This is a genomic window from Bacillus sp. 0102A (assembly GCF_036765155.1).
GTDB classification, from domain to species: Bacteria; Bacillota; Bacilli; order Bacillales; family Bacillaceae; genus Bacillus; species Bacillus subtilis_G.
Map to the genome: position 1 here is coordinate 568,162 of NZ_JBAIZW010000001.1, position 115,343 is coordinate 683,504.

General features: G+C 45.2%; 108 protein-coding genes, 5 pseudogenes, 1 riboswitch and 1 other annotated feature (1 of these 115 running past the window's edge). Of the genes and pseudogenes, 17 read left to right on the top strand and 96 right to left on the bottom strand.

Annotated features, from left to right (window positions below):
• Positions 1–105: 105 nt before the first annotated feature.
• The 8 genes from gerM to sdhC form a co-directional block, all read right to left on the bottom strand.
• The gene (gene gerM / locus V6D41_RS03225; protein ID WP_333517262.1) at positions 106–1,206 is read right to left on the bottom strand and encodes a spore germination protein GerM; all 1,101 of its coding nucleotides are present in this window, start codon (positions 1,204–1,206) and stop codon (positions 106–108) included.
• Between the two features lie 115 nt (positions 1,207–1,321).
• A complete protein-coding gene (racE, locus tag V6D41_RS03230) occupies positions 1,322–2,140 on the bottom strand; it encodes a glutamate racemase (protein ID WP_333517263.1) in 819 nt (272 codons plus the stop codon).
• A gap of 7 nt (positions 2,141–2,147) precedes the next feature.
• Entirely contained in the window at positions 2,148–2,588 is a 441-nt protein-coding gene (locus tag V6D41_RS03235) for a MarR family winged helix-turn-helix transcriptional regulator (protein WP_003222521.1), read from the bottom strand.
• A 248-nt stretch (positions 2,589–2,836) separates the two neighbouring features.
• Positions 2,837–3,061: a spore germination transcription factor GerE gene (gene gerE, locus V6D41_RS03240; RefSeq protein ID WP_003184172.1), complete on the bottom strand. Its 225-nt coding sequence runs from the start codon at positions 3,059–3,061 to the stop codon at positions 2,837–2,839.
• 115 nt (positions 3,062–3,176) lie between these two features.
• Entirely contained in the window at positions 3,177–3,620 is a 444-nt protein-coding gene (locus tag V6D41_RS03245; RefSeq protein WP_333517264.1) for an acyl-CoA thioesterase, read from the bottom strand.
• A gap of 59 nt (positions 3,621–3,679) precedes the next feature.
• Positions 3,680–4,441, bottom strand: coding sequence for a succinate dehydrogenase iron-sulfur subunit (gene sdhB, locus V6D41_RS03250; protein ID WP_333517265.1), 762 nt, complete (start codon positions 4,439–4,441; stop codon positions 3,680–3,682).
• Between the two features lie 2 nt (positions 4,442–4,443).
• Positions 4,444–6,204, bottom strand: a complete 1,761-nt coding sequence (gene sdhA, locus V6D41_RS03255) for a succinate dehydrogenase flavoprotein subunit (RefSeq protein WP_087992359.1) — start codon at positions 6,202–6,204, stop codon at positions 4,444–4,446.
• A 33-nt stretch (positions 6,205–6,237) separates the two neighbouring features.
• The gene (sdhC, locus tag V6D41_RS03260; RefSeq protein WP_003222512.1) at positions 6,238–6,846 is read right to left on the bottom strand and encodes a succinate dehydrogenase cytochrome B558; all 609 of its coding nucleotides are present in this window, start codon (positions 6,844–6,846) and stop codon (positions 6,238–6,240) included.
• 292 nt (positions 6,847–7,138) lie between these two features.
• Between sdhC and V6D41_RS03265 the strand changes: the two genes are divergently transcribed.
• Positions 7,139–7,585 (top strand): YslB family protein, encoded by a 447-nt coding sequence (locus V6D41_RS03265; protein WP_087992360.1) that lies wholly within the window; start codon positions 7,139–7,141, stop codon positions 7,583–7,585.
• Positions 7,586–7,623: 38 nt separating this feature from the next.
• Here V6D41_RS03265 and V6D41_RS03270 read toward each other — a convergent pair whose 3' ends face one another.
• The 14 genes from V6D41_RS03270 to zapA all read right to left on the bottom strand — a co-directional run bounded on the left by V6D41_RS03270 (position 7,624) and on the right by zapA (position 24,012).
• Positions 7,624–8,853: an aspartate kinase gene (locus tag V6D41_RS03270; protein WP_333517266.1), complete on the bottom strand. Its 1,230-nt coding sequence runs from the start codon at positions 8,851–8,853 to the stop codon at positions 7,624–7,626.
• A 127-nt stretch (positions 8,854–8,980) separates the two neighbouring features.
• A riboswitch (Lysine riboswitch) is annotated at positions 8,981–9,159 on the bottom strand.
• A gap of 64 nt (positions 9,160–9,223) precedes the next feature.
• Entirely contained in the window at positions 9,224–10,996 is a 1,773-nt protein-coding gene (gene uvrC / locus V6D41_RS03275; protein WP_333517267.1) for an excinuclease ABC subunit UvrC, read from the bottom strand.
• 135 nt (positions 10,997–11,131) lie between these two features.
• A complete protein-coding gene (trxA, locus tag V6D41_RS03280; RefSeq protein ID WP_087992363.1) occupies positions 11,132–11,446 on the bottom strand; it encodes a thioredoxin in 315 nt (104 codons plus the stop codon).
• A gap of 323 nt (positions 11,447–11,769) precedes the next feature.
• A complete protein-coding gene (gene abfB / locus V6D41_RS03285) occupies positions 11,770–13,257 on the bottom strand; it encodes an alpha-L-arabinofuranosidase AbfB (RefSeq protein WP_333517268.1) in 1,488 nt (495 codons plus the stop codon).
• Positions 13,258–13,471: 214 nt separating this feature from the next.
• Positions 13,472–14,449, bottom strand: coding sequence for an electron transfer flavoprotein subunit alpha (etfA, locus tag V6D41_RS03290; protein ID WP_087992365.1), 978 nt, complete (start codon positions 14,447–14,449; stop codon positions 13,472–13,474).
• Between the two features lie 35 nt (positions 14,450–14,484).
• A complete protein-coding gene (gene etfB / locus V6D41_RS03295; protein ID WP_148962274.1) occupies positions 14,485–15,258 on the bottom strand; it encodes an electron transfer flavoprotein subunit beta in 774 nt (257 codons plus the stop codon).
• A 14-nt stretch (positions 15,259–15,272) separates the two neighbouring features.
• Entirely contained in the window at positions 15,273–16,049 is a 777-nt protein-coding gene (locus V6D41_RS03300; RefSeq protein ID WP_333517269.1) for an enoyl-CoA hydratase, read from the bottom strand.
• 14 nt (positions 16,050–16,063) lie between these two features.
• Positions 16,064–16,648: a fatty acid metabolism transcriptional regulator FadR gene (fadR, locus tag V6D41_RS03305; protein WP_087992368.1), complete on the bottom strand. Its 585-nt coding sequence runs from the start codon at positions 16,646–16,648 to the stop codon at positions 16,064–16,066.
• A gap of 110 nt (positions 16,649–16,758) precedes the next feature.
• Positions 16,759–18,444, bottom strand: a complete 1,686-nt coding sequence (locus tag V6D41_RS03310; RefSeq protein ID WP_333517270.1) for an AMP-binding protein — start codon at positions 18,442–18,444, stop codon at positions 16,759–16,761.
• 188 nt (positions 18,445–18,632) lie between these two features.
• Entirely contained in the window at positions 18,633–19,037 is a 405-nt protein-coding gene (locus V6D41_RS03315; protein WP_003222485.1) for a DUF350 domain-containing protein, read from the bottom strand.
• Between the two features lie 14 nt (positions 19,038–19,051).
• Complete coding sequence (locus tag V6D41_RS03320; protein WP_333517271.1) at positions 19,052–21,409, bottom strand: endonuclease MutS2; 2,358 nt, start codon at positions 21,407–21,409, stop codon at positions 19,052–19,054.
• A 20-nt stretch (positions 21,410–21,429) separates the two neighbouring features.
• Positions 21,430–23,142, bottom strand: a complete 1,713-nt coding sequence (gene polX / locus V6D41_RS03325; RefSeq protein WP_333517272.1) for a DNA polymerase/3'-5' exonuclease PolX — start codon at positions 23,140–23,142, stop codon at positions 21,430–21,432.
• A gap of 72 nt (positions 23,143–23,214) precedes the next feature.
• Positions 23,215–23,748, bottom strand: a complete 534-nt coding sequence (locus V6D41_RS03330; protein ID WP_087992373.1) for a CvpA family protein — start codon at positions 23,746–23,748, stop codon at positions 23,215–23,217.
• Positions 23,749–23,754: 6 nt separating this feature from the next.
• Complete coding sequence (gene zapA / locus V6D41_RS03335) at positions 23,755–24,012, bottom strand: cell division protein ZapA (protein ID WP_087992374.1); 258 nt, start codon at positions 24,010–24,012, stop codon at positions 23,755–23,757.
• 133 nt (positions 24,013–24,145) lie between these two features.
• On the opposite strand from zapA, the gene rnhC reads away from it, so the two are divergent.
• Positions 24,146–25,087 carry a ribonuclease HIII gene (gene rnhC / locus V6D41_RS03340; RefSeq protein ID WP_333517273.1) on the top strand — a complete coding sequence of 314 codons (942 nt, stop codon included), beginning with the start codon at positions 24,146–24,148 and terminating at the stop codon, positions 25,085–25,087.
• 34 nt (positions 25,088–25,121) lie between these two features.
• On the opposite strand, the gene pheT is transcribed toward rnhC, so the two are convergent.
• Together pheT and pheS are read right to left on the bottom strand one after the other, a co-directional pair.
• On the bottom strand, positions 25,122–27,536 hold the full coding sequence (gene pheT / locus V6D41_RS03345; RefSeq protein WP_333517274.1) for a phenylalanine--tRNA ligase subunit beta: 2,415 nt from the start codon (positions 27,534–27,536) through the stop codon (positions 25,122–25,124).
• Between the two features lie 15 nt (positions 27,537–27,551).
• Positions 27,552–28,586 (bottom strand): phenylalanine--tRNA ligase subunit alpha, encoded by a 1,035-nt coding sequence (pheS, locus tag V6D41_RS03350; protein WP_148962282.1) that lies wholly within the window; start codon positions 28,584–28,586, stop codon positions 27,552–27,554.
• Between the two features lie 80 nt (positions 28,587–28,666).
• Here pheS and V6D41_RS03355 point away from each other — a divergent pair.
• A pseudogene (locus V6D41_RS03355) lies at positions 28,667–28,874 on the top strand (hypothetical protein).
• 66 nt (positions 28,875–28,940) lie between these two features.
• On the opposite strand, the gene V6D41_RS03360 reads toward V6D41_RS03355, so the two are convergent.
• Complete coding sequence (locus V6D41_RS03360; RefSeq protein WP_148962283.1) at positions 28,941–29,687, bottom strand: TrmH family RNA methyltransferase; 747 nt, start codon at positions 29,685–29,687, stop codon at positions 28,941–28,943.
• Positions 29,688–29,805: 118 nt separating this feature from the next.
• On the opposite strand from V6D41_RS03360, the gene sspI reads away from it, so the two are divergent.
• The 4 genes from sspI to V6D41_RS03380 all read left to right on the top strand — a co-directional run bounded on the left by sspI (position 29,806) and on the right by V6D41_RS03380 (position 34,037).
• Positions 29,806–30,021: a small acid-soluble spore protein SspI gene (sspI, locus tag V6D41_RS03365; RefSeq protein ID WP_148962284.1), complete on the top strand. Its 216-nt coding sequence runs from the start codon at positions 29,806–29,808 to the stop codon at positions 30,019–30,021.
• A 68-nt stretch (positions 30,022–30,089) separates the two neighbouring features.
• Positions 30,090–31,193 (top strand): CdaR family transcriptional regulator, encoded by a 1,104-nt coding sequence (locus V6D41_RS03370; protein ID WP_333517275.1) that lies wholly within the window; start codon positions 30,090–30,092, stop codon positions 31,191–31,193.
• Between the two features lie 100 nt (positions 31,194–31,293).
• Positions 31,294–32,706 (top strand): glycolate oxidase subunit GlcD, encoded by a 1,413-nt coding sequence (gene glcD / locus V6D41_RS03375; protein WP_333517276.1) that lies wholly within the window; start codon positions 31,294–31,296, stop codon positions 32,704–32,706.
• Positions 32,703–34,037: a (Fe-S)-binding protein gene (locus V6D41_RS03380; protein WP_333517277.1), complete on the top strand. Its 1,335-nt coding sequence runs from the start codon at positions 32,703–32,705 to the stop codon at positions 34,035–34,037. Before glcD ends, V6D41_RS03380 begins: the two co-directional genes overlap by 4 nt.
• Before the next feature lie 38 nt (positions 34,038–34,075).
• On the opposite strand, the gene V6D41_RS03385 is transcribed toward V6D41_RS03380, so the two are convergent.
• The 17 genes and pseudogenes from V6D41_RS03385 to V6D41_RS03465 form a co-directional block, all read right to left on the bottom strand.
• Positions 34,076–34,444 carry a VOC family protein gene (locus V6D41_RS03385; protein ID WP_333517426.1) on the bottom strand — a complete coding sequence of 123 codons (369 nt, stop codon included), beginning with the start codon at positions 34,442–34,444 and terminating at the stop codon, positions 34,076–34,078.
• Positions 34,359–34,546: pseudogene (locus tag V6D41_RS03390) on the bottom strand (hypothetical protein). Before V6D41_RS03390 ends, V6D41_RS03385 begins: the two are co-directional and overlap by 86 nt.
• On the bottom strand, positions 34,489–36,285 hold the full coding sequence (cstA, locus tag V6D41_RS03395; protein ID WP_333517278.1) for a carbon starvation protein CstA: 1,797 nt from the start codon (positions 36,283–36,285) through the stop codon (positions 34,489–34,491). The pseudogene V6D41_RS03390 and the gene cstA overlap by 58 nt, the downstream one beginning before the upstream one ends.
• Positions 36,286–36,395: 110 nt before the next feature.
• Positions 36,396–37,289: a DUF4097 family beta strand repeat-containing protein gene (locus V6D41_RS03400; RefSeq protein WP_333517279.1), complete on the bottom strand. Its 894-nt coding sequence runs from the start codon at positions 37,287–37,289 to the stop codon at positions 36,396–36,398.
• The gene (locus V6D41_RS03405; protein WP_333517280.1) at positions 37,286–37,840 is read right to left on the bottom strand and encodes an HAAS signaling domain-containing protein; all 555 of its coding nucleotides are present in this window, start codon (positions 37,838–37,840) and stop codon (positions 37,286–37,288) included. The genes V6D41_RS03400 and V6D41_RS03405 overlap by 4 nt, the downstream gene beginning before the upstream one ends.
• On the bottom strand, positions 37,837–38,163 hold the full coding sequence (locus V6D41_RS03410; RefSeq protein ID WP_333517281.1) for a PadR family transcriptional regulator: 327 nt from the start codon (positions 38,161–38,163) through the stop codon (positions 37,837–37,839). Before V6D41_RS03410 ends, V6D41_RS03405 begins: the two co-directional genes overlap by 4 nt.
• A 155-nt stretch (positions 38,164–38,318) precedes the next feature.
• Positions 38,319–39,821 (bottom strand): alpha-L-arabinofuranosidase AbfA, encoded by a 1,503-nt coding sequence (abfA, locus tag V6D41_RS03415; protein ID WP_148962293.1) that lies wholly within the window; start codon positions 39,819–39,821, stop codon positions 38,319–38,321.
• Between the two features lie 18 nt (positions 39,822–39,839).
• On the bottom strand, positions 39,840–40,685 hold the full coding sequence (araQ, locus tag V6D41_RS03420) for an arabinose ABC transporter permease AraQ (RefSeq protein WP_148962294.1): 846 nt from the start codon (positions 40,683–40,685) through the stop codon (positions 39,840–39,842).
• Positions 40,686–41,627 (bottom strand): carbohydrate ABC transporter permease, encoded by a 942-nt coding sequence (locus V6D41_RS03425; RefSeq protein WP_148962295.1) that lies wholly within the window; start codon positions 41,625–41,627, stop codon positions 40,686–40,688.
• Positions 41,628–41,662: 35 nt separating this feature from the next.
• A complete protein-coding gene (locus V6D41_RS03430) occupies positions 41,663–42,964 on the bottom strand; it encodes an ABC transporter substrate-binding protein (protein WP_333517282.1) in 1,302 nt (433 codons plus the stop codon).
• Between the two features lie 30 nt (positions 42,965–42,994).
• Positions 42,995–44,179: a sn-glycerol-1-phosphate dehydrogenase gene (gene egsA, locus V6D41_RS03435; protein ID WP_333517283.1), complete on the bottom strand. Its 1,185-nt coding sequence runs from the start codon at positions 44,177–44,179 to the stop codon at positions 42,995–42,997.
• Positions 44,176–44,994 (bottom strand): HAD-IIA family hydrolase, encoded by an 819-nt coding sequence (locus V6D41_RS03440; RefSeq protein ID WP_333517284.1) that lies wholly within the window; start codon positions 44,992–44,994, stop codon positions 44,176–44,178. Before V6D41_RS03440 ends, egsA begins: the two co-directional genes overlap by 4 nt.
• Positions 44,972–45,661 carry an L-ribulose-5-phosphate 4-epimerase gene (araD, locus tag V6D41_RS03445; RefSeq protein WP_333517285.1) on the bottom strand — a complete coding sequence of 230 codons (690 nt, stop codon included), beginning with the start codon at positions 45,659–45,661 and terminating at the stop codon, positions 44,972–44,974. The genes V6D41_RS03440 and araD overlap by 23 nt, the downstream gene beginning before the upstream one ends.
• 13 nt (positions 45,662–45,674) lie before the next feature.
• Positions 45,675–47,360, bottom strand: a complete 1,686-nt coding sequence (gene araB / locus V6D41_RS03450) for a ribulokinase (protein ID WP_333517286.1) — start codon at positions 47,358–47,360, stop codon at positions 45,675–45,677.
• 15 nt (positions 47,361–47,375) lie between these two features.
• Complete coding sequence (araA, locus tag V6D41_RS03455; RefSeq protein WP_333517287.1) at positions 47,376–48,866, bottom strand: L-arabinose isomerase; 1,491 nt, start codon at positions 48,864–48,866, stop codon at positions 47,376–47,378.
• A 310-nt stretch (positions 48,867–49,176) separates the two neighbouring features.
• Positions 49,177–50,145, bottom strand: a complete 969-nt coding sequence (locus V6D41_RS03460; protein ID WP_333517427.1) for a glycoside hydrolase family 43 protein — start codon at positions 50,143–50,145, stop codon at positions 49,177–49,179.
• A gap of 155 nt (positions 50,146–50,300) precedes the next feature.
• Positions 50,301–51,386, bottom strand: coding sequence for a M42 family metallopeptidase (locus V6D41_RS03465; protein WP_333517288.1), 1,086 nt, complete (start codon positions 51,384–51,386; stop codon positions 50,301–50,303).
• Positions 51,387–51,569: 183 nt separating this feature from the next.
• Between V6D41_RS03465 and ysdB the strand changes: the two genes are divergently transcribed.
• Positions 51,570–51,962, top strand: coding sequence for a sigma W pathway protein YsdB (ysdB, locus tag V6D41_RS03470; RefSeq protein WP_333517289.1), 393 nt, complete (start codon positions 51,570–51,572; stop codon positions 51,960–51,962).
• 16 nt (positions 51,963–51,978) lie between these two features.
• Here the strand turns inward: ysdB and V6D41_RS03475 are convergent, their stop codons facing one another.
• From V6D41_RS03475 to lytS, 8 genes are all read right to left on the bottom strand, one after another.
• Entirely contained in the window at positions 51,979–52,248 is a 270-nt protein-coding gene (locus V6D41_RS03475) for a DUF1294 domain-containing protein (RefSeq protein WP_333517290.1), read from the bottom strand.
• A gap of 55 nt (positions 52,249–52,303) precedes the next feature.
• Positions 52,304–52,663 (bottom strand): 50S ribosomal protein L20, encoded by a 360-nt coding sequence (gene rplT, locus V6D41_RS03480; RefSeq protein ID WP_333517291.1) that lies wholly within the window; start codon positions 52,661–52,663, stop codon positions 52,304–52,306.
• A 31-nt stretch (positions 52,664–52,694) separates the two neighbouring features.
• Entirely contained in the window at positions 52,695–52,895 is a 201-nt protein-coding gene (gene rpmI, locus V6D41_RS03485) for a 50S ribosomal protein L35 (RefSeq protein ID WP_003184267.1), read from the bottom strand.
• A gap of 12 nt (positions 52,896–52,907) precedes the next feature.
• Positions 52,908–53,429 (bottom strand): translation initiation factor IF-3, encoded by a 522-nt coding sequence (infC, locus tag V6D41_RS03490; protein ID WP_071543361.1) that lies wholly within the window; start codon positions 53,427–53,429, stop codon positions 52,908–52,910.
• Between the two features lie 56 nt (positions 53,430–53,485).
• Positions 53,486–53,616 (bottom strand) — a sequence feature (ribosomal protein L20 leader region).
• A gap of 205 nt (positions 53,617–53,821) precedes the next feature.
• Positions 53,822–54,517 carry an antiholin-like protein LrgB gene (gene lrgB / locus V6D41_RS03495; RefSeq protein WP_105990237.1) on the bottom strand — a complete coding sequence of 232 codons (696 nt, stop codon included), beginning with the start codon at positions 54,515–54,517 and terminating at the stop codon, positions 53,822–53,824.
• A gap of 20 nt (positions 54,518–54,537) precedes the next feature.
• Positions 54,538–54,978, bottom strand: coding sequence for an antiholin-like murein hydrolase modulator LrgA (lrgA, locus tag V6D41_RS03500; RefSeq protein WP_087992402.1), 441 nt, complete (start codon positions 54,976–54,978; stop codon positions 54,538–54,540).
• 133 nt (positions 54,979–55,111) lie between these two features.
• Complete coding sequence (lytT, locus tag V6D41_RS03505; protein ID WP_333517292.1) at positions 55,112–55,837, bottom strand: two-component system response regulator LytT; 726 nt, start codon at positions 55,835–55,837, stop codon at positions 55,112–55,114.
• Entirely contained in the window at positions 55,815–57,596 is a 1,782-nt protein-coding gene (gene lytS, locus V6D41_RS03510) for a two-component system sensor histidine kinase LytS (protein WP_333517293.1), read from the bottom strand. Before lytS ends, lytT begins: the two co-directional genes overlap by 23 nt.
• Positions 57,597–57,771: 175 nt before the next feature.
• Between lytS and V6D41_RS03515 the strand changes: the two genes are divergently transcribed.
• Positions 57,772–58,554: an HAD family hydrolase gene (locus tag V6D41_RS03515; protein ID WP_148962308.1), complete on the top strand. Its 783-nt coding sequence runs from the start codon at positions 57,772–57,774 to the stop codon at positions 58,552–58,554.
• Between the two features lie 40 nt (positions 58,555–58,594).
• Here the strand turns inward: V6D41_RS03515 and thrS are convergent, their stop codons facing one another.
• The 9 genes and pseudogenes from thrS to V6D41_RS03560 all read right to left on the bottom strand — a co-directional run bounded on the left by thrS (position 58,595) and on the right by V6D41_RS03560 (position 67,934).
• Positions 58,595–60,526: a threonine--tRNA ligase gene (gene thrS / locus V6D41_RS03520; RefSeq protein ID WP_333517294.1), complete on the bottom strand. Its 1,932-nt coding sequence runs from the start codon at positions 60,524–60,526 to the stop codon at positions 58,595–58,597.
• 399 nt (positions 60,527–60,925) lie between these two features.
• Complete coding sequence (gene ytxC, locus V6D41_RS03525; RefSeq protein WP_333517295.1) at positions 60,926–61,771, bottom strand: putative sporulation protein YtxC; 846 nt, start codon at positions 61,769–61,771, stop codon at positions 60,926–60,928.
• Between the two features lie 78 nt (positions 61,772–61,849).
• Positions 61,850–62,491, bottom strand: a complete 642-nt coding sequence (locus tag V6D41_RS03530) for a TVP38/TMEM64 family protein (protein WP_333517296.1) — start codon at positions 62,489–62,491, stop codon at positions 61,850–61,852.
• A 33-nt stretch (positions 62,492–62,524) separates the two neighbouring features.
• On the bottom strand, positions 62,525–63,460 hold the full coding sequence (dnaI, locus tag V6D41_RS03535; protein WP_333517297.1) for a primosomal protein DnaI: 936 nt from the start codon (positions 63,458–63,460) through the stop codon (positions 62,525–62,527).
• Positions 63,461–63,487: 27 nt separating this feature from the next.
• Entirely contained in the window at positions 63,488–64,909 is a 1,422-nt protein-coding gene (dnaB, locus tag V6D41_RS03540; protein ID WP_333517298.1) for a replication initiation membrane attachment protein DnaB, read from the bottom strand.
• A 114-nt stretch (positions 64,910–65,023) separates the two neighbouring features.
• A complete protein-coding gene (gene nrdR, locus V6D41_RS03545; RefSeq protein ID WP_087992410.1) occupies positions 65,024–65,482 on the bottom strand; it encodes a transcriptional regulator NrdR in 459 nt (152 codons plus the stop codon).
• A 276-nt stretch (positions 65,483–65,758) separates the two neighbouring features.
• Positions 65,759–66,139 (bottom strand): adenosylmethionine decarboxylase, encoded by a 381-nt coding sequence (gene speD / locus V6D41_RS03550; RefSeq protein WP_003223584.1) that lies wholly within the window; start codon positions 66,137–66,139, stop codon positions 65,759–65,761.
• Between the two features lie 238 nt (positions 66,140–66,377).
• Positions 66,378–67,400, bottom strand: a complete 1,023-nt coding sequence (locus V6D41_RS03555; protein ID WP_333517299.1) for a glyceraldehyde-3-phosphate dehydrogenase — start codon at positions 67,398–67,400, stop codon at positions 66,378–66,380.
• 226 nt (positions 67,401–67,626) lie between these two features.
• Positions 67,627–67,934 (bottom strand): annotated as a pseudogene (locus tag V6D41_RS03560) (winged helix-turn-helix transcriptional regulator).
• Between the two features lie 120 nt (positions 67,935–68,054).
• Here V6D41_RS03560 and V6D41_RS03565 point away from each other — a divergent pair.
• Positions 68,055–68,402: pseudogene (locus V6D41_RS03565) on the top strand (aldo/keto reductase); the annotation flags it as partial.
• Positions 68,403–68,440: 38 nt separating this feature from the next.
• Here V6D41_RS03565 and coaE read toward each other — a convergent pair.
• The 10 genes and pseudogenes from coaE to V6D41_RS03615 form a co-directional block, all read right to left on the bottom strand.
• A complete protein-coding gene (gene coaE, locus V6D41_RS03570; RefSeq protein WP_087992412.1) occupies positions 68,441–69,034 on the bottom strand; it encodes a dephospho-CoA kinase in 594 nt (197 codons plus the stop codon).
• A gap of 15 nt (positions 69,035–69,049) precedes the next feature.
• A pseudogene (ytaF, locus tag V6D41_RS03575) lies at positions 69,050–69,700 on the bottom strand (sporulation membrane protein YtaF); the annotation flags it as partial.
• A gap of 148 nt (positions 69,701–69,848) precedes the next feature.
• Positions 69,849–70,679, bottom strand: a complete 831-nt coding sequence (gene mutM / locus V6D41_RS03580; RefSeq protein WP_333517300.1) for a DNA-formamidopyrimidine glycosylase — start codon at positions 70,677–70,679, stop codon at positions 69,849–69,851.
• Between the two features lie 22 nt (positions 70,680–70,701).
• On the bottom strand, positions 70,702–73,344 hold the full coding sequence (polA, locus tag V6D41_RS03585) for a DNA polymerase I (RefSeq protein WP_333517301.1): 2,643 nt from the start codon (positions 73,342–73,344) through the stop codon (positions 70,702–70,704).
• Positions 73,345–73,589: 245 nt separating this feature from the next.
• A complete protein-coding gene (gene phoR, locus V6D41_RS03590; RefSeq protein WP_333517302.1) occupies positions 73,590–75,329 on the bottom strand; it encodes a sensory box histidine kinase PhoR in 1,740 nt (579 codons plus the stop codon).
• Positions 75,322–76,044 carry a two-component system response regulator PhoP gene (gene phoP / locus V6D41_RS03595; protein ID WP_148962319.1) on the bottom strand — a complete coding sequence of 241 codons (723 nt, stop codon included), beginning with the start codon at positions 76,042–76,044 and terminating at the stop codon, positions 75,322–75,324. Before phoP ends, phoR begins: the two co-directional genes overlap by 8 nt.
• A 210-nt stretch (positions 76,045–76,254) precedes the next feature.
• Positions 76,255–77,193 (bottom strand): malate dehydrogenase, encoded by a 939-nt coding sequence (gene mdh, locus V6D41_RS03600; RefSeq protein ID WP_087992418.1) that lies wholly within the window; start codon positions 77,191–77,193, stop codon positions 76,255–76,257.
• A 43-nt stretch (positions 77,194–77,236) separates the two neighbouring features.
• On the bottom strand, positions 77,237–78,508 hold the full coding sequence (gene icd, locus V6D41_RS03605) for an NADP-dependent isocitrate dehydrogenase (RefSeq protein ID WP_148962320.1): 1,272 nt from the start codon (positions 78,506–78,508) through the stop codon (positions 77,237–77,239).
• Positions 78,509–78,672: 164 nt separating this feature from the next.
• Positions 78,673–79,791, bottom strand: coding sequence for a citrate synthase (gene citZ / locus V6D41_RS03610; protein ID WP_333517303.1), 1,119 nt, complete (start codon positions 79,789–79,791; stop codon positions 78,673–78,675).
• A 332-nt stretch (positions 79,792–80,123) separates the two neighbouring features.
• A complete protein-coding gene (locus V6D41_RS03615; protein WP_087992421.1) occupies positions 80,124–80,588 on the bottom strand; it encodes a DUF441 domain-containing protein in 465 nt (154 codons plus the stop codon).
• 93 nt (positions 80,589–80,681) lie between these two features.
• Here V6D41_RS03615 and ytvI point away from each other — a divergent pair, with 93 nt between their 5' ends.
• On the top strand, positions 80,682–81,797 hold the full coding sequence (gene ytvI / locus V6D41_RS03620; protein ID WP_333517304.1) for a sporulation integral membrane protein YtvI: 1,116 nt from the start codon (positions 80,682–80,684) through the stop codon (positions 81,795–81,797).
• Between the two features lie 31 nt (positions 81,798–81,828).
• Here ytvI and V6D41_RS03625 read toward each other — a convergent pair whose 3' ends face one another.
• The 7 genes from V6D41_RS03625 to dnaE all read right to left on the bottom strand — a co-directional run bounded on the left by V6D41_RS03625 (position 81,829) and on the right by dnaE (position 92,131).
• A complete protein-coding gene (locus tag V6D41_RS03625; RefSeq protein ID WP_087992423.1) occupies positions 81,829–82,212 on the bottom strand; it encodes an FxsA family protein in 384 nt (127 codons plus the stop codon).
• 93 nt (positions 82,213–82,305) lie between these two features.
• Complete coding sequence (gene pyk, locus V6D41_RS03630) at positions 82,306–84,063, bottom strand: pyruvate kinase (protein WP_333517305.1); 1,758 nt, start codon at positions 84,061–84,063, stop codon at positions 82,306–82,308.
• Between the two features lie 42 nt (positions 84,064–84,105).
• Positions 84,106–85,065, bottom strand: a complete 960-nt coding sequence (gene pfkA / locus V6D41_RS03635; protein ID WP_087992425.1) for a 6-phosphofructokinase — start codon at positions 85,063–85,065, stop codon at positions 84,106–84,108.
• A gap of 183 nt (positions 85,066–85,248) precedes the next feature.
• Positions 85,249–86,226, bottom strand: coding sequence for an acetyl-CoA carboxylase carboxyl transferase subunit alpha (gene accA, locus V6D41_RS03640; RefSeq protein ID WP_148962324.1), 978 nt, complete (start codon positions 86,224–86,226; stop codon positions 85,249–85,251).
• The gene (gene accD, locus V6D41_RS03645) at positions 86,217–87,083 is read right to left on the bottom strand and encodes an acetyl-CoA carboxylase, carboxyltransferase subunit beta (RefSeq protein ID WP_087992427.1); all 867 of its coding nucleotides are present in this window, start codon (positions 87,081–87,083) and stop codon (positions 86,217–86,219) included. The genes accA and accD overlap by 10 nt, the downstream gene beginning before the upstream one ends.
• 332 nt (positions 87,084–87,415) lie before the next feature.
• Positions 87,416–88,648: an NADP-dependent malic enzyme gene (maeB, locus tag V6D41_RS03650; RefSeq protein ID WP_333517306.1), complete on the bottom strand. Its 1,233-nt coding sequence runs from the start codon at positions 88,646–88,648 to the stop codon at positions 87,416–87,418.
• A 135-nt stretch (positions 88,649–88,783) separates the two neighbouring features.
• Positions 88,784–92,131: a DNA polymerase III subunit alpha gene (gene dnaE / locus V6D41_RS03655; RefSeq protein WP_333517307.1), complete on the bottom strand. Its 3,348-nt coding sequence runs from the start codon at positions 92,129–92,131 to the stop codon at positions 88,784–88,786.
• A 139-nt stretch (positions 92,132–92,270) separates the two neighbouring features.
• Between dnaE and ytrH the strand changes: the two genes are divergently transcribed.
• The 3 genes from ytrH to V6D41_RS03670 all read left to right on the top strand — a co-directional run bounded on the left by ytrH (position 92,271) and on the right by V6D41_RS03670 (position 93,407).
• Positions 92,271–92,612, top strand: a complete 342-nt coding sequence (ytrH, locus tag V6D41_RS03660) for a sporulation membrane protein YtrH (protein ID WP_024122464.1) — start codon at positions 92,271–92,273, stop codon at positions 92,610–92,612.
• A complete protein-coding gene (ytrI, locus tag V6D41_RS03665; RefSeq protein WP_333517308.1) occupies positions 92,609–93,112 on the top strand; it encodes a sporulation membrane protein YtrI in 504 nt (167 codons plus the stop codon). The genes ytrH and ytrI overlap by 4 nt, the downstream gene beginning before the upstream one ends.
• Positions 93,113–93,215: 103 nt before the next feature.
• Positions 93,216–93,407 (top strand): hypothetical protein, encoded by a 192-nt coding sequence (locus V6D41_RS03670; RefSeq protein WP_087992431.1) that lies wholly within the window; start codon positions 93,216–93,218, stop codon positions 93,405–93,407.
• Between the two features lie 17 nt (positions 93,408–93,424).
• On the opposite strand, the gene nrnA is transcribed toward V6D41_RS03670, so the two are convergent.
• On the bottom strand, positions 93,425–94,366 hold the full coding sequence (nrnA, locus tag V6D41_RS03675; RefSeq protein WP_333517309.1) for a bifunctional oligoribonuclease/PAP phosphatase NrnA: 942 nt from the start codon (positions 94,364–94,366) through the stop codon (positions 93,425–93,427).
• A 130-nt stretch (positions 94,367–94,496) separates the two neighbouring features.
• On the opposite strand from nrnA, the gene V6D41_RS03680 reads away from it, so the two are divergent.
• A complete protein-coding gene (locus V6D41_RS03680; RefSeq protein WP_087992433.1) occupies positions 94,497–94,799 on the top strand; it encodes a YtpI family protein in 303 nt (100 codons plus the stop codon).
• An 18-nt stretch (positions 94,800–94,817) separates the two neighbouring features.
• Here V6D41_RS03680 and V6D41_RS03685 read toward each other — a convergent pair whose 3' ends face one another.
• The 14 genes from V6D41_RS03685 to sppA form a co-directional block, all read right to left on the bottom strand.
• Entirely contained in the window at positions 94,818–96,137 is a 1,320-nt protein-coding gene (locus tag V6D41_RS03685; protein WP_148962328.1) for a CBS domain-containing protein, read from the bottom strand.
• A 119-nt stretch (positions 96,138–96,256) separates the two neighbouring features.
• Positions 96,257–96,940: a metal-dependent hydrolase gene (locus tag V6D41_RS03690; RefSeq protein WP_333517310.1), complete on the bottom strand. Its 684-nt coding sequence runs from the start codon at positions 96,938–96,940 to the stop codon at positions 96,257–96,259.
• Between the two features lie 61 nt (positions 96,941–97,001).
• Positions 97,002–97,769 carry an SDR family oxidoreductase gene (locus V6D41_RS03695; protein WP_333517311.1) on the bottom strand — a complete coding sequence of 256 codons (768 nt, stop codon included), beginning with the start codon at positions 97,767–97,769 and terminating at the stop codon, positions 97,002–97,004.
• 126 nt (positions 97,770–97,895) lie between these two features.
• Positions 97,896–98,027, bottom strand: coding sequence for a hypothetical protein (locus tag V6D41_RS03700; protein WP_333517312.1), 132 nt, complete (start codon positions 98,025–98,027; stop codon positions 97,896–97,898).
• A gap of 64 nt (positions 98,028–98,091) precedes the next feature.
• A complete protein-coding gene (gene argH, locus V6D41_RS03705; protein WP_333517313.1) occupies positions 98,092–99,477 on the bottom strand; it encodes an argininosuccinate lyase in 1,386 nt (461 codons plus the stop codon).
• Positions 99,474–100,685 (bottom strand): argininosuccinate synthase, encoded by a 1,212-nt coding sequence (locus tag V6D41_RS03710; RefSeq protein ID WP_148962333.1) that lies wholly within the window; start codon positions 100,683–100,685, stop codon positions 99,474–99,476. The genes argH and V6D41_RS03710 overlap by 4 nt, the downstream gene beginning before the upstream one ends.
• 170 nt (positions 100,686–100,855) lie before the next feature.
• Complete coding sequence (locus tag V6D41_RS03715) at positions 100,856–101,368, bottom strand: MogA/MoaB family molybdenum cofactor biosynthesis protein (RefSeq protein ID WP_333517314.1); 513 nt, start codon at positions 101,366–101,368, stop codon at positions 100,856–100,858.
• A gap of 83 nt (positions 101,369–101,451) precedes the next feature.
• The gene (locus V6D41_RS03720; protein WP_333517315.1) at positions 101,452–102,639 is read right to left on the bottom strand and encodes an acetate kinase; all 1,188 of its coding nucleotides are present in this window, start codon (positions 102,637–102,639) and stop codon (positions 101,452–101,454) included.
• Positions 102,640–102,986: 347 nt separating this feature from the next.
• On the bottom strand, positions 102,987–103,973 hold the full coding sequence (locus V6D41_RS03725) for a class I SAM-dependent methyltransferase (RefSeq protein ID WP_333517316.1): 987 nt from the start codon (positions 103,971–103,973) through the stop codon (positions 102,987–102,989).
• Positions 103,974–104,031: 58 nt separating this feature from the next.
• The gene (gene tpx / locus V6D41_RS03730) at positions 104,032–104,535 is read right to left on the bottom strand and encodes a thiol peroxidase (RefSeq protein WP_087992442.1); all 504 of its coding nucleotides are present in this window, start codon (positions 104,533–104,535) and stop codon (positions 104,032–104,034) included.
• Positions 104,536–104,645: 110 nt separating this feature from the next.
• Complete coding sequence (gene ytfJ / locus V6D41_RS03735) at positions 104,646–105,128, bottom strand: GerW family sporulation protein (protein ID WP_333517317.1); 483 nt, start codon at positions 105,126–105,128, stop codon at positions 104,646–104,648.
• A gap of 13 nt (positions 105,129–105,141) precedes the next feature.
• On the bottom strand, positions 105,142–105,822 hold the full coding sequence (locus V6D41_RS03740; RefSeq protein WP_333517318.1) for a DUF2953 domain-containing protein: 681 nt from the start codon (positions 105,820–105,822) through the stop codon (positions 105,142–105,144).
• Between the two features lie 74 nt (positions 105,823–105,896).
• Positions 105,897–106,391: an RDD family protein gene (locus V6D41_RS03745; RefSeq protein ID WP_333517319.1), complete on the bottom strand. Its 495-nt coding sequence runs from the start codon at positions 106,389–106,391 to the stop codon at positions 105,897–105,899.
• Between the two features lie 12 nt (positions 106,392–106,403).
• Complete coding sequence (sppA, locus tag V6D41_RS03750) at positions 106,404–107,411, bottom strand: signal peptide peptidase SppA (protein ID WP_333517320.1); 1,008 nt, start codon at positions 107,409–107,411, stop codon at positions 106,404–106,406.
• Between the two features lie 187 nt (positions 107,412–107,598).
• Between sppA and V6D41_RS03755 the strand changes: the two genes are divergently transcribed.
• Positions 107,599–108,402 carry an NAD kinase gene (locus V6D41_RS03755; protein WP_333517321.1) on the top strand — a complete coding sequence of 268 codons (804 nt, stop codon included), beginning with the start codon at positions 107,599–107,601 and terminating at the stop codon, positions 108,400–108,402.
• Between the two features lie 32 nt (positions 108,403–108,434).
• Here the strand turns inward: V6D41_RS03755 and V6D41_RS03760 are convergent, their stop codons facing one another.
• From V6D41_RS03760 to V6D41_RS03780, 5 genes are all read right to left on the bottom strand, one after another.
• Positions 108,435–110,024, bottom strand: coding sequence for an amidohydrolase (locus V6D41_RS03760; protein WP_333517322.1), 1,590 nt, complete (start codon positions 110,022–110,024; stop codon positions 108,435–108,437).
• 20 nt (positions 110,025–110,044) lie between these two features.
• Positions 110,045–111,634, bottom strand: coding sequence for an acyl-CoA synthetase MbcS (mbcS, locus tag V6D41_RS03765; RefSeq protein ID WP_333517323.1), 1,590 nt, complete (start codon positions 111,632–111,634; stop codon positions 110,045–110,047).
• 179 nt (positions 111,635–111,813) lie between these two features.
• Positions 111,814–112,029: an alpha/beta-type small acid-soluble spore protein gene (locus tag V6D41_RS03770; RefSeq protein ID WP_010329658.1), complete on the bottom strand. Its 216-nt coding sequence runs from the start codon at positions 112,027–112,029 to the stop codon at positions 111,814–111,816.
• A gap of 91 nt (positions 112,030–112,120) precedes the next feature.
• A complete protein-coding gene (thiI, locus tag V6D41_RS03775) occupies positions 112,121–113,326 on the bottom strand; it encodes a tRNA uracil 4-sulfurtransferase ThiI (protein WP_148962343.1) in 1,206 nt (401 codons plus the stop codon).
• A gap of 3 nt (positions 113,327–113,329) precedes the next feature.
• On the bottom strand, positions 113,330–114,475 hold the full coding sequence (locus tag V6D41_RS03780; protein WP_333517324.1) for a cysteine desulfurase family protein: 1,146 nt from the start codon (positions 114,473–114,475) through the stop codon (positions 113,330–113,332).
• 199 nt (positions 114,476–114,674) lie between these two features.
• Between V6D41_RS03780 and brnQ the strand changes: the two genes are divergently transcribed.
• On the top strand, positions 114,675–115,343 hold the 5' portion of the coding sequence (gene brnQ, locus V6D41_RS03785; RefSeq protein WP_333517325.1) for a branched-chain amino acid transport system II carrier protein. The gene runs 666 nt beyond the window's last position; 669 of the gene's 1,335 nt are visible here — the first part of the coding sequence; its start codon is at positions 114,675–114,677; the stop codon falls past the right edge of the window.

Here is a 115,343-nt window from a genome sequence, read left to right on the forward strand (position 1 = left end):
ACCTCCGATTGTATGTACATAAACCATTTTTGTTCCGGAATTGAATAAAGAAAGAGGCAGCCGGAACGCTAACCTCTTTCTTTCTAGTATATCAAAAATTTCAATTTAAAAACTACCCGTATTCACTTGAGATGGTCTGGAGACCGGTTCAGTGAGCTTTTCGCCTTTTTCATTTACAAGCTCTGATTTCCCGTTTACTTTGACGGAAACGCTTTTTACATTCGGCTGCTCCGTTAACGTCAGTACAATGCTGTTCAGCACTTCTGAAGAAATCATTTTTGTCTTTTCATCAGCGCTGCCAAATATGGATTGATTGAAATCTAACGTCACGCGTCCGTCTTTGATTTTCGGCTTGCTGACCAGCTTTACGTCATCACTGAAATCTGTTAACAGCCCGCTCACTTTGCTTGGACCTTTAGCCAATTCGTTGATCGCTGCAGAAATATCATCTTTTTCAGTATTGTCGATCCGTTTCGTCACAGGCACATAGTACTCACTGTCATCGTTTTCCGCCAAATAATAAACGGTGAGCGGATGTGTTGCGGTAAGATCATTTACGCCCGATGTTTCCATATTAATCCCGTCTTTACGGCTTAAATCATCTGAGATCGGCGTGCCGCCTACAGGCATTTCCTTCAATTCATGGCCGTTTATTCTCAGCTTCACTTTATCTATCGAACTGAATTGCGTAAGCGTCCACGTCACGGATTGAACAATTTTCTGTTCGTCTTCTTTCTTATAATTTTTAAATTCATTAGAGAAGTCGGCGATTGCAGTTCCATCTTTTTTGATGTCAACGTTAACGGTTGTGTCAGCCGGCAATACGGCTCTGAAGCCATTCGGAAGAATTTCTGACACAGGTCCGCCCTGAACGAGGTATTCAAGCGCTTGCTTAGCCGTGCCTTCACTTTTTGGAAGAGGCAGCGTTTGCGCAACGACATACCCGTTTTTATCAATGAGATAAAGCTCCCTCATGATTGTAGATGCGGCTTGATCCGCTTTGGCGGTATCGTTTTTTTCACTTTCTGTTTTTTCGGCTGCTGTTGTATTTGAATCGGCCCCCGCTTCATCGTTCACGTATGTAACGTCTTGAGGCGGATCAATTTCCTCGGCTGCCTTATCAGATTGAAACAAACCGCATCCGGATAAAAGCAGGGCAGAGGTGAGACAAGTGGCACCAATGACTGCAGGTCCTTTTTTCAGCATACTTTTCCCTCCTAAGGCTGTTTGTACTATTATGTATACGAGCCCTTATCAGGAAATAGACCGAAGAATTCCGGCAAAACAGAAAAAACCCGCAACATAACGTTGCGGGGCAAAGCTATTTTCTAATCGGTTCTTGCAGTGAAGTGCACTCCACATGGCCCACCTCATGGCCAAACCAGTCATTTGCGATTTTCGCAAACTGATCACGTGCTCCTGTTGTCAGGAACTGATGATCCGGAACAATCGGAGACTGGTTCAGCAGCCCTTTATATGAGAGAATCGTGCTGACTTCCCTTGCTGTTTCATCGCCGGACGAAATAATGTTTACGCGCTCTCCCATATATCTCTGAATGGATTCTTTTAAAATAGGATAGTGGGTGCAGCCTAAAATCAGTGAATCAATCGATGTGTCTTTTAACGGATACAGGGATGTTTTGACAATTTCGTCTGCTGTCTTGTCAAGAAACTTTCCGCTTTCTACAAAAGGCACAAGCAGCGGGCAGGCAAGGTTCTCAACCTTCAGGTCAGAATTCAATGCCAAAAGCGCCTCTTCGTACGCATTGCTCTTAATTGTATTCTCTGTGCCGATGACTCCGATATGCTGATTTTCCGTCACTTTTATCGCTGCTCTCGCACCCGGCTGGATCACTCCGACCACCGGTATATCGACGCTTCGCTGTATGTCTTCCAATGCGATCGCTGTTGCTGTGTTGCAGGCGATCACGAGCATTTTAATGTGGTGGTTTTCGAGTAAATAATTCGTCAGCTCCCACGTATATTGAAGCACTTCTTCTTCAGGACGCGGCCCGTATGGACACCGTTTCGTATCCCCGACGTAGATAATATTTTCTTTTGGTAGCTGTCTCATGATTTCCTTTGCAACGGTTAAACCGCCAACCCCGGAATCAATGACTCCTATTGGTTGCCCCAACAAAATCGCCTCATTTTCTCTTCATTTCATGCTGCAGTTTCATCAATGATTTTTCGAAGATGGCTATTTCTTCATCTGTAAACGTTTCGAACATATCACGCAGATATTCCTGCCTTTTTGTAATGACCTCTTGAATAATCCGTTCTCCTTCAGGCAGCAGATGTATCCGGACCACACGTCTGTCCGCCGGGTCCTTGACCCGTTCGACAAGCTCATTTTTTTGCATGCGGTCGATTAAGTCCGTTGTCGTGCTGCATGCCAGATACATTTTGCCCGATAGTTCGCCGATTGTCATATCTCCTAGTTCATAAAGCCATTGCAGGCCGACAAATTGCGGCGGCGTAATTGCATATTGGTTAAGGATTTCTCGTCCTTTTTGCTTAATGATCGCGGCAATGTGGCGGAGTGACTTTTCAATATCCGCAACATGCTCCAAAGGTTTTGATGTCATTTGTCCATCCCTCACTCAAGGATCTCTTACGCACAAAAGCGTTCCGTGTCTATTTTCCTTCTTTTTTGAAGAAAATGCAAGACTCGCGCGAGAGAATTAGAGGACTTTAGGCAAACAACATCAAATAGCAAAAACTGTTTTAAGCTTTGCCATCCAAGTTCTGCATAGCATTCCAAATATGGTTTCAAACGCTCCAAACAAACAGCAATAACCGGCTCCTTCCTGAAAAGAAGGAATACCGGCAAGGATTAAAGCTCTAGCTCACCCATTCTAAGAAGCTCAACAACGGCTTGCGAACGCCCTTTCACACCCAATTTCTGCATGGCATTTGAAATATGGTTTCGAACGGTTTTCTCACTGATAAATAGCTCGCTTGCAATCTCCTTTGTTGTCTTATCTTGAACGAGCAATTCGAACACTTCTCTTTCTCTTTTCGTTAGCAGCGGCTTCGATTGAAATTCTTTCTCCTTCAAGTATTGTAACCCTCCTTGCTAAGGTGAGAGCGAATCAGAAACGAATGGGTTTTGATATAGTCAAGATATCTTATGTAAGAAGGGCACAGGAGGTGACGTTTACAAGAGAATTAGTTTATGGTGTATGGAGCAGCGTTTCTTTCTCCTCATCCGTCCAGCTGACAGTCTTGCCGCTTTCCTTTGAAACTTGGACCATCACAACTGCTCCGGTGAAGCAGGGCTCGCCTTCCCGATTTTCTCCGTGATAATGCAAGGTAAGGGATGAGCTGCCGACGGCGCTTGTTTTCACATAGATGCGCAGCTCTTCATAAGGCATGACTTGGCGCAGATAATCGCATTGCTGGCTTGCCACGACCGTCATAGTCTGTTTGTTTTGATTCATCATATTCAGCTTTTTAAAATAAGAAATCCGCGCCTCCTCAAAGTATATAAAAGGCGTTACATTATTCATATGTCCAAACATGTCCGTCTCGGAAAATCGCACGGATACTTCATTAAAAAAAGAAAAGGACGCTTTCCATTGTTGAAACGGCATATCAATATAAGCGGGAAGCTTCATCTTTACTCATCTCCTTATGGTTAAAAAAACCTCTCCCATGCGGAAGAGGTTTTTTCTTCTTATACTCTGTCGCTTCCGAAGAAATTGCGGAACGCTTGTAAGTTTGTATCTCTGTTTAAGGCTGCAATCGAAGTGGTGAGCGGGATGCCTTTCGGGCAAGATTGAACGCAGTTTTGCGAGTTGCCGCAATCTCCAAGGCCGCCTTCATCCATCAGTGCGTCTAACCGCTCAGATTTATTCATGGCGCCTGTCGGATGTGCGTTAAACAGGCGGACTTGAGACATCGGTGCCGGCCCCATGAACTTCGATTTGCTGTTCACATTCGGGCAGGCTTCGAGGCAGACGCCGCACGTCATGCATTTTGATAATTCATATGCCCATTGACGGCGTTTTTCCGGCATTCTCGGCCCCGGTCCCAAATCGTGCGTACCGTCAATCGGTATCCACGCTTTTACTTTTTTCAATGAATCAAACATTCTGCTCCGGTCAACCTGCAAATCACGCACGACCGGGAAAGTTTTCATTGGTTTTAAGCGGATCGGCTGTTCAAGCTGGTCGATAAGCGCCGTACAAGACTGGCGGGGCTTTCCGTTTATGACCATTGAACATGCGCCGCACACTTCTTCAAGACAGTTCATGTCCCATGTAACAGGGGTTGTCTTTTCACCTTTAACGTTAACCGGATTCCTGCGTATTTCCATCAGAGCGGAAATGACGTTTAGGTTCGGGCGGTATGGAACCTCAAATTCTTCATCGTAAGGCGTGCTTTCGGTTGTATCTTGCCGTGTGATAATAAATCGTATGGTTTTTTGTTCACTCATGATTATTTCGCCACCTTCTTCTTCGAGTAATCCCGTTTCCGAGGCGTTATCAGTGATACATCGACATCCTGATACTCAAATTCTGGCGCTTCATACGGGCTTACATGTTTAGCCATTGTTGTTTTGAGCCATTCATCATCATTACGTTCAGGATAATCCGGTTTATAATGGGCGCCCCTGCTTTCATTGCGGTTGTAAGCGCCAAGGGTAACCACCCTCGCAAGCTGAAGCATGTTCGAGAACTGGCGTGTGAACATCGCCCCCTGATTGCTCCATTTTGTCGTATCATTGATGTTAATCTTTTTAAACCGCTCCATTAATTCCTGAATTTTGTCATCCGTTTTCAAAAGCTTATCGTTATGGCGGACAACCGTTACATTTGCCGTCATCCACTCACCGAGCTCTTTGTGAAGGACATAGGCATTTTCGGTTCCGTCCATGCTCATAATGTCAGCCCATTTTTCTTCTTCTTTTTTGACGTGAGCGTCGAATAAAGAGGAAGACATGTCTTCTGCTGAAGATTCTAAGCCATTTACATATTTCACGGCATTCGGTCCGGCCACCATTCCTCCGTATATCGCGGAGAGCAGGGAGTTCGCTCCCAAACGGTTGCCGCCGTGCATAGAGTAATCACATTCCCCAGCCGCAAACAGTCCCGGGATGTTTGTCATTTGATTGTAATCCACCCATAAACCGCCCATTGAGTAATGAACCGCCGGGAAGATTTTCATTGGAAGCTTCCGCGGGTCATCTCCCATGAACTTCTCATAAATTTCAATGATGCCGCCGAGCTTAATGTCAAGCTCTTTGGGATCTTTATGGGACAGATCAAGATACACCATGTTTTCACCATTAATGCCGAGCTTCTGGTTGACACACACATCAAATATTTCGCGTGTCGCTATATCACGCGGCACCAAGTTTCCGTAAGCCGGGTATTTTTCTTCCAGGAAATACCACGGTTTCCCGTCTTTATATGTCCACACGCGTCCGCCTTCACCGCGCGCCGATTCACTCATCAGTCTTAGTTTGTCATCGCCCGGTATCGCTGTCGGGTGAATTTGAATAAATTCTCCGTTTGCATAATACGCTCCCTGCTGATAAACGATCGACGCAGCAGATCCTGTATTAATCATGGAGTTAGTCGATTTTCCAAAAATGATTCCCGGTCCGCCCGTCGCCATGATGACAGCGTCTGAACGGAAGGATTCAATTTGCATGTTTGTCAGGTTTTGCGCAACAATTCCGCGGCAGGTTCTGTCATCATCCAATACAGCGCCAAGGAATTCCCAGCCTTCGTATTTTGTAACCAGACCCGCAACTTCGTATCTGCGCACTTGCTCGTCCAGTGCGTAAAGCAGCTGCTGTCCCGTTGTCGCACCCGCATAAGCTGTTCTGTGGTGCTGTGTACCCCCGAATCGGCGGAAATCCAGCAGGCCCTCAGGCGTCCGGTTAAACATGACGCCCATCCGGTCTAATAAGTGGATGATAGAAGGCGCCGCGTCACACATCGCTTTGACCGGCGGCTGGTTCGCAAGAAAGTCTCCCCCGTATACAGTGTCATCAAAATGCTCCCACGGAGAGTCGCCTTCCCCTTTTGTGTTGACCGCTCCGTTTATGCCGCCTTGCGCGCAAACCGAATGAGAACGTTTGACAGGAACGATGGAAAAAAGCTTAACCGCCATTCCTGATTCCGCTGCTTTAATTGTCGCCATGAGGCCGGCAAGACCCCCGCCGACTACGATAATGCTTGATTGACTCATGATAGCCCCTCTCCCTCTAGTAATCTAGTACTCTTATACAAATGCGAAAATCGCTTTTAAGCCTACGTATGACAGTGCAACAAAAATAATCAGCGTAACGTATGTCGAAATTCTTTGAGAACGGGGCGTTACCGTAATGCCCCATGTAACAGCGAAAGACCATAAACCGTTCGAGAAATGGAAAATTGTTGATAAAACACCGACAATGTAGAAGCCAAGCATAGCCGGAGAGCTCAAAATATTCGCCATCATGTCGAAATTGACCTCAGCGCCCATTTGTGCTGCAATACGGGTTTCCCACACATGCCAGCTGACGAAAATGAGGGTGATGATACCGGTTACACGCTGCAGGACGAAGAGCCAATTTCTCATATAGCTGTATTGACCTGCGTTATTTTTTGCAGTAAACGCTATGTACACACCATAAACTGCATGATAAATTAATGGTAAGAAGATAATAAAAATTTCCAATGCATACCTGAAAGGCAGACTATCCATAAAATGAGCAGCACTATTGAATGCTTCAGCGCCCCTTGCGGCAAACTGGTTGACGACTAAATGCTGAATGAGAAAGATGCCGACCGGTATGACGCCAAGCAAGGAATGCAATCTTCGAAAATAAAACTCTCTGTTCCCAGACATTACTTTACCCCCTGTTTGATAAGTGCGAAATGTGCTAAATCTCTTCCCCCACTTCTTTCAATTGTAAGCACTTTATTAAGATTTATTGACAATTTCATTTTACTCCTCCCTCAAAAGGGCGTCAAGAAAACGCGTACATAAATTACAATTTTCCGAATTAATTAGTTGATTCAAAAATTTTATTTTATCAATATATATTTCTCCCTTAATTTTTCATAAGAATTACAGGATCATTCTGTAATCCTCCCCCCTCTTTGGGCTATAATATACGAAGGAGAGAGGGGAGACAGCTATGAAGTCTAAATTTGAAGGATCTATTGACAATCTAAAAGAAATTGAAATGAACGCCTATGCCTACGAACTAATACGAGAGATCGTTCTCCCAGATATGCTTGGCCAAGATTACTCTTCCATGATGTATTGGGCAGGGAAACATCTCGCCCGTAAGTTTCCTCTTGAATCATGGGAGGAATTTCCGGCCTTCTTTGAAGAAGCGGGCTGGGGAACCCTCACTAACACAAGCGCTAAAAAACAGGAGCTTGAATTTGAACTTGAAGGGCCGATCATTTCCAACCGCCTTAAACATCAGAAAGAACCATGCTTTCAGCTTGAAGCTGGTTTTATCGCTGAACAAATTCAATTAATGAATGACCAGATTGCCGAATCATATGAACAAGTGAAAAAGAGAGCCGATAAAGTGGTTCTGACTGTGAAATGGGATATGAAAGACCCCGTGTAACCAAAAAGGCGGTGACTGCATAGTCCCGCCTTTTTTGATTACACAGCTGAGGGGTGTTTTGAAAGCTCAAATGCATCGTGCAGCGCTTCGACCGCTTTCACCATGTCATTTTCGCTTACGACTGTTGACACTTTGATTTCAGATGTGCTAACCATCTTGATTAAAATGTTTTTTTCCGCCAGTACAGCAAACATTTCAGCCGCTACACCAGGATTTGATACCATACCTGATCCGACAATGGATACTTTAGCCAACTTGCTTTCTGTCTCGATTTTCTCAAATTCCAGCGCGCCTTTGTACTCTTCAAGCACCTCAACAGTCTGGTCCGCGTCTTCAGATTTAACAGAGAAGGAAATCCCGGCATCATGGTCTCCCGCCTGCGTTTGGATAATGATATCCACGTTAATATTTCTTTTTGCAAGAGTTGTAAAAATGGTAGACAAAGTGGTTAGGCCGCTTGTCAGCCCGTAGATTGTTACCCTTGTGATTTGATCTTCGAACGCAATGCCTCTGACAATTAAATTCTGCTCCATGGATGATTCCTCCTCAATTAATGTCCCTGCTTCTGTTTCTGTACTTGAACGCACTTCTAACGGCAATTGGTAATTTTTAGCGAATTCAACAGCTCTCGGATGAAGAACGCCGGCGCCTAAATTGGCAAGCTCAAGCATTTCATCGTATGAGATTCCGGCAAGTTTTCTCGCTGATTTCACATACCGCGGATCGGTTGTAAACACGCCGGGCACGTCGGTGTATATGTCACATTTATCCGCTTTTAATGCGGCAGCCAAAGCGACTGCTGTTGTGTCTGAACCACCCCGGCCCAATGTCGTGATTTCACAATCCTCCGTCATGCCTTGGAATCCCGCGACAATCACAACCTTTCCTTGCTCAAGCTGGTCTGCTAAAACTGTAGTGTCGATATCTGTAATTCTGGCGTTTCCGTGTACGGATTCCGTGCGGATTCCCGCCTGCCAGCCAGTATAGGACACCGCGTCATAGCCTTTTTCCTGCAGCGCCATTGAAAGCAGGGAAATCGTGACCTGTTCGCCTGTCGCCAGCAGCATATCCATTTCGCGTTTGCTCGGCTGATCGGTGATGTCTTTTGCAAGGCTGACCAATGCGTCAGTCGATTTCCCCATAGCTGAAACGACTACGACGACTTGATGGCCTTTCTGTTTTTCCGCGATGACGCGGTTTGCCGCATTATTAATTTTTTCGACTGAGCCGACGGAAGTACCTCCGAATTTTTGTACGATTAGACCCATGAATGACCACCCTTTACATTTTGGTTCGTGCGGGTGAGGAGAAAGAGCGCCTTGTCCACAATAAAAAAAGCAATGAGAGGAATTTGCTCTCATTGCTTATCAATTAATCATCATGAATGATTATGAACAACGAGATAGCCCTCCAAGAAAATGATTTCTTGACAGCCTTACATTTATTCAATGCACGGCCAGCAAATAACACCGATGGGATTTTATTTGCTTCGGCGACCTCCCCTTTCAGCCTTTTTCACGGAATCCATCTTTCTCCAAAGGCTTACTCTTGAAGTTCGCACCTCTATCTTCACCATATAACACGATCTAACTATGAAATTAGTTCACATTTTATCAGATCTTTTTTAAAAGGACAACATTATTTTTGCAATTTGTCGTAAAGGAGCTGAGCCGCCGCTATGGGAACACCCGCTTTTTTGAGGTCCTCGAGACTTGCTTCCTTCATTTTTTTAACAGAACCGAAATGCTTTAACAGCATTTTCTTTCTTTTCTCTCCGATGCCCGGGATGTCGTCCAATACGGATTGAAACGCGCTTTTACCGCGGATTTGCCTGTGAAAGCTGATCGCGAACCGGTGCACCTCGTCCTGGATGCGCTGCAGAAGGTAAAATTCCTGGCTGTTTCGTTCCAGATACACCGCCTCCAACGGATCCCCGATGAGTAAATTTGAGGTTCTGTGTTTTTCGTCTTTCGCTAAACCGGCGATGGGAATATCCAGACCGAGTTCATTTTCAATGACATCCCTTGCAGCGTTGATCTGCCCTTTTCCTCCGTCAATGATGATCAGATCAGGCAGCGGCAGGTTTTCACGAAGCACTCTTGAATAACGCCTTCTGACGACCTCTCTCATTGAGCCGTAATCATCCGGTCCTGTAACGGTTTTGATTTTATATTTGCGGTATTCCCTTTTGTTCGGTTTGCCGTCGATAAACACGATCATCGCGGAAACCGGGTTTGTCCCCTGTATGTTTGAGTTATCAAACGCTTCGATTCTGTGAGGCGTATAAATATTCAAGGCTTCACCGAGTTTTTGCACAGCCCCAATTGAGCGCTCCTCATCCCGTTCGATTAAGGAGAATTTTTCTTTCAGCGCGATTTTCGCATTTTTATGGGCCAGCATGAGCAGTTCTTTTTTCGGTCCTTTTTTCGGCTGGTGGACGTTTGTTTCCAGCAGCTGCTCAATCATGGATTGATCTACACTGTCCGGAACTAAAATTTCCTTTGGAAGGAAGTGGTTGTTTTTTGAATAGAACTGCCCGATGAACGTAAGGAACTCTTCATCAGCTTCCTGATAGAGCGGGAACATGCTGACATCGCGTTCAATGAGCTTTCCTTGCCGGATGAAAAAGACCTGTACGCACATCCAGCCCTTATCATATGCGTAAGCGAATACGTCACGGTCGACTAAATCGTTCATCGTCATTTTTTGTTTTTCCATCGTTGAGTCGATATGGGCCATTTGGTCGCGAAGCTCTTTTGCCCTTTCAAACTCAAGATTCTCCGCAGCCTCATGCATTTTCTCTTCAAGCTCTTTTTTGACATCATTATAGCCGCCCTTTAAGAATCGGGTAATGCTCTCAACCAGCTCTCTGTTCGTCTCTTCGGAAATATCCTTTACGCAAGGAGCGAGACATTGGCCCAGATGATAGTAAAGGCACACTCTGTCCGGCAGTTTGGAGCATTTTCTGAGAGGATACAGACGGTCAAGCAGTTTTTTTGTTTCCCTTGCTGCTTGCACATTCGGGTACGGCCCGAAATAGCGCCCTTTGTCTTTTTTGACATTGCGGGTGACAACCAGCCTTGGATGGCGTTCATGGGTGAGTTTTATAAAAGGGTAGGTTTTATCGTCTTTCAGCATGACATTGTATTTCGGATCATGCTTTTTGATCAAATTCATTTCTAAAATAAGCGCTTCGAGATTAGAGGACGTCACGATATATTCAAAATCCTCGATTTCCGTCACAAGCCTTTGTGTTTTCGCATCGTGAGAACCGGTGAAGTAGGAGCGCACTCTGTTTTTCAGCACTTTCGCTTTTCCTACGTAGATCACAGTCTGCTGTCGGTCCTTCATCAGATAACATCCGGGCTGATCAGGAAGGAGGGCGAGTTTTTCTTTCAGTTGTTTGTTCATATGTTACCCTTCCTTATATTTAGTCCTTTGTTTCCAGTTTAACACGAACGTTTGTTTTTCTCTATGGTTCACAATTGGCGAATAAAAAAAGCGATCCCTCAATCGGAATCGCTCTGGCATGTAAGCAGCCGTAAATTAAAGATGTTTGTTTACAAGCTCTTGAAGCGCTTCTTTCGGTTTGAAGCCGACAGAAGTTTCAACAACTTCTCCGTCTTTTAACACAAGAAGTGTCGGGATGCTCATAACGCCGTATTTTCCGGCTGTTTCTTGGTTTTCATCCACATCGATTTTTACGATTTTCAGTTTGTCTCCCATTTCTTGATCTAGTTCTTCAAGAACAGGCGCAATCATTTTACAAGGTCCGCACCAAGGAGCCCAGAAGTCAGCCAGTACGACGCCTTCGCTTGTTTCAGCTGGGAAAGATTGATCAGTTGCTTTTACGATAGCCATTATTGAATTCCTCCAATTGTGAATGATGATTTTTAGTATAGCATCTCCCATTCGTTCACGCTATTTTAATGCTTACAAATTATTTTTTCCTGATCACAATCGGTTTACTCATTTTTATCTGGATTGAATGGGATATGTCACTTTTATTAAAACACGAATCTGATAATTGCCCCGATCACTACAATAGCCCCGATGATCATTAGAATTGTACGAAGCATAAGCTAACATCTCCTCTTCACTGTCATGTACTTTACCATGCCCTCCCGGAGCTGTTTTAAAACCTGAAAAAGAGCGCCGGCATGAAGCTCCGGCGCTCTCGCGCATTAAGAATCCGCACGCAGCGTGAGTAAGACGACCGACATTGGCGGCAGTTTTACTTTCAGTTTGTTTTTGTTGAGGGTATATCGGCTGAAAGATTCCGGTTTGACGTGATGAGGATCGTCAAACGTGTTATGCGCATTCATTTTTTCTGCCGTGAGAATGACTCCGGAATGGTCCGCAGTCTTGTTAAGACCTCTCAGCTCAATTTCGGCCTCCGCTTTGTTTTGATGGTCGATGTTGCAAATCGTGATATTGATATCACCTTCCGCATGTTTCGATGCTGAAATACTGATTTGCGGCAGCGTTTCCCCCTTCCATTCATAGTCAGCAGAGGTTGTTTCAGTGTCTAAAAGAGAAGCATCCTGGTGTACCTTAAACATATCAAATACATGGTACGTCGGTGTCAAAAGCATCCGCTCTCCCTCAGTCAAAATCATCGCTTGAAGAACGTTTACCGTTTGGGCAATGTTGGTCATTTGTACCCTGCGGCAATGCTGATGGAAAATGTGGAAATGAGAAGCCGCGACCAGTGCATCACGAAGGGTGTTTTGCTGATAAAGGAATCCAGGGTTCGTGCCTGGCTCAGGATCAAACCACGTGCCCCATTCGTCAATAATCAGCCCGACCCGCTGCTCCGGGTCGTACCGGTCCATAATCGTACCGTGTTTTTGAATCAATTCATCGATGTATTTGGCTTTTTTCATCGTAATGAACCATTCATCCTCCGTGAATTCTGTCGCTGATCCTTTGCCCTTCCAGAAATCACCCGGAATCGTGTAATAATGAAGGCTCAATCCGTCCATCAGGCCGGCGGCTTTTTTCATGAGCACGTCCGTCCAATTAAAGTCATCTACATTTGCGCCGCCTGCAATTTTATAGATTTCATTGCCGCTGTAATTGCGGACATAGGTTTGAAAACGCCGGTACAGATCAGCATAGTATTCAGGGTGCATGTTTCCGCCGCAACCCCAGTTTTCATTGCCCACACCGAAATATTTCAGCTTCCAGGGCTCCTCTCTTCCATTTTGTATTCTCCAGTCTGACATCGGCGTGCCTGCATCAAACGTCATATACTCGATCCATTCCGCCATTTCCTGAACGGTTCCGCTTCCGACATTGCCGCAAATATAAGGCTCGCATTCAAGCAGCTCGCAAAGCATCATAAATTCATGCGTTCCGAATTCATTTGATTCAACTGTTCCGCCCCAGTGCGTGTTAAGCATCGTCTTTCGGTCACCGACACCGTTTGCCCAATGGTATTCGTCCGCAAAACACCCGCCCGGCCATCTGAGGACAGGAATATGAAGCTGCTTGAGCGCTTCCAGCACATCCTTTCGTATTCCGTTTATATTGGGAATGCTTGAGTCCGATCCGACCCAAATCCCCTCATAAATCCCTCTTCCTAAATGCTCCGCAAAATGACCGTATATATTTTTGTTAATGGTTCCTTTTACAATATCTGTCTGGATCACTGCTTGATGTTTAGACATGCCTGATCATTCCTTTCATACGAATATGAAAAGCACCACAGTCAAATATGTGATCTGTCTTTTGCCTGAGGAGTCAGCATGAATGTAAGCGCTTTTAAAGTAACCATATTATATATGTTCGTACATGTCAACAATATTTTTCATTATATATTTATTTGTACGTATATATTTAAACATATAAAAAACCCCGAACTTCAGCAGTCCGGGGTTTCCTTTACGAGTGAATATTTAATTGTTTGAATTCCTCAGTTAATAATGGAACCACTTCAAATAAATCGCCTATGATGCCATAATCCGCTATTTTAAAAATATCGGCTTCAGGATCTTTATTGATGGCGACAATGACCTTGCTGTTTGACATGCCGGCTAAATGCTGGATGGCGCCGGAAATGCCGCAGGCGATGTACAAATCCGGGGTGACGACTTTCCCGGTCTGCCCGATCTGGAGAGCGTAATCGCAATAGTCAGCGTCGCACGCCCCGCGAGAAGCTCCGACTGCGGCTCCCAGCACCTCGGCAAGCTCCTGCAGCGGCTGAAATCCTTCCTTGCTTTTGACTCCGCGGCCGCCCGCAACGATAATTTTTGCTTCGGAGAGATCAACGCCGTCCGCTGTTTTTTTCACGATCTCTTGGATAACGGTGCGGAGGTCAGTAAGAGAAACATCAACGCTTTCGATACTCCCCGACCTGCCGGCGTCTATTTCTGAAGCTTGAATGTTATTGGGACGAATCGTTGCAAAAATCATGGGATCGGTTGAAATCACACGTTCAAATGCTTTTCCCGAGTAAATCGGCCTTGTGAATACGACATTTTCTCCGGTAACGCTTACATCTGTAGCATCAGAAATTAAGCTTGTTTGCAGCCGGGCCGCAAGTTTTGGTGAGAGATCCTTGCCCATTGCCGTGTGCCCGCATATGACTGAATCGGGCTTTTCTTGGTCAATAATGACCCTCATGACCTGGCTGTATCCGTCTGCCGTATAGGCTTTCAGCTTCGGATCCTCGGCTGTGAGAACTTTATCCGCTCCGTAATGGATAAGCTCCTGTGCAATGTTCTGTACATTTTCTCCGATGAGAACACCGATGACTTCTCCATCGCCTGAAATGGTTCTTCCTGCAGCTAATGCTTCAAAGGTGACATTCCGCAATTCTCCATCGCGAATTTCCCCGAGTACGATCACTTTTTTTCCCATTCTAACATCCCCCTGTTTCTTTGAATGTCCAAGCTTTAAATGACTTTAGCTTCGCTGCGGAGCAATGAGACGAGCTCTTTTGCCTGTTCGGCAGGATCACCTTGGAGAAGCTTCCCGGCTTCTTTTTTCGGCGGCAGAAAACGTTCAATGGTTTTCATTTTTGGTTCGGCATCCTCTTCGTCAAGATCAAGATCATCAAGCTCTAGCTCTTCAAGTGGTTTTTTCTTGGCCTTCATAATGCCCGGAAGCGATGGGTAACGCGGTTCGTTTAAACCTTGCTGAGCTGTGACAAGCAATGGAAGTGTGGTTTTGATTTTCTCTACATCCCCTTCGACGTCCCTTTCTGCTTCTGCATCAGTGCCATTGATTTCGAGTTTGGTGATCGTAGTGATGCACGGAATATCCAGCAGCTCGGCAAGCCGAGGCGCGACTTGTCCTGATCCTCCGTCAATGGCAACATTTCCGCCGAGAATTAAATCAAACTCTTGATCCTTCATATAGTGGTATAAAACTTGAGAAATGGAATATTGGTCGGGTTCTTCGAGATCATCTTCTATGTTGATTAAAACGGCTTGGTCACATCCCATGGCAAGCGCCGTACGCAATTCCTTTTCCGCTTCTTCACCGCCGACAGTGACGGCGGTGATCGTGCCCCCGTGCTTTTCCTTCAGCTGGATGGCTTCTTCTATCGCGTACTCGTCGTATGGATTAATGATCCATTCCGCTCCGTCATCCTGAATCTTTCCTGCTTCAATGACGATTTTTTCTTCTGTGTCAAACGTCCGTTTCATCAGTACAAATAGATTCATGATCATATCCCCTTTTATTCGCCTTTGAACTGAGGCTTTCTTTTTTCGAGAAATGCCTGGATGCCTTCTTTGGCGTCCTCTGACTCAAATGCTTCTCCAAACCGCTTTGCTTCAAGCTTTAAGCTGCCATCATAGGAATACACCTTGTTTGAATAAAGAAGCTCAAGCAGTGATGCCAGCGTTTGCGGGCTTTTTTGCGCAAACTTAGCGGCAAGCGCATTTGCTTTTTCAAGCACTTCTGCTTCATCCTTTGCTCCAATTGAAACAAGTCCGAGATCAAGCGCTTCTTTTCCGGATATCGGTTCTCCTGATCCGATGAGCTCTAGTGCTTTGGCTGTACCGACATATCTCGGAAGACGCTGTGTACCCGCAAAACCCGGTATAATACCGAGGTTAAGTTCCGGGAGCCCCAGCTTGGCGTCTTCTGCCGCAATTCTGATATGACAAGCCATCGCAAGCTCCAGCCCGCCTCCAAGAGCAGCACCGTGAATCGCCGCGATAATCGGTTTTGGGAAGCCTTCAATTCTTTCCATCAGCTGCTGGCCGCGCTCAGCCAGCTCTGAGGAATCCTCATTGCCTTTTAGCGATGTAAATTCTTTAATATCAGCGCCCGCTGAGAAAAATCTTCCCTCACCGTGAATGATAATGCTTCGTACGCCTGCATCTGTCTCACATTGATCTAGACAGGAGGAGAGCTCTTCTAAAATTCGGCTGGAAAGCGCATTTGCCGGCGGATTGTGAATCGTCAAAACTGCCACAAATTGATCAACTGCCAGTGATATTGCATTCATAGGACAGAACTCCTTTACTTATTGTGAATTCCGGACACCAACAATTCTAAAACGCTGTCTGATAAGGCAGCTATATCGTACTTTTGGTCATTCATAACCCAAGTTGTCACGGTTTCGTCAATCGTTCCAAAAATCATCTGCCGGGCGAGGCGGACATCGAGGCCGTTTTTTAATTCGCCTGATTGTATGCCTTCCGTCAAAATGCCCTCTAAAATAGTTAAGTAGCCCTTTAATATTTCATTGATCTTCTGGCGCAGCTCCAAGTTGGACTGGCGGAGCTCAAGCTGAGTGACAATCGCGAGATTATGGTCATCCGCCAAAAGGGAAAAATGCTTTGAAATCACAAGCGCTAATTTCTCTTTGGCTGTCTCCTTGTCTTTTATGTCCTCTTCCATCCGCTCAATAAATTGGCCCATTTTTTCTTTAAAAAGGGAAATTAAAATGTCTTCTTTGTTTTTGAAATAGAGATAGATGGTGCCGTCCGCTACTCCGGCTTGTTTGGCGATTTTGGATACCTGTGACTGGTGGTAGCCGTTTTCCGCAATGACTTCTACTGCTGCATCAATAATCTGCATATACTTTGGCCGTTTTTGCTTCAAAGTTCATCGTTCCTTCCTATTGAAATGAATGACTATTCATTCATATTTTCATGATAAGGAGGATTTTCGACTTTGTCAAGTTTATTCATAGGTGTTCTCTTTTTCTTATGTCATGAGTTATTGATATGATGATTTTCGGCATCTTCTAGTAAACGCCTTCTTAAAATTTTTCCTACCGCCGTTTTCGGCAGCTCTTTTCTGAATTCATAGGCTTTCGGCACCTTGTAGGGAGCGAGGCGGGATCTGGCAAAAGCGTCCAGTTCTTCTGCATCGGCTTTTGCGTCTTTCTTCAACACGACAAATGCTTTTACTGTTTCCCCTCTGTAGGAATCCGGCACACCTGCAACGACAATTTCCCGGATGGCTTCATGTTCATAAAGCGCTTCTTCTACTTCACGCGGGTAAATATTATAGCCGCCGGCGATGATGATGTCCTTCTTCCTGTCGGCAATATAGAAAAAGCCCTCTTCATCCATATAGCCCATGTCTCCGGTGAACAGCCAGCCATCTCTCAGTACAGCGGCGGTTTCCTCCGGTTTGTTCCAATATCCTTTCATCACTTGCGGCCCTTTAACAATGATTTCTCCATGCTCATACGGAGCGGCAAATCCATCCGTCTCTTCAGAATAGATCGCGGCGTCCGTACTCGGCCAAGGACAGCCGATACTGCCGGGCTTGTTCTTCCCCCAGATAAAATTGGCATGCGTCACAGGGGATGCCTCAGACAAACCATAGCCTTCCACAAGCTTTCCGTCAGTCACCTTTTCAAATTTCTGCTTTACCTCAACAGGGAGTGCGGCTGATCCGCTAAGACAGCTTTTAATGGATGACAGATCATATTGCTGTAATTCGGGGTGATGCAAAAGGCCAATGTAAATCGTCGGTGCGCCTGGAAAGAGCGTCGGTTTTTGTTTGTCGATGATTTTAAGCGTTTCGAGCGGGTCGAACTTAGGAAGAAGAATCATTTCGAAACCTTGCTTCATCGAATAATTCATCACTGCCGTCAGTCCGTAAACGTGAAAAAACGGTACGATGGCAAGCACTTTTTCAGCACCTTCCTTTACATCGTACATCCAAGCCGCGCACATTTCGGTATTGGCCAAGATATTCCGGTGCGTGAGCATGACCCCTTTTGGAGCCCCTGTTGTTCCTCCGGTATACTGGAGAACAGCGATATCATGCTCAGGCTCGATCTTTGGGATTGTCAGGAGCTCCATTTTTTCCTGTTTCACGCTGGAGGCGAACGTGTGAATGTGATCCTTTTTGTCAAAATCAATTTGTACTTTTTGTTTTTGCGTCAGTGGATAAAGAATATTTTTCGGAAAAGGCAAATAGTCTTTTATGCTGGTTACTAAAATCTGATCCACTATTGATAACGTTTTCATTTTTATCGCCTTCGGAAAAAGCAAATCTAAGGTGATGATCACGCTTGCCTCAGCATCTCTCAGCTGGTATTCAAGCTCGCGCTCGGTATAGAGCGGATTCGCCTGGACCACGATACCGCCGGCAAACAAGACGCCATAATAAGAAATGACTGATTGCGGGCAATTGGGCAGCATGACAGCCACTCTGTCTCCTTTTTGCAGGCCATTGGACTGTAAAAAAGCTGCGAGTTTCAGCGCATCCGTCAGAATGTCATGAAAGGTGAGTTTTTTTCCATAAAAAGATACGGCGGTTTTGTCAGGGAATCGTGCGGCGGAGTCTGTCAGGATGGATTGCAGGGTTTGGTTCGGCAACGGAAGCTCATGCGGGATATTGTCAGGATACTCGGCAAGCCACGGCTTTTGAGACTGCATAAAACCTCCCCTTTCGGTTTTAAAGTTCCACCCTATCATTATAGCAGATGGACGGCAAAAAAAAGAAAAAGAAAGGCAAATCTTTCTTTTTCTCAATATACGAACAGATATATAAGACCGATTAACAAAAAGATTCCCGCCGCGGCGAGCAGTACCTTTGCAAGCTTTTCCATCGATTCTCCGTCCCCTTATATTCCGGCTGCCACCACAAATGAAAGCCCGACAGAAATGACAAATGAAATAAAACCGACAGCCCGATTATCATTTTCAATTTCTTTATCAATTTTAAACCGCGGAGTCAAAAACTCAAAAATAAAATAGCTGAGCAGAAGCATAACAAACCCGTACACGCCCCAGCCGATCATTTGCAGCAGAGAATTGTGCTGGGAGATGGAATGCTGAAATACGTTTGCGATCCCCAAAATTTTCCCACCGGTCGCCATTGCCACCGCAAGATTTCCTTTTTGAATCTCTTCCCAGTTTTTATAAGCCGTCACCAGTTCAAACACAGTCAAAAAGAGGACGAGGCAGAGAACCGCGACACTGTAATACGCCGCGATTTCCACAAGCTCGTTTTCCCAAAAATCACTCATGGCCATACTCCCTTTTATTTTAGTTCAACAACCGTAACACCTGATCCTCCCTCACCTGCTTCACCGAAACGGGAGCTTTTGACGCTGCGGTGGTTTTTCAGAAGATCCTGCACGCCTTTTCTCAAAGCGCCGGTTCCTTTTCCGTGGATAATTGACACTCTTGGATATCCGGCTAACACTGCATCATCCAAGTATTTTTCAACACGGCTAAGGGCATTTTCATAGCGTTCACCCCGAAGATCAAGTTCAAGCGATACGTGGTAATCCTTCCCCTTGACCGCCGTAATGATTTTTTCTTTTTTTGGTTCCGGAGCTGATTTGATAAACTCCAAATCTTTTTCTTTTACTTTCATTTTTAATATGCCGATTTGAACATTCCATTCATTGCCGCCGGTTTTTTCGAGCAGTGTTCCTTTTTGCCCGAAGGTGAGGACTTTCACCTCATCACCAGGCTTGAAATCACGTTTTTGCGGTTTCGGTTTTTCTGGTTTTTTGGACTTTTCAAAAGTAGGAATTGCGCCTTCTAACCTTTTCTTCGCGTTGATCAGCTCGTGATCCTTGAAGGATTTGTGTTCTTCTTTGATTGAGCGCAATTCATGAATAATGTCTTCGGCTTCTTCCGTTGCAGCTTTTACTTTTTCAGCCGCTTGCTGTTCAGCCTCCTCGAGCATTTTGTCTTTTTTGCTGTTGAGCTCAATGATTTGCTGCTGGAGCTCTTTATGCAGCTTTTCTGCTTCTTTTCTGATTGATTCTGTCTCAGATAGCTCTTCTTCTGCGCGTTTTTTGCTATGTTCGAGCGACGCAATCATCGTATCGACTTCGTTATGCTCGGCTGTCATTTCTGACTTCGCCTGCCCGATAATATGAGCTGGAAGTCCAAGGCGTTTTGAAATTTCGAAGGCGTTGCTTCGTCCCGGCACACCAATTAAAAGTTTATAAGTCGGTGATAGCGTTTCGATGTCAAATTCGACACTGGCGTTCATGACCCCTTCTCTGTTATAGCCGTACGCCTTCAATTCCGGATAATGCGTCGTGGCTAACACTCTAGCATTGGTGCGATGCACGTCATCCAGTATGCTCATGGCGAGGGCCGCCCCTTCTTGAGGGTCTGTCCCTGCGCCCAGTTCATCGAAGAGCACCAGGCTATTTTCATTGACATGTTCTAAAATGCCGACAATGTTCACCATATGGGATGAGAACGTACTCAAGCTCTGTTCAATCGATTGTTCATCGCCGATATCAGCGAACACATGCTCAAACACAGCGGCTTCTGATCCTTCATCTGCCGGAATATGAAGACCGGATTGCGCCATCAAGGTTAACAGACCTAACGTTTTGAGGGTTACTGTTTTACCCCCGGTGTTTGGCCCTGTGATGACAATGGTTGAAAAATCGCCGCCAAGCTCGATGTCATTGGCAACAACCTGATCAGGCGGAAGCAATGGGTGGCGGGCTTTTTTCAAACGGATAAAGCCGCTGTCGTTCATGATCGGTTTTGTCGCTTTGACCGCTTTTGAGTATCTTGCTTTTGCAAAGATAAAATCAAGCGTCTGCAGCACTTGCAAATCTTGAAAGAGTTCTTCTGTGTGTTCCGCCGTTTGCTCTGTCAGCACGCGTAAGATCCGTTCAATTTCTTGCTTTTCTTTCACTTTCGCCTGCTGAAGCGAGTTGTTCATATCTACAATCGCCTGCGGTTCAATGAACAACGTCGCGCCTGAGGAAGAGGTGTCGTGCACGATTCCTCCGTAGCTCGATCTGTACTCTTGTTTGACCGGAATAACAAAACGGTCATTCCGGATCGTAACGATCGTATCAGACAGCATTTTTGAAGCGGAAGAGGAGCGCAGCATTGACTCTAATCGGTCTCTGATTCTCGATTCGAGTGTTCTGAGCTGTGTCCGGATTCCTCTTAATGTTTCTGACGCGTGATCAAGCACTTCTCCGTGATCATCGATGCAGGAATTAATGTCCCGCTCTAAATCAGACAGCGTAATAAGCTGTTCAGCATGCTGATGAATCAGCGGGATGTCGACGCCGTCTTCAGCCATTTGGCTGATAAAATGTTTCATTTGTTTAACTGCGTAAAGCAGGCCTGAGATTTCAGTGAATTCTGAGGGACTGAGTACGCTGCCGATTTCCGCCCGTCTTAACGCTCCTCTGATATCAACAAGGCCGCCAAATGGCGCCCGGCCTCTCAGCCGGATAATGGCAGAAGCTTCATCTACTTCATCCAGCTGTTTTTTGATTTCGTCTATAGAAGCAGAAGGCTTAAGCTGGAGAAGCATTTCTTTTCCGAGCGATGATGCGGCGTGCTCAATAACCTGTTCTTTCACTTTATGAAATTCAAGTGATGATAATACTTTTTGCTGCACGATTGTGTGAGCCTCCTTACTTAATCGTTGCGCTTCAGGAATGCCTCTACGTCTTCAAGCGACCGGGCATTCAGAACGTTTTTCGTTTCCGTCCATCCTTTGCGCGCGGCAGTAACGCCGGTTTTCATATCGTCTAACATCTCACTATTATGGGCATCGGTATTAATCACCAATGTAACCCCTTGTTCGTTTGCTTTGATTAAATGCTCTGTGCGCAGATCGAGGCGCGCAGGGTTGGCGTTAAGCTCAAGCGCCGTATTTGTTTTCTTCGCTAGCTCAATCAGCTTGTCAATATCGATTTCGTAACCGGCCCGTCTGCCGATCAGGCGTCCGGTCGGATGTGCGATAATGTCAACATGCTTGTTGGCCAGTGCCGTCTCAAGACGTTTCATAATGACGTGTTCCGGCTGATTAAAGCTGGAATGAATCGATGCAATGACAATATCCATTTCCGCCAGTACGTCGTCATCATAATCGAGTGTACCGTCAGGCAGGATATCCATCTCGACACCCTTCAAGATCCGGAAATTCTCGAATTCTGCATTAAGCGCGTCAATTTCTTTTGCCTGCTGCTTGAGCCTTTCTGCAGTCAGTCCGTTGGCGACCTTTAAATATTGCGAGTGATCGGTGATCGCCATATATCGATAGCCTTTTTTCATGCATGCTTCAGCCATCTCTCTGATCGAAAACGCGCCATCGCTCCACGTTGAGTGCATGTGGAGATCTCCTTTGATTTGCTCGGGCTCTATCAGTTCAATGCTGTCGCTGTATGTTTCCACTTCTTGCCCGCTTTCACGGAGCTCCGGCGGAATCAGCGGCAGGCCGAAATGCGCATAAAATTCACGTTCACTAGGGAATGTTTTAATGGCTCCGGTTTCAACTGTCTCGACGCCGTATTCACTGATCCGCTCGCCTCGTTCTTTCGCGATTTGGCGCATCTTAATATTGTGATCCTTTGATCCCGTAAAATGATGGAGTGTTGTCGGAAACTGCTCTTCAGTCACAAGGCGGAAATCGACGCTTGTCTCATATTCAAAAGAAAGGATGACAGATACCTTCGTATCTCCGCTCGCAATGACGCTTTTGATGTTTGGCAGTGCAAGAAGCTGCTCCCTTATTTCAGCCGGATGATCTGTAGCAATAATATAATCCAGATCCTTCATCGTTTCCCGGGCTCTGCGGAGACTTCCGGCACGAGAAAATTTGATGATATCCGTAAATTGACCAAGATGCTCTTCAATATCCCGGGCAATCCGGAGGGCGTAGCCGATCGGGAACCGTTCAGGCTGTTTTCCGGCTTCCCCGAGCGCCTGTAATATTTTTTCTTCTGATTTTTTGCCAAAGCCCGCAAGGCCTTGTACTTTTTGCTGTTCACAGGCTTCCTTCAGAGATTCTGCATCATGTACGCCGAGCTCCTTATACAGCTTTGCGATTTTTTTGCCGCCGAGCCCCGGCAGTTTCAATAAAGGCACGAGCCCTTCCGGCACTTCTTTCTGCAGCGATTCGAGCGTGCTTGACTTTCCTTCATCTATATACTCTTTAATGACGCTGTACGTTCCTTTTCCGATGCCGGACAGCGACATCATATCGTCCATTTCTGATAAACTGCGGTCGTCCTGTTCCAGGGCTGCCGCTGCTTTTCGGAAGGCAGATATTTTAAACGGATTGTCCCCTTTGAGTTCCATGTAGACTGCAATGGTTTCAAGCAGCCTGATAATATCTTTTTTATGCATAAAATAACCCCCAGACGTTCACATATGTTTCCATCATACTCGAAAAAAACTTCTCCGGACAAGAGAAGTTTTTTATGCCCCGTACTGTGTCCACAGCTCCTGCAGGAGCCCTGACAAATACGGTGTATGGTTAATGATCACATTTGCGAGAGACGATTGCCCCATCATTTGCTGTAAAGCATCTACCGGAAGAACGGATGCGACATACAGCAGCACAAATGTAAATAAATAGACTTCTAGAAAACCGAGAACGGCGCCCAGCACCTGGTTAATTTGTTTGATCACCGGAATGCCGGCGACAATACTCAGAAATGACCCGAGGGTTCTCAGTAAGATTTTAGCGATGATAAATAAAACGATAAACGCAATCGCATTATAGTAGGCCGCTTCTAAATTTCCCGTAAAAAAAGAAAGTGCCGGCTGTCCCGCTGAGAAGTCGGGTGCAGGAATCCACTTTAAATGCGGCGCCACATTTTTATAGAATAAAGCCGCAAAGGCGATCGATAAAATAAAGCTCGTCAGGCGGATAAACTGCAAAATAAAACCGCGTTTTAATCCCAGTAAAGTCCCCATCAGGAGCAAAATTAAGATGATGATATCCAGCATGGTTGTTCAATCCTTTTCTTTAAGCTGACGCTCCAGTTCCTCATATTTCTCTTGTAATTTAACATAATCGTGCACCACATTTACCGCTGTCAGCACTGCAAGTTTATTTATATCAAGGTATGGATTTTGTTTATTGATTTCTCTCATTTTATCATCAACAATTCCGGCGACATACCTCATATGGGCTTTGCTTTCTTCACCGATCATCGTGAAGTGCTGGCCGTAAATGTCAACGGTTGTTTTTGTTTTTTTGCCGTCAGACAACGTTTCTCCTCCATTCCGTGAGAATCCTAGTACTTATCATAACACGTTTATTAAATGAATGGAAAGACGAGCCTCCCGCTGTTATGATACACTGGTAGATACAGCGAAAAGTGTAAAAAAAGGAGATTATTACGTGTCCCATTCTGTGATAAAAGTATCGTTGTCTGCGATTAATCAAATGAAAATGACGTACAGCGGTTCGCTTACTGCCTCTGTTCCGCAGGGAGCCGTTTTTCAGGCGAAACCGCCAGGCTGTACCATTACAGCATATCAATCCGGCAAGGTCTTGTTTCAAGGCAAAAACGCAGCGGCAGAATCCGCGCGCTGGGGAACAGCGGAGCCGCAGGAAAAGAAGAAAACGGCCAAAAAGCCGGCCGATCCCCGTTATGCCCCTCCGGCAAATATCGCCGGGATGTCTGTTATCGGCTCTGACGAGGTGGGAACCGGAGATTACTTTGGCCCGATGACGGTTGTTTGCGCGTACATTGACAAAACAATGCTCCCTTTAATGAAGGAACTCGGTGTTAAGGATTCAAAAGACTTAAAGGATCCACAAATCATTGAGATCGCCCGAAATCTAATCAAAACCATTCCGTACAGCCTGCTGGTGTTAAAGAATGAAAAGTACAACAGCATGCAGGAAAAAGGCATGAGCCAAGGGAAAATGAAAGCTTTGCTGCACAATCAAGCCATCACCCATTTGTTAAGAAAAATGGACGGGGTAAAGCCTGAAGCCATTTTGATTGACCAATTTGCTGAGCCCGGTGTCTACTTCAATCATTTAAAGGGCAGAGACATTGTGAAGGAGCGGACCTATTTCAGCACGAAGGCTGAAGGCATTCATTTGTCAGTTGCAGCCGCTTCCATCATTGCGAGATATTCGTTTTTAATGGAAATGGATAAACTGTCACGCGAGGCAGGAATGACACTTCCAAAAGGGGCCGGCCCGCATGTCGATGAAGCGGCTGCCAAGCTGATCCTTAAAAAAGGGGGCTCCGCTCTCAGAACCTTTACAAAATTCCATTTTGCTAATACGCAGAAAGCGCAGCGCCTTGCTGATAAAAAACGTTCATAGAAAAAAGCTTGCAGAGAAATCTGCAAGCTTTTTATTAGCCTCTCAAAACAGCCTGATACGTGTCTTCCAACGCTTTCAGCACTTTGCTGTGCGCCTTTGTCACTTCTTCTTCTGTCAGCGTTTGTTCAGGATTTACATATTGGAGTGAGAAAGCGACTGACTTTTTCCCTTCCTCCATATGCTCGCCTTCGTATACATCAAAGACGGATACGTCTTTCAGAAGCTTGCCGCCAGCCTCTTTAATGACGCTCTCGAGCTGGCCGCTTGTGACGGATTTTTCTGTGACAAGCGCGATATCACGTGTCACAGACGGATATTTTGGAATCGCTGTGTAGATAAGCGGCGCTGTTTCCGCTGCAAGCAGCGCATGTAGATCAAGCTCAAAGACGTATGTCTCTTTGATATCAAGTTCTTTTTCCAATGAAGGATGGACTTGGCCGATGAAGCCGATAAGAGAACCATTCAATAGAATGTTCGCTGTTCTGCCCGGGTGCAGCTGTTTGCGTTCAGATTGAACAAATTCAATGCAGTCAAGGACGTTCAGTTTGTCTAACAGCCCTTCCACAATTCCTTTGACGACGAAGAAATCAACCGGTTTTTTCTCGCCTTGCCACAGATGCTTGCGCCATAATCCGGTAACAGCTCCCGCCACGCGTTCTGTTTCAACAGGTTTTGTGTCCTCTTCTTTTGTCAGGAAAACAGAGCCGACTTCGTAAAGCGCGACTGAGTCAGTCTGTCTCGCCAAGTTATAAGAAACAGAGTCAAGCAGATTCGGAACAAGGCTGTGTCTGAGAATGCTTCTTTCTTCACTCATCGGAAGCGCAAGCACAGTGTTCAATGATTTTTCAATCGCAAACGCTGCCGCTTTCTTCTCATTTGTCAGTGAGTAAGTGATGGCTTGTGATAAGCCCGCTCCTTCAAGGAAACGTCTGACTTTACGGCGTTTTACTTGATATGGCGTTAACCCGCCTGTTGTTCCCGCTGTCTCAGGAAGCGCAGAAGGAATGTTATCGTAGCCGTACAGTCTTGCCGCTTCTTCGATTAAATCCTCTTCGATTTTAATATCGCCGCGACGTGATGGAACTGTCACAACGAGAAGTTCATTCGCTTCACCGACAGTAAAGCCCAGACGGTTGTAAATGCTGATCAGTTCTTCTTTGCTGATTGTCATGCCGAGAACGCTGCTCACTTTGTCGGCTGATATGTGAATGTTATTTGCTTCGATTGTCAGATGATCTTCCTCAACCGTTCCAGCGAGCACTTCACCGCCGGCATATAAATGGATCAGCTGTGCAGCCCGTTCTGCCGCAAGAGGTACGCGCGCCGGATCAATGCCTTTTTCAAATCTTACGCTTGATTCACTTCTCAAGCCAAGGTCTTTGGAAGCCTTGCGAACCGTCTGCCCGTTGAAATACGCAGCCTCAAGCAAAATCGTTTTTGTATCTTCCTGAACCTCTGACTCCGCTCCTCCCATCACACCGGCAACGGCCTGCGCTTTCGTTCCGTTTGTAATGACAAGGTGATCAGCAGACAGCTTACGTTCTTGATCATCGAGGGTTACGATTGTTTCATTTTCAGCTGCTTTTCTTACTACGACTTCTTTGGACCCGAATTTGTCATAATCAAACGCGTGAAGCGGCTGTCCGTATTCAAGCAAGACAAAGTTTGTGATGTCAACGACGTTGTTGTGCGGGCGAATGCCTGCGTTCATCAGCTTCGTCTGCATCCAAAGCGGTGACGGAGCAATCGTGACGTTTTTAATAATTTTTGCAGTGTACAGCGGGTTCGCTTCTTGATCTTCGACTTTGACAGCGATGTAAGCAGACGCTTGTTCTGAAGCAGCCGGATAATCCGTTTGCGGAAGTTTTACCTCTGTGTCTAAAATTGCCGCAACCTCGTAAGCAACACCAAGCATGTTCATTGCATCCGCGCGGTTTGGCGTTAAACCAAGCTCAAGAATCGCATCATCAAGCTGTAACGCCGCTAAGGCATCGCTTCCTGTTTGTGCGTCATTCGGGAATACGAAAATGCCTTCCGCATACTCCTGTGCCACAAGTTTGCTTTCAATACCAAGCTCCTGCAAAGAACAGATCATGCCGTTAGATTCTTCACCGCGAAGCTTTGCTTTTTTGATTTTGAAATTGCCTGGCAGCATCGCTCCGACTGTTGCAACTGCGACTTTTTGTCCTTTATCCACATTCGGCGCGCCGCAAATGATCTGTACAGGTGCTTCCGCTCCGATATCCACAAGGCACTTATTCAGCTTATCAGCATTCGGATGCTGCTCGCGCTCCAGCACATGGCCGATGACAACGCCTTTGACGCCTTCTCCTTTGTATTCAATTCCTTCAACCTCAATACCGGCTCTTGTAATTTTCTCAGCAAGAACAGCCGGGTCCATGCCTTTTATATCAACATAATCCTCTAACCATTTATAAGAAACAAACATCCTAGCATCCTCCTCTTACGCCTGTTTAAACTGCGAAATAAATCTGACATCGTTTGTATAGAAGTGGCGGATATCATCAATGCCGTATTTCAGCATCGCGATGCGCTCAACCCCCATTCCGAATGCGAAGCCCTGATATTCCTTCGGATCAAAGCCAGCCATTCTCAGCACGTTCGGGTGAACCATGCCGGCGCCGAGGATTTCGATCCAGCCTGTTCCTTTACAGACTGAGCAGCCGTTTCCTCCGCATTTAAAGCATGTCACGTCCACTTCTACTGAAGGCTCAGTAAATGGGAAGAAGCTTGGGCGAAGTCTGATTTCACGGTCTTGCCCGAACATTTTTTTCGCAACGAGTTCAAGCGTTCCTTTTAAATCACTCATGCTGATGTTTTTGTCAACGACAAGCCCTTCAATTTGCATAAATTGGTGGGAGTGCGTCGCATCATCATTATCACGGCGGTAAACTTTACCTGGGCAAATGATTTTAACGGGCCCTTTGCCTTCATGCTTTTCCATCGTCCGTGTTTGAACGGGAGACGTTTGCGTTCTCATCAGCATTTCCTCTGTGATGTAAAAGCTGTCCTGCATATCGCGCGCAGGGTGTTCTTTCGGCAGGTTGAGCGATTCGAAGTTGTAATAATCTGTTTCAACTTCAGGTCCTTCCTCGACTGTATAGCCCATACCGATAAATAAATCTTCAATTTCTTCAATGACAATAGTGAGCGGATGGCGGCCGCCGACTGCGACAGGGTTGCCCGGCAGCGTGACGTCGATTGTCTGTCCTGCGAGCTTCTGCTTCATTTCCTCTTCTTCAAGCTTCTCGTTTTTGACAGCAATCGCATTGGCGATACGCTCTCTTACTTCGTTCGCGAGCGCGCCCATTTTCGGACGTTCCTCAGCAGAAAGTTTGCCCATTCCGCGCAGCACTTCTGTGATCGGCCCTTTTTTTCCGAGATATTGCACCCGAATATCATTGACAACCTTTAATGAGCTTGCCGCTTCTACTTGTTCTAAAGCTTCTTGTTCCAGCTGTTTCAGCTTTTCTTCCATTTTGCATCCTCCTTTTATGTAAACAAACCGTCATATGTCTTTGGAAAACAAAAAAACCCGCCCCTTATACAAGGGACGAGTTGTGGCCGCGGTACCACCCTTATTTCAGACAGACTGATGCTGTCGTCAGCTTCATTGACATAACGGAATCAGATTCCGGTTCACCTTTACGCGCAGTGTACGCGGTCCCGGCGACAACTCAAGAGGTGAAGCCCATTTCCGGCTGCGTTTAAAAATGCTCTCAGTCAGCGGCATTTTCTCCCTGGAAAGCAGTTGATCAGAAATTGAGGTCCTCTGTCACGGTTTTTAAAATATTATGTTCTATTATAGATAAATCCATCGCTTGGCGCAACACTATCCTCGCAAGTGGTACACAAGGATGGCAGCCGCAATCGCAACGTTCAGTGATTCAGCTTGTCCATAAAGCGGCACGTACAGGTTCAAATCCGTTTTTTCCAGCAGGGCGGCATCGACCCCTGCCCCTTCATTTCCTACAAGAAGCGCGAAGGATTCAGACTGATGTATTTCCCGGTAAGGCGCCCCGTTTTGCAGCGCCGTGCCGTACACTTTTACGCCCTTTACCTTCAACTCATCCACGTATGTATGCAGATTTCTTCTTATAACAGGAATATGAAAATGAGACCCTTGCGCGGATCGAAGCGTTTTTCCGTTAAATGCGTCAGCCGTGCCGTCACCAAGCACAACCGCATCTAAACCGGCCGCATCAGCCGTCCGAATCATTGTTCCGAGGTTTCCCGGATCTTGAACAGCATCAATCAGCAGCACACGCTGAGGCAACGCCAGTTTTTCTTCAGGCATATGGCACACAGCGGCAATCTGCTGCGGCGTTTCTGTTTCAGTAACAGCTGCAAACGCATCTTCACTCAGCACATAGCACTGGATGCTCACATCAAGAGCTGACGGAATTTTCGTTTCATCCTTTACGAGGATTTCTTTCACCGTGCCCTCGCTCTTCAGCGCCTCTTCAACAAGATGTTCTCCCTCTATGAGGAATGTATTCGTTTTTGTTCGTTCTTTTTTCGTGTGAAGCTTTTTCCAATCCTTCACTTTTTGGTTTTTTGCCGATTCTATTTGTTTCACTGTCTGTGTGGCTCTCCTTTTTTTAACATGATGTTATTATATCGCAAGAACAGCACATAATAAACCAGATGCAGGGTTAGAATATGCGTATTACATTTTAGGAAAAGGAGCGTTTCACATGGATCTTAATTTGCGTCATGCCGTCATTGCCAATGTTACCGGCAATAATCAGGATCAGCTTGAGCATACAATTGTGGATGCGATTCAAAGCGGTGAAGAAAAAATGCTTCCTGGGCTCGGCGTTTTATTCGAAGTCATTTGGCAGCATGCATCCGAAAGTGAGAAAAACGAAATGCTAAAAACGCTTGAAGGCGGATTAAAACCCGCCCAATAAAAGATGAAACCGGGTGACAGCGCCCGGTTTTTTTCTTATATAATAAAAACATGATGAGGGGGATCGCCATGTTTTTACAGCCGTTATTAGCGAAAAAAATTATTGCTGAAGTCAAGAAAATGTATGAACGTGAAGTCATTATTGTGAATACAGACGGACTCATTATGGCAAGCACAAATGATGAGCGTGTGGGACGATTTCATGAAGGAGCGCTCATCTGCGCAAAAGAGAAACGGAATGTCATTATTACAATAGAAGATGAAAAAAAATTAAAAGGAGTAAAGGCAGGCCTGAATCTTCCTGTATTTTCCGACCGGGATGTAATCGCCGTCTTTGGGCTTACAGGTGAGCCTGCTGAGATTCAGCCTTACGGGGAGCTGCTTCGAAAAATGACAGAGCTGTTCATTAAGGAATCGCGGCATTTAGAGCAATCCCAGTGGCGGGAGAGAATGCTGGAGTCCTTTACGGTCGATTGGCTGCAATTAAAAGAGTGGTCTCCCGGTTTTCTTGAGAAAGCCCAGCTTCTCGGTGTTGATCTTTCCTCCCGGCGCCAAATGATTCTCATTCAAGGATATGAGTGGTCATCTTATGACATTGAGCAAATGGCACATATCTGGAAATCCGCGTACTCTTCTGATTTGTTCATCAGGTGGGGAAATGAACGGATTCTGATTAATCACGAAGTGCCAAAGCATGAACAAAGGGATCGGCTTTTGTGGCAGCTCCTTCACATTTGTTCATTTGTTCATACTGCAAACAGCTGTGTTGCAGCTGGCGCCGGAAGGGCTGTCGCAAGCTCCAGCCTGACAGACTCCTACGCGCAAGCTGAAAAAGCGCTGGCTGTCAGCCTTAAGCGGAAAACGCCCATCTTCGAAGAGGATCTGAAGCTTGATATGTGCCTGACGGAGATCAGCCCGGGCACCCGAAATGAATTTCCGCAAAGAGTATTCCAGGAGGCGCTTCAGCATCACGAGCTTATGAATACGATACGGACTTTCTTTTATCACGATTTGTCTTTGAAACAAACCGCTGAAGACATGCATATTCACATTAATACATTGCGCTATCGTTTGTCTAAGGCTGAACAGCTGATGGGTTTGCGTTTTGACTGCACAGAGGATATCGTCACGATGTATGTTGCACTCTATTTTTTAGATCAAGATATAAAATAGAGAGTGTTTCAGTTTCATTTTTTGTATGTTTCTCCATAGAAAACGTTGCTTTTTTTCTTTTACAATAGATTGAAAGCGTTTTGACGGGGGGATGGGTGAAATGATCACCAAAGATGTAAAAGAACAGCTGGTCCAAATCGTCGGCAAGGAAAACTATGATGACTCGAATGCCGGCCGTCTCGTCTATTCGTATGATGCGACGCCGCAGTTTCAGTCTATGCCTGATGCCGTGATTGCTCCGAGGAGTACAAATGAAGTATCACGAATTTTAATGATTTGCAGCGACCATCGAGTGCCGATCGTTCCAAGAGGATCAGGAACAAACCTATGCGGCGGCACGTGCCCGACTGAAGGCGGACTTGTTCTTCTCTTTAAGCATATGAACCGGATTCTTGAGATTGATGAAGAAAATTTGACCGCCACAGTCCAGCCGGGCGTCATTACATTAGATATGACCCGCGCGGTTGAAAGCAAAGGTTTGTTTTATCCGCCTGATCCGAGTTCTATGAAAATATCAACAATGGGCGGAAACATCAATGAAAATTCCGGCGGGCTCCGCGGATTAAAATACGGCGTCACCCGCGACTATGTCATTGGACTGGAGGCGGTGCTCGCAAATGGAGACATCATCCGCACCGGCGGAAAGCTCGCAAAGGATGTGGCCGGATACGATCTCACACGTCTTTTTGTCGGTTCAGAAGGAACACTTGGCATTGTGACAGAGGCAATCGTCAAACTCGTTCCAAAGCCGGAAACTAAGAAGACGCTGCTTGCCCTTTATGAAAATATCGATGCCGCTGCTCAAACGGTATCAGATATCATTGCCGCAAAAATCATACCCGCCACGCTTGAATTTCTCGACCAGCCCACACTTTTAGTCATTGAGGATTATGCTAAAATCGGACTTCCGACAAATGCAAAGGCGGTTCTGTTAATTGAGCAAGACGGACCGCTTGAAACCGTTGCACGGGATATGGAAAAGATTGAGGCGATCTGCAAAAAAGGCGACGCCGTTTCCGTTCAGACCGCCCAAACCGAGGAGGAAGCATTTGCCCTGACTGAAGCCCGGCGTTCTGCACTTTCTGCCCTTGCCCGCCTCAAGCCGACGACGATTTTAGAGGACGCAACCGTTCCTCGCTCAGAAATCGCCAATATGGTAAAAGCCATTAATGATATTGCCGCTAAATACGGGCTTTCTATTTGCACCTTCGGCCACGCGGGAGATGGAAACCTTCACCCGACATGCACGACAGACATAAGAAATGAGGATGAGATGGAGCGTGTCGAACAGGCTTTTGCCGAGATTTTTGAGAAAGCGATTGAACTTGGCGGCACGATAACCGGAGAGCACGGGGTCGGGGCCATGAAAGCGCCTTACTTGGAGATGAAGCTGAAAAAAGAAGGCATTGCCGCGATGAAAGCGATGAAAGCGGCATTTGATCCTCGGAACATATTAAACCCGGGCAAAGTGTTCGCGAAAGACGCCAGAAGACGTGTGGTGACGGAAAGATGACAACAGAAAAAGAAATGAACCAGATCCAAGATGAATTCAAAGAGCGCATGGATGAAGGCGAGCTTTTGAATTGTATGCGCTGCGGCTTCTGTCTTCCTTCTTGCCCGACCTATATCGAATCGGGATTTCAGGAAACTCACTCTCCGCGCGGGCGCATCGCCTTAATGAAAGCTGTAGTTGACGGTATGATTGAACCGGATGAAGATGTCGAGAGTTCGCTGTCACTTTGCCTCGGCTGCCGCGCCTGTGAACCTGTATGCCCGTCAGGCGTGAAATACGGACAGCTGCTTGAGGAAGCCAGAGATATTATCCACCAAAATAAAAAACACTCGCTCGGCGCTCGTGTCATGCGAAAAGCCGCTTTTCATGAGCTGTTTCCGCATCAAAACCGCATGCGCTCAGCTGTAAGCCTTATCGGTTTGTATCAGCGGTCTGGACTGCAAACCGCTGTTCGCAAAACCGGTATGCTTCGGGTCCTGCCTGAGCATTTGCGGACGATGGAAGCCGTTCTTCCTGATATTCCTAAAAACAAAGAAATGAAGCATCGGCCGCGTTTGCTGCCGTCAATTGGCCCCATGAAAAAACGGGTCGCCTTTTTTTCGGGCTGCTTAATGGATACAATGTTTTTACCGACCAACAATGCCACACTGAAGCTGCTGCAGCTGGCGGGCTGCGACATTGTCATCCCGCCTGATCAGGCTTGCTGCGGTGCGCTGCATGGGCACAGCGGGGAAAAAAACGCGGGGAAAGAGCTCGCGAAACAAAATATCGCTGCTTTCGAAGCGTTAGACGTCGATGCTGTCATTACAAACGCAGGGGGATGCGGAGCCTTTCTCACTGAATATGATCATTTGCTGAAGGATGACCCCGAGTGGTCGGAGCGGGCTGCAGCGTTTGTTCAGAAGCTGAAAGATTTTTCATCCGTGTTGGTTGAACTCGATTTTCATCAAATGGACCTAGCGCTCGAGACGCCGCAGGTCATAACCTATCAAGATTCATGCCATCTAAGAAATGTGATGCATACGTCGCTCGAACCCCGCCAGCTTCTTCAAAGCATCAGAGGGGCCGAATTCAGGGAAATGGAGAAAGCGGACAGCTGCTGCGGATCAGCGGGCATTTATAACATCGTGGAAGCTGAGATGTCTATGAAAATACTAGACAGTAAAATGGCTGCTGTCAAAGCGAGCGAAGCGATCGTCATTGTGACAGCAAATCCCGGCTGCCTGCTGCAGATGAAGCTGGGCATTGAACGTGAAGGACTAAATGGTAAAGTCAAAGCCGTTCACCTGGCTGATTTGCTGCTAGAAGCAGCTGGACACCAAACATCATAAGAAAGCCCAAAACAGAAATTGTTTTGGGCTTTTGAACATTATTCCACCGGACTGCAAATTTCAATATAATGTCCATCCGGGTCGGAGATATAGGCAACCATCTGCCCCCATGGCTTCACTTTCGGCTCCCCAATAATCGTGACACCTAGTTCTCTTACCCTTTTAATCACCTCTTCAACGTTTTCAGTCACAAATCCGATTTCAAATGTGTGGGAAGAAGATGTATCCGGAATGCTTAGCGGCGTGATTTCTCTGGCGCTTTCTCGCGTATTAAGCGCCAATATCGCAGAGCCTGTTTCAAATTCGACATACGTGCCGTGTTCAGCACGAATCGGCAGTCCTAAAATATCCCGATAAAAATGAATAGCCCGCTTGCTGTCCGATACGTATAGAATAAGATATTTCATTGATAGATTCATTGCCATTCCTCCTCAACATTTCATGAGTCTTTCTATCCCGGGATAGAAGCTTCCATCCTTAAGCTCGGATCTCTCCACATCTGCGCCCATTTTTTCACTGCCGCCACGATAATGATGAAACCTAACAGCAGCATAATGATCGATAATACGCCATTCAATACACTATAGCCTGATGCTTCAGGATTGAGATACACATTGCGCACCATCCAATAGCCCGCATAATTAACAGTGACATATAAATAGGCAAGCGGGATAAGGCAGGTCAGAATGTAACGGCGTTTATCGGCGATTTTCAGCACGATGGTCGCTCCGATAATCAGCCCCACTGAAGCCATCAGCTGATTGGACACGCCGAACAGCGCCCAAATGGAACCGATATCCCCTGAATACAGCAAATAGCCCCACATCAGGCAGGCGAGCGCGCTGGCAAATACAGATCCCGGAATCCAGTCTGTTTTTTTCAGCGGTTTATACACCTCTCCGAAGAAATCCTGAATCAGATAACGGGCAACACGTGTGCCGGCGTCAATCGCTGTTAAAATAAATACGGCTTCAAACATAATGACAAATTGGAAAAAGTATGAGGCCAAATGGCTGAAAAACGGCATTCCGGTAAAAATATAAGTCATTCCCACCGCAAGCGTAACGGCTCCCCCTGTTCTTCCTTCTAAGTCCAAACCGATTTCCCTGCTCAATTCAGGCAAATGGACGACATTCATGCCGAGCGTACGGAAAACCTCAGGCGTGCTGTTAATCGCAAAGTAATCAGCAGGCTGCAAGGCGGTCGCTGCAATCAACGCCATAATGCCGACAAGACACTCGACAAGCATTGCGCCAAACGCAACCGGCTTCATATCACTCCATTTATTCAGCATTTTCGGGGTCGTACCTGAACCGACAAAGGCGTGAAATCCCGAGATCGCACCGCAGGCGATAGTAATTGAAATGAACGGCCAGACGGGTCCTGCCAGCACCGGCCCGCCCCCTTTTACGAATTCTGTAAACGCAGGAAACGGGATGGACGGATTGACGACAAATACCCCGGCAATCAAAGCGATAAAAACACCGATTTTCATAAAGCTGCTTAAATAATCACGCGGTGCGAGAAGCAGCCAAACGGGAAGCGCCGCTGCAAAAAACGCATAAATAGGAAGTGCAATTGCAAGCGTTTTCGTATCTAGCGATAAAAAGTCACCGAGCGCGGTAGTCTGCACCCATGGGCCGATAAAGACTCCCGCCATTAAAAAAAGAAAGCCGATCGTTGACGCAAGCTTTAAATTTCCCGTTTTCTTATAAAATAAGCCCACGCCCATCGCAATCGGAATTGTAATTCCTACCGCAAATGTGCCCCACGGATTGCGTTCAAGCGCGTGCAGCACAACCATCGACAGCCCCGCCATCGTAATCGTGATAATAAACAGCATGGACAGTCCCGTGCAAAATCCGGCAACAGGGCCAAGCTCATCCTTCGCCACTTCTGACAACGATTTTCCATTTTTGCGCATTGATGCAAATAGCACAACAAGATCATGGACGGCTCCCCCTATTACCGCCCCGATTAACAGCCATAATAACCCCGGCAAATAGCCGAACTGCGCCGCCAGGATCGGTCCGACCAGCGGCCCGGCCGCTGCGATCGCTGCAAAATGGTGGCCGAACGAAACCCATTTATTTGTAGGCACATAGTCTTTTCCATCCTCAAGCGTGTGAGCAGGCGTCGGCTTATCATCATTCACTTTGAGAACCTTCACCATCATAAATGTTCCGTATAAACGATAGGCGATAGCCAAAATGCACATTGACGTTATCACAATTGTAACCGCATTCATTTTTCCCAACCCCTTTGCTGTTTTTCATAAATATATCATAATTTCATAGTGAAAAGCGGTCATTTTTTCCTATACAAAAAAGCCGGCTGAAATGGGCCGGCTTGAGACAGTCAGTTTAGTTCAATGTCTCCAGAGGTTGTGCGAATGTTTAAATGATTTGAGGTTTCGCTATTACCTATATATCCTGCAATACGCTTCTCTGATTTTTCCTGATACATCATTTGATCTAAGTTGACTGACGTCTCACCTGAGTCAGTCTGACAATCCATTGCCAAGGACGCAGGTTCTTTCTGATATTCTACGGACACACTTCCGCTCGTTGTGACGATGTTAATTTCTTTGTTCTGACTCTCCTGTAGAAGGTCAATATCTCCGGAGGTTGTCTTATAATTCACCTTTCCAGCTGTTGTGCGGCTGCTTTCTATTAATCCACTTGTTGTCTTTACCACACCTTGGCCGAATGAATTTTGGTTTTCTTGAATATCTCCGCTCGTTGTTTTTAGCGTCAACTCGTTTTCGATGCGTGCATGCTTCAGCTCAATATTTCCTGATGTAGAGTCAACAGCAGTTTGATCCGCGTGCACACTTTCAATGAGAATATCCCCAGAGGTTGTCGTTACCGTTAACTCACCATACTTCTTTTCAGGAATAATAATTATGATTTTCATATCCTTTTCGCTGCCCCACGGTATAAAAGAGATGATATTCTCGCGTGCTATTTGATTGATTTTTAATGACTTGCCATCTTGGCTCACATCGAACAGCTTTTTGCTTTTATCACTGACTTTCCCTTCAGCCGCTACCTGAATATCATCCGTTTGCCCAATTTTGACCTCTGCATTCATCGAGCTCGTTGTTACCTCAATTTTTTTAATATCTGTGGCAGAATACGTTTCGGCAGCTGTCACCTCGTCTTTTGTAAAATCAGAAGCAGCTGTAGTGATGACAGCTCCGATGACCCCGGCTGCAAATACTGCGATTAATCCTATTATGATTTTTTTCATGCCTGCGCCCCCGTCACCAGCTTTAGATTATATTTGATATAAAGTAAAATCATGCTATACAGCCGTTTGCCTAAATACCACAGCCCTATGCAAGATAGCAGCCCTAGACTGCCAAACACGAGTGATAAAAAGAATTCCAGCACCATGTGCGGATTCGTTTGAAACAAAACCATGCCGACAAAGATAATCGGTGACACAGAAAGTGCAAGCGCCGCCCCGCATAACCCCACGTACACTCCTAAAATGCCAATAGCCGGTCCCAGAACGAAAATCATATTTAAGAAGCTTATCGCTGCTGCTGAACATGCCATGTGAAAAAGATTCTTTTTAGGGCGTTGCTCTGCTGGAGCAGTTTCCGTGACATCTTGCATCAATTCCTTTGCAATTTGTTTTGGAGAGCCGAGTTCCCTGATGATGTCCGCTTCCAGCCGGCCTTCTTTCATCCCTTCGGCCATATGTTCTTCAAAATCAAATAAGATCTCATTCCGCTCTTCTTCTGAAAGCGGCATTAACGCTTTACTTAACTCCTGCAAAAACAGTTCTTGATTCATTGTTCTCCTCCCCTTGCCACGTCGATGATTTGATTGACAGATGCTGTGAACTGATCCCATTCTGCCAGCAGCAGTTTCATTCGCATGGAACCAAGCTTTGACATCGTATAGTATTTTCTGGCAGGACCTTCGGAAGACGGCGCCATATATGTTTCTAAATACTCTTCTTTCGTCAGTCTTCTTAGAAGAGGATATAAGGTGCCTTCAGCAATCGCCATGTGCCTGGAAATGTTTTGAGAAAGCTCATATCCGTATTGGTCTTTTTCAGATATTAATACAAGCACACATAGCTCTAATGCTCCCTTTTTGAATTGAGCATTCATCATAAAATCCTCCCCGAAGCTCGTTAATTTTGTTTATATTTTCCACCATTTATGCATATAGTAACATTCACTACTGAACATTACAAGGTACTGAATCATATCTACCTCCAAAAAAAAAGAAAAACCGGAGAGCGATCTCCGGCTAATGTTTCACTTTATGACTGTTTTTTCAAGCGGATCACATTCCAGGAAAGCGGCGTGAAATGCGCGGTTAAGCCGTTTTCGCTGACAGATGATGTTCCGTTGGAATGCGGGACGACATTTTTTCTGTTTTGCTGGTTTGTCGCTTTGATATCCTGATGCTCGAGTACAATGTGCTCTGCGATTTGGAAGGATTCAAAGCCTCTGAGCGAAATCTCCGTCTCCATCTGATCTTCAGCTTTGTTTACCGCAAAAATCGTGAGTGTTTCTTCCTCTTCGGCATACACAACAGCGGCATCAACATATGGCACATCAGTAAAATCTGAGCAGTCGTACTTCGGAGAAGAAATAAGCGGCTTCAGTGACTCGCCTCTTCCGTAAACAGAAGCATGCATGTACGGATAGAAGATCGGCTGTCTCCATGCTTCCCCGCCTTTTTCCGTCATGATCGGCGCGATGACATTTACAAGCTGTGCAAGGCACGCGATTTTCACACGGTCTGCGTGCTGCAGCATCGTAATAAGCAGAGAGCCGACCAATAAGGCATCTTCAAAATTATAAATATCCTCTAAAATCGGACGCGCAGTTATCCACGGCTCGACTTTTTTATCCGCCTCATTTGAGTGATACCAGACGTTCCATTCATCCAGAGAGAGATTGATTGTTTTCTTGCTGCGGGTTTTTGCTTTTACATAGTCACAGGTTGCAGCGACAGATTTAATAAAATGATCCAGATCCATGGAACGGGCCAAGTAGTTTGGCAGATTGTTATCCCTGTTTCCGTAATACGTATGGAGAGAGATATAGTCGACATGCTCATACGTATGCTCCAGCACCTTCGCTTCCCAATCGATAAAGGTCGGCATGCCGCTGTTTGAACTGCCGCAGGCAACAAGTTCAATTGTTGGATCAACCCACTTCATGACCTTTGCAGTCTCTGCGGCAAGCCGTCCGTATTCGTCAGCTGTTTTATGGCCGATCTGCCACGGGCCATCCATTTCGTTTCCTAAGCACCATGTCTTGATGCCGTACGGCTGTTCATAGCCATGCGATCTTCTTAAATCACTCCAGTAAGAGCCTTTCGGGTGGTTACAGTATTCAACGAGATTGCGGGCGGCATCTATGCCTCTTGTGCCAAGGTTGACTGCCATGTTGACCTCAGTGTTCACCTTTTTTGCCCAAGATAAAAATTCATTTGTCCCCACTTCATTCGTTTCTGTCGTTTGCCATGCCAAGTCAAGCCGTCTTGGGCGGTTTTCAACAGGTCCGACACCGTCCTCCCAGTTGTATCCGGATAAAAAGTTTCCGCCCGGATAACGGATGAGCGGAACCTGCAATTCTTTGATCAGCGACTGGACATCCTTTCTAAATCCGTCTTTATCCGCTTCAGGGTGGCCAGGCTCATATATGCCTTCATATACCGCCCGCCCCATATGTTCAATAAACGAGCCGTAAATCCGCTTGTCTACTTCACCGATTTTATATTCTTTGTCTACAATCACTCGCGCTTTTTTCATCACACGTTTCCTCCTTCATTAACCTTTGACTCCCCCTACCGTCAGGCCGGAGATAAAGTATTTTTGGAAAAATAAGAAAATGATAATGACCGGCAAAATCGCAAATACTGAGCCGGATATGAGCATGTCATAGTTGTTTCCGTAAGGGCTCAGCAAGCTGGACAGCCCAATTGGAAGCGTAAACATTTCTTTCGAACGAAGCACAATCAACGGCCATAAGAAGTTGTTCCAGCTGTTTAAGGACTGGAGGATAATCATCGCGCCGAAGGCCGGTTTCATCAGCGGCGCCATAATCCGGAAAAAGATCCCGAATTCCGTACAGCCGTCCATCCTTGCAGAGTCCAGCAGATCTCTTGGAAGACCGAGGGCATACTGCCTGAAAAAGAAAACAGCTACCGGTGAAACGATGAATGGCAGGATGACACCCGTATACGAATCGATCAAGTGCAATCCGACGGTCAGCTTAAACAACGGAAGCATCATTACTTCAAGCGGAACCATCATAATAATCAGCACAAGAACAAAGATGATATTCCTGCCCTTAAATTCGTAAACCCCAAGCCCGTACCCAATCATCGAAGAAAAAAACAGAGTGAGCACGGTCGTGAAAATCCCAAGCACAAGACTGTTAAAAAACCATTTGAAATAAATACTGCCCCCATTAAACAGAAATGTGTAGTTATCAAAACTCATCACTTTTGGATCAATATCAACATTCAGCCCCACACGCAAAAGCTCAGATGACGGCTTTAATGATCCTAAAAGCAAACAGAAAATCGGAAAAATATACAATAGGCTCAGCATAATAAAAAACAGGGTAAGCGCGATTTTGTAAACGCTGTACTGAGGACTGTGCCGCAACATTTATCCCTCCCCCTTAAACGAGCCTGACAGCTTTAACGAAATCAGGCTGACAACAAGTATCACAATCAAAAGCACAATACCGATGGCCGCTCCGTATCCCATTTCATTGTAGGCAAGCCCCTGCTGGTACAAATACCCGACAAGCGTCAGACCGATATTACCTGGGGAATTATTTTGCCAAAGGACGTAGCTTTCCTCAAACATCCTGAATCCGCCGATGATGCTGATGGTTAGCACATATACAGATACAGGCTTGAGAAACGGCAGCGTAATGTGCCGGAATTTTTTCATCGTATTCGCGCCGTCAATATCGGCGGCTTCGTACAGCTCTTTCGGCACATTTTGCAGGCCGGCCAAAAAGTAAAGGATGTTGATTCCCATCCATCTCCACGAAGCAAGCAGCACCATCAAAAACATGCCGGTATGTTCATTGTTCATCCAGTTCTGAGGTGAAAAGCCAAGTTTGAGTAAGATGGAATTGGCCAGCGACGTTTCCATTTCCCCGAAGATCAGCCGAAAAATGATCCCCGCCACAATAGTGGAAGTCAATGCCGGAATGAATAGCGCTGATTTGAATATATTTCTGAATTTGACCAGCTTTGAATTCAGGAATATGGCCAGAAGCAATGGGACAGGAATCAGCACAATCAGCGTCCAAAAGGTGTATTCCAGCGTATTCCAAAGGGCGGTATAGAACGTCGGATTGTTTAGCGCAGTGTAATTGGACAATCCGACAAACGTTACCTCTCCCGGCAATATTCTTTGAAAGCTCATGATGAAGACGCTAATGATGGGGTATAAAAAAAATACGAGAAAGGATAAAACGAATGGCGCTGTAAACAGATAGGGCGCCGCTTTTTTGGAATAAAATAGATCTCGCCAGCCTGATTGTTTCGCAGCTGAGGGAACGGGATGAACCGTTCCCGTTTTCACAGGTTTCATGAGAACCTCCCCGCTTTCACTTTTTGAATGGGATTCTATTTCTGTTTCAGTTCACCTGCCGCTCTGTCCAAGGCTTGCTTAGGCGTTTTTTGCTGAGATTTAAGTGCGTCGAACAATACGCTTCTGTTGACAAGGTCTGAAGCCTTGGCAAAATCCTCGTGTAAATAAATCGGATTGATTTCGTCCTTGATATCGAGCAGCATAGAAAAAATGCCTGTTCCGTTTTGGAAGTAATCCGTGTATTTGTTTTTCTCCTTCAATTCCTGAGAGCTCCAGACATCCCAGCGAAGCGGGTCAAACCCGAGTACGCTCCAAAGCTTTTTGTTTCCTTCTTTAGAGCCCTTCGCAAAGGCCAAAAACTCTTTTGCTAACTCAACATGCTTGGATTGCTTCGGCACAACAGTTGCCGTACCGCCCAAACCTGCCGAACGGTCGCCCCCCTCTTTCCACGCCGGAAGCGGCCGGATGGCAATCTTCCCTTTCAGATCAGGCATATAATCTATGAACCTTCCCATATACCAAATCGGCATCAGAACCGACGCTGCTCCGCCTTGGTTCATAAAGCCGTAATATTCTTCACTGTGATGCCCGCCGCCCGGTGCGGCAATCATCGTTTTATCATTAATCATGTCCTTTAAAAATTGAATTGTTTTTACATTGGTGTCATTATTAAGGATCAGCTTGCCGTTTTTATCAAAATAACCTGATTTTTGCTGTGAAATCATGGATAAGAACGTTGCGGAATCATTGGTTTCCACCGTTCCCATCGGCTTTCCGGTCACTTTGCGCACTTTCTGCCCGGCTTTATGGTAATCATCCCATGTTTTGATATCATCAGGATTGACATCGGCTTTTTTCATCACATCCATGTTATAAAACATCACTGTCGTTCCTACATGCGTATCCAGCCCGTAAAGCTTGCCGTTTTTGCTGTACAAGGTAAGCCGCGCCTCAACGAATTTATCGCGGTCCTTTTCAATCAGCGGAGTCAGGTCGGCAAGCGGTATGTCAGAGCCCTTTAAAAAGTTTGAAAAACGGGCCAATTCGACATCGGCAATATCAGGGACGCCTTCTCCCGCAATTAAGGAGATAGACAAATTATCGTGCATTTGCCCATATGGATAAACGACCGTATTCAGTTTAATTTTGCGGTCAGGATATTTTTTGTTCCATTCCTTCACCATTTCTACATAAAACTGCTCATGAAGTCCATTAAAAGTCCAAAAGGTCAGCTCGGTTTCACCCGATTTCCCGGATGATCGTTCTGCTGAACACCCAGCAATGAATAATGTCAGCAGCATCATGAGCACAAGAAAACAGGCAGTCATTTTTTTCATTTGCGTTACCCCTTCCATTCGAGGTGCGGGCTATTCATATAGACCATGATTGATCAGCGTTTTGTTTTCATTGATGATTCTTAATCCGGTGCAGCGGTCTCTTAATGTGTGCGCGTGTCTGAAGGCATTCTTGACGGAATCCTGCCCGACACCGATTTCGTCAAAAAACGCAGGGCCTCCTGCTGATCTCAGCCAATCGGTCAGCACTTCTCCTTCCGGGAGCGTTTCATAAGCCGATTGAATGGCTTGCCGCCAGCGCGGAGAAAATTCGTTCAGTCCGTCATCCTGGGCGAGCTTTCTGTATGTGTCAGTTAATAACACAGCGGCACAGCCCACCTTTGCCCCATGGAGAATCTGAGGCCGGTTTTTCTCCATTAATTCCATCTCAATCCAATGGGAAATATGATGCTCTCCGCCTGATGCCGGGCGGGAATGATCTAAAGCCAGCATGACAAGACCTGATACAATTAAAGATTCCATTAAAACCTGTATGCCTGTTTCCGTTTTCATCGCAATGTCTTCTGTGTGTGCGATACAGGCTTCCAGCGCCTCCTGAACGATCTTAGCCCCCGCTGGAGAATAAGGCTCGCCGGCAAGGTGGCGGGATATTTCCCAATCAGCTAAAGACGTGATTTTCCCGAGCATGTCGCCAAATCCAGCCGCAACCATTGACTGGGGTGCCGCTTTTAATAGATCCAGATCAGCGAACAGAGCGGACGGAGCCTTCGTTTGGATGGTTGTTTTCGTACCGTATAAAATAAGCGGCGCCCCGGCTGACGTAAATCCGTCTACAGATGGAGCAGTCGGATAGGAAATAAATGGCAAATCCCTCTGAAACGCTGCGAAGCGCACGATATCATGAATCGTGCCCGAACCGACCGCGATCATAACATCTGTTGTTTTTTTCGTATGGATCAGCGCATGAATGAGCGAGCGTTCATCAGCTGTCACATCTCCGGCTTCATTTTCCGGAATGATCAGGCACTCAGCCTGAAACCCTTCTTGATGCAGGCGGTTTTCCAAATCGCTTCCCGCAATGCGATGTGTATTCGAGTCGCAGACAAGGACAATCTGTTTGTTGTTTTTTCTTTTTACATAATCCAATAGCGAATCAGCTGCTTGTTTGCCGATAACAATTTCTTCAACTTCTATAGGAAGTGTCTTTTCTCCGGCGAGTTCAAAAGCTTGCTCAACGTCAGCTGCGATACGATTCATAACAGAATCCCCTCCTCAGCCAATTTGGTTATATCCTTAATGGATTCCAGCACATAATCCGGCGTGTACAAACGCTGCTCACCCGGTTTCGCAGAACCAGTAAGCACTAAGGCGCTTTTCATGCCATAAAGCTTTCCCATCGCAATGTCAGATTCAATACCGTCTCCGATAATCAGGCATTCCTGTGCGGACAGCCCCATTGCTGTACAGGCAGCCTCCGCCATCAACCATGACGGCTTTCCGACAACAAGCTCTGTTTTTGCTTGAGCGGAAGCCTCTATCGCTCCGATCATACCGGCCACATCGATCGCATTGCCGTCTTCATTCGGAAAGGAGCGGTCTTTGTTTGTAGCCATGATACGAGCGCCGCCAGCGGCAGCTTGAAAGGCTTGATTTAAATCTTCGTACGTGAGTGTTTCATGAAGGGAGATCACAAGCCAATCCGCTTCCTTCGGTTCGTTCGCGTGCTCTACACCGGCCAGTCTCAGCTCGTCTGCCAAGCCTTGTTCTCCAAGCACCCACACTTTTGAAAAACGATAATGTTTCTTCAGAAAATCTGCTGTGACACTTGACGACAGAACAATGTCGTTTACATCAGCTTCAATCCCCGCGCCGAGAAGTTTTTTTCTGCACATGGCACGGGAGATATTCCCCCGATTGCTCAAAAAGACGATTTTCTTCCCCATTCCCCGAAGCGTACTGATTGCTTCTCTTGCCCCTTCAATCAATTCATTTCCTCTGAATACAGTACCGTCCAAGTCAATCAGAATGCCGGCCGGTGACACAGCGGAATCATGACTGGCCATAATACGCATTTGCTCCGTGTTTTCGATAAAAATGCTTTTCGTGAAGGACTGTATTGATTGGGTTTACATCCTTGTTCAGCATCACGGAGTGATAGGCCATTTCCGCAACTGTTTCTAATACAACTGCGTTATGGATGGCATTTAAAGCGTCCGTGCCCCAGCAGAACGGGCCGTGGTTATTCACGAGTACGCCCGGCACCTGTTCATAGTTATGGTGATGAAAGGTTTCAGCTATGACTTTTCCTGTATTCAGTTCGTAATCATGGATGATTTCTTCATCGTACATCTCTCTTGTACACGGAATCGCACTGTCAAAATAATCAGCATGTGTCGTGCCTAAAGGCGGTATGTCTCTTCCCGATTGCGCCCAGCTTGTCGCCCATTGAGAATGGGTATGGACAATTCCTCCGATGTTCGGAAAGGCTTTGTACAAATAAACATGAGTAGGTGTATCTGAAGAAGGCTTGAGCGAGCCTTCGACGACCTCTCCTTCAAGGTTCAAAACAACCAAGTCATCAGCTGTCAGGTCGCTGTATTCGACTCCGCTAGGTTTGATGACAATTCTTTCTTTCTCACGGTCAATGCCGCTGACATTTCCCCACGTAAAGGTTACCAGCTGATGCTCTTGAAGCTTCAGGTTGGCAGCCAGCACTTCTTTTTTTAATGTTTCAAGCATGCTCCATCACCCTTTATGAATTCTTTTTGGCGGCAGATGAAAATTGAAGATTTTTGATTGTTTTCAGACGCTTCATCACATGGTTTTCTTTTCCGAAGTAGTGAACCAGTTCTTTATATTCAGCGTACAATTTTTCATACACCGCGGCGTTTTCGGCGTTTGGCGTATAAGATATATCTTTCAGTTTCCCCATGTGCGCCGCTGCCTCTTTGATGTCATTGTATCCGCCGTTTTCTTTACCTGCGGCAAGCGCGCCGAAAATGGCAGATCCTAGGGCAGGCGCTTGCGGGGAACCGGAGATTTTAATGTCCATATTTGTCACATCCGCATAAATCTGCATGACAAACGGGTTTTTCTCAGCAATTCCGCCGGCTGCGTACAGCTCCTCAATCGGAACCCCGCTTTCTTTGAACGTTTCGATAATCATCCGGGTTCCGTAAGCTGTCGCTTCAACTAAAGCTCTATACATCTCTTCAGGCTTTGTCAGCAGCGTCATGCCAAGCAGCATTCCTGTTAAATCAGCATCAACAAGGGTTGAACGGTTTCCATTCCACCAATCCAAAGCAAGCAATCCGCTTTCACCCGGCGCATGAAGGTTTGCCTTCTCACTCAGCAACTCATGAATGCCAATGTTTTTTTCCTCTGCTTCCTTTTGATACGCTTGCGGGACACATGTCTTCACAAACCAGTCAAAATGATCACCGACACAGGACTGCCCGGCTTCATAGCCCGCATAACCCGGAAGAATTCCATTGTCCACGACACCGCACATACCGGGCACGATATGCACCTCTTCGCCTAGAAGTACATGGCACGTCGAGGTTCCCATAATCATCAGCATTTTCCCCGGCTCTGTGATGCCGACCGCCGGTACGGAAACATGGGCGTCCACATTGGCAACCGCGACAGCTGTCCCTGGAAGAAGGCCTGTCAGCTGTGCCATTTTTTCAGTAAGTCCTCCCGCTCTTTCCCCTACTGAATGAATAGAACCTGCTAATTTGCCCTTTGTAATCGTTTTCATTAAAGGATTTAATTTGTTAAAGAAATCATCTGACGGATAGCCCGCTTTTTCACTCCAAATCGCTTTATATCCTGCTGTACAATTACTTCGCTTGAGCGAGCCGCACAGCTGGTACACGATCCAGTCTGCAGCCTCGATGATCCGGTCAGCCGCTTCATAAATGTGAGGCGCTTCTTCAGCAACCTGCATGACCTTCGGAATCATCCATTCTGATGAAATTTTTCCTCCGTACCGCTGTAAAAAAGCTTCTCCTTCTTCTTCCGCGATTTGATTGAGCCGATCAGCATGTTTTTGAGCCGCATGATGCTTCCAGAGCTTCACATAGCTGTGCGGCTCCTCTTCATATTCCGGCAGCATGCATAACGGCTGCCCTGTACTGTCAACAGGCAGGATTGTACATGCCGTAAAATCAATACCAATCCCGATAATGTCTTTCGGTTCAACACCCGTCTGTTCGAGTAAAGACGGAATGGTTGTTTCCAAGACTTCGAGGTAATCAGCCGGATCCTGCAGCGCCCAGTCCCGCGGCAGCTTATGACCCGTTTTTGGAAGGACGGTATCGATGACAGCATGCCTGTATTCTTTTACAGCAGCCGCCAGTTCCTCCCCTGTTTCGACATGAACGAGCACCGCTCTTCCTGATAAAGTTCCAAAATCAACTCCTACTGTGTAAGCCAAGTGGCATCCCCCTTTCTACTTTTGAAGCCGGTAAAGCGCCTCGTTCCATTTTAATTCGTGTTTCAGCTTGTGAATTGTCGTATCACGGGAAATGAGAACACTTTCGATTCCCGCCATTTCTGCCCAATCGAGCATTTGCTCCACTGTCAGTTCATAAGACAAGCAGGTATGGTGTGCGCCGCCGGCTAAAATCCATGCCTCCGCCGCTGTTTTCAATGATGGCTCCGGCTTCCAGAGAACACGGGCCACTGGCAGATGCGGCATATCTTTTTCTATTTCTTGTCCGTTAACTTCATTCAAAACAAGGCGGAAACGCCCGCCGATATCAACAAGGCTTGCTTGAATAGCTGAACCGCTGATGCCGTTAAATACAAAACGTGCAGGGTCCTCTTTTCCCCCGATAGAAAGCGGATGAACCTCAATTTTCGGTTGATCCAAAGCGACAGTCGGACACACTTCCAGCATATGTGAACCTAGAATCATTTCATTTCCCGGTTCAAAATGGTACGTATAATCTTCCATGAAGGACGTTCTTTTTCCTTCAGCCATGATTTTCATCATTCGTACAAGGGCCGCCGTCTTCCAATCTCCCTCACCGGCGAATCCGTAGCCCTTCTCCATCAGGCGCTGTACGGCAAGTCCTGGCAGCTGTTTCATTCCGTGCAGCACTTCAAACGATGTCGTAAATGCCGTGTATCCGCCTTGTTCAAGAAAAGCGGTTAATCCAAGTTCAATTTTCGCCTGTTCTTTAATGGACGCTACCTTTGCTTCGTCACGTTTTGTTTCCTCGCTGATCACATAGAGCCGGTCATACTCCGCATAGAGCGTGTCAACCTCGTCGTCGGTGATGCGGTTCATCACCTCTACAAGGTCTCCGATGCCATACCCGTCAACCTGCCAGCCAAATTGAATATGCGCCCCCACCTTGTCTCCGTCCGTTACCGCGACGTGACGCATGTTATCTCCGAATCTGGCAACCTTAATATATCTGCTTTCATTTAATGCAGCCGCCGTATCCATCCACTGGGAAATCTCTTTCTTCACTTCTTCATCATCCCAGTAGCCTGCAACGACTTTCCGGCTCAGACCCATTCGCGAGTTGATGTAACCGTACTCACGATCGCCATGTGCGGATTGGTTGCTGTTCATAAAATCCATGTCAATCGTACCCCAAGGGATATCGCGATTATATTGAGTATGCAAATGCATAAGCGGTTTTTGATAAGAAGAAAGACCTTCTATCCACATTTTTGCGGGAGAAAATGTATGCATCCATGTAATGATGCCAGCGCATGTCTCACTGTACTCCGCTTCTCTTAACAGCTGTCTGATGGTTTCCGATGAAGTGACGACAGGCTTGTGAGTGATTTTATATCTGGTAGAAACCCCGCTGAGCCCCTCGCAAATGCTTTTCGCATGCTGATCCACCAGTTCCAGTGTCTCTTCCCCGTATAGGTGCTGGCTTCCTGTTACAAACCAGAATTCATAATCCTTTGTCTGAAGCATGTAATCTGCCCCTTTCTTCCTATAGTAAAACGCTTTCAATTACCCAAACAGATACGGACTAATAACAAAAAATAAACTATTAACAATTAATTTGTACGAACAACTTTATTATATTAGTAGGTTTATTGACTGTCAATCATTTTTGTATTCTTTTACAAAAAGAAATGATTGGTTACTAGGTTTTTAGGTGAAAAAACGTATTCTTAAAACTATGATTTTTCTGTCAATTCATCTTCCGATTCCGCTTTCCATTAAAAAAAGCCCTGATGTATCAGGGCTAAACAAAGAGATGTGAACGATTGGCTTTATCTTAATAAGACGGCCAGCCTGAACTCCAATTCAAATCATTGATTAACATCTTTGGTATGCCGTTGTCTTTTGCATCATAAGCATGACGCACGAGTATGTTCCCGTTTACGATATCCTGTCCGCCCGGCCCTCTCCACTGTTCATTGCCGGCATCAAGAATCGTACCTCCTCCATTCATCATGCTTCTACCGTTTCTGTCTACATAAGGACCTGTAATATTTTTCGATCTGCCGTAAGCAATTTTGTACGTACTATTTACGCCTTCACAGCATTTATCGAATGAAACCATTAAGTAATAGTAGCCATTATGGTATGTTAATGTAGGGGCTTCCAGAGCACCGCCGTTATTTGGTCTGGCCGCTATTGAATATAATGAACCAGTCGGTTTCATCGTAGATTTATTTAATTTTGTTAATTTAATTCCGCCCCAAAATGAACCGAATGCTAGCCAAGGGTTTCCATCTTTATCAATGGTTAACTCAGGATCAATGGCATTATAATTATTGGCACTTGTTGACCGAGTAACTAGCCCTTCATCCTTCCAGTTGCCCGAACTGAGATTAGTAGCTGAAGCAAGGCCAATTAAAGAGGTATTGCTTCCAAACGAAGAAACAGAATAGTAAAGCCAGTACTTTCCGTTGTAATATGTCACATCCGGAGCCCATTGGTTTCGTTCGAAATTAGGCACGTATTGGCGCCACCATGATAAAGGACTGGTGAAAATGGATTTTTGAACTCTCCATACCCCGTTGCTGTCCGCTTTCAGTACGCGAAGTCCGTTTTCATCTGAAAGCCCTGTCCCGAAAGCATACCAAGTATTTCCTTCCTTTGCCATCGTCGGATCATGGAGAAGCTCATTTGATGCTCCCCAAAAAGCGGCTGATGCCGGTAAAGCGGACAACATCACAGCACCAGCTGTTAAAGCTGCGCAAGAAAAACGCAATAAACCAGAAAACGCTTTCTTTTTCATATTCATCAAATCCCCCTTTTTTTGAGATATAGAAAACTTGTCTATCATCCAGACTAGCACATATTTTCTATATATAACCTTATTGTAGGGTTACTTATTGAATTTGTACAGACAAAAAAATAGAATCCGCCTTTTATAGCGGATTCTGATGATTTTTATTCATATGTGATTTGGTCAACTGTCTTTCGATCTAACTTCTTAATGACTTCTGTAATTAATTTGACCGCATTTTCATAATCATCACGATGCAGCATAGCCGCGTGTGTATGAATGTAGCGGGTTGCAATGGTAATGGACAGCGCGGGAACACCATTTGCCGTCAAATGGATGGCTCCCGAATCAGTTCCGCCGCCGGCAATGGCATCAAATTGGTACGGAATGCCCGCTTCCTCCGCCGTAGCGACAACGACATCTCGCAAACCTTTGTGAGAAACCATGGATGCATCGTACACGATAATCTGGGGCCCTTCGCCCATTTTACTTTGCGCTTCTTTCTCAGAAATCCCAGGCGTGTCTCCTGCTATCCCTACATCAACACCAAACGCAATATCAGGCTGAATGGTGTATGCTGCTGTTTTCGCTCCTCTCAGGCCGACTTCCTCCTGCACAGTTCCCACGCCATACACAATGTTTGGATGAGCTGTGTTTTGTAAATTTCTTAACACATCAATGGCAATCGCACAGCCGATGCGGTTGTCCCACGCCTTCGCCAAGAGGAATTTTTCATTGTTCATGACTGTAAATTCAAAATGAGGAACGATCATATCTCCCGGAAGCACACCCCATTCCAAGGCTTCTTCTCGGCTTGAAGCTCCAATATCAATAAACATCTCTTTTATTTCCACTGATTTTTTTCTCGCTTCAGGAGATAAAATATGAGGCGGCTTTGAGCCGATAACCCCTGTGATTTCCCCTTTTTTCGTCACGATGGTTACACGCTGAGCCAGCATCACCTGAGCCCACCAGCCGCCAACGGTTTGAAAACGGATAAAGCCTTTATCAGTGATTTGCGTCACCATAAAACCGACTTCGTCCAAATGCCCGGCAATCATAATTTTCGGGCCGTTTTCCGCACCTGTTTTTTTGGCGATTAAACTGCCCAGACGATCTGTTGTCACTTCATCAGCAAATGGTTCTATGTATGATTTCATCACTTGCCTTACTTCTCTCTCATTGCCCGGTATGCCTTTTGCATCTGTTAAATCTTTCAGCATGGTCAATGTTTCATCTAATTTTGCCATGTTCCAAAACCTCCTTCATCAGTCCTGCATTCTTATTATACAAAACCTGACGCTAACCATACGACTATTTCACTTGAAAATCGGGTATATGTTTTTAGAACTTTTCTTTTAAAAAAGTGAAACCTTTTTCTATGCTCTTCGTATTACATCAGATCATCACAATAAGGGAGGTGCCTTCACACAATGTTTGTCATGGTTCTAAGGATTATAGTACTTGCACTTTTTGCTTATTGTATTTATGCCGCGGTCAAATATGTCGCCAGTCCAAAGAGAAGGCTCAAACTGGCCCAATCAAAAGAACATTTTTATATTATTGATGAACAGAACAATGCCCGTAAGAACTTTCAACTGACGTATAAAGGCGTGCTTTTTGAAGGAGAAAAGCATATTCCTTCCAAAGATCATCCGCTGTTTATCCATACCATTTTTGTCTGGACAGAATCTCCTGAGAAGCTGAAGCATTTGTCTGCAAAAGATTTTGAGAACATTGAAGAAAAAGTGCTGGAACGCTATCCGAATTGTAAGATTGACTGGGACCAGCCCATTAAACTCGCAAAAAAAGCAGAAGAGCGCTAAAACGCTTTTCTGCTTTTTATAAATCAAACGGGCTGTAATAAATGCCAATCAAGACCGCTTCAATCAACAGAAGAAGCGGCACTCCATACTTAAAAGAGACGTGCTTCGTTTTATGTCTGAAGGTTTGCATGCCAAGCCAGACACCGAATGCTCCAAACACGATCGCTATCAGCCACAGCCTGTCTTCAGAAATTCTCCATTTGTGCTGCTGCGCTTTTCGTTTGTCAGCCCCCATCACCCAAAAACCGCACAGATTTATCAGCACCAAATAAACAGCAATAACCATGTTGCCCCATCCTTTATATAAAAAAGCCGCTCTGCTGGAGAGCGGCTCTATATGATTACTTGTTTAATTGAGATTTAGCAGTATCAGCAAGCTGATTGAATGCAGTAAGATCGTTTACAGCAAGATCAGCAAGCATTTTACGGTTTACTTCGATACCAGAAAGCTTAAGACCGTGCATTAAACGGCTGTAAGAAAGACCGTTCATGCGAGCAGCTGCATTGATACGAGTGATCCAAAGCTTACGGAAGTCACGTTTTTTCTGACGACGGTCACGGAAAGCGTAGTTTCCAGATTTCATGACCTGCTGGTTTGCTACTTTGTATAATCTATGTTTTGAACCGAAATAACCTTTTGCTAATTTAAGAACTTTTTTACGACGCTGACGCGACACAGTTCCGCCTTTTACTCTTGGCATTAAATTTCCCTCCTAATTGTTCCTTGTCCGATTACTTGATGTTAGCAAGCTGTTGTTTGATGCGTTTGAAGTCTCCTGCGCTTACAACAGCACTCTTGCGAAGCTTACGCTTTTGCTTTTGAGATTTGTTGGCGAATAAGTGACTTGTATATGCGTGAGAACGTTTTAACTTCCCAGAACCTGTCTTTTTAAAACGTTTAGCAGATCCGCGGTGAGTTTTCATTTTTGGCATGGGATTTCCTCCTTATTGCTTTTCGTTTTTCGGCGCGAGCATTAAAAACATGCTGCGGCCGTCCATTTTTGGTTTTGTTTCGACAGTCGCAACCTCAGCACATGCTTCAGAAAAACGGTCTAGTACACGCTGGCCGATTTCTTTATGAGTAATTGCGCGTCCTTTAAAGCGGATAGAAGCTTTCACTTTATCGCCTTTTTCAAGGAATTTAATCGCATTGCGCAACTTCGTGTTAAAGTCGTGCTCATCGATTGTCGGACTTAATCTAACTTCTTTTAAGTTAATGATTTTTTGATTTTTGCGTGCTTCTTTGTCCTTTTTCTGCTGCTCGAATCTGAACTTTCCGTAGTCCATGATGCGGCAGACAGGCGGTTTTGCATTTGCTGCAACTAACACAAGGTCAAGATTTGCGCGGCCGGCGATTTCAAGTGCTTCCTGACGGGACTTGATTCCAAGCTGGTCGCCATTTTGTCCGATTAAGCGGACCTCACGTGCACGGATACCCTCATTAACCAATTGATCTTTGCTAATAATGAGCCACCTCCATAGTTTCTTCGAATTGATTCACACTCTTTTGACTGCATTCTGCAGGCAAACAAAAAGTGCGGGCATTATAAAACACCCACACTACGAACATCTGTATCAATAAAAATGTACGGTCAACCTGCCAACTACATGCATGTGTCAATCAGGTGAGAAGCGGGTGCTTCTGCTTGTGATTTATATTCAATTCAATAACTATTCTACACAATGCCGGATCTTTAGTCAAGGATGACTTCTCCGGAACAACTTTCTCATTGTAACATGGGTTTTCTATGAGTGCAAGAAAGAAAAAGAAAATCTTTGCATTCTCATCCAGAATGTAAAGTGTCTGAACCAGTCAGCTACACATCATAAAAGACAAAGCCAAGGCTATCAGCCTTGGCTTATCCTCCGATCAGCTGCACGAATACAGGGATGACCAGAACCGTTACCACTCCTACTACGACAACAGCAATACTTGCCATCGCAGCTTCGACTTCTCCCATCTCGATACCGACCGCTACACCGAGTGCATGTCCGGACGTTCCGAGAGCCAAGCCTTTAGATATCGGATTCTTTACTTTAAACACCTTCAAGAACAACGCCCCGAGCGCATAAACAATAACAGCGTTAAAAATAACCGCAAAGGCTGTGATGTCGCTGATGCCTCCGATGTCTTTTGATAAAGGAAGTGCAATTGCCGTTGTAGCCGCCTGCGGAAGCATGCTTTTCATCACTGACGCATCGAGGTGAATGCCTTTTGCGAGCAAATAAACAATTGTGACAGAGCAAATAGAGCCAACGATAATAGAGGACATGATTTGCCACCAGTATTTTTTCAGCTTATCTCTTTGTTTGTACAAAGGAATGGCAAAAGCGATCGTTGCCGGTTCAAGGAAAAACTTAATGATTTCTCCCCCGTTATTATAGTCCGCGTAGGAAAAACCGCCGATTTTTAAAAATGCGATCCCAAGCACCATGGCAACAAACAAAGGAGTGAAAAGGAAGAAGCCTTTCGTTTTCTTAAATAAAAAAGTGCCGATGCCGAATGCAGCCAGTGATACGACAATTCCGAAATAAGGACTCATTGTGCTTTCCATCTGCTGAACCTCCTGTTTCCTTAATGGTGAACGAGTTCGTTATTGTTCTGCGGGCTTTGCACTGTTTTTGTTTTCATGTCCGCTGCGGATTTGCGTTTTCCGCTTAGCGAAAGAATCAGCTGAGAAAACAATCCTGTAGCCCCCAACAATATAATCGTTGCCAGCAGAATGACAAGAACAATTTGCAGGCCGTATTGCTGCATCACACCAAGCGAATTCATAACAGATATACCTGACGGGACAAATAAAAATCCGATCAAAGAGGTTAAAGACGTCCCGAGCGTTTCTACTTGTTCCAGTTTAATAACTTTCAAACATAATAGGAGAAATAATAAGACCAACCCTACAACCGATGCCGGGATAGGAATTGGGACAATAGCGGCAATCATATTCGAAACCAGCATAATGACGGCAAAAATAAATGCTTGTGTTAAAAACCCGTACACTTTTTTAGCACTCATTTTCTTCACCTCTTTCTCTTTAGTACCCCCATTATAAATAAGAACAACCTGTTATAAAGCGCTTACAAGGTAACATGCCGAATTACGGGACTGAGTTGCAGAATCAAATGGCTGAAATGCAAAAAGCCGCCCATCAAATATGGAGCAGCTTTTTCAATTCCTTTGCGTATGTCCGGCTCACCGGTATTTTCGATCCGTCTTTCATGATCAGATTATATGTAGAATTAAACCATGGCTGAATTTCTTTAATATATTCGGTATTGACGACAAAGCTCCGATGGACGCGGATAAAATCAGCATCAGGCAGCTTTTTCTCAATGACAACGAGCGTATCGCTGACTGTATAAGAATTTTCGAAGGTTTTTACATTGACGTGACCATCTTCCGTTCCGGCATAGACAATGTCCTTCGTATCTGCGATCACAATTGATTCTCCGACAGATAGCGCCAGTTTGTGCTGGCCGGCATGGCTGCTCTGATCTGTTTCACCAATATCCCGATTGACTTTTTTATATTTTTTTAACGTTTGCTGAATTCTTTCCTCATCGAAAGGCTTGGTTAAATAATCTAAAGCGTCCACCTCAAACGCTTTGAGCGCATATTGGTCATACGCCGTCGCAAACACAACAGCAGGAGGATGCTTCATTTTCTTCAATCGCTTAGCAATATCAAAACCGTTTTCTCCCGATAAATCAACGTCTAAAAACAGCAAGTCAGGTTTTTGATCCATCATTTGGTCAAAAGCAGATTCGATATTTTCCGCTTCATTGATTTCCATTTCCTCATTGGTCCGCTTGAGCAAGTAAGCTAGTTCATCCCTCGCTAGCATCTCATCATCAACTATTAACACCCTGAGCATGTTCTTCTCCCTCTTTCATCTGTTGCATTGGCACTTGAAAGGAAACCTCTGTCCCTTTCTGAACCTCACTTTTGATATTCAGTGTAGCCTGCTGACCGAATAAACCAATCAGCCGCTGGTTCAGGTTATAGAGCGCTGTACCGGTTCCCTCCTTAGACGGAAACGGTTTCTTTCCCAGATCCGGCAGGACGTCCGGCGGAATTCCCCGTCCGTTATCCGTCACCTTCATATAGACGGATGTAACATCAGATAAGACACAGACCGTAACTTTGCACATGTCTTGTTTTTTCGGAAACGCATGCCGAAGCGCGTTCTCCACAAGCACCTGTAAAACAAACGGAGGGATTTCAATCTGCTCCAGCCTGCTGTCAATATTGAGTTCAATCTTATATTTCCCGGGAAAACGCGCCTGTTCTAATGACAAATAGGCGTGAAGGTGGTTCAGCTCCTTTGAGAGCGGAATTAGCAGCTGCCTCGCTCCTTGAAGGTTTGAACGAAAATAAACACTGAGCTGCAATAAGAGCTTCCGGGTTTTTTCAACATCCGTGCGGCATAATGCAGAAATCGTGTTGATCGCATTAAATAAAAAATGCGGATTCACCTGTGCTTGAAGCGCTTTGATTTCAGCATCTTTGAGAAGCTTGCTTTGCAGCTCTGCTTCCCCAAGCTCAAGCTGTGTCGAAAACAGCATGGCCAGCCCCTCAGCAAGCTCCTCCTCTACCTGGCTCAGGCCTGCCGGGCTTTTAAAGTACATTTTTAAGGTGCCGATTGTATTGCCGTTTGATGTCAGCGGCAGGACAATCGCCGCGTGCAAGGGACATTCAGCATGCGTGCATTCAATCTCTTCCTGAGTAACCGCCTTCATGATTTCTCCTGTTTTGATCACCTTTTTGGAAAGGCCGGTGATCAAGCTTTTTGATGGAATGTGATGATCTATTCCCGCGCCGACATGCGCAAGGATCTTCTCATTATCAGTGAGAGAAACAGCATCTGTTCCGGTCAGCTTATGGATAATAGCCGCCACACTTTTACAGGAGCTTTCATTTAATCCTTGGCGAAAAAAAGGAAGCGTCTGGTCAGCAATCGTCAGCACTCTGTGCGTTTCAAGCGCCCTTGCCTGCTCTTCCTTGCGAATGATCGCTTGAATAATCGACAGGAAAATAAAACTGCCTGTTCCATTGATGAGTATCATCGGAATCCCGATCATGCTGACAAGCTCCCAAGCGTCACTAAACGGCTTCGCCATCAGCAAAATAATCACCATCTGCAGTGACTCCATTCCGATTCCCACAAGAGCGGCGATTCGCGGTGTCGGCATTCGGTAGCGCTTCGTAAAATACCGTCCGATCAAACCTGCTAGAACACCCGCTAAAACCGATGATACCGCACAGCTTAAGGCCGTGCTGCCGCCGAGCGAAAAACGGTGAAGGCCCGCCAGTACACCGATTCCCGCCCCTACAAACGGTCCTCCGAGAAGGCCTCCGATTTCCACGCCCAAAATACGGGTATTCGCGATAGAGCCCGACGGATCTATCGCAAACACCCAGTCATTGTTTACAATCATATTTTTTTGAATTTCGATGCCTGTATAATTGCTGATGATGCTGAAGAGAGAAAAAATAGAGATTAAAACCGCTTTTCCTTTATAGCCGTCCAGATTCTGAAGAGCTTGCCTGAAAAGCTTCGTATGGGCGAGAATAAACCCCAAAATCACAATAATCCCTACCCTTTCAAGCATCATAATCATTAAATGAATCATGCATGTCACCTATTCTTTCCGTTTTCATTCTAGCATGTTTTCGATCAATGAGCTTCATGGCTGACTGTTTTTTTAAAATCATCTGAAAACATATTTCACAAGGCTTTTATCTATTGTAAAATAAAACATGAGCCTTTTGGCTGAAAGATTTGAATCTGAAGCAGAGGAGAAGATCATGAAAGCCGTATTTTTTGATTTAGACGATACACTACTTTGGGATGAAAAAAGCGTCAGAACAACATTTGCAGAAACTTGTTTACAGGCAGAGAAAAAATATGGCCTCGACCCGCAGGCATTTGAAGCAGCTGTTCGCGAAGCGGCGAGAGAATTGTACATGTCATATGAGACGTATCCATATACAGTGATGATCGGCATTAACCCGTTTGAAGGACTATGGTCCAATTTCTCAGAACCGATCAGTGAAGGATTTCAGAAGCTGAACAAGATTGTGCCGGAGTACAGAAAAAACGCATGGATAAACGGACTAAAGGCGCTTGGCATTGATGATCCCGCATATGGCGAATACTTGGGAGAGTTTTTCGCGGCAGAGCGCAGAAAACGCCCATTTGTATATGATGAAACATTTGAAGTGCTCGATCAATTAAAAGGCAAGTATGAACTGCTGCTTTTGACAAACGGCGATCCGAGCCTGCAAAAAGAGAAGCTCGCCGGCGTCCCTGAGCTCGCCCCTTATTTCAATGAAATTGTCATCTCTGGCGCTTTTGGCAAAGGGAAACCGGATGTTTCCATTTTTGAACATTGCCTTGAGCTGATGAATATTGAAACAGACGATGCGATCATGGTCGGCGATAATTTGAATACTGATATTTTAGGCGCCTCAAGAGCCGGAATCAAAACCGTTTGGATCAACCGGACGGATAAGAAAAACGAAACGGACGTGGCACCTGATTACATCATCAGCAGCCTTCATGATTTGTTTCCTATAATAGAGAAATAAAAAAAGCATGATCTCTTCAACGAGATCATGCTTTTTTAGCTTATTTTTTCGCTTCAGCTACTGCTTTTTTCAAAAAATCATCAAGCGAAATGGTTGCAGAGTTCTGCTCTCCGTACTTACGGACGTTTACCGCTCCGTTTTCTGCTTCTTGATCACCGACCACAAGCATGTACGGGATTTTTTGCATTTGCGCTTCACGGATTTTGTAGCCGATTTTTTCATCACGGCTGTCGACTTCTACACGCAGGCCTTCACGTTGCAGGCGTTCCTGCACTTTTTTCGCGTAGTCTAAATGCACAGCAGGAGAAACCGGGATGACTTGGAATTGAACCGGTGCAAGCCATGTTGGCAGCGCGCCTTTGTGTTCTTCAATTAAGAAGGCAACAAAGCGTTCCATTGTTGATACGACACCTCTGTGAATTACAACCGGACGGTGCTGCTTGCCGTCTTCACCGATATAAGTCAGATCGAAACGTTCAGGCAATAAGAAATCAAGCTGAACCGTAGACAATGTTTCTTCTTTGCCGATCGCTGTTTTTACCTGAACATCAAGTTTAGGGCCATAGAATGCCGCTTCACCTTCTGCTTCGTAATAGTCATGGCCGATTTCGTCCATTGCCTCTTTCAGCATGGATTGCGCCTTGTTCCACATTTCATCGTCATCAAAATATTTCTCCGTGTCTTCAGGATCACGGTAAGACAGACGGAATGTGTAATCACTTAAGCCAAAGTCTTCATATACGTCCTGAATTAAACGGACTGTACGGATAAACTCGTCCTTAATTTGATCCGGGCGCACAAAGATATGTGCATCGTTTAATGTCATGCCGCGCACGCGCTGAAGGCCTGACAGCGCACCTGACATTTCATAACGGTGCATCGTTCCCAGCTCCGCAATCCGAATCGGAAGCTCGCGGTAGCTGTGAATGTCTTGTTTGTAAATCATCATATGGTGCGGACAGTTCATTGGACGCAGCACAAGGGTTTCGTTGTCCATTTCCATCGGAGGGAACATGCCTTCCTGATAATGCTCCCAGTGCCCTGATGTTTCATACAGTTCTTTGCTTCCAAGCACTGGTGTGTATACATGCTCATAGCCGAGGCTGATTTCTTTATCGACAATGTAGCGCTCGATGACGCGGCGGATTGTCGCCCCTTTTGGCAGCCAAAGCGGCAAGCCTTGTCCGACTTTTTGAGAATTCGCAAACAGCTTTAACTCTTTGCCGAGCTTTCTGTGGTCACGCTCTTTCGCTTCTTCAAGCATGCGAAGATGCTCTTCCAGATCAGCTTTTTTGAAGAAAGCTGTGCCGTATACGCGCTGAAGCATTTGGTTATTGCTGTCACCGCGCCAGTATGCGCCTGCAAGGCTTAACAGTTTAAACTCTTTGATTTTTCCTGTTGAAGGAACGTGTACGCCGCGGCACAGGTCAAAGAATTCGCCTTGCTCATAGATCGAAACGGTTTCTCCTTCCGGAATCGCATCCAATAGTTCAAGCTTCAGGTCATCGCCGATTTCAGCAAAACGGGCTTTCGCTTCTTCGCGGCTGACCTCTTTTCGAACGATCGGGAGGTTCGCATTAACGATTTTTTTCATTTCTTTTTCAATTTTCGGCAGATCCTCCGGCGTAATCGCTTCTTCCATTTCTACATCGTAGTAAAAACCGTTTTCGATGACCGGACCGACACCGAATTTGACATCTTTATAAATGCGTTTAATCGCTTGAGCCAGCAAGTGAGCCGTACTGTGGCGCATTATTTGAAGGCCTTCTTCAGAGCCTTCTGTAATGATTTCCACTTTACCGTCTTCATTGATCGGCATTTTCAAATCGATTTCTTCTCCGTTCAGTTTTCCGGCTAATGATTTCTTCTTTAATCCCGGACTGATGGATGCCGCGATATCCTCTGTTGTTGTTCCTTTCGCAAACTCCTTGACTGCTCCATCAGGAAATGTGATTTTTACCATATCTGACATCTATGTCACTCCTTTTTTTGCATATAAAAACCCCGCCCCCTATGAAAGGGACGAGGTTGAATAAACGGAATCGTGGTTCCACCCTTTTTTCCGCAAAGCCAATATTCCGGCACTTGCGGCTCTAATCTCTGTAACGGGAGTTCCCGTCAGCCATTACTGCTCCTTATCAAGGGGTTCACAGCTGAAGTTCAAAGGCGGTAAAGCGAATGGTCCTTAGCTGGGAAGCTTGCAGCCATGGCTTCCCTCTCTTTGAGCCGGTTATCATTCCTTCATGTCCTTATCAATACGTGTGTCTATCTTAATCTCCTATGTATTATAAATTGTTCATTCCAAAAAATCAACACGATCGCATTTCCTTTTTTCCAAACCGACAGCCCTATATATACAGGCTGCCGGCCCTTATCCTTCTGAGTGCTCTACCGGTATTTCTGCGTCTGAAAAAGCATGTAGCGGAAGCATTTCCAGTCGCTCTTGAAATACGTTTTGAATGGTCCTTGCCATCATATGCTCGGGCTGGTCGGTATAAAGCACCACTTCATCAGGCGCGATGGAGATCAGCGGCGCGAGCAAATGAGAATCAATGTACATAGGATGATCCCGGACAAATCGCCTGTCTATGTATTTCATTTTTTCCCGTTCCTGCACATAACGCAGCTCCCAAATTGTAAATGAGCCGTCATGGACAATATGCACCTTTTTGATTCGCGGCTGTTTGGCCGTTACATAGTCTCTGAGTGTTTGAATAAAGTTTTGATATTCCTGTTCCATCTTATATTCATCTATCGCCGCTTCCGTAATGTCTCTCAGCTGCTTGTAGTATTGTCCGAGCCGGAAGGTCTGAAAGGAACGAATGGAAAATAAGCCTTCCTCTAAACGAATCGTTTGGAGTTCATCCAAAATTGATTGTTTCCGCGAAAGCTTTAGCGGCTCAAACGGAAGATCGCCCGCTTCTCCTTCAATAATACTATGTGCGAGCTGAAGGATTTGCTGCTGTTCATCCTGATCCGTGAAGCAGTATGTTTCCTCAATCAATGACAGCATATGTTCGTCTTCTTTGCACTCTAAAAAAAATTTGACCAGAATCGGCTCCATAAAACGCTGAATAGAGATAGCCGGCTTAGCTTTTTCAATCCCGATTTTTCGTATGCCTTCCCGGACAATGATATAGTTCCGATCGTCCGAATGCTGAATGAGATGTAAAAAAGCGGCTGCATCATGGTCATCTTCAAAGATTATTTCAAGCATGTTTGTCCCCCCTTACGGCATCTGTTACAAGTATATGGGGGATGTTTTTAAAATAGACGTAAAGGTCATTGGCAAATGTTAATTTGATTCTTGGAACAAGTTTTGCATTTTCTTTCTGAAGATAAACGGCAGCGAAATAAACACGCTATACAAAGCGAGCACCATAAAGAAAGCCGGCAGATTTCCAGTTGAAAAGCTCGCTCCCAGCACATTCAGCGCGATGGTCCCAGGAATGATTCCGGCGGCCGTCGCCGCAAAATACGGCAGCGCTTTGACATTGGAAAGGCCTGCCGCATAGCTGATGAAATCAAAATTGATCGGCATGATTCTTAAAAGAAAGATATAAAAAAATCCGTTATCCTCCATCTGCTTCTGAATGGCTTCAAGCTTGTCGTAATGGCCGTTCTTTTTCGCCGCAAACAAACCTGCGGCAAAAAACGAAACAGCTGAAGCGCACATTGAACCGAATAACGTGTAAAGCGTGCCGAGAAGCGGGCCAAATGCGAGTCCTCCCGCTAGAGAAACAACAGATACGGGAAATAAAATAAGAGGCCTGACGATGGATATCCCGATAAACATCAGCGGTGCAAAGGCCCCGAACGACAATACCCATATCCTGATCTCTTTCGGCGATAGATTCAAATACGTTTTATTTCCCCAAAAGATTACACCTGCACCTGCAAGCACTGCCAGCCATTTAACAGCTGTTTTTCGTTTCATACCCTCAGTTCCTTCCCCTTTGAACCGCAGCAGTTACGGATGTCGGCGGTTTTCTCCGTCCAGGCGGATTGGAGCAGCCAAATATAAAATTCGCTCCATAAGTCTTGCCGCTTTTACTTCTTCCTTTTCTCCCCTTTGCGAATACGTAAAATGATGCTTCAGCTCATCAGGTGAGAAATTAGACGAAAAGAAAGTCGGCAGCTGCTGGGACATTCTGTGCTGGAGCACTGTTCCGATGACTTCATCCCTAACCCAGCTGGTCATTGATTCCGCTCCGATGTCATCAAGCATCAATACGGGTGTTGATTTTACCATATTGAGTTTCTCTTCCAATGACTTGTCTTGCAGCGAATTCTTAAGCTCTCTCACAAATTCGGGCACATAGACGATCATCGAGGAATACTCTTTTTCCGCCAGCTCATTGGCAATCGCAGCGAGCATAAACGTTTTTCCTACCCCGAATTTCCCGTGTAAATACAGCCCTTTCCCTTTTCCCGTCTCATTATAGCTTTTCAGAAAATCCGTCACATGCTGGAACATCGCAAGCCTGCTCGGGTCACTGATATCAACTTGCTGGAAAGTCGCTCCGAGAAGATCCTGCTGAATATACATGCTTTTCATAAGGGACTTCTGTTTTTTCTGTTTATCGAGTTTCCGTTTAACCGGACATTCATAGTACTCAATATCAATAGATTGGCCATTGACAACAAGCTTCGGATGGTAGCCCTCCAATAAATTGTTGCAATCTTTATCTTCCGAACAATAGGAGCATTTCTTGCTTTGCCCGATATATTCATAAAGCTTGTTTAAGCTCTTTTCGATCATTTTTTGATCAATCACTTCTTCGTTTCCCTTCAAAAATGCCTGAACATCTTGATCCTTCATGACTTTTTCCTTCATTTGTTCAAGACGTTTTTGGAAATCCGGCCTGCCGGTTACGCCCTGCAGGGAACGGCCGATTGGTTCCATCTATTCCTTCACCCCGCATCTCTGTCTTTAATAGGCAGAGTATTTTTTCAGTTTTTTCATTTCTTCCATCATCTTTTTCTTCTGTTCTTCCAAGTCCTGCGGATGCAGCTTCTCCTGTCCGGATTCTGACTCGGAGGCTGTCTCTTTTTCTCCCATCCAGTCAGGAAGTTTTTCTTCGCGAATCACTTTTTGGTTTCGTTTCGAAGGCTGATTTGCTTTCCCTTCAGCCCATTCAAGGTATTGGCGGTTTTCTTCTATCGCGAGCTTCATCGCTTCTCTGACCGTTTTTACCTTTTTGCGCGCCCAATGCGAAGCGATTTTTTGGATATAATTTTTCGACAGCTTCATGTCGGTTTTCAGCATGACATAATAAATTAACACATTTGTAACGCCTGGCTCGAGCTTCTGTTCAAACATAATTTCTTCTATGATTTTCAGGTCAGCTTTTGACGGCTCTGTTCCGTCGGCAATGTCCTGCAGAAGCTTCTTCGGAGAAATCGTCTCCAGCAATGCGATCAGCTTCCCGTCCAGTGAATCCTCTTCCGCCGGTTTTTCGCCTTCTCGCAGATGCACCGGCTGTGTTTTTTCAACGACGTCTGGCAGCTGTCCGTTTCTTTCGATTTGATACCAGTCGCTAGCCGCTTTTCTTAAAGCCTCCGACGTAATAACGTCACGCTCATCAATTGCGCTCATCACGACATTTTGCATCTGCAAAGGGTCTATACCGTACAGATAAGAAAGCTTTTTGATTGTGTCCCGCACCTGCTGGGTCATCGCTTTTCTCGGAATCATCGTCTCAGAAAGTCCCGCTAAAAACAAATCAAAATCAAACACATCCTCTGTTATGGTGTAGGACGGAGCATGTCCGACAGAAGTATATTCTGTGCCCTCCGCAAGTCTCACCGTTTCCTCCATGTCAGATGTAAGCTTCCATTCACTCGGCTGCAGCGATTCAAACGCATGATTAAACGGCCGCGTAATGTCCTTCGCATCCTCTGAAATGGCCGGATGCGTGAAAAATTGTTTTAATTGTTGGTATTTTGTTTTTCCGACTCTATTATACAGAAAAACATTCAGCATCCCGTCTTCAAAAAACTCATTTGGCCTGAGCGGCGGAAGGAGTTCATATATAAAGAGGCGCTCCTGCCGCTCGGATTCTTTCATATATACTTTTAGCAATCCGATGCCCTCGAGCTTCCCTTGTTCCTGATGGATCGTTTTTAAATTAGACTGTGTCATCCCCATCAGCTGTCTATGTGTGGACTCGCCGCCCCACAGACGGTTTTGTTCCAGTTCTCCCCACAATGTCATATAAAGTGAGAATGCAACAGGGCCGATTAAGGGCTGGTACAGTTGTGTGATTATTTGTCTGTCTATATCCTGAAGCATCGATCTGCTTTTGACCGCATACGGATCTACAGGCAGTACATCTTTCCAATAGTCAGCCATACATTCTCAAACCTTCCGAATTTGTTTCTACCTTTCATTTTACACCGTTTCTTATATCTATCAAATGCCAATTTTGCACATGAGAAAAGAGCTAGAAGAATCCTCTTAGCTCTTTTAACGCTCTTTCTTTATTAAGTCTTTTAATTCGTCGATAAAGACGTTTATATCTTTAAACTGCCGATAGACAGACGCGAACCGCACATATGCGACCTCATCAATCTTAGCCAGCCGGTCCATGACCATTTCTCCGACGAATTCGCTTTTCACCTCAGAGCAGCCTTGATTGCGAAGTTCTTTTTCAATATCAAAGCACATGTCTTCAAGTGTTTTGAGTGGAACGGGTCTTTTTTCGCATGCTTTTATGAGGCCGCGCAGCATTTTTTCTCTGCTGAATTCCTCCCGCACGCCTTCTTTTTTCACGACGATGAGCGGGGTTTCCTCCACTTTTTCAAAGGTGGTAAACCGGTAATGGCAGCATTCGCACTCGCGTCTTCGGCGAATGGATTTCCCATCATCCACAGGCCGTGAATCAAGGACCCGCGTTCCGTTATGCTGGCATGAAGGACATTTCAATAAAATCAGCTCCCAACTATTTCGTTCCCTGGAATGTATTTTCGGCAGCCTCCGCCTTTTAAAAATAAATGTGACAGCCATCTGTCAGGAGAGCCGTTGTGAGTAAAGCTGTATCTACAGCATCAGGTGGTTTGTGAAAATCTCTTTCTATTTTACAAAAAAAATGAAAAAAGAAAAAGCTGACCGCGCTTGTTTGTTTATAAAAATAAAAGGAGCATAAGCTAAAAAGCGCATAACGGCTTTCTAGCTTCAGCTCCCTTTGTGTTCGTGTTTACTTTATAGTACTTTCGCTTGCGCCTGTTTAATTTGCACAGGCCCCATTCCTCTCGGTATTTCAATGTTTTCTCTTGTATCAGCATGTAATGCCTCTGCGATATAGTCAGCAGCGACATTAGGATCTAAGTCTCCACAAGTATAAACATCAATGCTCGCATATCCGTGTTCAGGAAAACTGTGAATAGTTAAGTGTGATTCAGAAATAATCACAACTCCGCTTACGCCTTGCGGTGCAAATTTGTGAAATGCAACCTCGCGCACCTCAGCACCTGATTTTAGAGCAGCATTTACAAACGTTTTTTCAATAAAATCCATGTCATTCAGCTTATCAAAATCGCATCCCCATAGCTCGGAGATAACGTGACGCCCCATTGTTTCCATAGTCATGGACCCCCCTTAACAAGAATTAAAAAGTGAAATTCCAACAACTGGGTCGGCCATTTACCACGGGGGAAAGTTAGTCCGGAGAGGTCCTAACCCTTTAAGTAATTCCGAAACAGTCTCAAGCAAGAAGTTCACGAAAAATAGTATACTGTGTTTAAGTCTAATTTGCAAGGTGCGTTTTTTTAGAAATATGCTGTTAAGGGTTTTTTCTTCAAAATATGTCCACGACCTTATTTTATACAGCAGACGGATGTTTCATTCGTGCCGCTACATGGCGGATCAGATCAACGACTCTGCACGAGTAGCCCCATTCGTTGTCATACCATGCGAGCACCTTAACTTTACTCCCTTCCATTACCATTGTTGTCAGCCCGTCAATGACCGCAGAATGCGGATTCGTATTATAATCAGTCGAGACGAGCGGTTCATCTGAATAATCAAGCACGCCGTACATCGAAGTTTTGGCAGCCCGTTTAAATGCCTCGTTTACCTCTTCAGCCGTCACATCCATTTTCAGATCGACAACGAGATCAACCAATGAGACATTCGGAACCGGGACACGCAAGGCGAGGCCGTGAAGCTTTCCTTTCAGATGCGGCAGCACAAGCGAAAGCGCCTTTGCCGCTCCTGTTGTCGTCGGAATGATGGATTCACCGCATGCCCGCGCCCGTCGCAAATCTTTGTGCGGATTATCAATATTTTTCTGGTCATTCGTATACGCGTGAACTGTAGTCATCAGCCCGCTCTCAATGCCAAACTCTTCATCCAGCACTTTTACAACAGGCGCAAGGCAGTTGGTCGTGCATGACGCATTTGAAATAATGACATGGCGGTCAGCGTCAAATTGGTCCTCATTTACTCCCATCACAATGGTAACGTCTTCATTTTTTCCCGGAGCAGTCAAAATGACTTTTTTTGCGCCCGCTTCTATATGGCCCATCGCTTTATCCTTTGAATTAAACTTCCCTGTTGCTTCGACGACTATGTCAATATCAAATTCCCGCCAAGGCAGCTGTTTTGGATCACGGCTGTTTAACAAAAGCACTTTCTTTCCATTTACAATCAGGCTGTCTTCACTGGCCACAACCTCTTTGTCGTACCTGCCGTGATTTGTGTCATACTTTATTAAATGAGCCAGCGTTTCTGCGGAATAGCTGGCGTTAATGGCCACTACTTGAATTTGATCGTCTAACATCGCTTTTCTAAAAACCATTCTTCCGATTCTTCCAAACCCGTTTATCGCTACTTTTACCTTCATGTTGGACACCCCTTATCAATTATGCCATCCTAATTTGTTGTTATCTGAAATTAGTATAACACATTAAAACGAATTCGCCAGTACATCTTGATAAAAATCAACGATTATAACGCTAATTTATGATGCATGATATATTTTCTTGCACACAATTTCAGTCCTCAGAATCAAAAAGCAGCCAGCGCTCCGCACTGACTGCCTTCATTTTTATCATTCCTGTTTTAACTTATCATTGAGCACACTTTCTTGTAACACTGAAAGCCCCGTACACTTTGTTAATATGATTCGCTCCCCAAGCACACATTATATCTAAAATCCCTTCTAAGCTACGGCCGTATTCGCCGAGCTCACAATCCACTTTCGGAGGAACCTGATTATATACGATCCGGTTAATGACACCGTCCGTTTCCAGCTTACGAAGCTGCTGTGTCAGCATTTTTTGCGTAATGTTGGGCATCGAGGCTTGAATTCACTCGTGCGTTTTTTTCCGTGCGTCAGCTGGCATAAAATGACGCATTTCCACTTTCCGCCGATCACTCAAGAGTGGCTTCAACAGAAATGTTATATTTTTTCTTCTCCATACAATTCATTCTCCTTACAGGCACCAAAAATTGACTATAGTACGTACTTTTCTTTCTTGACGATATCTTTCATAATCACATTTGCCGGCCTGATTTGAATCTGCTCTTTTTTATTTATACGGCACATCACAAAAAGGAGGAATATGAGATGAAGGCTTGGTCACATTTAATGCAGGAACAGCTGCTTGATCATCCTGTACTGGCAGGCATCGCTCAAACATATAACAAATCTGCAGCACAAACCATTTTGCGCTGGGATCTGCAGCATGGCATCATTACGATTCCTAAATCCACGAAGGAACAACGCATGAAAGAAAACGCCAGCGTATTTGACTTTGAATTAACACAGGATGACATGAATCGCATCGATGCGCTGAATGAAAACCTGCGCGTCGGTCCTGACCCGAACAACTTTGATTTTTAATCACAAAAAACACCGTTCATATTGAACGGTGTTTTGCATTATGCCCAGCTGCTGATGGTGTCATCAAGCTGCTGCTTAGTCTCTTCGAGCGTGCCGCTGTTATCGATGACTTGATCTGCTCTTGCTGTTTTTTCCTCTAATGGCATTTGAGCGCGGATTCGGCTGACCGCTTCTTCCTTCGTCAGCTGGTTGCGATTCATCAGGCGCTCAAGCTGAAGCTCTTTTGTCACACTAACCACAATAATTTTATCAACTAAAGATTCCAATTTACTTTCGAACAATAACGGGATATCTAATACAACAAACGCCTCCTGATTTGCAATGGCTTCATCACGGCGCTTAAGCATTTCCTGCCTGACTGCGGGATGAACAATTGCATTTAAAGCAAGGCGCTTTTGTTCATTTGTAAATACCAGTGCCCCAAGCTTTTTTCTATCTATATCACCGTTTGGGAGCAGAATGTCTTCACCGAATTCGTCAATGATTTGCCGGTGGGCGGGCGTCCCTTTTTCTACCGCTTGTTTGGCGATGATATCTGCATCTATAACTGTTATTCCTTTTTCAATCAGCATATTGGCTACCGTGCTTTTGCCGCTGGCTATTCCTCCCGTTAAACCAATGACTAAGGTCAAGAGATCCACTCCTTTTTACAATTTCCAGAGCCCAATCGTGATCAGCAGAAGCCCCGGCAAAAACGCCATTTTATCAATCCATTTCCACTTAGACAGAAAATGGCCGGCGTTAATTCCGATTGATACAAACAGCGAGCTCATAATGGCCACGGCGATGCTCATCATAATCGGTGAAAAACCGAGAATGGCTGCGCCTATACCTGCTCCGAAGGCATCAATAGATAAGGCAAATCCCAATAAGACCGCCTCGATTCCATTAATCACACCCGATTTGTCGATATCCGCACTCATAGGTTTTCTCAAAATATGAATCACAATCCCTAATGACCGAACCTCTAAATTAAGCAGCGTTTTTTCATGCAATAAGTATTCTTTGTCTTTTGCCGGTTTGAAAAATTGATACAGAACCCATACACCAATTCCGACCAATATCAAACCGCCAAGCTTCTCCGTCACATATACAGGAAAAAACTTTGTAAGAAAGCTCCCGATCAGCATGGATATAAACATGACAGCACCGGAACAGCAGGCGATAACCAAAATCGCTTTAAACGGTATTTTCATTTTTCTCAATCCGTACGTAAATCCGACTGAAAAACTGTCCAAGCTGACAGCCAACGCCAGCAGCAGTATAGAAACCATTTGCATATCCGTTTCTTCCTTTCTGTTGGTGCTCTTGAATCAGATGTGAAATGCCCGGGATTCATCACAATCATGTATATGGTAAAGTGAAAAATCCGTGTTTCGAAAATGGCATCCTCTATTACAGAGTTACTGATATATGCACCGACAGCTTGGACGATGAAGCGTTATGCTACTTTTTTTTCTGGCACTCCGCGCAAAAATGCGTGCCCCTGCCTCCGACGACAATTTTTGAAATCATCGTTCCGCAATTTTTGCACGGCTCGTCTTTTTTTCCGTACACAAAATGCTGCAGCTGGAACATTCCGATTTCCCCTTGGGAGTTGATATACGAACGGACTGTGCTGCCGCCCGCGTCAATCGCCTCCTGCAGGGTGTTTTTGATTTCAGCGTGAAGTGTTTTGATTGTTTTGTCTGACAATTCATTTGCTTTTGTCTCAGGATGGACACCCGCTCTGAAAAGAGCCTCGTCTACATAAATGTTCCCGAGTCCGACAACCGTTTTCTGATCCAACAGGGCGGTTTTGACAGCACGGTTTGTTTTGGCAAGCCGCTCTTTCAAATACACACTCGTAAATTCTTCTGCATCAGGCTCCGGCCCTAACTGAGAAAGCGGGAGCTCTCCCGCTTCCTCTCCCGGTTTAAATAAATGCATGGTTCCAAACTTCCGCACATCCCGGTAACGAAGCTGGGTTCCATCTGTCATCGTGAATATGACATGCACGTGTTTATCGTCCGGCTCCTCCGCTTGATGAAGCCCATATTTCCCTTCCATTCGCAGGTGGGAAACCATAACATAATGATTTAAATGAAACAGTAAAAACTTTCCCCGTCTACCGATAGACTGTATCGTTTCTCCTGCTAGATTTCGCGCAAATTCCTCCGGTTCGGCAGGACGTTTGATGATATTGGGCCATCTGATCTCTACCGATTTGATTGTTTTTCCCTTTACAAGCCCGGTCAGAGTGCGCCGGACTGTTTCAACCTCTGGTAATTCCGGCACATCCATCACTTCCTATCTCTGTTTATTTCGCATCGTACCAAGATGGTCCTGATGAAAAGTCCACCTTTAACGGGACATCTAATGCAAGCGCATGCTCCATCACTTCAGGAACAAGTTTTTCAAGGATTTCAATTTCTTCCTGCGGCGCTTCAAAAATCAATTCATCGTGTACTTGAAGCAGCAGCCTTGCTTTCAGCTGTTTTTCTTTCAGCTTGGCAGCCATATCAATCATGGCTTTTTTTATAATATCAGCGGCGCTACCTTGAATCGGCGTATTCATTGCTGTCCGCTCCGCAAAACTGCGGATATTAAAGTTTCGGCTCGTCAGCTCAGGAATGTAACGGCGTCGATGCATGAGCGTTGTCACGTAGCCTTTTTGCTTAGCGTCCTGAACCGAGTCCTCCATGTACGCCTTTACGCCTTGGAAGCTTTCCAAATAACGGTCGATGAATGCTCCTGCTTCCTTTCGGGTAATGCCAAGGTTCTGTGACAGCCCGTAATCACTGATGCCGTATACGATGCCAAAGTTGACCGCTTTCGCCTGGCGTCTCATCGCGGATGTCACTTCATCCTTTGCGACATGAAACACATCCATTGCCGTTTTTGTATGAATATCCATATCATTTGTGAAAGCTTCGATAAGATTTTCATCCTTTGAAATATGGGCTAGCACCCGCAGCTCGATTTGCGAATAATCAGCTGCAAAAATGAGCCAGTCTTTTTCAGACGGAACAAAAGCTTGGCGGATTTTGCGCCCTTCTTCAAGTCTGATCGGAATGTTTTGCAAATTCGGATCAGTAGAGCTGAGGCGGCCTGTTTGCGTTAACGCCTGGTTAAACCGTGTGTGCACCTTGTGTGAATCCGGTCTCGTCACCTTTAGAAGCCCTTCAATATATGTCGATTGAAGCTTGCCAATTTGCCTGTACTGCAAAATGCAGTCGACAATATCATGCTTGTCAGCCAGCTTTTCAAGCACGTCGGCAGACGTTGAATAGCCTGTTTTCGTTTTTTTCACGACAGGCAGGCCGATCTTTTCAAACAAGATGACACCAAGCTGTTTAGGAGAGTTGATATTAAACGGTTCTCCCGCAATCTCATGGATTTTTTCTTCATATTCTTTCAGCTTCGCGCCCAGTTCTTCACCCATCCGTTTTAAACGGTCAACATCAACCTTGACGCCAGTTGATTCCATTACGCCCAGAATAAGCGCAAGAGGCATTTCAAGCTCTTCAAACAGTTTAAGCTGATCGTTGTTCTCCAGCTCCTGAACGAGTTTCTCCCGAAGGCTTTGAATGGCTAACGCTTTTCTGACAAGGTGCTCAGACAGTTCATTTTCTGACGGCACTGCCCGTTTTGCTCCTTTGCCGTAAACTGATTCATCGCTTTGAACGATATGCAAGCCGTAATCCTTAGCCACGCTTGCGACGTCGTCATATGAATTGCCGGGGTTGATGATATAAGCCGCAAGAAGCGTATCAAACTCCGCCCCTTTCAGTTCAATGCCCTGCCAGCGCAAAGCGACAACAGCCCGCTTACTGTCGAAAACCCATTTCTTCTGCTCGTCATTTTCCACCCATTCTTTAAACACCTCAGACTCCACGGCAATGTCTTTCGGAATAAAATAAGATCCCGTTTCATTTGCGATCGAAAATCCGAGAATCGGCTCTTCGTGATAATTGTCGCCAATCTGTTCAACGACAAAAGCGGATGGAGAAACCAATATACCGCTTGTTACGTCTGTGACGGTTTCGACATTAATTTCTTCTAACGCCTGATCCTGCTCCGCTTCTTCACTGTCTTCCCCAAGACGTTCAAGAAGCGTGCTGAATCCAAGATCTTTAAAGATGGAAATGACCTGTTCACGATTAAAGCCTTGATATTCCAGGCCAGAAACGGATACCTCAATCGGCGCATCCGTCATGATCGTCGCCAGCTCCTTGCTCATCAATGCCTGATCCTTAAATTCCTCAAGCTTTTCCTTCAATTTCTTTCCGCTCACCTCGTCAATGGACTCCAGCAGCTTTTCAACGGAGGCGAACTGTTTTAATAGCTTAATCGCTGTCTTTTCTCCTACGCCGGGCACACCCGGGATATTATCTGAGGAATCGCCCATCAGACCCTTCATGTCAATGATTTGTTCAGGCGTAAGCCCGTATTTCTCTTTGACGTGCTCCGGTGTGTAAAATTCAACATCGGTAATTCCTTTTCTCGTAATGGCAACTGTCGTTTTGTCTGTTGCCAGCTGAGTTAAATCCTTATCTCCTGAGAAAACCTTTACTTCAAATCCGTCTTTTTCAGCCGATTTGGCCAATGTGCCGATAATATCATCGGCTTCGTATTGTTCCAGTTCGTAGCGGCTGACCTGATACGCATCCAGCAGCTCACGGATAAACGGCATTTGTTCGGAAAGCTCAGGCGGGGTTTTCTGTCTGCCGCCTTTATATTCTTTAAATGTGCCGTGACGAAATGTTGTTTTCCCGGCATCAAATGCAACCAGCATGTGCGTCGGTTTTTCATCCTCAAGCATCTTCATCAAAATCATCGCAAAGCCGTATACGGCATTCGTATGAACACCTTTATCATTGCTTAACAGCGGCAAGGCAAAAAACGCTCGGTAAGCCAAACTGTTTCCGTCTACAAGCACTAATTTTTTTCGTTCCGTCATTCAATATCCTCCTAAGAAGCCTCAGGCTTCCGTTCATCTCTTACATAGTCATTCGCTCCTCTTATTTTAACAAAGTTCAATTTGAAAGGAAAATGACGTGAACTAAAAGAGAAGACACAAAAAAAGGACGGGAACACAAAAAGGTTCCCGCCGTCAAAATTGGCTCCTTGGATGAAGGGGTTCTACTACATCCTACCAGCATAGGTTTAACAGTGCATGAAGATATTGTTAAACCTTTGTAAACATTAGGCGGATTTTTCAGCAGCACGTTTCAGCGTCACGGTAAAGACGGTTCCCCGTCCAGGCTCGCTTGTGACATCGATTTTCCCTTCATGTGCCTCTATTAAATGTTTGACGATCGCAAGGCCTAGGCCTGTTCCGCCAGAATTCCTGCTTCTGTCTTTATCTACACGGTAAAAACGTTCGAAGATGCGCGGAATTTCTTCTTTCTGAATTCCGATTCCGGAATCGGCAACTTCAATTTGAATGTCTTTTTCTCCGGGCTTTACATTGATAGCTACAGAACCCCCCTCAGGCGTGTAGGTTAACGCATTGTTTACGAGATTAAGAAATACCTGTTTCAGCCTGTGCGGGTCACCCGATACATAGAGCGGGTCTTTCGGGACATTCAGTTGTAAGGAGATGCCTTTCTCATCAGCCTTATGCTTTAGAAGCGTTTCAATTTCACTAAGCATTTTGGCTGACTCAAACTTTTCGATGCTGAGCATGAAATTTTGCTGCTCTATTTTTGAGAGATCGAGCAGATCCTGAACCAAAGACTGAAGCCTTTCGCTTTCCTTTAGAATAATAGAGAGAAAATCAGAAAGCGCCTCTTTGTCCTCCATCGCCCCGTCCAATAACGTCTCCGTAAACCCTTTAATAGACGTAATCGGCGTTTTCAGCTCATGAGATACATTGGCCACAAAATCCTTTCTCATCTGCTCTAATTTCTTGGTCTCCGTCATGTCATGGAAAACGAGCACAATTCCTTTCCATTCATCGTCCGGTCCCATAATCGGAACGCCGTCAACCTCAAAATAACGCCGTTCAATCTTGATCGTAAGCCTTAACAGCTTGCATTTCTTTGTCTCCGTCATAAAAATGTCTTCGACAAGCTGGATCACTTCTTCATGTTCAAATGCATCATGATAAAGACGGCGCAGCATCTGATTCGGATTGATATGGAACTGCTTGGCGTAAGACCTGTTCACGAGATTGATAAAACCTCTTCCATCAATCATAATCAGCCCGGAGCCGATATTTTCAATGACTGTTAACAGCCGGTCTCGCTGCATTTCTTGCGTTCTCGTCATTTCCATCAGATCAACGGCAAGGCTATTCATCGCACGGCCGAGCTTATCAGAGCGCCTGATATAGCCGCCGTACGTTCTGGCATCGTAGTTTCCCTTGGACAGTTCTGTTGCTACGTTTGTCGCTGCTTCAATTGATCTTTTGTAACGTGAGGTCATGCTGGAATAAAAATAAATAATGACGATAAATGCGGTACAAAGACTGGCCGTCAGCATCCCCCACATTTCGCCTTTCAAGCCGTAGCTTTTTTCAGAGGCAGAAAGCAGCACATATCCTGTTTTTTCACCTTCGCTTCTAAGCGAAAGTCCGTAATAAAGCTTGTTATCCGCTTTTGAAAGAACACCCTCATGGCCAGAAACAAGCGCCTGCACCTTTTGAGAATCTGCCGCTACCCCGTTTGACCCGTACAGCACCTTGCCGTCTGTATCGATAACGGATGCGCTCACATCGAGCGCGCCGCCTGCATCTTTAATGATTTTCTTATTTTCTTGATCAATCAGATTGCCGGAATCAAGAAGCGAAGCCATGTATTTGGCTTCTTTTTCAATGTGTTCCTCTGCTTTCCTTTGACCAGTTGTTTCAAAGAGCTGCTGCAAAAACAGCCCGAGGACACTAAACACCAGAATCATACAGACAACAAGTACAGAAAAAAGGCGCACACGGTATTTATTCATTCATTTTTGGCTCCTCCAGTTTATAGCCCAATCCCCTAATCGTTTTGATATAGATCGGTTTTTTTGTATTGCTTTCAATTTTGTCGCGGAGATGGCTGATATGCACATCAACAATTCTCGTATCTCCGGCAAAATCATAATTCCAGACAGCGCTCAGCAGCAAATCTCTCGTCAGCACTCTGCCTTTATGTCTGCCCAAATACAGCAGCAGTTCGAACTCTTTCGGTGTCAGCTCAAGCTGATTTTCTTTAAAGTACGCTTCATAATGATCAGGCAGAATTTTCAGTTCGCCAATGACGATCTGGCCTTCCATTTCATCATTCTTCATTTCACTAGAGGGCGCAGCCATTTCGGAACGCCTTAAAATCGCTTTGACTCTTGCATTCACTTCCCTTGGACTGAACGGCTTGGTCATATAATCATCAGCACCGAGCTCGAGTCCTAATACTTTGTCGAATTCCTCATCCTTCGCTGTCAGCATTAGAATCGGAAACATCAGTTTTTGCTGTCTCAGCTGCTTGCACACTTCGATTCCGTCCAGTTTTGGAAGCATCACATCCAGCACAATCAAATCAGGCTTCTCTGTTTCCGCTTTTTTGAGTGCTTCTTCCCCGTCCGAGGCGGTAATGACATCATAGCCTGACCGTTCCAAATTGTACTGCAAAAGAGTAACAATAGATTCTTCATCATCCACAACTAAAATTTTCTTGTTCATGCTGTGCCTCCAGTATTAAATTCCCCGACATCCTATTTCTCTATTTTATGTCATCTTAACATGTTTCATGATTTTATTTTAGCGAAAGCAGGATATTCCGGCAATTCGCCTTTTATATCATTTTTAAACGAAATAAAGAATCATTTGATAACGCTTACATTTATAACAAAAAGAGAAAGGCTCTATCAAGCAAGCCTTTCTCTCTTTTTACTAAGATAATACTTTCATGACATTTTTGACAGATTCAACTGATTGATTCAGCTGTGCTCTTTCATAGTCTGTCAGTTCAAGTTCAATGATTTGCTCAAGACCGTTGCCGCCTACAATTGTAGGAACACCAAGGTAGATGCCTTCATAGCCGTATTCTCCTTCAAGATAAGCAATTGTAGGAAGGACGCGGCGCTGATCTTTCAAGATCGCTTCGACCATTTCTGCCAGAGAAGCCGCAGGCGCATAGTACGCGCTTCCGTTTCCAAGAAGATTCACGATTTCGCCTCCGCCTTTTCTTGTGCGCTCCACAATGGCGTCAATCCGTTCTTTCGGGATAAGAGTTTCAAGCGGGATACCGCCGGCATAAGAATAACGCACAAGCGGCACCATATCGTCACCGTGTCCGCCAAGAACGAAACCTGTCACGTCTTTGACTGATAGGTTTAATTCTTCTGCCACAAATGTTCTGAATCTTGCCGTATCAAGCACACCGGACTGGCCGATGACGCGCTCTTTAGGGAAACCTGATTCTTTGTACACCGCGTATGTCATTGCATCAACAGGATTTGTCAGCACCACAATGATAGACTCAGGAGAATATTTCACGATTTCTCGTGTAACGCTTCTCATAATTTTTTCGTTTGTAGAGACTAGATCATCTCTGCTCATACCAGGTTTTCTTGCGATACCGGCTGTAATGACAACAATGTCAGAACCCGCTGTATCCTCATAATTGGATGTTCCAGTAACTTTCGCGTCAAAGCCTTGAACAGGGCTTGCTTCAAGCATATCAAGCGCTTTTCCCTTTGTCGGGTTCTCCAGTTGCGGAATATCAACAAGCACAACGTCTGCCAATTCTTTTTGAGCGATTAAAAATGCGGTTGTCGCTCCGGTAAAACCTGCTCCGATAACAGAAACTTTTTTACGAGTATTTCCCATGTCTCTCTTCTCCTTTATGGCTAATTTTAGGATGTTTCCTTGCTTAGTCCATGTTTTTAATCAGTTCTTCACCAAACTCTGAACATTTCACTTCAGTCGCGCCGTCCATTAATCTGGCAAAATCGTAAGTTACGACTTTAGAAGCGATTGTGTTTTCCATAGATTTGATAACCAAATCAGCCGCTTCATTCCATCCTAAATGCTCAAGAAGCAGAACGCCTGAAAGAATAACTGAAGATGGGTTTACTTTATCAAGGCCTGCATATTTAGGAGCCGTTCCGTGCGTCGCCTCAAAAATCGCATGTCCTGTTTCATAGTTAATGTTCGCTCCAGGTGCAATACCGATTCCGCCGACTTGTGCAGCAAGAGCGTCAGAAATATAGTCTCCGTTAAGGTTCATTGTCGCAACAACATCAAATTCGCTTGGACGTGTTAGAATCTGCTGAAGGAAAATATCAGCGATACTGTCTTTGATAATGATTTTGCCTGCTGCTTCTGCTTCGCTTTGCGCTTTATTAGCGGCATCTTTTCCGTCTTTTTCAGCAATGCGGTCATATTCAGCCCATGTGAAGACTTTTTCGCCATACTCTCTCTCTGCAAGTTCATAGCCCCAGTTTTTGAAGGCGCCTTCTGTGAACTTCATGATGTTTCCTTTGTGAACAAGCGTTACAGACTTGCGGCCGCGCTCGATCGCATAATCAATTGCTGCTCTGACCAACCGGCTTGTTCCTTCTTCAGAAACAGGCTTAATGCCGATACCTGATGTCTCAGGGAAACGGATTTTGTTGACGTTTAACTCATTTTGCAAGAAGCTGATGAGCTTTTGCACTTCTTCAGAACCTTTTGCGTACTCGATGCCGGCGTAAATATCTTCTGTATTTTCACGGAAGATGACCATATCAGTATCTTCAGGGCGTTTTACCGGTGACGGCACCCCGTTAAAGTATCTTACAGGTCTTAAGCAGACGAATAGGTCAAGCTCTTGTCTGAGCGCTACGTTCAAAGAGCGGATACCGCCGCCGACAGGTGTCGTTAACGGCCCTTTAATCGCGATGAAATATTCACGGATAACATCTAATGTTTCAGCTGGCAGCCACTCACCTGTTTTATTATAAGCCTTTTCTCCGGCATAAACTTCTTTCCACGTGATTTTCTTTTCGCCTTTGTATGCTTTTTCAACTGCTGCTTCCAAAACCTTTGAAGCAGCGTTCCAAATATCAGGACCGATTCCGTCTCCTTCGATAAACGGGATAATCGGATTGTTTGGTACGTTTAATACTCCGTTAGAGACTGTAATTTTTTCACCTTGTGCCACAATAAAAACCTCCCAGTATGTAATTCATATTTAGAAAACATTTTATTTTTCTTCTATAAAAAACAAAATGATTTTTCCCAATATTCAATTTAAATTGTAAACCACTTTTGCTGTTCTGAACAAGAGGCTAACTTCATTAACGCAAGCCAGCCTCCAATGGTTCTTTAGGCTCTTTCTTCAACCGGAACGAAAGTTTGTTTGTCAGGGCCTGTGTAATCTGCGCGCGGGCGGATTAGACGGTTGTTGTCATACTGCTCAAGAATATGAGCGATCCAGCCGGACATTCTGCTCACAGCAAAAATAGGTGTAAACAAATCATGGTCAATGCCGAGGCTGTGGTAAACAGAAGCCGAATAGAAATCAACGTTAGGCGGCAGCTTTTTCTCTGATGTGACGATCTCTTCTATACGAATCGACATCTCATACCATTTGCTTTCGCCTGTCAGGTTGGTCAGTCGCTTGCTCATTTCTTTTAAATGTTTGGCGCGCGGATCGCCATGCTTATAAACGCGATGGCCGAACCCCATTATTTTTTCTTTCTTTTCCATCTTGGTGCGAACGTAAGGTTCTACATTCTCCACTTCGCCGATCTCTGTCAGCATTTTCATGACAGCTTCGTTTGCACCGCCATGAAGCGGCCCCTTAAGTGCGCCGATCGCTGCAGTAATTCCTGAATAGATATCCGAAAGTGTTGCAACGCAGACCCTCGCTGTAAACGTTGACGCGTTCAGCTCGTGATCGGCATGTAAAATCAGTGCTTTGTTGAAGGCTTCGACCTCAATCGGCGAAGGCTCTTCTCCATTTAATGTGTAGAGAAAATTCTCGGCAATGCCGTAGTCTTCTCTTGGCTCAACGGGTTCAAGACCCTTGCGGATTCTGGAAAACGCTGCAACCAAACCAGGCACCTTTGCCTGAAGGCGGATCGCCTTTCTGTAGTTGGCTTCCGGGTTCATGGTATCAGCCTCGCTGTCAAACAGGCCTAGTAAAGAAATCGCTGTCCGAAGAGCAGCCATGGGATGAACATTTTCGAGGGAATAAGATTTGAAGTGCTCAATAATTTCTTGCGGAACGGCAGCTTCTTTTGCTAACTGCTGTTTTAACTCACCAAGCTCTTTTTTGTTTGGCAGCCTTAAGTGCCAAAGTAAGTAAATGATTTCTTCAAAGCTTGCATTCTCTGTCAAATCATCGATATCATACCCCACATATGTAAGGGTATCATCAATAATAGAACTCACAGATGATGTTGTTGCTACAACCCCTTCAAGACCGCGTGTCGCTGTCATATATAACATCCCCTTTTCAATAAATTTCCCCTTTAAGAGTGTTTTAAAAACATGAGGCTAACTTAAAAAGCAAGATGCAAGTTTTTCTCCCCCCAAAAAGAAAATGCTTACATTTTAATGCCTGCTAGTACTGAAACCGCTTGCTTATGAAAGACCATAACAAATTCTTATAAGCTTATTTAAGTTTATGCCTATTCTCATTATAAACAATAATCAGACATTTGTTAAATGTTTACCTATAATTTTTTTTTTCATTCTGTGATTTTCCCGAAAAAACGCCTTTATTTGCGGGTTTTTGCCTATAAAAAAAAGCGGCTTTCGGGCCGCTTTTTTCATGAAGAGAACAGTTTTACAATCTGCATGGCAATATAAGCAATCCCCGCTCCGATCAGCGGTCCCACCGCCACACCGCCAAAAAGCGCGACTGCGAGAATGGTCCCGATCACGAGAGCAGTTGTAATATGCGGGTCATTTTCCAGCAGAGTCAGGCCGTTTTTGGCAATCAGCGCCACTGCGATTCCCGCTCCCAAGGCGATCCATGCATAGGAAGACCGCATTGCTTCTCCAAGCTGCTTGAACCCGATTTCTCCCGTCGCAATCGGAACAAGAACGGCGATGGTAATAACGGTCACACCCCAGTTAATGCCTTTTGACTGGATGGTTGGTAATAATTTCTGATCAAGTCCAACGATTTTGATGATTAAAAGGACGGATACAGCAAAAAGCAATGATTGATTTTTTGCGATAAGTGCGATAGCCAAGAGTAAAATTAAAAATAAATTCGCTTGTGTAAACAATGCCATCCCTCCTTAAGATGTATGTATTCATATTCAGCCGGAGCGTGAATATATATATAAATAGGACATGCTGACTGGAGGAGGACCGTTTTCGTGAACCAATCTTATATCACTATTTTCTTCAGAACCCTCTTTGTCATATCAATTACCGCAGGATCGATAGCTGCAGCCTATTATTCGTTTCCGTTAACTTATCCGTTCCTGATCGCCCTTATTCTTTCATCAGCAATTCATCCTGTTGTCGACTATTTGGACAAAGTGACAGGATTCCCCCGAACGATAAATGTTCTGGGCGTGCTTGCTTTTTTTCTGCTCGCAGCCTTTGGTGTACTCACCATTCTAGTAGCCGAAATCGTCACGGGAACAGCCTATCTTGCAAAAACGCTGCCTCCGCATATCAGCACGTTTATCTCATATTGCGAAAAATTGTTTACGACTCATATCCAGCCGCTCTATAACGAACTGACCCTTTTGTTTCAAGAATTGGAGACCAATCAGCAGGCTTCCATCGTCACTCATATTCAGACACTCGGTGATTCCGCGGCTAAAAATGCCGGACTGCTGCTGTCCCACATATTAGAAATGATCCCGAGATTTTTCGCGCTTCTTCCAAATACAGCGGCTGTTCTGGTTTTTTCTCTTTTGGCAACTTTTTTTATGACAAAGGATTGGCACAAGCTGAAAGCCATGTTCGTTTCGATTCTGCCGGATCGGGTTACAGCCAACAGCAGAGCGATCAGCAATGAATTAAAAAAAGCAATGACCGGTTTTATCAAAGCGCAGGCGGTTCTCGTTTTCATTACGATGATAATTGTATTTATCGGCCTTTCTCTCTTAAAAGTTGAACATGCCGCAACAATTGCTTTTTTAATAGGGCTTGTTGATCTTCTCCCTTATTTGGGGGCGGGCTCCGTATTTGTGCCGTGGATTTTGTATTTATCGATTACAGGCCAGCTGCCTCAGGCAATCGGAATCGGCATACTGTACCTTGTTGTTCTTATTCAGCGGCAGCTGACAGAACCTAAAATACTTAGTAAATCAATCGGGATCGATCCGCTGGCAACGCTCATCGCCCTGTTTGCCGGTTTTAAATTATTCGGGTTTTTAGGACTCATTGCCGGGCCGGCTCTTCTCGTCATGATCCAGGCTTTCATCACAACAGGCACATTAAAGGAAATATGGTCCTATATCACCGTTCAGCAAAAATAAAACAGCAGCCCATATTTATGGCTGCCGTTTTTTATTTGATGATGATCCGTTTGTTCTTCGACATTCCTCTCAGCCACTTGAACAGAATCGGCTTACACCAGCTGCGGGTAAGCGGGATAAGCAAACAGGCGCCGGCCAAATCTGATAAAAAGCCCGGAAGCATCAGCAAAAGACCACCAATGAAAATGCACAGGCCGTCAGCAATCGCTTCCCCCGGCATCTGGCCATATTGAAGATCACGCTGAACCTTGTAATACACTTCGGTTCCTTGTTTTTTTGCAGCTGCTGCGCCGATAATGCCTGTCAGAATCATTAAAAAGACCGTCGGCAAAATGCCGATCAGCTTGCCTGAAAATAGGAATATCCCGATTTCTAATGCCGGAAACACAATAAAAAGCAAAAATAAAAATCTCATATCCGGGCCCCCCACACGTGTAACACACCTCTGTTCAACATAAGGCAAGATAAAGAGAAAAGGAAGGGATTCCCCTTCCGTTTTCACCTGTGACTAAAGAACGCTCGCACGGCCTTGGTAGACTGCGCCTCTGGATGCGTCAACTGTAATATCCTGGCCGTCTGTTAAAGTAGATGTCGCATTTTCCAGCCCAACGATAACCGGAATGCCGAGGCTTAATCCGACTACCGCAGCATGGCTTGTCAAGCCGCCTTCTTCTGTAATAAGGGCAGACGCTTTTTCAAGAGATGCAATCATATCACGGTCAGTGCTTTTTGTAACAAGTACCGCACCGTCAGTCATTTTTTGCTCAGCTTCTTTTGCATTTTGTGCAATGACAACCGGACCGAAAGCTGATTTGCGTCCGATGCCTTGGCCCTTAGCGATGATATCGCCGACAGTGTAAACTTTCATTAAGTTCGTCGTGCCAGACTCACCGACAGTGCCTGCTGTAATGACGATCAGATCGCCATTTTTTACAAGTCCGCTGTTCAATGATTTTTGGACAGCATCCTCAAGCATCTCATCTGTTGTGTTCGCATTTTGGCCGCTTTCCGCGAATACGCCAAATACGAGCGCAAGTTTTCTGGAAACAGAATCATTTACAGTAACCGCAATAACCGGCGCCTGCGGACGGTATTTCGCGATCATGCGCGCAGTATGGCCGCTTTCAGTCGGCGTGACAATCGCAGCTGCCTCCAGATTGATCGCTGTGTGCGCGACAGATTGTCCAATTGCGTCTGTTATCGTCATGCCTACTTGGTCTCTGCGTTTTGAAAGAATTTCTTTATAATTTAAAGCTTCTTCAGAACGGGACGCGATGTTGTGCATGGTTTGAACCGCCTCAACCGGATAGCTTCCTGCAGCTGTTTCACCAGAAAGCATGATCGCATCTGAGCCGTCGAAGATCGCGTTTGCAACGTCACTTGCTTCCGCACGGGTCGGACGCGGGTTGCGCTGCATGCTGTCAAGCATTTGTGTCGCTGTAATAACAGGCTTTCCAAGCGCGTTGCACTTTTTAATCAGGTCTTTTTGCACAAGCGGCACTTCTTCAGCTGGGATTTCCACACCTAAGTCTCCGCGTGCAACCATTAAGCCGTCAGACACTTCAAGAATAGAATCAATGTTGTCAACGCCCTCTTGGTTTTCGATTTTAGGGATGATTTGAATATCCTGAGCATTGTGCTCTTCTAGAAGCTCACGGATTTCAAGCACGTCCGTAGAACGGCGTACGAAAGACGCTGCGATAAAGTCTACTCCTTGCTCAATACCGAAAACGATGTCTCGCGCATCTTTTTCGGTGATACCAGGAAGGTTGACACTTACGCCCGGTACGTTAACACCTTTTTTATTTTTGAGTGTTCCGTTGTTTAATACTTTTGTTTTGATTTCGCGTTTAGCGGCATCAACATCAAGTACTTCAAGGCCGATAAGTCCGTCATCTAACAGAATCGTTGAACCTTGTCCAACGTCATCGACTAAACCTTCATATGACACTGAAATTTTGTCTGTTGTCCCTACAACCTCGTCCATTGAAACGATAAGCTCTTTGCCTGTTTCAAGCTCAATGCCGCCGTTTTCCATCGTATGTGTGCGGATTTCCGGACCTTTTGTATCAAGCAGGATACCAACGTTTTTACCAAGTTTTTTGCTTGCTTCACGGATATTTTTAATTCTTGCGCCGTGCTCCTCAAAATCTCCGTGAGAAAAGTTCAAACGAGCCACGTTCATTCCTGACTCCATTAATTTCGTAAGCATTTCAATACTTTCACTTGCCGGACCGATGGTACAAACAATTTTAGTTTTTCTCATTTGGTTCACTTCCTTCTGAAATCTTCAGCCTTCAGCTGCACATTAAATAGACAGTTCTTTTGAAAGCTGATACATGTTTTGCTCTACTGTGTGTTTTGTATTCAGTATTTCTATAATATCATGGTCTACAAGCTTATTGTTTTGTATACCCACACAGCGTCCGCCTTTTCCTTCAAGCAGCAGTTCAACTGCATATGCGCCAAGACGGCTTGCCAGCACGCGGTCAGCAGCGCTCGGAGAACCTCCGCGCTGAATATGGCCCAATACAGATACCCTAGTTTCAAGATTTGTTTCTTCTTCAATGCGTTTTCCGAATTCAACACCGCTGCCTACACCTTCGGCAACAATAATAATACTGTGCTTCTTGCCGCGTTCGTGGCCACGTTTTAAGCGGCCAATGATTTCGTGCATGTCGTAGTCTGCCTCAGGGATTAGGATTGATTCCGCGCCCCCTGCAAGGCCGGCCCACAATGCGATATCACCGGCATGGCGGCCCATTACTTCAATCACATATGTACGTTCATGAGAGGTCGCTGTATCGCGGATCTTATCAATTGCGTCAATTACTGTATTTAAAGCTGTATCGAAACCGATTGTAAAATCAGTACCCGGAATGTCATTATCAATTGTACCCGGTACACCTACACATGGAAACCCGTGTTCCGTTAATTTTTTCGCACCCATATAGGAACCGTCTCCGCCGATGACAACAAGACCTTCAATACCAAGCTTCTTCAAGTTCTCTATCCCTTTTTCACGGCCTTCAACCGTTTTGAATTCAGGACATCTTGCCGTATAAAGCTTTGTTCCTCCGCGATGTATAATATCGCCTACAGATCCGAGTTCAAGCTTTTCAATCTTTCCGCCGATCAATCCTGAGTATCCGTTGTAAATGCCGTAAACTTCAACGTCATGATAAATCGCTTTTCTGACTACTGCGCGAACTGCTGCGTTCATTCCCGGGGAATCCCCGCCGCTCGTTAATACCCCTATACGTTTCATTCTCCATTCACCTCAGCAACATATATGATTAAACATAACATGATCATTGCCCTAAAAACAATGAAAAGGGATCTCCATCCTCCCTATGAAACCTTACCTATTATACAATTAAATAAATTGTTTTTAAATAAAATTTAAAGAATGTCACAAAAAATAAACGTGAGCCAAAGGCTTCACGTTTATTTAGTTTACCCCGATATATTGGTCTTCATTCGAGACTTTGCCAATTGCTTTATATTTTTCATAGCGTTGCTGAACTAATTCTTCTTCATCCAGCTTCAGCAACGTTTTTAGCGATTGCTTAAGGGTTTCGTCCATATAGCTTGCCTGCAGCTTAACATCGTGGTGCGCTCCGCCTTTTACTTCTTTTATCATATGATCTATAATACCTAATTCTTTTAAATCCGGCGCAGTGATTTTCATTGTTTCTGCTGCTTTTTTAGCAAGACTGGAGTCCTTCCATAAAAGTGCCGCGGCACCTTCCGGAGAAATAACAGAATAAGTAGAGTTTTCCAGCATATGCAAGTGGTTGCCAACACCGAGACCAAGGGCTCCGCCGCTTCCGCCTTCACCGATGACGATGCAGATAACAGGCACTCGAAGGCCGGCCATCTCAAAGAGATTTTTGGCAATGGCTTCGCTTTGTCCTCTTTCTTCCGCTGCTCGTCCAGGGTATGCTCCCTTCGTATCAATAAAACAAATAATCGGTCTGTTGAATTTGTCAGCCTGCTTCATGAGACGAAGCGCTTTTCGGTAGCCTTCAGGATGCGGCATCCCAAAATTGCGGACAAGGTTTTCCTTCGTGTCTTTACCGCGCTGATGCCCGATTACCGTTACAGGAAGGCCATGGAACTTCGCAATGCCGCCGACAATGGCTTCATCGTCTCCGTAAGCTCTGTCTCCGTGACATTCAAAAAAGTCGGTAAACAGGTGTTCAATATAATCAAGCGTTGTCGGACGGTCCGGCAGACGCGCGATTTGAACACGGTCCCAAGGCTTCAGATTTTTGTAGATTTCATCCTGAAGCTTAGCGAGACGGTCTTCGAGCCGTTCAATTTCCGCACTCAGATCCATATCTGAATCCTGGGTGAATTTTTTCAATTCAGCGATTTTCGTTTGCAGTTCAATCACCGGTTTTTCAAATTCTAATCTTACAGCCACTCAAAGTCACCTCCCGCTTGATGCATATCCAGCAGATTTTCTAACGTTTGTTTCATGTCTTGGCGGTGAATAACCGCATCAAGCTGTCCATGTTTTAATAAAAACTCTGCCGTTTGGAAGTCCTCAGGCAATTTTTCACCTATTGTCTGTTCAATAATCCGTCTTCCTGCAAAACCGATCAGCGCGCCAGGCTCAGCGAAATTATAATCGCCGAGTGAAGCAAAGCTAGCCGATACGCCTCCGGTAGTCGGATGGGTCATAATTGAAATAATGAGGCCCTGTTCTTCACTGAACAGTTTTAAGGCAGAGCTTGTCTTAGCCATTTGCATCAAACTTAATACGCCTTCCTGCATTCTCGCACCGCCTGAAGCCGTAAAAATAATAAACGGAACTTTATCAGCTTTTGCTTTTTCAATCGCAAGCGTGATTTTTTCACCGACGACTGAACCCATGCTGCCCATTCTGAATGAAGAATCCATGACGGCGACAACAGCCGGGTATCCGCCAATGGCGCCCTTGCCCGTCACAACAGCCTCGTTTAAGGATGTTTTCTCGCGGTCTTTTTCAAGCTTTTCCAGATATCCCGGGAAACCTAGCGGGTTTTCTGATAACATTCCCTGGTTAAATTCCTCAAAGGATTGTTCATCCATCAAGCTTTCGACACGCTGTTTTGCGTTCATCGGGAAATGATAATCGCAGTTCATGCATACCCGCATATTTTTATCCAACTCTTTAGTGAGCATGATTTTTTTACACTTAGGACATTTTGTCATAATGCCTTCCGGAACGTCGTGCTTCGCTTGCTCAGACGGTACGGAAGCATACTTTTTCTTTTTCGTGAATATATCCTTTAACACATGATTACCTCCCTTTTGTGAAGGGTTCTCTTCACCGCATGTCATCAAACAGATAGACTTGCTAATAACTTTACCGAAACTATTGTACTTTTTTTGTCAAACGCTGTCATCCTCAATTCGACAACTTTTTATTCAATGACGCAGTCGGGACGACTCGTATGAGATCAGATAAGACGTTGAACTGACAAGGTTGGTAACGCATTCAAAAATAATGTTAAACCCGGATGAAATTTTTTTAAGTCCAGCCCCTAAAAAAATTTCAGCCGCCAGTTTAACTTGAGAACAGCGCGCCGGTATCGTCCAACGCGCTGCCATTTTTGAATGAATTAAAATTATTCACCAATAATCGTAAGTTTTCTCGTTTTTTCAGCAACTTCCTCAGGTTCAACAGTGATTCTTGCGACACCTGTTTCCATCGCCGCTTTAGCGACAGCCTTCGCAACAGCAGGTGCAACACGTTTATCAAACGGGGCAGGGATAACGTAGTCTGCGCTAAGCTCATCTTCTGAAACCAATGATGCAATAGCTTCAACAGCTGCGATTTTCATTTGTTCGTTAATGTGAGTGGCGCGAACGTCAAGCGCTCCGCGGAAAATACCAGGGAATGCAAGAACATTGTTTACTTGGTTCGGGAAGTCAGAACGGCCCGTTCCAATAACGCTTGCGCCAGCTTCACGCGCATCTTCCGGCATAATTTCCGGATTGGGATTTGCCATCGCAAAGATAATCGGATCTTTTGCCATGCTTTGCACCATTTCTTTTGTTAACGCTCCTGCTACAGATACGCCGATAAATACGTCAGCATCAGCGATGACATCTTTCAGAGAACCGTCTTTGCGGTCTTGGTTTGTGAATTTCGCCACTTCGTTTTTGACATCGTTCATGCCTTCCGGACGCCCTTCATAAATCGCTCCTTTTGAATCGCACATCACGATGTCACGTACGCCGTAATGGTGAAGGAGCTTGATAATCGCAATACCAGCCGCACCGGCGCCATTTGCGACAACTTTAATGGATGACATTGATTTTCCAGACAGTTTCAGCGCGTTTACAAGACCTGCTACCGTTACAATGGCAGTACCGTGCTGATCATCATGGAAAACCGGGATGTTTGTTTCCTTTTTAAGGCGCTCTTCAATAATAAAGCAGTTTGGCGCTGCGATATCTTCAAGGTTGACACCGCCAAATGTTGGTTCAAGCAATTTAACAGTTTCAACGATCTTATCAACATCGTTTGTGTTTAAAGCAATCGGGAACGCGTCTACGCCTGCAAAGCTTTTGAATAGAACAGCTTTCCCTTCCATAACAGGAAGCGCGGCTTCAGGGCCGATATTTCCAAGGCCAAGAACAGCTGTACCGTCAGTCACAACTGCTACCATGTTCCCCTTCATTGTATAATCATATACTTTGTTAATGTCTTCATGAATATCCTTACACGGTTCTGCAACACCTGGAGAATACGCAAGGCTTAAATCTTTCGCGTTTCTGACTTCTACTTTCGATTTAGACTCCAGTTTCCCCTGATTGACTTTATGCAGGTGTAATGCTTCTTCTCTTAATGACATTCTCCTAAACACTCCTTATGGATATTTTTGATTCGTATACTGGTGCGTTGATTGCTGCATTCTGCGGAGTTAATCTATCTAAATATTTAAACAGGATGACATAATTGCTCCAATTGTATAACAAAAAATGCATCGTTACCACTGTTTTAAAACGACGTTTTTTTGACCCAACAGCTCTTTTAAGCGATATAACACCTGGTAATCCGCATTGATATGAAACGACTCAGGAAGCTTAATCGTCTGTTTTTGCTTTTCATAATAAAGATAAACACCTGTTTCCCCTTTATGCTCCAGCAAAATGCGCTTAATTTTTGCCAGGATCTCCTGGCTGTGCTGACTGCTTTCTATTTTTATATACACCGATGGCGCATTTTCCGCATCCATATTTTCTAATAATTCTGCCCGGGACATGATGAACTGGACCTTATCCTGCCTTACTTCACATTTGCCTGCTGTGAATAAAAGAGCGCCTTCTCTTAAAACGGGAGAAAGCTGTCTGAATTGTTCAGGGAAAACAACGGCTTCTATTTCACCGGTTTCATCACTGAGCGTTAAAAACGCCATGTTTTGACCTGTTTTCGTCCGAATCGTTTTGATCTTCGACAGCAGGACTCCGAGAGAAAGCGGCCTTTTGACCGTCTGCTGGGCCTGCAGAATGGTCGCTGCTCCGTGTACAGCCAGCTGTTTTCGGAAGGCAGAGAGCGGATGATTTGAAAAATAAATGCCGAGCGTTTCTTTTTCGAACGCAAGTAAATCCACAAGCGGAAGCTCCTCTGTCTCCACATACTTCGGCTTAATCGAAAACGATTCATCTAAAAACAATCCCATTTGGTCATCGTCCGCGGCGAATAGCTCTGCATGTTCCAAAGCAACGTCAATGGATGCGAGCAGCGTCGCCCGGTTTTGGCCGAATTCGTCCATCGCACCAGAAAAAATAAGTGCTTCAAGCATTTTGCGATTTACGTTTTTTGACGGCACGCGAAAGCAGAAATCGAAAAGATCTTCAAATGGTTTCTCTTTTCTCGCTTTATATATATCTTTGACTGCTGAGACGCCTACACTTTTTATCGCGCGGAGGCTGTATCTGACAGATCCGTCTTCAACTCTAAACGGAAAGCTGCTTTTGTTCACTGACGGAGGAAGGATACGAATCCCGCTCCCCTTTGCTTCGTAAAGATATTGAGCTATTTTATCCTCATTGCCAATGACGCTTGTCAGCAATCCGCACATAAAATATAACGGATAATGAGCTTTCAAATACGCAAGCTGGCAGCCGATCATGCTGTATGCCACCGCGTGGCTTCGGTTAAAGCCATAGTTTGCGAATTTGACGATTAAATCGTAGACTTCAGTTGCAGTGTCTACAGAATACTCCTTTTTTAAGCACCCTTCAACAAAATGGCTTCGCTCTCTATCCAGGATTTCTTTTTTCTTTTTGCTGACCGCCCGTCTCAGCAGGTCCGCTTCTCCTAAAGAAAACCCTGCCATACGGGAAGCTATCATCATAATTTGTTCCTGATACACAATGACGCCATATGTATCTTCCAAGATGCTCCTTAAATCTTCATGGGGATAGTGAACAGGCGCCTGGCCGTGTTTACGGTCGATAAATAACGGAATATTTTCCATTGGACCAGGCCGGTACAGCGCATTGACCGCCACAATATCCTCCAGGCCTGAAGGCTTAAGCCGCTTCAGGACGCTTCTCATCCCTGTAGATTCAAGCTGAAAAATCCCTGTTGTATCCCCTTTCGACAGCAAGGAGAACGTTTTGTCATCCCTGTAGGAAATATTCGAAAGATCTATTTTGATGTTTTCTTCTTTTTCAATCATTGAAGTGATGGACTCAATGAGCGTCAGGTTGCGTAAGCCTAAGAAATCCATTTTTAAAAGACCCAAGTCTTCAAGATGATCCATCGCGTATTGCGTCAAATATATCCCTTCATGCCCTTCCTGAAGCGGAACAACATCTGTTAACGATTCTTCACTCAGGACAACGCCGGCTGCATGGGTCGAGGTATGCCTTGGCAGCCCTTCTATTTTTCGGGCAATTGTAAAGACTTGCTGAAGCAGACTTGACTCCCGAAGCCGCTTATTCAGCTCCGGCGATTGCTGTCTCGCTTCATCCAGCGTCAAGCCCGGCCTTGAAGGAATGAGTTTTGCAACCTGGTCTGCTTCCTTCGGGCTGACACCGAATACTCTGCCGACATCCCGAAGCGCCGCTTTTGCCGCAAGTGTTCCAAAGGTGATAATCTGCGCGACGTGCATCGCACCGTATTTCTGCTGAACATATTGAATAACTTCATCCCTTCTTGTATCCGGAAAGTCAATATCAATATCCGGCATACTGATACGTTCTGGGTTTAAAAAGCGTTCAAACAGCAGGTGATGTTTAATCGGGTCAACATCTGTGATATACAGGACATAAGCCACAAGAGATCCTGCCGCAGAACCTCTTCCCGGTCCTGTAACGATCCCTTTTTCATGGGCGTGCTTCATAAAATCCCATACGATAAGAAAGTAATCGCTGAACTTCATCCGTTTGATGACATCAAGCTCATATTGAAGACGGCGGAGGTATTGTTCATCAGGCGTGCCAAAGCGGCTGCGAAGACCCGCCATACAGATGTCCGTTAAATAATCGTCAGCGGACATTCCGTCTGGAGTTGGGAAGGACGGGAGACGGGTCTGTCCGAGGCTGACGTCAACTCGGCATTGTTCCGCGATCTCAACAGAAGCTTGCAGTGCTTCGGGATGCTCTTGATAAATGCTTTGCATTTCTTCGATGGGTTTCAAATCGAGATCAGGCAGATTTTCGACGGGGGCATCCGTCAGTTTTTCACCTGCTTTAATCGCTTTCAGACAACGGTAGGCAGCCTTATCTTCTTTCCTTATGTAATGCACATCACCTGTCGCCGTAACAGGGATACCTGTTTCTTCAGACAGCAGCAGAATCTGCTCAGATAAGACCTGATTCTCTTTAAAAGGCTGATAGGAAAAATAAAAGGCCCCCTCTCCGAATATAGACTGAAATTCAAGTGCTGCTTGAGCGGCCTGTTCAAACAGCCCTCCTTCAAGCAGCGTTTCAATATATCCTTTGTCGCCGGGCGTTATCGCGATAATGCCTTCCCGATAACTGTAAAGCCATTTCGGCTTTAGCCCGCCTTTTGATTTCGATTGCAGGACACTGCTGATTTTCAGCAGGTTTTGATAGCCTGTATTTGATTTGGCCAGCAGGACGAGCGGATAGGCTTCAAGCTCGTTATCGTCTGTAAAAACAGAAGCCGTCAAACCGATTATCGGGTTGATTCCTCTCGCCTTGCATGCTTTATAAAATTGAATAGCTCCGTACATGACATGATCATCTGTCAGCGCCAAAGACGCATATCCGAGCCTGTCAGCTTCCCTGACGAGCTCTTCCACAGCCGCGGCGCTGTTTAGCAGGCTGTACCCGCTATGCACTTGCAGGTGAACAAAAGACATGCTATCACCTCTTTCTCATTACGATCCATTTCTTTCTTCATTATAAGGCGGGTTTTCAAAAGAAACAAATGTTCTTTTTTGACTCGCCATCATACTTGTCCTGAAAGCTCAATATGATATAAAAGGTGAGGTGATCAAGATGGATCAGGAAGCTGGTTTTATGGTAAATTTCATCAACAGTTATTTTATCGCATTAGGGGTGCTGATCGGGGGCGCACTCATCGGAGGGCTCGGAGCATATTTGGCAGGCGAAGCCCCGCTTACGGTCATTACAAAGCTTGCAAACAGATTAAAAATATGGGCGCTGGTCGCCGCTATCGGCGGTACATTCGATGCGGTATACAGCTTTGAACGAGGCATTCTTGAAGGCAATACGAGAGATTTATTCAAGCAGATTCTTCTCATTATCTCGGCTATGGGCGGGGCGCAAAGCGGCTGGCTTATTATTTCATGGCTGACCCAGGAGCATATTTCTTCATGAGGGTGCCACAGCATTACAAAAAACCGGGGTGGCAGCGTTTTTTTGCGGGAATGATGTGCGGAGCTGTGATCAGCTGGTTCTTTTTCCTGTTTACTTACGGTACATTCCAAGAGGAACAGGTCAGCCTCATTGAAAAACAAAAAGAGCATGTCAAAGACTTAAACAATCAAATTTCAATCTATCAGGAAGACCTCCATAAACTGAACGAAGATAATAAAAGAAAACTGCTGATCCAAAGCGTCAGCGTTAAATTACAGAATGGGGATAAATATAAAATATCACAGCCGGATAAAACGAAATTCGAGGAGCATGTAAAGGATAATATTTCAGAGGTGATTACAAAAGACATAGAGAGCGTCTATCAAACAAAGGATCTTTTAAAACGGACAATCGAAAATAAAGTCTATATGATCAATGAAAAAAAATACGAGGCAACCGTCAAAGAATTAATTATTTATACGAGACTGACAGTAGAACTAAAAATATCATTTGCGGCGTAATTATGGATTTTTTTTAAATTCTCTAAACTTCTGTCGCTTTTTCCCATTCTTTTTTATAAACTATATGTGAGAGGCTTAATGGCAAAAGGAAGGAGGAAGGGAAATGGAGGTTTACAGTGACCGTCAGTTAGCAAAAGATCAAGCAGCCCGGCTCAGACAAGGTTTTTCTGCATATGCCGAAACAAACTCACTCGCTTCCCTCATAAAAAAAGAACTTCAATTTCACAATCTCCAAGTCTACGAGGACCTTACTGATTTCGGCTGCTGGTTCATCCCCGTCACAGATGAACACTAAGAGAGAGGGTCTCCCCTCTACTTGTGTTCTTTACATAGTGTTTCCAGATCAGCTAAAATCCGATCAGCTTCATCCCAGTTGTAGATAGAGGCGCCTGAAGCAAGCGGATGGCCTCCGCCGTTATATTTCCGGGCAAGTCCGTTAATGACAGGACCCTTCGAACGGAATCTGACTCTGATTTGATCATCTTCTTCTACGAAAAACACCCAAGCGCGAATACCTGAGATATTGCCGAGCGTCCCGACAAGCTGTGACGCTTCAGAAGCCGTGGTGCCGAACTTTTCAAGCGTATCCTTTTTGATGAAAACAGAAGCGGCGCCGTTTTCGGACAATGACACATTTTGAAAGATAAAGCCGTTAAGCTTCACCACATTCAGTTTTGTTTCATACAATTGATTAAACAACTGTGAGGAAGAGAATGGATACTGAATGAGCTCGCCTGCATATTTTAATGTTTTTTCCGTTGTATTCGGAAATAAGAAGCGTCCGGTATCTCCGACTATGCCGGCATAGATCAGCTCTGCCGCTTTCGTATTCAGCTTCCAGCCGTGCTCTTTTCCTTCTAAATACAGCTCGTAAATCATTTCACTTACTGAGCTGGCGCTTGTATCGACCCAGAGAAGGTCACCGTATGGATCTTCGTTCGGATGATGGTCGATTTTCATCAGTTTGGCACCTGAAGGATAACGCTGATCGTCGACTCTTTCCTGATTTGCCGTATCGCAGACAATGACCAGTGCGCCTTCATATGTTTCATTGTCCACCTCATCAAGGGAATATAGGAAAGAGAGGGACGGTTCAGGCGTACCGACCGCGAAAATATTTTTTTCTGGATACGTTTCACGCAGGATTTCCGTAAGCCCGCACTGAGATCCATAGGCATCCGGATCAGGACGCACATGTCTATGTAAGATAATCGTGTCATATAATGATATGGTTCTGATTAATTCTGTTTTCATTTGATACTCCTTTATTGTTTTTATTCATTAAATCACATTCTCTGCCGACGGAAAAGAAAAATAACGTCAAAACCAAGCCCGTTTTTGTATAGAATGGGTTTGTAAACTTTTACGATGGAGGATTTCATTTATGCTGGTTCTTGTTTTTTTGATTGGGCTTTCAGCCTGCTTTTATGTGTACTATAAAGTAAAAGGCGTACGGACAAAGCAAGCTTTGGAAAAAGAAATCTGTTCGGCAAAATCAAGCATGGCCTTAGGGTCACTGGTCCTGTTCTACGGGCTCAACCAAATGATATTATTCCATTCAGTATTAACGTTAGTAATCGGCGGTATCTTTATCGTCATAGGAGCAGGAAGCGCTTGGGCAGGTTATAAGGCCTACAGGCATTACAATCCCCTTCACGCCAAAGAAGCTGAAAGAGATCACGCGTAAGGGGCGCCTGAACGTCCCTTAGCTTCTTTCCATCAGCTGAACCATCAGCATCGCTTTAGACACGATATGGCCTTGGCTGTGCACTTCAACTTCCATTTTCCCAAACTTTCTGCCGGCCTCCAAAATGCGCGGTTTGACTTCGATGACCGATTCCATCTGCACAGGCTTCAAAAAGAAAATGGTGATGCTTTCTATTACGAGTTCACCGCGTTTTTTCGAGCGCAAAAACCGGTTTGCCGCTTGCGTCAAAATGGTCGTAAACACACCATAAGAAATTGTTCCGAGCTGGTTTGTCATCTGCGGCGTGACTTCATACTCGTAAACCGTTTGACCCTCTTTATCATCATCCTCATCTTTAAATCCCCTTGAAACGATATCATCAAGCTTTTCCCCGACCTGCGGCTGCTTTTGAATCATTTGAAGGGCTTTTAACACGTCTTGGCGGCTGATCATGCCGATCAGTTTTTGGTGGCCGTCAGTAACGGGAAGCACTTCAATCCCTTCCCATACCATCATTTGCGCCGCCGAGGCGACAGATGTTTTCCCAATAACCGTGACGGGATTTTTTGTCATGACCTTTTCGATGGATGCGTTTCGCTCATGGCCGGCAATATCTTTCGATGTCAAGATGCCGTGGATTTTCATCTGATCGTCGACAACTGGGAACCGGCCGTGTCCCGTTTCAAAGTTTTTCTCATACCATTTTTCAAGTTTATCCTTAGGCGAAAGATATACCGTACGGTCAGCTGGCGTTAGAATGTCCTCCACCAGAACGATTTCTTTTTTGATCAGCTGGTCATAAATCGCCCGGTTAATCATTGCGGCTACTGTAAAGGTGTCATAGCTCGTGGATAAAATCGGCAGCTCAAGCTCATCTGCCAGCTGTACAATACTGTCATCCGTGTTGAAGCCCCCGGTCACCAATACAGCCGCGCCCGCTTCAAGCGCCTGTCTGTGCGCGTTGATTCTGTTTCCGACAATCAGAAGATTCCCCGCTGCGGTGTATCGCATCATCGCGTCCAGCTCCATCGCGCCGATGACAAATTTATTTAATGTCTTATGGAGTCCGGCCCGGCCCCCGAGCACCTGTCCGTCTATGACATTTACAACCTCTGCATAGGTAAGCTTTTCAATATTCTCTTTTTTCTTTTGCTCAATCCTGATTGTGCCCACACGTTCAATCGTGCTGACAAACCCTTTATTCTCTGCTTCCTTGATCGCTCTGTATGCGGTCCCTTCGCTTACTTTCATTTCCTTTGCAATTCTTCGCACAGAAATTTTTTCACCGACAGGGAGTGAATCAATATACGTTAAAATTTGTTCATGCTTCGTTGCCAAGCCTTTCACCTCTAAGGACAGTCTTCTGCTTTTATTATAAGGGCTCGGAGGATTTGTACGCAATGAGCGGGAAAAATAAAAAAACATCTCCTGATGAATCAGGAGATGTTTTCAGCCGATTAAAGCTCGATCGTCTCACCGACCGCCATGACTTTACCGACTCCGCCCGGCAGGCTGTCAGCGAATGCCTCAGGGTCTTGTTCGATGACCGGGAATGTATTGTAATGAACCGGCACGACCTGTTTTGCCCGCAGCCATTCAGCGGCAAGCTTGGCGTCTTCAGGCCCCATCGTAAAGTTATCGCCAATCGGCAGGAAGGCAAGGTCAATATGATTCAATTCGCCAATCAGCTTCATATCAGAGAAAAGAGCCGTATCGCCCGCGTGGAAAATCGTTTTATCTTCCACAGTCAGCAAAATACCGGCTGGCATGCCTGTGTAAGTGATCGTTTTGTTTTCTTCATCTGTGATGGCTGATCCGTGAAAAGCCTGTGTGAGCTTCACTTTTCCAAAATCGAACTGGCGGGATCCGCCGATGTGCATTGGATGAACATTCAAGCCTTTCCAGCCTAAGTACACGGCGAGCTCGTTCGGAGCTACAACCAGCGCGTTGTTTTGCTTGGCAATTTGTTCTGTGTCGCCGACATGATCATTGTGTCCGTGCGTCAATAAGATGACGTCTGCTTTTACATCCTCCGGCTTTAGATCCGTTAACGAATTCCCTGTCAAAAACGGGTCAAATATCATATGATGATCCTTCGTTTCCACTGTGATAACAGAATGTCCGTGATATGTCACTTTCATTTCTTTCACCTCGTCACATTATGTTGATTTTATATTTTCCCTTTTCAAGAAACTGAAAAACTTATGTCGATTGATTCTTATTAATGACATTGAGGCCTCCGGTGGCTTCAATGACAGTCCCTGTCACAAGGTCTGAGTTCCCTTCACACAAGAAAGCGATAATCCGGGCGATATCCTCGCCTGTGCCCGATCTTCCTATCGGCGTTTTTTCTTTGCCAATTCGCTTTCTGGCTTCCTCTATTGACGCTTCCTTCATATCGCCCACAATATCTCCCGGGCAAACCATGTTGGCGGTTATGCCGAATTCGGCTTCTTCAATGGCAATGGTCTTCGTCAAAGAAGCCAAACCCACTTTCGCAGCGCCAAATGCCGATCGGTGAAGCCAGCCTGGCGCGTGCGCCGCACCTTGAAATCCGTACGTGATGATGCGTCCGAACTGCTGTTGTCTCATGGTCGGAATAACCGCTTTGAATAAATGAAAGACGGCGCTTAAATTCCCTTCCAGCATACCGTACCATTCATTATCAGTATAATCGGCTAACTTTTTACGTTCAAATATGTATGGTCCCGCGTTGTTAATCAAAAAGTCGATCCTTCCGAAGCGGTTTAAGGCAGCCTCTGCAATACGGCGCAGATCTTCTTTTTTGGTGACATCACCTTTTACAAATTGCAGCCGGTCAAGAAAATCAGGACAGGCTTCCTTCAGGCGGCTGACAGCCTCCTCATCCCGCCTGTAATTGACTGTTACTGAATACCCCTTTGCAAGCAACGTCTCAGTCACTTTGCGGCCTAAACCCTTCGAACCGGCAGTAATTAAAGCATGTCGCACATGAATACCTCCCAAAGCAACGTCGCCGCTTTCAATAAAGTGTTTCTTCTTCTACTTTACTATAAAAGGCCTTCAATATCACTTTTTACACTTTGACATACAAAAAAAGCTGCCTGTACAGACAGCTTATTTCTCAGAAGATGAAGGCTCTTGATCAGACATATCCACATAACCGCTTTGATATGCTTCTGAAATGAGCCTTGTTGTCTCCTGACTTTCTTGATCATCATAAATATAGCGTTCCGGTTCTTTTTTCATCATCCTGCCTCCCATCATTATAGAAGTAGGTTGGCTATAATGACGGGATTTTATGAAGGAAATTTTAACAAACGCCTGCTGCCACGCAAGCTTTCGCTTTTTCAAGCGCCTGCTCTACCTGTTTGAACCCGGTGCCTCCGGCGCTCATTCTTTTTTCTACTGCGTGATAGGGGTCTAACACAGTGTAAATATCTTCTTCAAAGAGCGGGCTCGCCTGCTGAAAATCGCAAAACGGCATATTGCTTAAATAGATCCCTTTTTCGATGCATGTGTACACAAGTTTCCCAACCACTTCATGCGCCTCTCTGAACGGCATTCCTTTTTTCGCTAAATAATCGGCCAGTTCTGTCGCATTTGAAAAGTCTTGTTTTGTCGCTTGCTTCATATTCTCTTTGTTTACAGTCATTGTTTCGATCATGCCAGTGAAGATTTGCAGGCTGCCCTCGACCGTTTTCACCGTGTCAAACATGCCTTCTTTGTCTTCCTGTAGGTCTTTGTTGTAAGCGAGCGGAAGGCCTTTCATGATCGTAAACAGCCCCATCATATCGCCGTATACGCGTCCCGTTTTGCCGCGGATCAGCTCTGCCATATCAGGGTTTTTCTTTTGCGGCATCATGCTGCTTCCCGTTGCGTACGTATCGTCAAGCTCGATGAATTTAAACTCCTGAGAGCACCAGAGAATGATCTCTTCAGAGAAACGGGATAGGTGCATCATCAGCGTACTGCTGTTGCTTAAAAACTCCAAAATAAAATCTCTATCGCTGACGCCGTCCAGGCTGTTTTCATAGATGGAATCAAAACCCAGCAGTTCTGCTGAATAGTCACGGTCGATTGGGAAGGTTGTTCCCGCGAGCGCTCCGCAGCCAAGCGGAGATTTGTTAATCCGCTTCATTGAATCCTGAAAGCGCTCCTTATCGCGCTCCAGCATCCAGAAATACGCAAGCAAATGGTGAGCTAATGAAATCGGCTGGGCGCGCTGCAAATGTGTGTAGCCCGGCAGAATCGTTTCAACATTCGCTTCCGCCTTTTCGATCAGCGCGTTTTGGAACGCCTCAATCAGCTCAATGATGTGATCGACATGATTTTTCAAATATAAATGCATGTCAGTCGCCACCTGATCATTCCGGCTTCTTCCGGTATGCAGCTTGCCGCCGAGAGGGCCGATTTCGTCAATAAGCATTTTCTCAATGTTTAAATGAATGTCCTCATAATCGACTGAGAATTTCAATGCCCCCTCCTCTGCTTTTTGCAGAAGGGTATTTAGTCCCTCACGGATTTTCAGCTCTTCTTCCGCTGTAAGGATACCGCATTTTTTCAGCATGGCAGCATGTGCGAGAGACCCTGTAATGTCTTCAGTCACTAAATTTTGGTCAAATGATATGGACGCGCCGAACTCGTCGACCCATTTTTCCGGTGTTTTTTGGAATCGGCCTCCCCAAAGCTTTTTCATGCTTTCATCTGCTCCTTCTTTTTCACGATGCTGTTCACTTTTGTCGGAAGTCCCCAAAGCTCGATAAACCCGATTGCCGCATGGTGATCAAACGCATCGTCTTTTGTATATGTTGCAAGTTTTTCATCATATAGAGAGTATTCTGATTTGCGTCCTTCTACAATCGCATGGCCTTTAAACAGCTTGACGCGGACAATGCCTGTGACATGCTGTTGCGTTTCTTTTAAGAAAGCGTGCAGCGCGTCTTTTAACGGAGAAAACCATAAGCCGTTGTAAATGATTTCTGACATTTTTTGCTCGATGATCGGTTTAAAGTGGGCTACCTCTTTTACCAGCGTCAAATCTTCCAATTCTTTATGCGCTTTGATCAGTGTCATTGCACCTGGGCATTCGTATACTTCACGGGATTTAATGCCGACAAGGCGGTTTTCCACGTGGTCGATACGTCCGACACCGTGAGCGCCTGCCATTTCATTCAGCTTCAAAATCAGTTCAGAAAGCGAGTAGGCTACGCCGTCAATGGATACAGGCACGCCTTGCTCAAACGCAATTTCAATCACTTCCGGCGTGTCCGGCGTTTTTTCCAGCGGAGCTGTTAGATCGTATGCACCTTCAGGCGGAGCCGCCCATGGATCTTCTAAAATGCCGCACTCGTTTGCGCGTCCCCATAGGTTTTGGTCGATAGAATACGGGCTGTCAAGATTGATCGGAATCGGAATGCCGCGGCTTGCAGCATATTCAATTTCTTCTTCACGTGACCATTGCCATTCCCGAACCGGCGCGATGACTTCGAGATCAGGATTTAATGATTTAATAGAGACCTCGAAACGAACCTGGTCATTCCCTTTCCCTGTGCATCCGTGCGCAATCGCCTGTGCATCTTCTTTTTCAGCGATCTCAACCAGTTTTTTCGCAATCAGCGGTCGAGATAATGCGGAAACGAGCGGATATTTTCCTTCATACATCGTATGAGCCTGCAAAGAGATAAGCGCGTAGTCCTGTGCGAATTCTTCTTTTGCATCGATCACGTAGGAGTTTGTCGCGCCTACTTCCAGCGCTTTCTGCTGAACAAATGCCAAATCCTTGCCTTCACCGACGTCCAGGCAGCAGGCGATCACATTATACCCTTGCTCCTGAAGCCATTTTATTGCAACGGAGGTATCAAGGCCTCCTGAGTATGCTAATACAACTTTTTTCTGTTCTGACATGATAAAAATCCCCTCTCAGCCATGTTTCGTTTTTGTATAAAAATAAATTATATTTAATAAAAATACATTTTGTATGTATACACTTTAACAAGTACTTTTCGTTTTTTCAAGCCTTTTATTAAAAAAACTTCACCTGAATTTCCAGATGAAGTTTCTTAGTATTTATTCATTTACTTGTCTTTTCTGATTTCTCTGACGACATGTGCAAGTTCGGGAATAATCAGCTTATTCATTGCCAGCTTTACCGCGCCGCTTGAGCCTGGTGTTGAGAAAACAGCTGTATGCTGGATAACGCCGGCAGTTGCTCTCGACAGGATTGCGGCTGAGCCGATATCCTCTGTATAGCTCAGCATTCTGAATATTTCTCCAAAGCCGGGCAGTTCTTTTGAAAACAGTGGCGAAATGGCTTCAATGGTGACGTCCCGATTTGCTATGCCCGTCCCTCCGTTTAAGAGTACCGCGTCTGTCTGTTCATCCATGCAGCTGGTAAGGACAGCCCGCTGCAAAGCATCCTTTTCATCTTTTACAATTTCATATGCAGAAATGTGATGACCGGCTTCTTCTAAAAATGAGATCATCAGCTTGCCGCTTTTATCCGTTTCTTCCGTCCTCGTGTCACTGACTGTGATCACTTTGCACCGAACAATATCAGGCGCTTCTTGTCTATGCTCTTGAACGCTCATCGGCTCACCTCTTTTGTTTTTTCTGTCATTATCATGCATGAACAAAAAAGCACATTCAAGTGAATGTGCTTTTTAAAAACGATTTATTTTGCTAAACGAGTAACGTCGCGCGCAATCATGACTTCTTCATCAGTCGGAATGATCATGACTTTTACTGGAGAATGCGGATAGCTAATGAAAGCTTCCTCGCCGCGTACGTTATTAAGCGCAGTATCCCAGTAAACGCCCATGAATTCTAAGCCGCGAAGAACGCGCTCTCTGACTTCCACACTGTTTTCACCGATACCGGCAGTAAAGATGATCGCATCCACACCGCTCATTCTTGCAGCGTAAGAACCAATGTATTTGTGGATTCTGCTCGCGAAGACTTCAAGGGCCGTTTCCGCACGGTCATTTCCTTCTTTCGTTGCTTCAACGATGTCACGAAGATCGCTTGAGAAACCGGAGATGCCGAGCAGTCCGCTTTTTTTGTTTAATGTATTCAGTACTTCGTCAGCTGTCTGGCCTGTTTTCTCCATGATGTATGGGATCAGGGCAGGGTCGATGTTTCCAGAGCGTGTTCCCATTGCCACACCGGCAAGCGGCGTAAAGCCCATAGATGTATCAATTGATTTTCCGCCTTCAACAGCAGCAATACTAGCGCCGTTTCCAAGGTGGCAAGAAATCAGGCGTAAGTCTTTTAACGGACGGCCAAGAAGCTCTGCTGCACGCTCAGTCACATATTTATGTGAAGTGCCGTGGAAACCGTATTTACGGATGCCGAATTTTTCATAGTATTCATAAGGCAGGCTGTACAGGTAAGACTGTTCAGGCATAGTTTGGTGGAATGCCGTATCAAAAACAGCAACCGCAGGAACATTTGGAAGCACTTCTTTGAACGCTTTAATTCCAACGATATTCGCCGGGTTGTGAAGCGGTGCCAATTCAGAAATATCTTCAATTTCCTGAATGGTTTCATCACTTAATAAGACAGAATCGCTGAATTTTTCTCCGCCGTGCACGACACGGTGGCCGATTCCGTCAATTTCATTCAAATCTTTAATAATGCCGAATTCCGTTAGCTTATTCAGCAGCATTTTAACCGCTACCGCATGATCCGGAATATCAGTTACTTCTGTATTTTTTTCGCCGTTTACAGATATCGTAAATACGCTGTCGGCGATACCAATTCGTTCAACTAAACCCTTCGTTAAAACCGTTTCTGAAGGCATTTCGAAAAGCTGAAATTTCAAAGACGAGCTTCCTGCGTTAATTGCAATAATTTTGGACATGATTGACGCTCCTTTATACTCTGTATCAACAACTTCTTTTTTTCGTACTTTTTTCCCGGTGAATATCATCTTCTTCTCCGAAAAATATCTGACTTTTCCATTTAAACATTGTCATGTCGGCATTTCAAGTCAACTTGTATATTGATAACGCTTACAGTGAGAAGTCGTTATTTTCAGACATATCACCTATAGGTTTTGAATTGACAAACGCTTACATATTGCGGTTTTCCCTTCTATATTTTGTGTTTCAAAGCTTGATTCAATTCGCCCGTCCGGTCATCAAGTGCCACAATAAAAACAGCTTAGGCATCCATCGTATGACGGCCGCCTAAGCTGCTATTCGACATCTATTTTTCTTTTCCAACCCACGCATCTATTTGGGCCATCATATCAAGCATCGCCTTCTGATTGGAGAAAGACGGAAGATTCGCAAGCAGAATTTGCCCCGGCGTTTTCGTCCCCTCTCCTTTTTTCTGGAGCACAAGGATGCTTTTGGCATGAGCCTCTTCTTTAAAAATAGATTTTGGCAGCTGCAAAAGGGCGTTGATATGAACCTTTTCTTTAAAAAACTGTTTCAGCTTGTCGCTTTGGGAGCTCTCAAACAAATGATTCGGGATCATAAAAAATAAATAGCCGCCCGGTTTGGTATGTTTGAGGCTCTGTTCTATAAACAGATGATGTGCGAAGGAATGGCCTTCGTCCGCTTTGAGCTCAAACGCTTCTGCTCCTTCGTCATTCGGATAATAGCCGACCGGCAGATCGCATATGACCGTGTCAACAGGATCGATAAACAGCGGCTCAAGGCTGTCCTGATGGAACAGCTCAAGCTCTTTTTTCAAAAGGTTCGCTTGGGCATACGCGATCTTCAGCAGTACGTCATCAATTTCAATGCCAAAGCTATTCGCCGTTTTTTCAGACAGCTGGTTCAGCACGGTGAACAGAAGGTTTCCCGTTCCGACAGCCGGATCAAGGACCGTAAGTTCCTTTTGGCCCGCCATAAACTTATTCACCAAATAACTGATGAAAAGCCCGATCGTGTCCGGCGTCATCTGTCTGTTCGGATGAGAGATATCTTTCAGGCCTTTCAGGACAGACAGCTGAAAAGCTTTGCGCACCCACTCGTGCTCATATGTGCCGAATTCTGCTTTTTCAAGCAGAGCCTGAAGCTGTTCGGTTTTCTCATCAGACAGTTTCAGCTGATCCGTTTTTTCAAGAAAATACATTTCTCCCGCTTCAGCCAGCGCCTCTATATATGAAATTTGCAATTCATTCTTTATGATGATCGCGGCTTCGTCTAACAGCTCGTACACCGCGCCCACATGGTCTTTTTGCATATGTGTTCCTCCTTGCCATAAAAAAAGCTCCGGCGGCAGCCTGGAGCTTCTTCCCTGCTTACTTCACTAATGCCTTGGCAGCCTCGATTGGCTCTTCATAGTTCGGGTGGTTTGTTGCTTCACTTACATATTCTGCGTAAACGACTTTTCCATTCTCATCAAGGACAAATACGGAACGCGCAAGCAGACGAAGTTCTTTAATATACACACCGAACGCTTCGCCAAATGACATGTCTCTGTGGTCAGACAGCGTTTCTACTTTGTCAATTCCGTTAGCGCCGCACCAGCGAGCTTGTGCAAATGGAAGGTCTGCACTAATTGTGTAGACGTTGACATCTCCAAGCTTTGCTGCTTCTTCGTTAAAACGGCGTGTTTGCGCATCACAAACACCTGTGTCAATTGAAGGGATAACAGAAATAATCGTTACCTTTCCTTTCATATCAGCTAACGATTTTTCTTCAAGGCTGTTAGTCAGCACAGTGAAATCAGGAGCTTGATCCCCTACTTTCACTTCTTGTCCGACAAGTGTAACCGGACCGCCTTTAAATGTAATTTCAGCCATTATAATTCCTCCCTTTTGTTATGTATGTCTCTATCATAGTAAAGTTTCCTGCAAACTGCAAAGTTTATGCCAAAAAAAAGTTAACTGCGGCGGCCGCAGTTAACCCTTCTTTAATAATTCATATTGTTCATATTGTTCATTTGATTTGGGTTTTGGTTTTGATTTTGATTTTGGCCTTGCCCTTGGTTCTTGTTGTTTTTCTTAAACATTTGCTGGATGCGCTCTAGTGTTTGAGGAGCTGCGTCTAAAATTTTCTCGATCAAATGAGTGTTTTCATCTAAATGAAGCATTCTGATGCCGGTCGATCCGACAATTAAAAACGCGATCGGTGTAATGGACACACCGCCTCCGCTTCCGCCTCCGAAAGGGAGTTTTTGTTCTCTTGTCTCATCGTCTCCGGATTTCTTTTCTGCCGGCTTACCGCCAAACTCGCTTCCGCCTGCGGCGAATCCGAATCCAACTTTAGAGACCGTTAAAATCACGCTTCCATCCGGCGTTTCCACCGGGTCTCCGATGATGGTGTTAACATCAATCATTTCCTTCAAGTTTTCCATTGCGGTTTTCATTAAACCTTGAATGGGATGGTCTGCCATATACGCTTCCTCCTTAAACTGATGAATCATTCTTTGAAGTCATTCGAGACGACGGATTCTTCTTTAATGCTGATAACTTCCGTCCGTATTTGACGAATTTGAAAGCTGCAAGCATAGCATGTCCAAAGCGAAAAAAGAATATACACTGAAAATGGGTCTTGGAGACAGGGACTTGAAACGACGGAATCACTTCATAGACGGGTTTCTCCACAAAATCCAGATGCTCATACAGCATCGCAGCGATACCGCCTTTCACACCCCATACAGCGCCTGTTAACACGCCTGTTACTGCTGCGTCATGAATTCCGACGATTGTAACCCATTCGAGTTTTGTGATGTGTAAATGCGCCAGAAAAGACGCGCTGATTTTCCGTAAATTTTTGACCTGGTGCAGAAGCATTTCGATTTTTTGGATACTTTGGTGCACATCATCAAATGTGATTTTTTGCTTGCTGCTGCTTTCTTTCACTTTGGATTTTGATTTTTGTTTGATGTCAACTGTTCCGTCAGCTTTGTTCACCTTAATGGCCGGGATTGATTTTTTGACCCGGATCAGGCCAAACAGCGTTGTAATCTTCAAGGTCAGTTTGTCGTTATCCTCGGCATGAAGATACTCGACCGCAACATGTACTTTCATTCTGAGAAGCAGCACGATACCTATAAGAATAAGAATGGCTGTCAGCACATATACCATATTCTTCACTTCCTCTAGGAGCATTATCGCCAATCCAGAAAAAAATAAACCCGGACGAGGTCCGGGTTTATCGGTTATTTGCGATATAGTTTTTCATGCACCACAGTCGTGTCCGCGATGTAGTCATGAATCCCCTGTTTTGCAGGTGAAAAAGCAACGACGATATATAAAATCCAAATCTTATCAATATACCGTCCGACTACTTCACGAAAAATCACTGTACTCCATGTCAGCTTATGGTCCGGCTTCACAGAAACCACTTTGAGGCCGAACACCATTTTTCCAAGCGTCTGCCTGAAGAACTTTGTCATCAGGGCAAAATAGGCAAGATACACTACAAGCGTAGTCACACTGTAGGCCGAGAAGGTAAACATGCCGGATGTTTTCGGCAGATCCAATACGGTAAAGAGGGGAGAAACAAGTAAATGGTTTAATCCCCATACAACGAGCCAATCAAGCAGGAAAGCCCAGAAACGAACCCAAAAGCCCGCATAAGCATGTGTCAGCTGCTCCGCTTCTTGCGTGCCTTTGATGTCATTGCGCTCAAACTCTTCATATGTCACATCCATTATTGATCCCTCCTACTTCGCATAGAGATACATCATTCTCGGCGAACCGGATTGTGAAAGAATTTCTCTCATATTAAGAAAATCGATTTCACTCTTAAACATTTTGTTGGCGCCCATGGAAAACAGCGAGCCTAATCCTAAGCTTTCCTCGTAAGAAATGACAGAGGCGTTTTTTAAATCCTTATGATCCTTTTTCATCGCTGAAATGGTATCGTCATAAAAACCAAGTTCATCAACGAGCTTCAGTTTTTTCGCCTGCCGTCCGTCATACACACGTCCGTCCGCAATTTTCTTTACCTCCGCTTTCGACATGCCGCGGCCTTCAGAAATGACATCAACAAATCCTTCATAAGAATTATCAACCATAGATTGCATGATGTTCTTTTCTTCTTTCGTCATCTCACGGGAAGGAGACATAATATCCTTATGGGCCCCGCTCTTAATCGTTTCAAAAGAAATTCCGAGCTTATCAGCAAGCTTTGAATAATTAACACTTTCCATAATGACGCCGAGTGACCCAGTTAAGGTTTCCGGGGTAGCAAAAATCTTATCAGCCGCCGTCGAGATGTAATAGCCGCCTGATGCTGCCATCGATCCCATTGACACGTAAATCGGTTTTTTTGTTTCTTTCTTGATCTCTTCCAGCTTCTTATGTATTTCAGCACTTTCATATACTCCGCCGCCCGGAGAATTCACTTTCAGAACGATGCCTTTAACTGTCTTGTCATCTTTTGCACGCTCAAGGTTTTTTAAGAACGTTCTGTGGTTATATCCGCCTGATCCGAGCAGACTGCTTGAATCCCCATTATCCTGAATGGTGCCGCTGACCTCCAATACGGCAATTTTACTTGAGAGACTGCCGTTTTCCAGCGTCTTTTCCTGCGATTCATCCGTCAGTGATGAGAAATCCGTTTGAGCGCTTTTGACGCTTTCAAAGAAACTCATTGAGATACTGACGATGATGGAAACGCCGAAAATCCCCAGGGCAATCACTAATGCGATCCATCTTTTAGCATTCATTTTTTTCTCCTCCTTTTTCCCAAACTCTCTCATAATACGATTCAATATCAAAAATGTTTCAATTAATGAGAAAGCTCTGGCTTAACGGGCTGCCGCCAAACGTGGTACACTTATGGCCAAAGGTATTTTATCACAAATACTAAATGACAGAAAAACTTAAATATGACAGCTAAAGGGGAAATGGGATATGACCGATCAACGCCGTAATGTTTATTTTTTTCACAAACAGGACCAGAAAACAAACGAACAAGCCAGCACGTTAACACAATTGGCTGAAGAGCATGGATTTACGGTTGTGAATCAGCCCTCAGACGCCAATATTATCGCAAGCATTGGCGGGGACGGCACATTTTTGCAAGCAGTCAGAAAAACGAATTTCCGTGACGATTGCTTGTACGTCGGCATTACCAAAAAGGGGAAAGCTCATTTATATTGCGACTTTCATAGTGATGATCATGGGAAAATGGTCGATGCAATGACGTTTGAACAAATAGAAGTCAGAAAATATCCGCTGATTGAAGTGACAGTGGATAACGCCAGCCCTTTTCACTGCTTAAACGAGGTTTCCATCCGTTCAAGCATTATTAAAACCTTTGTGATGGACGTGCTGATTGATGATCTGCACTTTGAAACGTTTAGAGGAGACGGAATGATCATCTCAACGCCGACAGGCAGCACCGCATATAACAAGTCTGTCGCAGGAGCAGTTGTTGACCCGCTGCTTCCATGCATACAGGTATCTGAGCTTGCATCCCTTAACAATAACACCTATCGGACACTCGGCTCGCCATTTGTCCTCAGCTCTGACCGAAAGCTGACCCTTCGTGTAATGCAAGACGGCAATGAGCACCCGATCATCGGTTTGGACAATGAAGCACTCAGTACGAGAAACGTGAAAACGATCGAAATCAAACTGTCTGACAAAAAAATCAAAACAGTCAAACTAAAGGACAATTCATTTTGGGAGAAAGTGAAGCGTACTTTTTTATAGAAAATGAAAAGGACAGGCTGCCGCCTGTCCTTTTATGACTTCTCATATACAATCTGGCCGTTGATCACGGTTTTTTTAATCTCCAAAAGATGAAGCTGTGCAGGGTCAATTGCAAATGGATCATCGCTGAGAACCGTAAAATCCGCGTCATAGCCCTCGGCAATTTTTCCGCGTGAATTGTCTTTATAAATGATCCCCGCGCTTCCTTCTGTATAGAGCTCAATCGCTTCATACACCGTTAAACATTCGCTTTCATGATAGCTTGGCCCGTTCTGTTCATGGGTGCTTTTTCGGAGCACCGCGGACTGGATGCCAAGAAGCGGGTCAGCAGGCTCAATCGGGGCGTCTGAGCCGCCCGCGCATAAAATACCTTTGGACATCAGCGTTTTCCATGCAAAGGCAGTTTTCATCCTTCCTTTTCCGAGACGGTCAATGACCCAAGGAAAATCACTGGTGACGAAATGAGGCTGAATATCAAGTGCGATCGGCATACGTGCCGCTTTTTCAATTAATTCGTCATTGAGCACTTGAGCATGAATCAGCCGATCATGCCGGCCGTTTCGGGGCGGATGCTTTTCAATTGCGTTCAGCACTTTTTCAAACGCAAGATCGCCGATCGCATGAACGGCAACCTCCATGCCTTTTTCTCTCGCTTTTCGAATAAGCCGGCCAAGGGTTTCATCATCATGAACCTGAACACCATTAGTGGTTGGATCGTCCTGATATGGTTCTTTTAATAAAGCCGTTCTCCCGCCAAGCGCCCCGTCAGCAAATATTTTCATGGCACCGAATTCCACATACGGGCCCGACGGCTTCTCCAGCTGCTCCCATCGATCGACCGCTTCATGATGAACGAGCAAATGACAGCGAAACGGATACTTTCCGCTAGCGGCAGTTTTCTCATAAGCTTTCATCGGCACCGAAACATCACCATAATAGGACAAGTCTTCCGAATGTCCGCCCGTCAGGCCTTTTGTCCAGCAATCCTCTATCGCAGCTGTGAGCGCCTCATCAACATAGTGCTGGGAGACTGGCGGGACAGCCTTCAGAATCAGATCCTGCGCCTTATCAAACAGAAGCCCGGTCGGCTCTCCATTTGCATCTTTTACGATGACTCCGCCGTCAGGGTCAGAAGTGTTTCTTGAAATCCCCGCCGCTTGAAGAGCCGCAGAATTAACAGTTATCGCATGCCGGCATACCCGCTTAAGCAAGACGGGCCTGTCCGGAAATAAACGATCAAGATCGTGCTTGGTCATATAGTCCGGTGTCTCAAATTGATTTTCATTCCAGCCTTCTCCAATGAGCCAATCGCCTTCAGGATACTGCCGCTCTCTTTCCTTGACAGCCTGTAAAACAGCTTCTTTCGACGTCAGCGCAGACAGATCGAGCTGAAGCTGTTTCTCGCCGTGGCCGATCAAGTGTAAATGGCTGTCGACAAATCCGGGAAACATCACTGCCCCGTTCAGGCTGATTTCTTCTGTGTCCGGGGACCCGTATTTTTTCTTCAGACGCTCATAGCTGCCGGTGCCTTTTATGACACCATCCTCAACATAAACCGCCTCTGTCCGATCGCCTTCTTCGAGCATCGTATAAATGAAACCGCCGTGCCATATCGCCTTCACTTCACGTCCACTCTCTTTCTTTACGCCTTTTTATTAGCTTTGAGCTGTTCTTCACGTTTTCTTAATTCCACTCGTCTGATTTTTGCAGAAGCCGTTTTCGGCAGGCTTTCCACAAATTCAATTTCTCTAGGATATTTGTACGGAGCGGTAATGGTCTTCACATGATTTTGCAGGACTTTGACAAGCTCATCACTGCGTTTTTCGTGATCCTGCAGGACAACATACGCCTTAACGATGGAACCTCTGATTTCATCAGGGCTTGCGACAACAGCACATTCTTTTACTTCGGGGTGCTTAACGAGCGCGTCTTCCACTTCAAAGGGCCCGATCGTGTAGCCGGAGCTGATAATGATATCGTCGTTTCGGCTTTCAAACCAGAAGTAACCTTCTTCATCTTTTTTTGCTCTGTCTCCTGTTAGGAAATAATCGCCGCGAATTTGTGTTTTCATTCTTTCCGGGTCTTTATAATATTCTTTAAAGAGCGCCGGCGTGCTGAGGTGGACAGCGATATCGCCAACCTCACCAGATTTACAAATTTCACCGGCTTCATTAATGATCTCCACCTGATTTCCCGGTGTCGGTTTTCCCATGCTTCCTGGTTTAATATCCATGTCTTTTAAGACACCGACTAAAAGTGTGCTTTCTGTTTGGCCATATCCGTCCCGCACCTTAATGCCGAAGTGCTTTTGAAAAACATCAATGACTTCACGGTTGAGCGGTTCGCCTGCGGAAACGGCACTGTGCAGGGCGGAAAGATCATAGCGGTCCAAGCCTTCAACCTTCGCCATTAAGCGGTATTCCGTCGGCGTACAGCAGAAGACATTGATTTTGTAGCGGCTTAAAAGTTCTAGATATGTTTCTGCTTTGAATCTGCCTTGGTACACAAAACCCGTTGCTCCGCTGCCTAGCACAGCTAAAAACGGGCTCCATACCCACTTTTGCCAGCCTGGTGCAGCAGTTGCCCAGACGGTATCCTTTTCAGAAATATCAAGCCAAGCGCCGGCCGATGTTTTTAAATGAGCAAATGCCCAACCGTGCGTATGTACAACACCTTTAGGCTGACCTGTTGTTCCGGAAGTGTAAGATAAGAAGGCCATATCTTCTCTTGTTGTGTCAGCTGTTTGGAATCGGCTTCCGTCCGCTTCAATCGATAAGAGATTCTTCCAGCCGGCCTCGTTTTCGCCAATAGACAGCTTAATCAGTTTGTCAGCCGTACTGACATCACGGAAGGCGCCGATAAACGCAGAATAGACAATAGCGCCTTTCACTTCTGCATGTTCAATCCGGTATTCAAGATCTTTCGCACGAAGCATTTCGGAGCACGGAATGACAACCATGCCTGATTTCAGGATAGACAGATAAACCGCATATGCTTCAAGCACCCGCGGAACCATTACAATCAGCTTGTCGCCTTTTTTAAATCCAAGGTCAGCCAAAGCCGCTCCGATTTTATTTGTTTCTTCCATCAGCTTTTCATATGACCAAGACTCTTGCTTGCCAGACTCATCCTCCCATAGAAGAGCGGTTTTTTGTCCAGCGGCACTGAATTTTTCAATTTCATTCACTAAATTATATTGCATAGGGGCAATTAAATCTTCTCGTTTTAACACGAACAACTCCTCACTTTCTCCTCCCATTATACATAAATACAGGCTCTTCCCGTAAGGATTTGCCTAAAAACCAGCTCGATAAACATATGTTTTTATAGGTCGCTGGTCCTTTTATATATATAAAAACGAAAAAGAGTGGGGGAAAACCCCACTCCTAAGCCATTATGTGAAATTGTAAATTAGAATTGTCCTCCGCCCATGTTTTGTTGAGCAAAAGAAACAAGACGTTTTGTGATCTCTCCTCCAACAGAACCGTTAGCGCGAGAAGTTGTGTCTGCTCCAAGGTTTACACCGAATTCAGAAGCGATTTCTAATTTCATTTGGTCGATGGCTTGAGCAGCTCCTGGTACTAGGAGTTGGTTACTGCTGTTACCGTTTTGACTGTTTTGTGCCATGTGTCTCACCTCCTTGTGAGTATAGAATGTGTTAAAACACATGGCTTCATACAGAAAAACTTTGGTAATTACAGACAGAAGCTGCGGCTGCTTAAAAGAGTTCCGCGAATTTATCGTTTGCTTCTTGTTCGCTATACAGCGTCATTGTCTCAATGTTTTCAACCGCTTCTTGGATATACGGCTCAAAATCAACAAAGCTTTCATAGTGTTCAATTTTTTCTTTTTTAGGACGTGTTTTCGGGCTTGGCGGCGTAAAGATCGTGCAGCAGTCTTCAAACGGCTGAATGCTTGTCTCATATGTGCCGATTTCCCGTGACTTTTCGATGATGTCTGTTTTATCCATGCCGATCAACGGACGCAAAATCGGAGTTGACGTCACCGCGTTTATCGCATACATGCTTTCAAGCGTTTGGCTCGCTACCTGACCGAGGCTTTCTCCTGTAATGATGGCAAGTCCGTTTCTCTTTTCTCGGATTCTGTCGGCAATTTGAAGCATGAGGCGGCGGGTTGCCGTCATTGTGTAGTTCTCAGGAATTTGTTTTTGGATGAGCTCTTGCGTTTTTGTAAACGGAACGATATGAAGCGTCATGCTTCCTCCAAAACGGGACAGGCATTTTGCCAGATCCATTACCTTTTGTTTTGCGCGCTCGCTTGTGTATGGCGGGCTGAAGAAATGAACAGCTTCTACCGACAGTCCCCGTTTCATCGCATAAAAACCGGCCACAGGGCTGTCAAAACCGCCGGAAAGCATCAGCATTGCTTTGCCTGCTGAACCGACTGGCAGGCCGCCTGCACCTTTTTCATCGCGAATCGTCAAAAAGGTCGCTTCCTCCCTGATTTCGATTCTGAGCGGGATGTCAGGGTTGCGGACATCGACCGTCAATCCTTCTGTATTTCTCAAAATATGGCCGCCGATTTCAGCGTTCATTTGGTTTGTATCTAACTCAAATTGTTTATACGCTCTCTTCGTTGCGACTTTAAACGTATCACCAGGCTGATACTGATCCTTAATAGCATGGAGAGCAGTTTCCTTAATAGCATCAAGGCGGCTGTCACACTTAATCGCCAGGCTGAAGCTTTGAATGCCAAACACCTGCTTTAAAAGAGGAAAAAGAGCCTCCGGATCTTCTCCATTTAATGTAATCGTCATGCGGTCACGATTGGAAAAGTATTTTAAGTTCGGATAGTCTTTCAGAACGAGTCTGACGTTTTGCTTTAAGCGCTCAATAAAGCTTTTTCTGTTTTTGCCTTTGGTTGATATTTCCCCAAAACGAATTAATATATGATCGTAATTCATGTTCTACCTCATCATTTTCTTTAATTTTTTGATGCCGGGACGAAGCGCGTTCATAAACGGTTCTGCCACATCGCTTGTCTGGCTGTAGTTTAAGCTGATTCTGATGCTGCTTCCGGCAATTTGCTCTCCCTTGCCCATCTGTAAGAGAACTTTGCTGGGCTTATGTTCTTTTGCTGAGCAGGCCGATGTTGTTGAGACGAATATATCCTGTTCTTCGAGCATGTGTAAAAGCACCTCTGCTTTAATCCCAGGAACAGAGAAATTAATAATGTGCGGCGCACTATCTATTTGCGGCGTGTTGACAACGACGCCTTCAGTTTCACTCAGCTTTTTCATAAACCATTCTTTTGCGGCAGTCATCGTGTCAAGCCGCGTTTCAAAATCGGCAGCGGCAAGATTAATGGCTTTGGCAAGCGAAACCGCACCCGCAATATGTTCCGTCCCGGCCCGAATGCCTTTTTGCTGAGAGCCACCCGTTATCAGCGGAATAAGGCGTGTCCCTTCTTTTACGATAAGCGCGCCTGTCCCCTTCAGGCCGTGAAATTTATGCCCGGAAATCGAACAAAGATCAATGCCGGCCTTTTCAATGGCCAAAGGCACTTTATAGATCCCCTGCACATAATCGACGTGGAACAAAATGTTCGGGTGCTCTTTCAGCACTTCCCCCGCCTCTTCAATCGGCTGCACGGAACCGACTTCATTGTTCACATGCATCATGCTGACAAGCACGGTATCCGGGCGGATGGCTTGTTTCAGTTCTTCAATTGAAACAAATCCGTCTTCATTCACCGAAAGATAAGTGACGTCAAACCCGAATAACTCTGTCAGCTGTTCTAACGATTCCGCCACAGACGGATGCTCGATAGAAGTGGCAATGATATGTTTGCCTGCTTTTATTTTTGACAAAGCGGCTCCTTTTAAAGCCAAATTATTAGCTTCTGTAGCGCCTGACGCAAATACAATATCATAATTCTTTAGACCTAAGGCCCTTTTTATCTGATGTTTAGCTGCCTGAAGCAGCTGTTCCGTTTCAGCTCCATACCGGTGCAAAGATGAAGGATTTCCAAAATATCGTCTGCTTGTTTGTTCATATGTATTCAAGACTTCATCGTACGGTTTAGTCGTTGAACTATTGTCTAAATATAACATCTTTTTACTCCTTTAATATGAAAGCATACAAAACTAATTTTATATGTTACCATAACAAATTAGTGCTGAAAAAGTAAATAAAATTACTATTGACTTCTTCATACATTCACCTATAATTAAATTTGTTACTTTCGTCATATTATCTGACAATTAATTGACAGAATATTCTATCATAGTGAAATAGGAGGATTTATACGTTATGAAATCATCACTATCAGCCAAGGAAACGATCGCCATCGGGCTTATGCTCTTTGCTTTGTTCTTTGGCGCAGGAAATATGATATTTCCGCCGGAACTTGGGCAAGCGGCCGGCGAAAATGTTTGGAAAGCGATGGCAGGATTTCTCGTGACGGGTGTCGGCCTGCCGCTTTTAGGTGTTGTCGCTGTTGCATTAACAGGTACGGATGCCAAAGGCCTTGCTGATAAAGCACATCCGGTCTTTGGAACTATTTTTACAGTTGTTCTTTATTTAACAATCGGACCGCTTTTTGCGATTCCGCGAACAGGCACTGTTTCTTATGAAATTGCGGCTGTACCTTTTGTAGACGGCATGCCGTCATGGCTCACACTTCTTCTGTTTACGTTCATTTTCTTTGCTATTACGTACTACCTAGCTTTAAACCCTACAAAGCTTGTTGACCGGATCGGAAAGGTATTAACACCTATTTTACTTGCTGTTATCGCAATTTTAGTCATCAAAAGCATCGTGACGCCGATGGGGGACATTCAGTCACCGCATGAAGCGTATGTTTCCGGATCATTGTTTAAAGGATTTTTAGAAGGCTATAAAACAATGGATGCACTTGCTTCTATCGTATTCGGAATTGTCGTTGTTAATGCCGTTAAGGACAGAGGCATCACCAATCGT

Coding starts and splice junctions, on each gene's coding strand:
- gerM (WP_333517262.1), bottom strand. CDS start 1,206: ATGCTGAAAAAAGGACCTGCAGTCATTGGTGCCACTTGTCTCACCTCT.
- V6D41_RS03235 (WP_003222521.1), bottom strand. CDS start 2,588: ATGACATCAAAACCTTTGGAGCATGTTGCGGATATTGAAAAGTCACTC.
- V6D41_RS03245 (WP_333517264.1), bottom strand. CDS start 3,620: ATGAAGCTTCCCGCTTATATTGATATGCCGTTTCAACAATGGAAAGCG.
- sdhB (WP_333517265.1), bottom strand. CDS start 4,441: ATGAGTGAACAAAAAACCATACGATTTATTATCACACGGCAAGATACA.
- sdhA (WP_087992359.1), bottom strand. CDS start 6,204: ATGAGTCAATCAAGCATTATCGTAGTCGGCGGGGGTCTTGCCGGCCTC.
- sdhC (WP_003222512.1), bottom strand. CDS start 6,846: ATGTCTGGGAACAGAGAGTTTTATTTTCGAAGATTGCATTCCTTGCTT.
- V6D41_RS03265 (WP_087992360.1), top strand. CDS start 7,139: ATGAAGTCTAAATTTGAAGGATCTATTGACAATCTAAAAGAAATTGAA.
- V6D41_RS03270 (WP_333517266.1), bottom strand. CDS start 8,853: ATGGGTCTAATCGTACAAAAATTCGGAGGTACTTCCGTCGGCTCAGTC.
- uvrC (WP_333517267.1), bottom strand. CDS start 10,996: ATGAACAAACAACTGAAAGAAAAACTCGCCCTCCTTCCTGATCAGCCC.
- trxA (WP_087992363.1), bottom strand. CDS start 11,446: ATGGCTATCGTAAAAGCAACTGATCAATCTTTCCCAGCTGAAACAAGC.
- abfB (WP_333517268.1), bottom strand. CDS start 13,257: ATGTCTAAACATCAAGCAGTGATCCAGACAGATATTGTAAAAGGAACC.
- etfA (WP_087992365.1), bottom strand. CDS start 14,449: ATGGGAAAAAAAGTGATCGTACTCGGGGAAATTCGCGATGGAGAATTG.
- etfB (WP_148962274.1), bottom strand. CDS start 15,258: ATGAATCTATTTGTACTGATGAAACGGACGTTTGACACAGAAGAAAAA.
- V6D41_RS03300 (WP_333517269.1), bottom strand. CDS start 16,049: ATGAATGCAATATCACTGGCAGTTGATCAATTTGTGGCAGTTTTGACG.
- V6D41_RS03310 (WP_333517270.1), bottom strand. CDS start 18,444: ATGCAGTCTCAAAAGCCGTGGCTTGCCGAGTATCCTGACAATATCCCG.
- V6D41_RS03315 (WP_003222485.1), bottom strand. CDS start 19,037: ATGAGTGATTTTTGGGAAAACGAGCTTGTGGAAATCGCGGCGTATTAC.
- polX (WP_333517272.1), bottom strand. CDS start 23,142: ATGCATAAAAAAGATATTATCAGGCTGCTTGAAACCATTGCAGTCTAC.
- V6D41_RS03330 (WP_087992373.1), bottom strand. CDS start 23,748: ATGCTGGATATCATCATCTTAATTTTGCTCCTGATGGGGACTTTACTG.
- pheT (WP_333517274.1), bottom strand. CDS start 27,536: ATGTTTGTTTCTTATAAATGGTTAGAGGATTATGTTGATATAAAAGGC.
- pheS (WP_148962282.1), bottom strand. CDS start 28,586: ATGGAAGAAAAGCTGAAACAGCTGGAACAAGAAGCTTTAGAACAAGTA.
- sspI (WP_148962284.1), top strand. CDS start 29,806: ATGGATCTTAATTTGCGTCATGCCGTCATTGCCAATGTTACCGGCAAT.
- V6D41_RS03370 (WP_333517275.1), top strand. CDS start 30,090: ATGTTTTTACAGCCGTTATTAGCGAAAAAAATTATTGCTGAAGTCAAG.
- glcD (WP_333517276.1), top strand. CDS start 31,294: ATGATCACCAAAGATGTAAAAGAACAGCTGGTCCAAATCGTCGGCAAG.
- V6D41_RS03380 (WP_333517277.1), top strand. CDS start 32,703: ATGACAACAGAAAAAGAAATGAACCAGATCCAAGATGAATTCAAAGAG.
- V6D41_RS03385 (WP_333517426.1), bottom strand. CDS start 34,444: ATGAAATATCTTATTCTATACGTATCGGACAGCAAGCGGGCTATTCAT.
- cstA (WP_333517278.1), bottom strand. CDS start 36,285: ATGAATGCGGTTACAATTGTGATAACGTCAATGTGCATTTTGGCTATC.
- V6D41_RS03400 (WP_333517279.1), bottom strand. CDS start 37,289: ATGAAAAAAATCATAATAGGATTAATCGCAGTATTTGCAGCCGGGGTC.
- V6D41_RS03405 (WP_333517280.1), bottom strand. CDS start 37,840: ATGAATCAAGAACTGTTTTTGCAGGAGTTAAGTAAAGCGTTAATGCCG.
- V6D41_RS03410 (WP_333517281.1), bottom strand. CDS start 38,163: ATGAATGCTCAATTCAAAAAGGGAGCATTAGAGCTATGTGTGCTTGTA.
- abfA (WP_148962293.1), bottom strand. CDS start 39,821: ATGAAAAAAGCGCGAGTGATTGTAGACAAAGAATATAAAATCGGTGAA.
- araQ (WP_148962294.1), bottom strand. CDS start 40,685: ATGTTGCGGCACAGTCCTCAGTACAGCGTTTACAAAATCGCGCTTACC.
- V6D41_RS03425 (WP_148962295.1), bottom strand. CDS start 41,627: ATGAAACCTGTGAAAACGGGAACGGTTCATCCCGTTCCCTCAGCTGCG.
- V6D41_RS03430 (WP_333517282.1), bottom strand. CDS start 42,964: ATGAAAAAAATGACTGCCTGTTTTCTTGTGCTCATGATGCTGCTGACA.
- egsA (WP_333517283.1), bottom strand. CDS start 44,179: ATGAATCGTATCGCAGCTGACGTTGAGCAAGCTTTTGAACTCGCCGGA.
- V6D41_RS03440 (WP_333517284.1), bottom strand. CDS start 44,994: ATGCGTATTATGGCCAGTCATGATTCCGCTGTGTCACCGGCCGGCATT.
- araD (WP_333517285.1), bottom strand. CDS start 45,661: ATGCTTGAAACATTAAAAAAAGAAGTGCTGGCTGCCAACCTGAAGCTT.
- araA (WP_333517287.1), bottom strand. CDS start 48,866: ATGCTTCAGACAAAGGATTATGAATTCTGGTTTGTAACAGGAAGCCAG.
- V6D41_RS03460 (WP_333517427.1), bottom strand. CDS start 50,145: ATGAAAAAGAAAGCGTTTTCTGGTTTATTGCGTTTTTCTTGCGCAGCT.
- V6D41_RS03465 (WP_333517288.1), bottom strand. CDS start 51,386: ATGGCAAAATTAGATGAAACATTGACCATGCTGAAAGATTTAACAGAT.
- ysdB (WP_333517289.1), top strand. CDS start 51,570: ATGTTTGTCATGGTTCTAAGGATTATAGTACTTGCACTTTTTGCTTAT.
- V6D41_RS03475 (WP_333517290.1), bottom strand. CDS start 52,248: ATGGTTATTGCTGTTTATTTGGTGCTGATAAATCTGTGCGGTTTTTGG.
- rplT (WP_333517291.1), bottom strand. CDS start 52,663: ATGCCAAGAGTAAAAGGCGGAACTGTGTCGCGTCAGCGTCGTAAAAAA.
- rpmI (WP_003184267.1), bottom strand. CDS start 52,895: ATGCCAAAAATGAAAACTCACCGCGGATCTGCTAAACGTTTTAAAAAG.
- lrgB (WP_105990237.1), bottom strand. CDS start 54,517: ATGGAAAGCACAATGAGTCCTTATTTCGGAATTGTCGTATCACTGGCT.
- lrgA (WP_087992402.1), bottom strand. CDS start 54,978: ATGAGTGCTAAAAAAGTGTACGGGTTTTTAACACAAGCATTTATTTTT.
- lytT (WP_333517292.1), bottom strand. CDS start 55,837: ATGCTCAGGGTGTTAATAGTTGATGATGAGATGCTAGCGAGGGATGAA.
- lytS (WP_333517293.1), bottom strand. CDS start 57,596: ATGATTCATTTAATGATTATGATGCTTGAAAGGGTAGGGATTATTGTG.
- V6D41_RS03515 (WP_148962308.1), top strand. CDS start 57,772: ATGAAAGCCGTATTTTTTGATTTAGACGATACACTACTTTGGGATGAA.
- thrS (WP_333517294.1), bottom strand. CDS start 60,526: ATGTCAGATATGGTAAAAATCACATTTCCTGATGGAGCAGTCAAGGAG.
- ytxC (WP_333517295.1), bottom strand. CDS start 61,771: ATGCTTGAAATAATCTTTGAAGATGACCATGATGCAGCCGCTTTTTTA.
- V6D41_RS03530 (WP_333517296.1), bottom strand. CDS start 62,491: ATGAAACGAAAAACAGCTGTTAAATGGCTGGCAGTGCTTGCAGGTGCA.
- dnaI (WP_333517297.1), bottom strand. CDS start 63,460: ATGGAACCAATCGGCCGTTCCCTGCAGGGCGTAACCGGCAGGCCGGAT.
- dnaB (WP_333517298.1), bottom strand. CDS start 64,909: ATGGCTGACTATTGGAAAGATGTACTGCCTGTAGATCCGTATGCGGTC.
- speD (WP_003223584.1), bottom strand. CDS start 66,139: ATGGAAACAATGGGGCGTCACGTTATCTCCGAGCTATGGGGATGCGAT.
- V6D41_RS03555 (WP_333517299.1), bottom strand. CDS start 67,400: ATGAAGGTAAAAGTAGCGATAAACGGGTTTGGAAGAATCGGAAGAATG.
- polA (WP_333517301.1), bottom strand. CDS start 73,344: ATGACGGAACGAAAAAAATTAGTGCTTGTAGACGGAAACAGTTTGGCT.
- phoR (WP_333517302.1), bottom strand. CDS start 75,329: ATGAATAAATACCGTGTGCGCCTTTTTTCTGTACTTGTTGTCTGTATG.
- phoP (WP_148962319.1), bottom strand. CDS start 76,044: ATGAACAAGAAAATTTTAGTTGTGGATGATGAAGAATCTATTGTTACT.
- mdh (WP_087992418.1), bottom strand. CDS start 77,193: ATGGGAAATACTCGTAAAAAAGTTTCTGTTATCGGAGCAGGTTTTACC.
- citZ (WP_333517303.1), bottom strand. CDS start 79,791: ATGACAGCGACACGCGGTCTTGAAGGGGTTGTAGCAACAACATCATCT.
- V6D41_RS03625 (WP_087992423.1), bottom strand. CDS start 82,212: ATGAGATTTTTATTTTTGCTTTTTATTGTGTTTCCGGCATTAGAAATC.
- pyk (WP_333517305.1), bottom strand. CDS start 84,063: ATGAGAAAAACTAAAATTGTTTGTACCATCGGTCCGGCAAGTGAAAGT.
- pfkA (WP_087992425.1), bottom strand. CDS start 85,065: ATGAAACGTATAGGGGTATTAACGAGCGGCGGGGATTCCCCGGGAATG.
- maeB (WP_333517306.1), bottom strand. CDS start 88,648: ATGTCATTAAGAGAAGAAGCATTACACCTGCATAAAGTCAATCAGGGG.
- dnaE (WP_333517307.1), bottom strand. CDS start 92,131: ATGTCTTTTGTTCACCTGCAAGTGCATAGCGGGTACAGCCTGCTAAAC.
- ytrH (WP_024122464.1), top strand. CDS start 92,271: ATGGATCAGGAAGCTGGTTTTATGGTAAATTTCATCAACAGTTATTTT.
- ytrI (WP_333517308.1), top strand. CDS start 92,609: ATGAGGGTGCCACAGCATTACAAAAAACCGGGGTGGCAGCGTTTTTTT.
- V6D41_RS03670 (WP_087992431.1), top strand. CDS start 93,216: ATGGAGGTTTACAGTGACCGTCAGTTAGCAAAAGATCAAGCAGCCCGG.
- nrnA (WP_333517309.1), bottom strand. CDS start 94,366: ATGAAAACAGAATTAATCAGAACCATATCATTATATGACACGATTATC.
- V6D41_RS03680 (WP_087992433.1), top strand. CDS start 94,497: ATGCTGGTTCTTGTTTTTTTGATTGGGCTTTCAGCCTGCTTTTATGTG.
- V6D41_RS03690 (WP_333517310.1), bottom strand. CDS start 96,940: ATGAAAGTGACATATCACGGACATTCTGTTATCACAGTGGAAACGAAG.
- V6D41_RS03700 (WP_333517312.1), bottom strand. CDS start 98,027: ATGAAAAAAGAACCGGAACGCTATATTTATGATGATCAAGAAAGTCAG.
- argH (WP_333517313.1), bottom strand. CDS start 99,477: ATGAAAAAGCTTTGGGGAGGCCGATTCCAAAAAACACCGGAAAAATGG.
- V6D41_RS03710 (WP_148962333.1), bottom strand. CDS start 100,685: ATGTCAGAACAGAAAAAAGTTGTATTAGCATACTCAGGAGGCCTTGAT.
- V6D41_RS03715 (WP_333517314.1), bottom strand. CDS start 101,368: ATGAGCGTTCAAGAGCATAGACAAGAAGCGCCTGATATTGTTCGGTGC.
- V6D41_RS03720 (WP_333517315.1), bottom strand. CDS start 102,639: ATGTCCAAAATTATTGCAATTAACGCAGGAAGCTCGTCTTTGAAATTT.
- V6D41_RS03725 (WP_333517316.1), bottom strand. CDS start 103,973: ATGCAAAAAGACCATGTGGGCGCGGTGTACGAGCTGTTAGACGAAGCC.
- tpx (WP_087992442.1), bottom strand. CDS start 104,535: ATGGCTGAAATTACATTTAAAGGCGGTCCGGTTACACTTGTCGGACAA.
- ytfJ (WP_333517317.1), bottom strand. CDS start 105,128: ATGGCAGACCATCCCATTCAAGGTTTAATGAAAACCGCAATGGAAAAC.
- V6D41_RS03740 (WP_333517318.1), bottom strand. CDS start 105,822: ATGGTATATGTGCTGACAGCCATTCTTATTCTTATAGGTATCGTGCTG.
- V6D41_RS03745 (WP_333517319.1), bottom strand. CDS start 106,391: ATGGATGTGACATATGAAGAGTTTGAGCGCAATGACATCAAAGGCACG.
- sppA (WP_333517320.1), bottom strand. CDS start 107,411: ATGAATGCTAAAAGATGGATCGCATTAGTGATTGCCCTGGGGATTTTC.
- V6D41_RS03755 (WP_333517321.1), top strand. CDS start 107,599: ATGACCGATCAACGCCGTAATGTTTATTTTTTTCACAAACAGGACCAG.
- V6D41_RS03770 (WP_010329658.1), bottom strand. CDS start 112,029: ATGGCACAAAACAGTCAAAACGGTAACAGCAGTAACCAACTCCTAGTA.
- thiI (WP_148962343.1), bottom strand. CDS start 113,326: ATGAATTACGATCATATATTAATTCGTTTTGGGGAAATATCAACCAAA.
- V6D41_RS03780 (WP_333517324.1), bottom strand. CDS start 114,475: ATGTTATATTTAGACAATAGTTCAACGACTAAACCGTACGATGAAGTC.